We start from the raw sequence: 115,343 nt of genomic DNA on the forward strand, positions 1-115,343 counted from the left end.
CGACCACTACCCCGTACAGCCCGGCGACGTCGGGATGCACGTGCTGGTCGCACCGCCGGACGGCGAGCCCCGGCACGGGGTGACGTCGGCGGTGATGCGGACGGTGATGGCCTTCGTCTTCGCCGACCCGGCGCACCACCGGGTCGTCGTCGAGCCCGACGTACGCAACGAGGCGATCGCCGTGAAGAACGCCGAAGCCGGCTTCGTCGTCGACCGGCTGATCCAACTGTCCGACAAGCAGGCCCGGCTCAGCTTCTGTTCCCGGTCCGCGTTCAGTGCCAGCCGGCTGGGCGGTACCGACGGACCAGCCACGGAGAGCCCAATGACACCCCCCGCCCACCTCGCGCCGGGCCCGATCGCGGCCGCCCACCGCCAGCTGGTCGCCAAGGCCATCGCCGAGTTCAGCCACGAACGGCTGATCCAGCCCCGACCCGACGACACGCTCCCGGCCGGCCCCGGCGGCGACGGGTACCAGCTGACGACCGACGACCGGGTCGCGTACCGGTTCCGGGCCCGCCGGTACGCTCTCGACCACTGGCTGATCGACCCCGCGTCGCTGACCCGCGAGGTCGACGGCACCCCAGCGGAGCTGGACGCCCTCGACCTCGTCGTCGAACTGCGGGAGACGCTGGGCATCCCGGCGAAGCTGCTCGGCACCTACCTGGAGGAGATCAGCGCTACCCTGGCCGGTGCCGCCTGGAAGCACCACCACCGCCGGGAACGCGCCGCCGACCTGGTGCACGCCGACTTCCAGACCATCGAGTCGGCGATGACCGAGGGGCACCCGCTGTTCGTCGCCAACAACGGCCGGATCGGCTTCGGCCTGGCCGACCACGAGGCGTACGCGCCGGAGGCCGGCACCCCGGTGCGGCTGGTCTGGCTGGCGGTACGCCGCGACCTCAGCACCTTCACCGCCGGCCACGGCGTCGACGAGCAGAGCCACTACCTCGACGAACTGGGTGCCGAGACGCTGCACCGGTTCGCCGACCAGCTGCGCGGCCTCGGCCTCGACCCGGCCAACTACCGGTACCTGCCGGTGCATCCGTGGCAGTGGGAACACAAGGTCGGCGTCACCTTCGCCGCCGACGTGGCGTCCCGGGCGATCGTCCCGGTCGGCACGAGCCCGGACCGGTACCGGGCGCAGCAGTCGATCCGTACCTTCTTCAACATCGACCACCCGCACCGGCACTACGTCAAGACCGCACTGTCCATCCAGAACATGGGCTTCATGCGCGGGCTGTCCCCGGCCTACATGCGGGCGACCCCGCCGATCAACGACTGGGTCGCCGACCTGGTCGCCGACGACGACACACTGCGCGACTGCGGGTTCGAGGTGCTGCGGGAGCTGGCGTCGGTCGGCTACACCGGGGACGCGTACCACCGCAGCGGGGCGCCGGTCTCGGCGTACCAGCGCATGCTCGCCGCGTTGTGGCGGGAGAGCCCGGTGCCCCGGATCGCGCCCGGGCAGCGGCTGGCCACCATGGCCAGCCTGCTGCACCGCGACCGCGACGGCGCGCACCTGGCCACCGCGCTGATCGCGGCGTCCGGCCTGCCGGCCGCCGACTGGCTGGCCCGGTACCTGCGGGCCTACCTGCGCCCGCTGCTGCACTGCCTGCTCGGCCACGACCTGGCGTTCATGCCACACGGGGAGAACCTGATCCTCGTGCTGGAGAACCACGTACCGGTCCGGGTGTTCATGAAGGACATCGGCGAGGAGGTCGTCGCCATGCACGACCGGGAACTGCCGGCCACGGTCGAACGAATCCGGATGCCGGTCGACGACAACTTCCGGGTCCTGGCCGTGTTCACCGACGTCTTCGACGGGTTCCTGCGTTTCCTCGCCGCGATCCTGGACGCCGACGGTGTGCTGCCGGCGGACCGGTTCTGGCAACTGGTCGCCGAGTGCGTCCGTCAGCACGGCGACGACCACCCGCAGCTGAGGGACCGGTTGGACCTCTTCGCGCCCACCTTCCGGCACTCCTGCCTGAACCGGTTGCAGCTGCGCAACACGCTGCAGATGGTCGACCTGACCGACCAGGCCGGGTCGTTGATCTTCGTCGGAGTGCAGGACAACCCGATCGCCGCCGTCGCGGCGCCGGCCCCGTGACGGCTCCATCCGGCTCCGGCGCCGGGACGGCCCGGTACGGCACCGGCCGGTCCGGGCGGGTGCACCGGGACGGGTACGGCGTACCGCACCTGTGGGCGGCCGACGTCGACGACCTCGCCTACCTGCAGGGGCACACCGCCGCCACCGACCGGGCCTGGCAGATCGAGGTCGAGCGGTGGCGCGCGGAGGGCGCGTTGGCCAGCCGGCTCGGCCCAACCGAGGTCGGCTGGGACCGGTTCGCCCGCCGGGTCCGCCTCGACGACACCGCCGAACGCTGCTTCCATCGGCTGGACCCGGCGACCCGCCGCTGGGTGGGCGCGTACGTCGACGGCGTCAACGACGGTCTCGCCGAGGGCGCCGTCGCGGCACCCGAGTTCGCCGCCACCGCCACCACCGCCGGCACCTGGCGGCCGTGGACCCCACTCGGCGTGTTCCTGGTGCAGCACGTGCTGTTCGGCACCTTCGGCAACAAGCTGTGGCGGGCGCACGTCACCGCCACCCTCGGTCCGGCCGCGGTCGACCTGTTCGCCATGGAGCCGCCCGCGTCGTCGGGCAGCAACGCCTGGGCGTTGACCGGACAGCACAGCGGCACCGGATCCCCGGTCATCGCCGGCGACCCGCACCGGATCCTGGAGCTGCCCAACGTCTACCAGCAGGTGCAGCTGACCTGTCCCGAGTTCGACGTCTTCGGGTTCGCCTTCCCCGGCGTACCGGGGCTGCCGCACTTCGGCCACGCCGGCGACGTCGCCTGGGCGATCACCAACGCCATGGCCGACTACCAGGACCTGTACCGCGAACAGCTGCGCCGGGTCGACGGGCAGGTCCTGGCCCGCCAAACCGACGGCTGGGGCCCGGTGCCGGCGCACACCGAGCTGATCGAGGTACGCGACGCCGACCCGGTGCCGGTCGAGGTGGTCGAAACCCCGCGCGGGCCGGTGATCGACGTGGACCGACGCACCGGTGAGGCGATCAGCCTGCGGACGCCGAGCCGGGTCGGCGGGGCGCTGGGCTTCGACGCGCTGCTGCCGCTGCTGCGGGCCCGCCGGGTCGGCGACGTCGAACGGGCACTGCGGCACTGGGTGGAGCCGGTCAACAGCGTGCTGGTCGCCGACCGCTCCGGCACGGTACGCCGGCTGGTCGCCGGCCGGGTGCCGGTGCGCGACGACCGGTGCCGGCAGGTGCCGGTGCCCGGCTGGGCACCCCGGTACGCCTGGCGACCCGGCTACGCCGCCCTGCCCGCCGCCGAGGTGTCCGATGTGGTGGTCAACGCCAACGACCGGCGCGGCGGCGACACCGCAGACCTCGGCGTCGACTTCGCCGCACCGCACCGGGCCCGGCGGATCCGCCAGCTGGTCGACAGCGGGGCCGCACCCGAGTCGGTGCACATGGACACCCAGGTGCCGCTGGCCGGGCTGCGCCGGCTGCTGCGCGGCCTGGACCTGACCGACCAGCCCGGGACGGTGCGCCGGCTGCGCGACAAGCTGCTCGACTGGGACGGCCGGATGGCGGCCGACAGCGCCGACGCCGGGCTGTTCGCCGCCTGGCGGGCCGCGTTGGTCCACCGGCTGTCCGCCGAGCCCTGCCTGCGGCCGCTGCACGCCGAACCCGGCTTCGACGAACTGTTCGCCCCGTGGACCGACCCGGTGGGCCGGATCGGGCTGGCGCTGGACCGGCTGGTCGACGGGCTGCCCCGGCTGGGTGGCGACCCGGGCCGCTGCGCGGTGGCCGCGCTGGTCGAGTTGGCCGACGGGCCGCCGCCGGGTCGGTGGGGCGACCGGCACCTGCTGCACCCGGTACGGGTGCTGCCCGGCGCCGCCGACCCGGCCACCGACGCGCTCGGCGGCCCGGTCCCGCTCGACGGCGACACTGGCAGCGTCCTGGCCACCTCCAGCGTGCCCGGTGTCTCCGACGTGTGCTGGCGCGGGCCGGTGGCCCGCTACGTCTGGGACCTCGCCGACCCGTCGGCGAGCCGCTGGGTGGTGCCGTTCGGCGCCTCGGGACGGCCCGGTGACCGGCACTTCGCCGACCAGCTGCCACAGTGGGCGGCAGGTCAGCTGGTCCCGGTCGCGCCGGTGCGCTGGACCGCCGGTCCCGGCGGGACGGTACGGCCGAGCGTGTACGTCGAACAACTGCCCGGCATCGGCCGGTTCCGTCTGGTGGTGCTGGACCCCACCGAGGACCTCGACCTGCTGTACGGCTGGGTCACCGCGCAGCGGGCCCGGTTCTGGGGGATGACCGGGCACACCCGGGAACAGGTGGGCGACATCTACCGGTTCCTCGACGGTCTGGACTCGCACCACGCGTACCTGATGACCGTCGACGACGAACCGGTCGGCATCTTCCAGACCTACCTGCCGGCCGAGGACCCGCTCGGCGAGCACTACCCGGTGCGCGACGGTGACATCGGGATCCATCTGTTCCTCGCCCCGGCCCGGCGGCCGGTCGCCGGGTTCACCGGCGCGGTGGCGGACGCGTTCACCCGCTACCTGTTCGCCGATCCGGGCCGGCGACGGATCGTCATCGAGCCGGACGTTCGCAACGACCGGGCGCTGCGCCGCTGGAAGCGGCTGGGCTTCGAGTTCGACGTGGAGCTGGCGTTGTCCGACAAGCGTGCTCAGCTGGCGTTCCTGACCCGGGAGGCGTTCACCGCCAGGCAACCACACGGGCGGCGTACCATCGACCGGTGACCGCCGCTGACCAGCCACGCACCGCTGTGCCGTCCCGGGTGCTGGCCGCCGATCCGCAGCTCGCCGGGTTGCGCCGGTCGCTGGAGTACTACTACGGCGATCCGGACCGGGACGCCGCGATGGACCTGCTCTACCGGCGGTTCATCGCACCGGGCGATCTGGTCTTCGACATCGGTGCGCACGTGGGCGACCGGGTCGGCAGCTTCCGGCGGTTGGGCGCGCGAGTGGTGGCGGTGGAGCCGCAGCCGTTGTGTGCCCGCGCGGTACGGCTGGTCTACGCGGACGATCCGGCGGTGACCGTCCTGCCGGCGGCGTGCGGTGACACCGCCGGGCCGGTACGGATGTACATCAACTCGGCCAACCCCACGGTCTCCACCGCGTCGGCCGACTTCGTGGGTGCCGCCGACGGTGCCGACGGCTGGCAGGGCCAGGTCTGGGACGGCGAGATCGAGGTGCCGGCGACGACTCTCGACCAACTGGTCGCCGAGTACGGCCGGCCCGCGTTCGTCAAGATCGACGTCGAGGGGTTCGAGGAGACCGTGCTCGTCGGATTGTCCCGGCCGTTGCCGGCGCTGTCCTTCGAGTTCACCACGATCCAGCGGGACACGGCGCTGCGCTGTCTGCGGCGGTTGGCCGGGCTCGGCGACTACCGGTTCGACGTCGCGTTGGGTGAGAGCCAGCGGCTGACCTTCGGACGGTGGGTGTCGGAAGCGGAGATGGCCGATCATGTTCGGTCGCTGCCGCACGAGGCCAACTCGGGCGACGTCTACGCGGTGCTGCCGGGCGGGCCGGCGACCGGCGGGCTGTGACGTCGGCCGGTCAGCCGGCGAGCTCCGCCTGCCACCGGTCGACCTGAGGATCGCGGCCGCGCCACAGCCAGTGGACGTCCCGCCCGAACGACCAGAGCAGCGCGGCCAGCACGCCGGCGACCAACGCGGTGACCACGGCCGGCGGCGCGATCCCGGCGGCGGCCAGCACCAGCACGGCACCCTGGGTGGCGGCCACCGTCTTGCGGCTGAACCGGGGCGGTAGCGGTGCCCGCAGCCAGGGCAGCAACCGGGCGGCGGCGCCGAACACGTAGCGGAAGACCCCGATCGCCAGCACCCACCAGCCGACCGACGCGGCAACGAACACGCTGAGCACCAGGACCAGCGCCGAGTCGGTTTCCATGTCGAACCGGGCGCCGAGCCGCGAGCAGGTGCCGGTCCGGCGGGCTACCTGGCCGTCTACGCCGTCGAGCAGCAAAGCCACCGCCGCCAGGGTCACCAGCAGCGCGACCGGAGCCGGACCGACGAACGAGTCGGCCACCAGCGCGGTCACCGCGCCGACCAGGGTGCCCCGGGCCAGGGTGACGCTGTCCGCCGGACCCCAGCCGGCCACCTCGGGCTGCTGCATCGCCCGGATGAGCAGCGCCCAGGTCGCCAGGCCGTAGACCAGTCCGGCCGACCAGCCGGCCACGCCGAGGCCACTGGTCGCCGCCAGGATCAGCAGGACCGTGATCTGGGCGAGCAGCCCGATACTCGGCGCATGTACCGACCGAACAGCTTCACTACGTGCACTTACCGTCACTTTTCCTCCGTCACCGAATGGCCACCGGTGTGGTACGCCCCAGTGCCCATATCCCCACCAACGGCGATTCAGTGCGAAGAGTTCACTGGCCGGGCCGGAATTTCAAGTCGGCATCCGGACACCGTGACGCCGACGCAGCCAACCAGCACTTGGTGACGATCAGTAGCCAGTCCAGACGGCTTTCGCCCCCGAGTCGCCGGCCCGCACCACGAAGTAGAGGCTTACCCCGGCGGCGACGACGACCAAACCCTTCACCACCAGGGCAAGCACCCCGTTACCGCGCGCGCCGGTGGCGGTCGTGCTGTGCGCGGCGGCGGCGACCCGGGGACCGACCAGGTAGACCAGGGCCAAGGTGGCGAGCGCCAGCACGATCGACGCGATCAGGGTCAGGTTCCCCAGTTGTTCGTGCTCCTCGATCACCGGCCGGAAACTCTCGGTGATCCGGCCGGCCGCGTCCATCCGGCTCAGGAACGCGTCGCCGGAAAGCTTGGTGACCAGGGCGGCGATCGGCGTGACAATGGCCAGCACGGCCAGCACCCACCGGGTGTGCGCACGGATGAACGGGACCAGGGCGTACCCGACCGCCAGCAACGCCAGCAGCGGGACGAAGACCACCGCCGCGTGCAGCAGCAGTGGATGGGCGGGGATTCCCGCGACTTCCTCGAACATGTTTACGCCTCCTCGGCGGTTCCACGGCAGTCATGGCGACCAGGGATCGGAGGCTAACCCACCAGGAACCGGTACGGCAGCAGCCACCCGGCGACCGCCGGGCGGTGCGTACCGCAGAGTCGGTCAGGAGTCTTCGTCCTCGTCCGCTGACGGAAGCCGCCATCGTCGTTCCTGCGGACCGCGTTGCGCACCGAGGGTGTCCTCCGGTTCGGTGGTCTGCTCGAAACTGGGCCGGCGGACCTGTTCCGGCCGGGGCACCTGGACGGCCCGGGCACCGGACACCGGGTCCGGTACGAAGGTGGCGACGTCGGTCGGACCCTGCGCCGGACCGCGCGGGACGATCCGGTGGGCGGCCGGATCACGGTGCAGTTCGTCGACGAGGTGCTGCGGCGGCTCGGTGTCCCGTTGCGGCAGGTCCCGGCCGAGATCCGCGACGAACAGGCCGTACTTGGCCTCGAAGGCCGGGCGTTCGGACCTGATCCGGGGCAACCGGTCGAAGTTGCGCAGTGGCGGCGGACAGGTGGTCGCCCACTCCAACGAGTTGCCGAATCCCCACGGGTCGTGCACGCTCACCTGCTCGCCGAACCGGTACGACTTCCACACGTTCCAGAAGAAGAACAGCGTGGACGCCCCGAGGATGAACGATCCAATGGTGGCGATCGTGTTCAGGACGGTGAAGCCGTCGGTCGGCAGATAGTCGGCGTACCGCCGGGGAAAGCCCTCACTGCCGAGCCAGTGCTGGACCAGAAAGGTGGCGTGGAAGCCGATGAACATCGTCCAGAAATGTGCCTTGCCGAGCCCTTCGTCGAGCAGTCGGCCGGTCATTTTCGGGAACCAGAAATAGATTCCAGCAAACGCCGCGAAGACGATCGTACCGAACAGAACGTAGTGGAAGTGGGCCACGACGAAGTAGGTGTCGGTGACATGGAAGTCGATCGGTGGGCTGGCCAGCAGCACCCCGGTCAGCCCTCCGAGCAGGAAGGTCACCAGGAAGCCGACGGCGAAAAGCATCGGCGTCTCGAACGTCAACTGCCCCTTCCACATGGTGCCGATCCAGTTGAAGAACTTGATCCCGGTAGGGACCGCGATCAGGAAGCTGAGCATGGCGAAGAACGGCAGCAGCACCTGCCCGGTGCCGAACATGTGGTGCGCCCAGACGCTCATCGACAACGCGGCGATCGCGATCGTCGCAGCCACCAGGCCCTTGTAGCCGAAGATCGGCTTGCGGGCGAAGACCGGAATGACCTCGCTGATGATGCCGAAGAACGGCAGGGCGACGATGTACACCTCGGGATGGCCGAAGAACCAGAACAGATGCTGCCACAGCATCGGGCCGCCGGTCTGCGGTGCGTACACGTGTGCGCCGAGCAGCCGGTCCGCGAGCAACGCCAGCAGCGCCGCCGCCAGCAGCGGGAACACCAGGACCACCAGCAGGGCGGTGATCAGAATGTTCCAGGTGAAGATCGGCATCCGGAACATCGTCATGCCCGGCGCGCGCAGGGTGATGATGGTGGCGATCAGGTTGACCGAGCCGAGGATGGTGCCAAGGCCGGAGACGACCAGGCCGACGATCCACATGTTGGCGCCGACGCCCGGGGTGTGCTCCATCCGGCTCAACGGGGTGTAGGCGAACCAGCCGAAGTCGGGAGCGCCGCCGGGCGTCAGGAATCCCCCCATGACCAGCAGCCCACCGAGCAGATAGAGCCAGTACGCCAGCGCGTTGAGCCGGGGAAACGACACGTCCGGGGCACCGATCTGCAACGGCACCAGGTAGTTGGCGAACCCGAACACCAGCGGGGTGGCGAACAGCAGCATCATGATCGTGCCGTGCATGGTGAACAGCTGGTTGTACTGCTCCGGCGAGAGAAACTGCATGCCGGGTCGGGCCAACTCGGCACGCATCAGCAGGGCCATGACGCCGCCCGCGATGAAGTAGCCGAAGGACGTGCCGAGGTACAACAGGCCGATCTGCTTGGCGTCGGTGGTCCGCAGCAGCCGGGTCAGCGAGTTGCCCGGCACCGCCGGGCGGACCGGGCCGGGGGTGGCGCCGTCGGTCCCCAGCGCCACCGGGCGCGGCAGGGCCGGCTGTGGCGTACCCACCGTCGTGGTCTGCTCCGTCATGCCTGCCTCTCCCGCCCAGCACGTCAACCGACGGTAACTCGATAAATCGTCCGTTGAGGCGGTAAATCGGGATCAGTCCCGTTAGATTGGCCGGCTCCCTCGCCCGGACATGGCACTGCTGCCTTGGCGCGCCCGGGCAAGCGGACAGACCGCTCTTTCCCCCTGGGTCCGGCTGCGACAGGATGGACCTGTCCACCGAGCATCCGACGGGAGCGGCGTGCCATCGACAAAGATTGACCGATCCGGTGACCCGCCGGTCACGGTCATCGACTCCCACCTGCACCTGTGGGACCCACGACTGCTCGACTACCCGTGGTTGGCGCAGGTCCCCGGGCTACGGCGCAGCTACCTGCCAGCGGATCTGTCGACCGCCACCGCCGGGCTCGGATCGGGCGGATTCCACCTCGAAGCGGTGGTGTTCGTCGAGGCCGGCCGGGCCGAGGCGGACGCCGACGCCGAGGTCGACTGGGTCGAACAGCTCGCCGCCGAATGGCCGATGCTCCGGGCGGTGGTGGCCCACGTGCCGCTGGAGCGGGGCGCCGACACCGGCGCCAGGATCGCCGCGCTACGCCGCCACCGGCTGGTCACCGGAGTACGCCGCAACCTCCAGGACGAAGCCGACGGCTTCACCACCACCGACGACTTCGTCGCCGGGGTCCGGCTGCTGGGCGAGGCCGGGCTCAGCTTCGACCTCTGCGTGCGGCACCACCAACTGCCTGAGGTGACGGCGCTGGCGGCCCGGGTACCGGAGGTCACCTTCGTCCTGGACCATCTCGGCAAACCGCCGGTGGCTGTCGGCGACACCGCCCAGTGGCGCGACGACCTGGCCCGCATGGCGCAGTTGCCGAACGTGGTCTGCAAGCTCTCCGGGCTGGCCACCGAATCGTCCCGTGGCTGGCTCGGTCACGATCTGCTGCCCTACCTCGACCACGCGCTACGCCAGTTCGGGCCGGACCGGTGCCTGTTCGGTGGGGACTGGCCGGTGGCCACGCTAGCCACCGGCTACCGTCGTTGGCTCGGGGTGGTCCGGGCCGCCTGCGCCGAACTGTCCGAACCGCACCGGCAGTCGGTCTTCGCCGACACCGCCCGACGGGTCTACCGGATCGACTGACGGCGCGGGCGGGCGGGCGGACCGCCGCCCGCCGACACATGGCGTGACGTCACCGCACCGCACGACGGGCGAAGGCCCGCAACGCGGCGGCGGTGGCCGCTGCCGCGACCCCCGACAGGACCAGCAGGCACAGACCGATCGGCAGGTGGGTGACGTGCGGCGCCATCGCCGCGCGGAGCGCCTCTGCGGCGTACGTCATCGGGTTCGCCGCGGTCGCCACCTGGAACCACGGCATCTCGGCCAGCCGCTGCCACGGATAGTGCACGCACCCGGTCCAGATGATCGGGGTGACGAACAGCGAGAAGGTGGCCTGGATGCGCTGCAACGGCAGCACCGTCGCCAGGGTCATGCCCAGGGCCGCGCCGACCCAGCCGGCCAGCAGCACCACCACCAGGGACAGTGGCAACGCCGACCAGCCGCCCGGTGCGGACCCGACGACCAGCGCGCCGAGCGGGTAGACCACCACCGCCGCGAACAGGCCACGGAGTGTGGCGACCATCAGCTTGCCAACCGCCACCAGCGCCGTCGGCAGCGGCGACAGCAGCCGGTCCTCGATCTCCCGGGTGAAGCCGAACTCCTTGACCAGTGGTACCGCCACGCTCTGCAGCGCGGTGGTGAAGGTGGCAAGGGCGACCGTACCGGGCAGCAGGATGTCGGCGAACCCGGCGCCGACGATGCCCTGCATGGTCAGCACCTGGGTGAAGATGAACAGCATGAACAGCGGGGTCATCAGCACCTGCGCGAGGACGAACCAGATGTCCTTGCCGGCGACGAACAGGTCCCGCCACAGGATCGCGCCGAAGGCCCGCGCCACCGGTGGTCGCGGTGGCGCGGGCGGTGCCGACGGCGCGGTGGCGTCCGACGACGGTACGGGGGTGACCTCGGCCAGGCTCAACGGATCTCCTTACCGGTCAGGCTCAGGAAGATGTCCTCCAGGCCGGGCTTGCCGATGTGCACGTCGGTCAGCTGGGCCGCGCGGCCGGTCAACACCGTCAACGCCGGACCGAGCACGGCGGCGGGGTCGGCGTCGAGGTGCAGCCGCAGCCGGATCTCGCCCGCCGGTCCGTCGGCCGCAGCCGCCGGTGCGGCGGCGAACAACGCGGCGAACCGTGGATCGTTGCGGGCGGCGGCGAGCTTCGCGGCCTTGCGGGGATCGGCCTTGGCCGCGGCGATCCGGGCCGCGATCCGTGGATCGGCGGCCAGCCCGGCCAGCCCCGGACCGCCGCGACCCGCCGGGCCGGGGACGGCCGCGCCGCCAGTGGTGACCTCCCCGGTACGGACCCCGTCGAGTGCGGTGAGCGCGGCGAGCAGATCAGTCGCACCGTCACCCGGCCCGGGGCGCACGGCAAGGTCCAGCACCGCCCGGCCGGCGACCCCGCGTACCAGGTTCGCCGGGGTGTCCAGGGTGAGCAGCCGGCCGTGGTCGACGATCGCCACCCGGTCGGCCAGCTCCGCCACCTCGGTCATCTCGTGGCTGGTCAGCACGACGGTCACCCCACGCTCGCGCAGCTGCCGGATCCGGGTCCGGATCAGCAGCCGGGCCTGCGGCTCCAGCCCGTTGGTCGGCTCGTCGAGGAAGACCACCCGGGGGTCGTGCATCAGCGCCCGGGCGATCATCAGGCGCTGGGCCATGCCGCCGGAGAAGAAGTCGACCCGCGAGTCGGCCTGCTTGTCCAGCCCGAACTCGGTCAGCAGCCGGTCGGCCCGGCGGCGCCGCTCGGCCCGGGGCACCCCGTGGTACGCGGCGTGGCTGAGCAGGTTCTGCCGGGGCGTCAACGCCCGGTCCAGGTTGTTGTACTGCGGCACCACGGCGAACCGGGTCCGGGCCGCCACCGGGTGCCGGACGACGTCGACGCCGTCCACCCGCGCCGTGCCCGAGCTGGCCCGGATCGTCGTGGTGAGCACGCCCACCGTGGTCGACTTGCCGGCACCGTTGGGCCCGAGCAGACCGAAGACCTCACCAGGTCGGACCGCGAACGACAGCGAATCGATGGCATTGCCGTCCTGGCCCGGGTACCGCTTGACCAGGTCGACGACCTCGACCGCCGGGCCGGAGCCGGGTTGGCCGCCCGGTGCCGGGGCGGCCGGGGCCGCGTCGGCGCCGGGACCGTCGACCAACGGGTGGGTGCCGGTACTGGACATCTGCTCTCCTGCTCAGGCGGGTCTGGGATGCGAGGCGAAGAACTGCCAGCTGGTCGCGGTGGCGTCCAGTTCGGTGGCGGGCGGATCCAGGCCGAGGAGCCGGCCCGCCGCAGTCGTCTCGGAACCGGGCCACTGGTGCCCGGCGCCGTCGATGGTGATCAGGGTGACGCCGCGACCCGCGGCGCAGTCCGCCACCGAGGTGGTGACACTCCCCTCAGTGGCGGTCCGCGCGGCACCGCACTCGTCGACCTGCCGCCACCGGCCGACCAGGTCCGGCGCAGCGGGGCCGTCGGCCTTGTCCGGCACCCGGCCGTTGCCGGCGCCGTCGCGGCGACCCGGGCCGCCGGTGTACGGGATCGTCTCGTCGGCGGTGCCGTGGATGTGCAGCACGGAGATCGGCTCCGGGGCCGGGCAGTCGCCGAGCATGGTCGTCGCCACCCCGGTCACCGCAGCGAACGTCGAACTGTCGCAGGCGATCCGGTAGGCGAGCATGCCACCGTTGGACATGCCGGCCAGGTAGTGACGGTCGGGGTCGAAGGAGAGCTGCTGCCCGAGCGACTCCACCAGGGTGAGGACGAACCCCACGTCGTCGACACCGTCGCGCGCCGCGGCGCCGCAGCACTCCTCGGTCACCGCCCAGGCCCGGTTACGGGAATCCGGGTAGACCACCACGAAGCCGTGCTGGTCGGCGACGGCGTTCCAGCCGTACCAGGATTCGGCCTGCCGGCCGCTGCCGAGCAGGCCGTGCAGCATGACGACGACCGGCACCGGCGTCGTCTCGGCGACGTCGGCCGGGCGGTACACCCGGTAGGTCCGTTCCTGCCCGTCGACGGTGATCGACCCCGCCGACGAGCCGACCGGTGGGGTGTCGACCGGAGCGACCACCCCGCCGTCCGTGGCCGGCGGGGTGGTGCCCGATGTCGGCGGTGCCGGGTCCGGCGCCGACGTGCAGCCTGCGACGAGTGTCCCGAGGACTCCCGTGACAACCAGAACCGCCGACCGGCGTCGGAACCGCGACATCGCTCACCTGCTTCTCTTAGTGGTGGTGGTGTTTCGGAGTCAACTTGATCAACTCCCAGCCGCCCTCAGGGACGTCATCTGTCGGATCTGTCCGCAGATTCATCGGGTTGGCCATACCGAGGTATACCGTGGACCCGTCCACCACCATGCTACGGACGCCGTAATTGAGGTAGTTCCCGAGCCCGGCGTTGTCCACCATTTTGGCCGGCCGGTGCGGCGACTCGAAGACCCAGAGGTCGGCGCCGAAGGCCAGCTCCTCTTCCTCATCGTCGTCGTCACCACCGCGGGCGGCGTCCGCCGGCGGCACCGGCTCGTCCTGCTGCAACTCCTTCGCCAGGTAGCTCCAGTCCATCGTGCCGACATAGAGCCGGCCACCGGCGACGACCATCTTCCAGGTGTAGTTGAGCGTCGGGTTGTCGAACCCGGACGCCCCGTAGAGCGGGGTGTACCCGGTCGACGTGCTGGCCCAGACTCCGGCGCCGTCGCCGGCCGCCGGGTCGTAGGCCGGCAGCTCGCTGGCACCGTAGAGCAGGTCGACCCGGTCGCCGTGGCCGCCACCGCGCTCGCCGTGGCCGTGCTGGTGGCCGTGGCCGAAGCTGCCCCGGAAGACGCCGATGGCGCGCTGGGTGTTGCGCACCGAGTCCCGTACCCCCTGCTCGTCGGTCGGCGGATACACCGCCAGGTGCACCGTCGTCGACTTGAAGGGCACGTGCATGGTCCCCCAGTAGAGGTAGCCACCGTAGGATGCGAGCCCACCCAATCCGTAGGTACGGGCGATGATCGGATCCGGCTCGTACTCCATCACGTGCCACACCCGGGTCCACCCGTCGACGTCCCGGCTGTCCAGGCCCGGTCCGTTCGCGGACAGTTTCGGGCTCATCCAGACCCCGGCGATGTTGAGCGGAACCGGCTCCTCGTCGGTGGGTTCGTCGGCGATGCCGGCGGTCGGTGACACCGGTCCCGGTCCAAACGACTGGGTGTCCTCCGCACCCGGCCAGGTGGTGACGAAGATCCGGCCCTGGTGCACGGTCAGGTCCACCGCCTGGGCCGGCAGGTCCGCCACCGGCAGGAAGCTGAACGGGTCGGACTTGCTGCCGGTCCACCGCAGCACCAGCCCGCGCTGACCACCGTTGGGGCCTACCCCGACGCCGGCGTACATCTCGCCGTCGGCGATGACGAAGTGCCGGATGTTGCCGTACTCGGTGAAGTTTCGCGAGCCAAGGTAGGCACCAGTGTCGGCGTCGAACGCGAACAAATTGATCGTGGCACCGAGCGCCGGGCCACCGAGCAGCACCACGCCGCGGTGGTTACCGGCGGCCCGGAAGCCGACGGTCCGCAGCAGGCGGGCCTCGTCGTCGGGTGAGGCGCCGCGCAGGTCGGCGGTGCGTTCGACCATGCTGCGCCGCTTCAGGTCGTAGGTGTACACCCGAGGGGCACGGTGGTCACCGACGGTCGGCGGCAGGTCCGGGTTGGCGCGGGCGATCTGGCTCTGGCCGTACTCGCAGACCCAGTCGTCGTTGCGCGTCGGCTGCGTGTTGCGCAGGTTGTTTCCGCTGGTCAGGCAGTTGGGGTTGGCGCCGGTGCCGAACCACAACCGGTCCTTGTAGCGGGTCAGTCCCCAGACGTAGGCCTGGTTGACCTTGGGCTGCCCTGTCTCGCAGGGCGGTCCCGGCGGATAGTCGACACCGATGTCGACGAAACACTCGTCGGCCGACGCCTTGGCCAACAGGGTGCTCTGGTAGCGGGTCCCGCCGTGGTGTCCACCGTGCCTTCCGTCGGTGGTGGCTGCCGACTCGGTACCGGCCACCGGTGCGGCGGCGGCCGGGCCGGCGGCCAGAAGCAGCCCGGCGAGCACGGCGGCGGCGACCGACCGGCTCGCGGATGGGCGCAACCTACGCATCAAACACTCTCTCCCTCTACTGTGGTTGATTGGTGCGGGATGGCTCCGGGTCACACGGCGGCGGTCTGCCGTACCGCGCCACCCTTGCCCACCCGGCCGGCGACCTGTCGGGCCCAACCGGACGGGTCGTCGAACTCCAGGAACTCACCGAGCCGGGCCAGCTGCGGCTCCGGGTCGGCGACCAGGTCCTCGTAGGTCATGGTGAGCAGGTGCGCCGGCGGATTGTCGGCGAGCGCCTGCTCGGCCTGCGCCGCCATGAACGCGCAGAGCCCGAGGTAGCGGGTACTGTCCTCGCCACGCTCGCGGAGCAGGTCGGCGGTGATCCGGCCGGGCAGCAGATGCTCGAGTTCGGCCGGCACCTGCTGGTCCGGGTCCATTCGGAAGGGATCCACGCCGCACCGCGAGACGAACTCCAGTCGCAGCTGGATGAGCTGGAACGACGAGTGCCGGCTCATCGACCGCGCGGTGTCCGCCCAGTTGCGGGTCAGGTAGATGATCCGGGTGTCCGGGAACGACCGCAGCAGGTACGGGGCGATCTGACTGGACCCGCCGGACCGCTCCACCCAGCGCCGCCGGCCGGTCAACCGGGTGAGCAGGTCCAGGAACATCCGGTGGTGGTCGACGAACGGCTGCTCAGGGAAGTCCGGCACCTGGCCGGCGAGCTGGTCGAACAGGCCGTCCGGGTCGTCGGTGAGTTTCGGCAGGGTGATCGCCAGCAGCTGCGGCAGCTCGGTCAGGTTGCCGGCCCACCTGCCGTCCGCCGGGTAGCGGACCTCCTTCGGCGGCAGGCCGATGGCGAACAGCGTGGCAAGCTCCGGTTTCGGGCTGCTCAGCACCTGCCAGTACGCCGCCCCGGTGATCGGCTCCCCAGCCTTCGCCCACGACGGGGTGGCCATGAAGAACTCCTGGACCGAAAGGGTCGCCGGCTCCTCGACGATCAGGTCGGACAGCAGGGTGGAACCACACCGCCCACTGCTGATGATGATCGCCCGTCCGGGCGCCTCGAACTGCATCGAAACCTCCTGGTGAAAACGACGACGTCAGCCGCGCAGGGCGGGCTGACCGGTGTCGGCGAGTTGGCGGGCGAGCCAGGGCAACACCTGGCGCCGGACCTGGTCGCGGGCGGTGACCAGCACCGCGTGCCGGTGCCCGGGGACGACCACCAGCTCGGTCTGCGGCAGCAGTTGCACCAGCGCCGGAGCCAGATCGGCGGCGGACGAGTCGCTACCGAAGATTCCGAGCACCGGGCAGGTGATCGCCCGTAGCGCGGCCGGGTCGGCGGGTGTGCTGGCCGGCAGGTCCCGGCCGGCGGTAGTGGTGGCGACGAGCCGGCGGACCGCCGCGGCGTACCGGGCGCCCCGCTCACCCCCGCGGGTAGTCAGCGCCGGCGGCTCGCCGTCGCCGTCCGGCTGCGCGGCCCGCTCCAGCTGACGGCCCACCCGGGCGAGCCACTGGGCGGTGGCCGGCGCCGACTCCACCGCGACCAGCGAGGCGACCCGGTCCGGGTGGCGGGCCGCGTACCCGAAGGCGATGGAACCGCCCAGCGAGTTGCCCAGCAGATGCACCGGCGCGTCGACACCGAGCTGCTCCAGCAGCGCGGCCAGGTCGTCAACCAGGTCGTCCAACCGGTAGCCGGCCGGCGGCCGCTCGGTCCGTCCGTGGCCCCGCAGGTCGTACATGACCACCCGGAATCCGGCGTCGGCCAGTGGATGTGCCAGGCTGAGATACCAGCTGGCCAGGCTGTCCGGCCCGATTCCGTGGATCAGGACCGCGACCGGTCGGCCGGCCGACGATTCGGCCGCTGGGCCGACCGCCGGGCCGGCACCAGGTTCGCCGCCTGGGCCGGCATCCGCAGCGGCGGCCACTCCCCCGGCGGCCACTCCCCCGGCGGCCGGCTCGGCGGCCACCGGTGGGAGTTCCTGGACATGCGTCACCAGGCCGTTGACCTGGATCATCGTCACTGGCCGGCCACCTGCGCCACGCTGGCCGGCGGGCTGTCCAGCGCGGTGGCGATGTGCTCGACCAGTTCGCCGACCCGCAGCGCGCGCAGCGAGTCCACGTCGAGTCCCGCGACGAACTGGGCGAAGTTGACCGAGTCGCCGTACCGGGCCTGCAGCCGCCCGGCGAGCGAGATGACGTCGATGCTCTCCATCTCCAGGTCGTCCCGGAAGCTGGTGTCCATCGTGATTTCCTCGTCCGGATCGATGCCGGGCAGCACCGCGCGCAGCATCTGCGAGATCTCCGTCAGGATGGTGTCGTGGTCGGCGGGCATGATGCGGGTCTCCTTGTCAGGACGTCGATCGGCTTTCTCGGCAGGTCGATCGGGCCGTTTTCGGGGCCTACCGGGTAGGTTCCGGGCCCCAGGTCCAACCAACGACGTAGCGTCGCTGCGGCAGGTCGGGCGGGTTCTCCAGGCTCCGGCAGGTGACCTGGTAGGACCTGCCGGAGGGAGCCTCGACCAGCAGGGTGCCGGCGTCGACGGCGACCACCCGTAGCCGGCGGGGCGCTCCGTCCAGCCCGGTCCCCTCCGCCTTGCCGGCGGCCTCCTTGGCCGCCCAGAAACAGGCGAACCAGAACCACCGGTCGCTGCCGGCGCTGACCTGGTCGAGCAACGCGACCTCCGCACCGGACAGGGCGTAGTCGACCGTGCTGTCCGGCCGGTCGGTGACCTCGACGATGTCGATACCGACGCCGGGGCCGTCCGGCGTCGACCGGGCCGGGCCGGCGATCGCCACGGCGGCTTCGGCGCAGTGCGCCAGGGACAGGTCGCACTCCCGCAGGTCCCGGCCGGGACGCAGGTCGGCACGCGGCCGGCCGTTCGGGTCGTTGGCGATGGTCAATTCGATCGGGTACACGTCGGTGTGCCCGGCGTCCCACTGTCGGAACCGCACCGCGTCCTTCGCCGCGATCCGGCCGAGCAGCCACTGTTTGCGGGTCTTCCCTGGCTGCCGCTCGTAGTCGGCGGACGCGGCGGTACCGAGGATGCCCCGCGCGGCCATCGACTGGGTGACCAGATCGGTCCAGCAGTCGAACACCGCGGTCCACCCTTCCGGCTGACGGACCGACATCGGGTGACGTTCCGGGAATCGTTCAGCCGGACGTGCCTGCGGATGGCTGTCGAACCGACGGTCGACCGCGCCGTCGATCTGCGCCCAGACCCGGCCGCCGACGGACAGCTGGGTGTCCGCGACCAGTTGAGAGTCGTCGATCGATCGAACCCGGGCGACGCACTCGAACGCCGTGCCGGGCTCGGGCGGCGGGCCGAAGAACCGGACGTGGCCGAGACCGACCGGCAGCGCCACGGTGCGCATCGGCTGGGTGGTGATGAGCCAGTTCCCGATCAGCTGCAGGGCATTGTCCAGCAGGGCACCCGGCGGGACGGGCGCGGTGACCACGCCGCGTACGTGCATCTCGCCGAGGGCGTGCACCGTGGTCACCCCGTGGAACTGGGGACCGTGGAACATCAGCCGCTCCGCGTACATCTCCTCGGCGCTGATCCGGGGAGCGGTCTCGGTGGCCGGGTCATGGGTCCACGGTTCGCTCACCGGGGCCGGATAGTCGGCGGCCACGTCGACCGTGGCTCGGGCGAAGCTGCCGAAGTTCACCGCGTACGAGTCCGGGCCGGCCGACCGGACGACGATCTCGACGTCCTGCGCCGGTGCCGCGATGGTCCACCGGTTGAACCGGGCGTCGCGCACACCGACCACTCGCAGACCGGGGACAGCCTGTGCGACAGCGTCCATCATGTGGTGTACGACGGTCGTCGCCGGCACCACCGGCCACCGGTCCTCCGGGTTCGGCCAGTCCTCCGGCTGCACGAAGAAGCAGTGGTCGAGCAGGTACGGCATGGTCTGCACGGAGACCCGCAGGGTGGTCCGGGCGATCTCGGTACGGGGCGGCGGGGCGGCCGTCGGCACCGGCGCCGACCTGGTCGGCCCGGCTGCGGCCGGTACGGTGACCGGCCGGGCGTCAGCCGGCGGTGCGGTGCCCGGCCGGGCCGGCGCGGCCGGAGACACCGGAGCCGCTGACACCGGGGCCGTTGACACCGGGGCCGTTGACACCGCGGCCGGGCCGGCGGGTCGGGTGGCGGCGTCCAGCACGGTCACCGCACCGTCCGCGGTGTCCCGCAGCAGCGCGGCGAGTTCGGCGGCGGCCTTGGACCGGCCGGCGAGCCGGTGCAACGCGGTGAGCGAACCGGCCGACGACTCGGAGGCTGCCGACGGCTGAACAGCGGCCGACGGCTCGGTTTCTGCCGGCGATTCGGCGTGCGCCGGTGGCCGGGGTGAAGCAGGTGGCCGGAGTTCAGCAGGCGGCGCGGGTACCTCCTGTGTGGCGGCGGTGGCGGCGGCCGACGGTTGGGCCCCGGCGACCGGCGGACCGGACGGCCGGTGTGACGGCAGATCGGCCAGGCCGAGCAGGGTGTCGGCACCCGGCCCGAGGCGCACCAACGGGCCACCCAGGTCCAGCTGGATCTTCGGCCCCCGGCGCGGTGGTGCCGCCGGGGCAGCCGGTGCCGGCGTCACCGGGGCGGCGGCCGCAGCGGGTGGCCGCAGCGCCCGCAGGTCCGGTGCCGCGCCCTCCACCCACAGCGCGGTGGCCACCCGGCGCAACTGATCGAGACCGGTACGGTGACCCACGTTGACCGGCATCGCGAGATGGTCCCGACCGCGCAGGTTGTCGCTGACCAACGACGCCAACTGTCCCGCGCCGACCTGCAGGAAGACCCGGAACCCGGCGTCGTACATCGCGGCGGTCAACTGCCGGAACCAGACCGGCTCCATCATGTGCCGGACGAAGATCTGGTTGACCTGCTGCTCGTCGGCGGGGAACGGCGCTGCCAGGGTCGCCGACCAGACCGGGACCGTGGTCGGATGCACCCGCCAGGACTGCAGGGCGACCCCGATCGACCGCAGCCCGTCGGCGAACGCCGGAGTATGGAAGGCCGACCGGAACGGCAGCTTCTGGCACAGCACGTTACGCCGACGTAGCTCGTCAACCAGTCGGTCGACCTGCTCCTCCGGGCCGTTGACCACCGACTGCGCGGGCGCGTTGTCGTGGGACAGGACAACTCCCGGATAGCCGCCGAGCACCGGCGTCACCTGGTCGGCACCGGCACCGACGGCGGCGAAGACATAGCCGGACACCGCCACCGAGTCGGCGTCGAACAGTTTGAGGAAACCGTCCATGTCGGTGGTGCTGACCTGCCCACTCACCGCCGCGGCGGACCATTCACCGATGCTGTGCCCGGCGACCGCGTCCGGCCGGATGCCGATCCGGCCGAGCACCTCGTCGAGGAACTTACCCACTTCGATCAGGCCGGCACCGTGCCGACCCAGGTCGGCCGCGGACCACTCCCGGTCCGCGAGCCCGAAGTGCGCGGCCAGATCCTTGGTACGCGGCGTGAACTCGGCCTCCAGCCCGGGGAACACGAACGCCAGCTTCCCGCCGGCGGTCAGCAGCGGAGCCGTGGTGAACCAGATGTCCCGGGCACCCCGCCAGGGCTCCCCCCGGCTCACCGCGCGCCGGGCGGTGGCCAGCCGCTTGTCGGTCGGGTCCACCACACCGATCCGGCACGGCGGCGCTGCGTGAGCCTGCGGTCCGTCGGCGAACGCGGCACCCTCACGCCGTACCAGCGAATCGTCGCGGTCCAGCAGCGCGGCGAGGCCGGCCGGATCGTCGGCGGCCAGCCACAGCACCTGGTCCGCTTCCTCGACCTCGACGCTGGCCGAGCGGGCCGGCTGCCGGGCCGCGCCGTTCGGCACGGCCGCCCAGGCGGACGGGGCGGACGGCGGCTGCTCGATGATCAGGTGGGCGTTGATCCCACCGAAGCCGAACGCGTTGACCCCGGCGCGGCGCGGTCCGTCGCTCTCCCACGGCTGGGCGGCGGCGATCGGCGCGAACCGGGTCGCGGCCATCTCCTCGCGGGGCTGTCCGCAGTGCAGGGTGGGCGGCAGAACGCCCCGGTGCACGGCGAGGGTCGCCTTGATCAGGCCGGCGATCCCGGCTGCCGGCATGGTGTGCCCGATCATCGACTTGACCGAGCCGATCACCGGCCGTGGCCCGCCCTGGTACCCGCCGAACACCTCGGCGACGGTGACCAGTTCGGCGGCGTCCCCGGTCGGCGTGCCGGTGCCGTGCGCCTCCAGCAGGCCGAGCGCGTCCGGCGCGGTCGGATCCAGCCCGGCGGCCTGCCAGGCCCGCCGGATGGCCAGCGACTGTCCACTGCTCGCCGGGTTGAACATGCTCGCCGACCGGCCGTCGCTGGACACGCCGCTGCCGCGGATCACCGCGTACACCCGGTCACCGGCGTCCAGCGCGTCGGCAAGTCGTTTCAACACCACGATCCCGGTGCCCTCACCGATCAGCAGGCCGTCCGCCGACGAGTCGAACGGACGGATCTCACCCTGCCGGGACAGCGCCCGGAGCTGGCTGAACACCGACCAGAAGCTGATGTCGTGCACGTGGTGCACACCGCCGGCGAGCACCGCGTCCAACCGGCCGGCCCGCAGTTCGGTCATGCCCTGGTCGACCGCGATCAGCGACGAGGCACAGGCGGCGTCGATGGTGTAGGACGGGCCGCGCAGGTTCAACCGGTTCGCCACCCGGGAGGCGGCGAGGTTGGGCACCAGCCCGATCGTGCCTTCGGGCTGCTGCGGCCCGAGCCGTTCGTCGAACTTGCGCCGGACCCGGTCGAGGCTCTCCGGCGGCAGATCCGGGATCAGCTCCTTGAGAATGCCGATGACCTGGCTGGACATCCGGACCCGCTGGGCGTAGCGGGCCTGGGCCGGACTCAGGATCCCGCCCCGGCCGAGCAGGACGCCGATCCGGTCCCGGTCCGGCAGCCGGTCCTGGCCACCGGCGTCGTCGATGGCGGCGGCGGCGACCTGCAGGGTGATCAGCTGGTCCGGCTCGATATCGCCGATCGAAGTCGGCATGATGCCGAAGCGCAGCGGCTCGAAGCTCGCGTGGTCGTCGACGAACCCACCACGCCGGCAGTACATCCGGTCGGGGCGGTGCGCCTGGTCGGGATCGTAGAACTCCTCGTCCCAGCGGTGCGCCGGCACGTCGGTGATGGCGTCGACGCCGTCGACCAGGTTGCGCCAGTAGGCGTCCAGGTCGGGGGCGCCCGGCATCAGCGCCGCCATGCCGACGATGGCGATCGTCTGGTGTGGGTCGTTCAGGTCCGACATCTGGTTCACCATCCCGAGGCGGTGTAGACCACGGAGGTGACCGCCGGGTCACCCCAGGCGAGCTCGCGAAGCAGACTCAGCGCGCCCTCCTCGGGATCGATCAGGTCGATGCCCCGGCGGGCGTACTCCCGGCTCAGCTCGGCGCTGACCATCCCGCCGTGCACCGAGCCCGGCGCCCACGGCCCCCAGTGCACGGTCAGGCAACGCACCCCGGTGCCGGCCGCCCATCGGCCACCGATCCGGTCGAGCGCGTCGTTGGCGGCGGCGTAGTCGCTCTGACCCCGGTTGCCGTACGCGGCCGCGATGCTGCCGAACAGCACCACGAAGCGTGGCTCGGAGCCGTCGCGCAGCGCGTCGAGCACCGTCACCGCACCTTGTACCTTCGTCTGGAACACCCGGTCGAACGACGCCGGATCCTTCTCGGCGATCAGCTTGTCCTCGATCCGGCCGGCCGCGTAGACCAGACCGTCGATCCGTCCGTGCTCGCCCTGGATCTCCTTGAGCAGTTGCCGGGTGGCGTCGGCGTCGGTGACGTCGAGGCTGTGGTAGCGCACCTGGCTGCCGAGTTCCCGCAGCTCGTCCAGGGTCGCGCGGACCTCGCGGGCGGCCAGGATCGCGGTGGCCGTACGGTCGATCTCCGCCGGTGCGCGCATCCCCTGGGCGACCAGCGCGGCCCGCAACGCCGGCTTGTCCGCCGCAGCGGCCAGCGCCGGGGACTCCGCCTCCTGCGGCAGCGGGGTACGGCCGACCAGCTCGATGCGGCATCGGCTGGCGGCGGCCAGGGTACGGGCGAACCACGGGGTGATGCCCCGGGCACCACCGACGAGCACCACCACCGAGTCTTGGTCCAGACCGATCGCCTGGGTCTCGGCGACGCCGTCACCGGCCGGTCCGGCACCGCCTGCGGCGAGCGGGCCGAGATCGACCGCGGCCAGGTCGACGGTCTGCCGGCCGGCCGCCGACCAGGTGACGATCGGGGTCTGTCCGCCACTGAGCAGTTCGGTGACCAGGCCGGTGGCAAGCTGGGTGTGGTCGGCGCCCGCCGGTACCTCCAGATAGGTCACCGAGACCTGCGGGTACTCCCGTTGGATGGTCCGGAACAGGCCGGCGAATCCGTCGGTACGCGGACCGGCGGTGCCCGCGGCGACCAGCCACCGCACGCCCGCCGCGAGGGCCTGCTTGATGAACGGGAAGATGCCGGGCAGCAGCGGCCCGCCGCTGTCGCTCAGCCCGTCCAGGATGATCACGCCGTCGTAGCCGGTCACCTGGTCCGACCCACCGGCGTGGATCGATCCGGTGGCGCCTGCCGCGCCGTGCTGGGCGAGCTGCTCGGCCAGCGGTGCCAGGGCCGGCGACCCGCCGGTGATCAGGAACCGGGTACCGGCGAGCGCCTCCGGCGCGACGACCGCACCGGTGGCGGGAACCGGCCGGGCGACGAGTCGACGTGGGGCCGTACCGCTGTCCGGGCCGGACCCGGCCGGCTGCGCCGGAGATGCCGCCGGTGCCGCCTCGGGTGCCTGATCGGCCGCCATCTTCTCGGCCAACCACGCCACCATCGTGCGCACCGTCCGAGCCCGAACCAGCTCCTCCAACTCCGACTCGTCACCATCCACCGACAACCGCAACCGGGTCGCCACCTCACCAGCAACCTCAGCCCGCTTGATCGAATCGATACTCAGATCCGCCTCAAGATCCAAATCCAACTCGATCAAATCCACCGGATACCCGGTCCGCTCACTCAACACCTCCAGGATCGCCTCCTGGAACTGCGCCACCCCCACCGACACAGCCGCCGGCCCGGCAGCCGAAGGCGACGTGGACACAGCGGGTGCCGAGACGGCCGGCGCGGTGGCCGTGGTCGGGACGACCGCCGGCGCTGCCGCCGGTGCCGCCTCAGGTGCCTGATCGGCCGCCATCTTCTCGGCCAACCACGCCACCATCGTGCGCACCGTCCGAGCCCGAACCAGCTCCTCCAACTCCGACTCGTCACCATCCACCGACAACCGCAACCGGGTCGCCACCTCACCAGCAACCTCAGCCCGCTTGATCGAATCGATACTCAGATCCGCCTCAAGATCCAAATCCAACTCGATCAAATCCACCGGATACCCGGTCCGCTCACTCAACACCTCCAGGATCGCCTCCTGGAACTGCGCCACCCCCACCGACACAGCCGCCGGGGACGACACGGGACCAGCGGCCGGGGAGACAGGTGGCGCGGTAGCAGTGGTCGTGGTGACCGCAGGCGCATGGCTCGGCGCGGTCACCGACGTGACCGGTTCGACGGTCGCGGGTGCGGCCGCCATCTTCTCGGCCAACCACGCCACCATCGTGCGCACCGTCCGAGCCCGAACCAGCTCCTCCAACTCCGACTCGTCACCATCCACCGACAACCGCAACCGGGTCGCCACCTCACCAGCAACCTCAGCCCGCTTGATCGAATCGATACTCAGATCCGCCTCAAGATCCAAATCCAACTCGATCAAATCCACCGGATACCCGGTCCGCTCACTCAACACCTCCAGGATCGCCTCCTGGAACTGCGCCACCCCCACCGACGCGGCCGCCGGCCGTACCGCGACCGTCGCGGTCACCGTCGCTGCCGTCGACACGGGATCCGTGGGGGCCGCCACCGACGTCGCGGCGACAGCCGGTGCGGCGGTCTTGTGGACCGTCGGGGCCGCCGGCACGTCCTCGCGCACCGCTGGAGCGGGCCGGACGGCGGGTGCCGCCGGAGCAGCCTGGGCGGCGGGTGCCGCCGGAGGCGTCGGGTCGGCAGGCGACGCCGGGATGGCCGGCAGATCGGTCACCCGGGGTGCGCTGGTCGGCGCGACCACCTCGGGGTAGCTGCTCGGCGCGGCAATCGCCGGCTGCGCCACGACCGACGGATACGCCGCAGGCCCGACCCACCCGTTGCCGGCCGGCGGCTGCTCCCCGAAGTACGCCAACATCACGTCCCGCTGGGAGGCGATCAGTTCCCGACTCGTCCGCAGAAACTCGCTGATCAGTTCGTCGCGCCCGTCCCGGTAGCCGGCTGCGGGGACGGGCCGGCCCCCGGCATCGGCAGCTGGAAGGTGGCTGATCCCGTTGCCGTGGACATGGCTATGCCCGTTGCCGGACACATGGGCCACGCCGTTGCCGGAGCCATGGGCCACGCCGTTGCCGGGACCATGGCCGTTGCCGGACACATGCGCCACGCCGTTGCCATGGCCGTTGCCGGGACCATGGCCGTTGCCGGACACGTTGCCGAGACCACGACCGTTTCCGGCCTCGGTGGATGCACTCATCGACAGCTCCTTGATTTGTCGGGGAGGCGTCATGCCGCCGGGCAGCGGCCGGCCATGCTGGTCGCGTACCAGCTGCCCGTCGACCGTCCAGACCGGACGCGACGACGGCGGGGCGGGCGCGATCTCGGCGACTCGCCGGCCGCGGTAGAGCCAGTCGGTCTGCACCGGGACCCCGGCGCAGGCCAGTTCGGCGACGGCGGAGAGAAAACCACGTAGTCCGTCCGCCCGCCGACCGTCGCAGGCGACCGCCACGTGTGGGCGCTCACCCAGGACGGCGTCGACCAGCCGGGTGAGTACCTGGCCGGGACCGGCTTCGACGAAGACGCGGGCTCCGGCGGCGTACATCGCTTCGATCTGGTCGACGAACCGCACCGGGGCGCCGATCTGCGCGGCGAGTTCGTCACGGATCTGGTCCGCACCACCCGGGTAGGGCTGGGCGGTGCGGTTCGACCAGACGGGAAGGCTGGGGGCGGCCACCGGATGGCCGTCGAGGGTGGATCTGAAGGCGGTGACACCGTCGGCGACCACCGGGCTGTGAAACGCACAGGCCACCGCGATCGGCCGGGCAGACAGACCCTTCTCCTTGAGTACGGACACCGCGCGGCGCACCGCCGGGGTCGGGCCGGAGATCACCACCTGCCGCGGGCCGTTGTGGTTGGCGAGCACCACCTCACCGGCCAGCCCGGCCCCGGACAGCACCTCACCGATCTGCTCGGCGGTGGCCGCCACTGCGGCCATCGTGCCGGGATCGTTGCCAGCGGCCGCCAGGATCGCGTCGGCGCGCTGGCGGCTCAGCTCGAGCAGTGTCCGGTCCTCGAATGCGCCGGCGACGCACAGCGCCACCAGCTCGCCGTAGCTGTGCCCGCCGGCGAGGTCCGGCCGGATGTTCAGCCGACCGAGCAGGTGGTGCACGGCGAGCCCACCAATGCCGAGCACCGGCTGGGCGATCCGGGTGTCCCGGACCCGGTCCTGTTGACCCCGGTCGTACTCGGGGTCGAACGCGGCCGGTGGGAAGAGCGGTTCGACGTAGTCACGGCCGATGTCCAGGAACCGCCGCAGCTCCGGGAAGCTGACGAACAGATCGGCCAACGCACCCGGGCGTTGGCTGCCCTGGCCCGGGAAGAGGAAGGCGACCTTGCCGTCCGCGCCCGGTGGCTCAGCCGGCTGGAACAGCCCACGCGCCGGATCGTGCTCACCGGCGATCGCCCGGCGCAGCAGTCCGGCCAGGTCGTCAAGGTCACTGGCGACGATGGCGACCTGCACCGGGCCGGACCGGTTCTCAGCCTGGCGGGACTGGGCGGCGGCGAGGTCGCGCAACCGCCAGCGCCGGCCCAGCGCGTCGCGGGTGTCGATGGTGTCCAGCAGCGCCCGCATCGCCTGGTGCGTGCCGGCCCGGTCGCCGGCCCGGAAGCAGAACAGCTCGGCCGGCCATTCGTCGCGGGCGTGTCGCGGTTCGGGTGCGTCGGCGTAGGCGCTGAGCACCGCGTGGAAGTTGGTGCCGCCGAACCCAAAGGCGCTGACCCCGGCGACGCGTTCGCTGGCCGGTGCCGCCCACGGCCGCGCCGAGGTCTCGAAGGCGAACGGGCTCCGATCGGGGTGCCAGGCCGGGTTGGGCCGGGTCACGTGCAGGGTGGGCGGCCGGACCCCGGTGTACAGCGCGAGCGTGGCCTTGATCAGACCGGCCAGACCGGCCACGCACTTGGTGTGCCCGATCTGCGACTTGACCGACCCGAGGGTGCAGCTGCCGGGTGTGGCACCCGCCTCGCTGAACACCGTGGTCAACGTCTCCAGCTCGGTACGGTCGCCGACCACCGTGCCGGTGCCGTGTGCTTCGATCAGGCCGACCTGCGCCGGCGACACCCCGGCCTGCCGGTACGCGCGGTCCAGGGCCCGCCGCTGGCCGGCCGCTCGGGGTGCGGTCAGGCCCAGGGCCCGTCCGTCGCTGGACCCGCCGAGTCCTTTGATCACCGCGTAGACGCGGTCGCCGTCGCGCTGCGCGTCGGACAGTCGCTTGAGCACGACGGCGGCGACGCCCTCGCCGAGCGCGATCCCGTCACCGGCGCTGTCGAACGAACGGCACCGCCCGGTCGGAGACAGCGCGTGCGCCGAGGTGAACATGAGGTAGTCGTTGATGCCGTTGTGCAGGTCGGCACCACCGCAGATCATCAGGTCGCTGCCGCCGCTGGCGAGCTCCTTGCAGGCGGCGTCCATGGCGGCCAGCGACGAGGCGCAGGCCGCGTCGACGGTGTAGTTGGGGCCGCCCAGGTCGAGCCGGTTGGCGACCCGGCCGGCGATGACGTTGGCCAGGATGCCGGGGAACGAGTCCTCGGTGACGGTCGGCAGCTGCTCGTCCAGCTCACCGGGAACCTCCGGCAGGTAGGCCGGCAGCATGGTCCGCAGCGTCTGCGCGTGCCCCATGTCGCTGCCGGCCTCGGCTCCGAAGATCACCCCGGTACGGGAGTGGTCCACCCCGTCGCTGCCGGGGGTGTAGCCGGCGTCGACGAGGGCCCGCTGGGAGACCTCCAGGGCCAGTAGCTGGGTGGGGTCGATGCTGGCCAGGGCGGACGGTGGAATCCCGTACCCGATGGCGTCGAACGGGACCTCGGCGAGGAAGCCACCCCACTTCGAGACGCTGTACCGGCCGGTCTGACCGGGTCCGACCTCGGGCGCGTAGTAGATGTCCGGGTTCCACCGGTGCGGTGGTACCTCGGTGACAGCGTCGGCGCCGTCCAGCACGGTACGCCAGAACGCGGCGAGGTCCGGCGAGTTCGGCAGCATGCACGCCATGCCGACGATGGCGATGTCCAGCGGCTCCGCCGGCACCTCCGGCTCGGCCGGGGTCCAGTCGGCCCGCAGCCGCTGGGACCGGGCGGTGTGGAAGGCGACCGCCTGGTCGGTGACCGTACCGTGCAGCGCCGAGACAGTGGTCTCCTGCTCCCGCAGCACCGCGACCTGGCCGGCCATGAACATGCCCTCGCTGAGCTGGGCCGCCTCGTCGACGTCCACCAGCGCGTCGCCGTCGCGCCGCTTACCCTTGCTGGCGATCCGCAGCCGGCCCACGTTGAGCAGCTCGAGGTGCTCCCACACCTGGCGGTTCTCCAGGCCGGCGGACTCGAGCTCGGCTCGCAGCGCGTGGAAGTCGTCGACGAAGTCGCTCTGCAGGCACCGGGTCACGTGTCCCGGTGCGGTCTCCAGCAACGCGGTCCGGGTCGCTTCCCGGGCCATCCGGGCGAAGGTTGGTTGGATCGCGCCGTGCGCGACGGCCTCCGCGGTGAACAGGTAGGCGGTGCCCATCAGCACCCCTACCCGGACGCCTCGCCGGGTCAGCGGGGCGGCCATCGCGGCGATCATGGCCGCCGACCGGTCATCGTGGATGCCGCCGGCGAAGAAGATCTGGATCTCGGCCGCCTCTTCCGGTGTCGCACCGGCGAGGTGCTCGGCGAGTACGGCGAGCTGCGCCTCCCACAGCGGAAAACTGGCCCGGGGGCCGATGTGGCCGCCGCACTCGGCGCCTTCGAAGATGAACCGGCGGGCACCGGAGCGCAGGAACTGGCGCAGCAGCCCCGGTGACGGCACGTGCAGGAAGGTCCGGATCCCTTCCCGTTCCAGTTCCTTGGCCTGTGGTGGGCGGCCCCCGGCGATGATGGCGAAGTCCGGGCGGATCCGCCGGATCACGTCGAGCTGGGCGGCGCGGATCTCCTCGGGCGCGAAGCCGAGCACACCGACGCCCCAGGGACGTCCGCCGATGCGGGCGGCGGTGTCGGTGAGCATCTCCTCGGTGCGTTCGGCGGTGGCCAGTGCCAGCGCGATGAACGGCAGCGCCCCGTCGGCGGCGACTGCTGCGGCGAAGCCGGCCTCGTCGCTGACCCGGGTCATCGGGCCCTGCGCGACCGGCACCCGCAGGCCGAGGTCCTGGGCCAACGGACCGCCGGGGCGCAGTACCTCGGCCGCAGCGGCGTCGGTCGCCGCGTCGACGATCGACTCGCGGATGCCACGGACCGCGGCCGCGGCGTCGGACCAGCGGCCGGCGAACTCGGCGGCCAGCCAGCCGTCCTGGCCGACCGGCAGCAGGTCGGCGCGGGCCGGGACACCGGCCGCGCCCGGCCGGCGCGGAGCCCGTGGGATCCCCCGGTATCCGTCGACCAGGACGCTCTCCGACCCGTCCATCCGCCGGATCGCGGTCAGTACGTCGGCCGGCAGGTCCGACTCGGGCATCAGGGCCAGCTGGTTGTCCAGCACCACACCGGCGGCCCCGCCCAGCACGCAGGCGGCGGCCGTGTACGGCCCGATCCCGCCCAGCGCCCAGACCGGCACGCCCAGGTCGGCGGCGGTGAGTTGCTGGACGAGGACGAAGGTGCTCAGCTCGCCGACCTCGCCACCGGACTCCATGCCGCGGGCGATCAACCCGTGCACACCCGCCGCCGCTGCGGTCCGGGCCGCGGCGAGGCTGGTCACCTCGGCGAGTACGCGGTAGCGGGTCACCAGTTCGGACAGGTTCCACGGCAGCTCGCCGGTGACGACCACCAGCTCCACCCGGCCAGGCGCGAGCCGTTCGAGGTCGTCCACCGAGGCCGGACAACTCGCCGGGACGCGGACCGCGATCGGCCCGTCCGACCAGGCGGCCAACTGTTCCACGGCGCGCAGGACCTGCGGCCGGGTTCCGGCCAGGTCGAGCACGCCGGTGCCGCCGCCCCGGCGGACCGCGCTGGCGATGCGTGGGCTCGGCTCGATCTCGCCGCAGGGGGTGTAGGCGATCACCAGGTCACGCATGTCGACTGCAATACTCATCAGACTCCCGCTTCGTGAGCAGTGGTCCCGGATTCGATGCTGACCGCCGGAGGATCCACCGTTGCGGCAGCTCAGAGCGAATATTCTGCATCAATCGATGTCACTCTGCGGAGAAACTTAGCGGCAACCAGTTACGACCGTGTGAACTCTGCCGACCAATAACGCCAACCCGGTGCGGGCAAAACCAGGTCAGCTGACCGGCTTCCGACGACAACCGGCAACAATGCCCTTCCGCCAGAAACAATCTGGTGACTCAGGTCACATCGGACGGACAGGCGGTGGATCCGTACGGTTGGATCCGAACTCCCCGACGTTGCCGTTCGGTACCCCGGGGCCGGGTGGACCGACGGCACCCGGCAGCATGGCGAGGTGGCCCAGCCTTCCCTCCTCGTCGGTGTCCGCGACAACGCGGCCGCCATGCGTGCTGGCGGCGACCTCGCCGGCGCGTGCGAGTACCTGCTGCGGGCGCTGGATTCGGCCCGCGACGCCTTCGGCACGGACGAACCAGAGGTCCTGTGGACCGCGCACCTGCTGGCCCGCCTTCGACGTGAGGCCGGCGACCCAACAGCCGCCCGGCGGCTGTTGGAGGAGTCGCTGGCAGCAGGCGAACTACGGCTGGGTGACCGGGAGCCGGTCATGCTGGCCATCGCGTACGAGCTCGGCACGCTCGCCGAAGAACTGGGCAACCGGCATGAGGCCCGCCGCAACTTCGCCCGGGTCGCCGCCGCCGGCCCGGCGCAGCTCGGTGATGACCACTGGCAGGTCCGGGCGGCCCGGGAGTACCTGGCCGGCTCGTCGGTCGCCCCGGTCGATCCGGCTCCCACCGCTGCGCAGCGCGTGCCAGACCTGCCGGCCCGGCCGGTACCGCCCACCCAGCCGACACCACCCACCCAGCCGACACCACCGGCACCGGCACCCCCGGTTTCCGGCCGGGAGGTAACGACCGCCGCCGATCGGCCGCCGCCGTTGTCCACCGCCGTGACCGGACCGGCCGCAGGCGTTGCGGCACCGTCGCGGTCCCTACCGGTCGTCGTCGCGGTCGGCGCCGCGGCCGCAGCGGTCATCGCCGCCGTGGTCGTGGTCATCGTGGGTGTCACCGTCCTGCTCGACGGACGAGCCACCACACCGACCGGACCGGGGCGTCCAGGGTCCGAGCCCTCTGCGGTCGGCGACCCGCCGACCGCCCTGCGGCTGACCGACGACACCACGGCCGTGACGCTGGCCTGGTCCGACCCGACCGCGGGAACGGTGCCGTTCATCGTCGCAAGTGGCCGTAGCGGACAACAACTCGGCGCACTCGCCACGGTCAATCCCGGCCAGACCGTATTCACCGTGAACGGGTTGAATCCCGAACTCGACTACTGTTTCGCGGTGCTCGCCGTCTACTCCGCAGACGACTACGTCCCCTCGGACCAGGTCTGCACCGACCGTCGGACAGCCGATCCGGACTAGTCGACAAACTCGGTGTTGATCAGCGGAAACATGAATTCTCGAGCAGTTCTTCGGTAATCTCGTCCGACGTTGTCCACAGGGGCTGCCAGAGCAGTTTCCGGCCAGCGTGACGGCCCCATAGGATGGCCTCCGGCCGGGTGCCGGGGCGATCCCCGGCCGGCAACGATCGACGATACGGACGACGGACACCAGACGACCGACGGGCGGAAGGCGACCTACTGTGGTCACCACGGGCGACGGCAACACAGCCGACGGCGGCACACACGACGGCGGCACACGGCAGAGCGCCGGACCCGACGGCCGGCGACGACGCGGCCGCGGCACGCTGGTGACTGTCGGCACGGTCACCGCGCTCGTCGTCGGCATGGGGCTCACCGTGCTCGGGCTCGGCGCGGCCGACCACGCGGCGGCCGGCTACGACGCGAGTTCGTGGTTGTGGAGCTCCGCCCGAAGCGAGCTGGCCAGGGTCAACGGGCTCACCGGGCGGGTCGACACCCGGGTCGAGGTCGCCGACGCCCAGGGCCGCCAGACTCAGGTGGTGCAGACGGACCAGTTCCTGATCCTGCGCGAGCTGGCCACCGGCAAGGTGAGCTCGCTCGATCTCGCCACGTTGCAGGTCGGCGCGACAGTCCAGAGCACGACCGGGCTCGGGGTGAGCGTGGCGATGCAAGGCGACGCGGCCTTCGTCATCGACGCCGTCCAGGGCGTGGTTCGTCAGATCGACCCCAGGTCGCTGCAGCCCGTCGGCGACCCGGTGCGCTACCCGCCAGGGATCGCCGGTGGACACTTCGACGGCGCCGGTCGGCTGTGGATCGCAGTGCCGAGCGAGGGCACCGTCTCGGCGATCACCGCCGCGCCGCTGCCGAGCGACCCGGCGCAGGGCGCGGCGGAGGCCGTCTTCGACTCATCGATCCCCCAGCCGGCGGCTACCGAGCCGGATGCGGACGCCACCGACGCCACCGCCGGGCCGACCCGAGTCCGGACCGTGGCGGTCGCCCCGCCCAGCAACGAGTTGACCATCTCCGCACTCGACGACGGCGTCGCGGTGCTCAACCGGACAGCCGGCACGCTGACCCTGCTGCGCGGCGGGGACCGCCGCGAGGTGCCGCTCGACCTGGACGGTCCGGGCGTCCTGCCGGCCCGCACGACCGGCAGCCTGGTCGCGGTCACCGTTCCCGAGCGGCGACGCATCGTCCTGGTCGACGACGACGAGGTCCGGCAGCTGTCGGTGCCGGGCAGCGGATCCGCACTACGTCCCGCCGTCAGCTGGGCGGGCCGGGTCTACTGCGCCGACGAACGCAGCCGGGAGATCTTCGCGTTCGACGGGGCGGGAGCGCTGCTCCCGTCGATCGACGTCACCGAAACCACCGGCCCGCTCGACCTGGAGGTCCGGGAGAACCACCTGTTCATCAACGCGCCCGACGCGGCCACCGCCCGGGTCGTCACCGACGCCCATGAGGTACGGCAGGTGGACAAGTACGCCAACGACATCCTCGGCGGTGACCCACCGCCGGCGCCACCACCACCGCCACCACCACCGGAGCCGACGGTCGGCCGGCCGGGTGCGCCACGCGCGGTCAGCGCGGCGGCCGGCGACTCCACCGTGCGGGTCAGCTGGCAGGCGGCCGCGGACAACGGCTCGAGCATCCAGCGGTACGTGGTCACCGGCGACGGCCGCAGCTTCGAGGTGGGAGCCAACCAACGGTCGTTCGAGGTCACCGAGCTGGTCAACGGCGAGACGTACCGGTTCTCGGTCCATGCGGTCAACGCCGAGGGCGCGGGTCCCGAGCGGGAGTCCAACCCGGTCGTCCCCACCGCCGAGGTGCCCGACGCCCCGGCGAACGTCACCGCGCAGGCCCGCGCGGACGGCTCGGTCGCGGTGAGCTGGCCGGCCGCCGACGGCCAGGGCAACGTCATCGGCGGCTACACGGTCACCGCGGTCTCGGCCGAGGCCACGGCGCCGGTCGGCGACGTCTCCGGCACCGAGCTGGTCCTCGCGCCCGGGTCGCTCGACTACGGCACGCAGTACGCGTTCACCGTCGTCGCGGTCAGCGACCAGGGAGCCAACTCGACGGCGTCACCGTTGAGCAACTCGGTGGTGCCCTTCACGGTCCCGGGCGAGCCGGCGGCGGTCGAGGCGACCACCGTCGCCGACCAGCGGGGAGCCCTCCGGGTCGGCTGGTCCCCAGCGCCGGACAATGGGCGGCCGATCACCGGGTACGTGGTGACCGCCGGCGACCAGCGCACCGAGGTGTCCGACGGCACCGCCGTCACCCTGACCGGGCTGGGCGACGGGGCCGACGTGGCGGTCTCGGTGCATGCGGTCAACGAGGCCGGTGACGGCCCGCCGGTGAGTACCACGGCCCGTACCGTCGCCGAACCGAAGGTCACCGTCACCGGTGCCACCGCCGGCACCAACGCGGTCACCCTGAGCTTCTCGGTGGATGCCGGCGGCGGGAACGTCACCTGCAGCGCGGCGGCCGACGGCGCGGCGGCCGTCACCGGCAGCTGCGACAGCATCCGGGTCGGCGGACTCTACCCGGGACGGTCCTACCGGTTCACCGTCCGGGCCAGCAACGCGGCCGGCACCGGCACCGCCACCCACAGCCGGGCGACCGCGGACCTGTACGGCACCGCCACCTGCGTCAACGGCCCGGACGGCGAGCAACGCACCTACTGCGACGACGACGTTCCCGGGCGCAACGGCAACGAGATCTTCTCCGTGCCGGAGCAGGACAACAGCCGCCAGGTCGGCTGGGTTCCCGACGGCACCCGACTCACCGCGCTGTGCCGCCGCCAGGGTGGGCACGTCGACGCCTGGATCTACAACGGCGGGAAGGCCAGCACCTGGTGGATCCGGGTGGAGTACAGCGGGAAGAACTACATCCCGTGGGCCTGGTTGAACCTGGCCGGCGGCGACGACCTGAACCAGCTGCCCACCTGCTGACACCGCCCACCCGGACAGCCACCGATCCACCCCGGCGAGGAGACCAGCCGCAGTGACCACGACCACCCCGCTGACGTCCCACGAGGTAACCGGCTTCGCCTCGACCGCCGCCCGACTGGCCGGGGAGATCTCCACCGTGGTGCTGGGCAAACCGCAGGTGGTGCGACTGACCCTGACGGCCCTGTTCGCGCAGGGCCACGTCCTGCTGGAGGACGTGCCCGGGGTGGGCAAGACCACGCTGGCACGGGCCGTCGCCGCGACCGTGCACGGCCACTGGCGTCGAATCCAGTTCACCCCCGACCTGTTGCCCGCCGACGTGTCCGGAGTGACCATCTTCAACCAGTCCACCCAGGGGTTCGAGTTCCATCCCGGCCCGGTGTTCGCCAACATCGTCATCGCCGACGAGATCAACCGCGCCTCGCCGAAGACCCAGTCGGCGCTGCTGGAGGTGATGGAGGAACGCACGGTCACCGTGGACGGCGTCCGGCATCCGGTGCCCCGGCCGTTCCTGGTGGTGGCCACCCAGAACCCGGTCGAGATGGACGGCACCTACCGGTTGCCGGAGGCCCAGCTGGACCGGTTCCTGGTCCGGTTGTCGGTCGGCTACCCCGATGAGCAGACCGAGATCGAGGTGCTGCGCGGGGCGACCCTGCGGTCCCCCGAGGCGCTCGACCCGGTGACCGACACAGCCACCGTCGGCCAGCTCATCCAGCTGGCGCAGCGGGTGCACATCGCCGACCCGTTGTACGGGTACGCGGTGCGGCTGGCGGCCGCGACCAGGACACACCCGCAGATCCGGGTCGGGGTCAGTCCACGCGGGGTGATCGCGCTGACCCGGGCGGCCTGCGCGTACGCGCTGATCGGCGGCCGGGGGTTCGTGCTGCCCGAGGATCTGAAGGCCCTGCTGGAGCCGGTCTTCGCGCACCGGCTGCTGCTCACCGCGGACGCCCAACTGCGTGGCGTCACGGCAGCCGAGGTGCTCGCCGACGTGGTCCGGTCGGTCCCGGTGCCGCTGCCGGCCGCCCAGCCGGCAGCGGCCGGGGTCTGAGCCGCCGCCCCATGAACGTCACCGCCCGCTGTCTCGGCCTAGGCGTCACCGCCGCGCTGCTCACCGCCCTCGGGTCCGTGCTCGGCTATCCGGAGCTCGCACTGCTCGGCACCGCCGGGCTGACGGTGGTCGGCTACGCGGCCGGCTACGCGCTGTGGCAGCCCCGGCTGTCGGTACGCCGTACCGTCGAACCCGACCGGGTGAACCGGGGCGATGTCTGCACCGTGACGTTGCAGGTCGGCAACCTGCGGCGGTGGGGCGTGGCGAGCGTCCTCGCCGAGGAGCGGTGCGGCCGGCGGTGGATCCCGGTGCCGCTGGCCCGGTTGCGCTCCGGCGCCACGACCACGGTGCGCTATCCGGTGCCCACCGATCGCCGGGGCGTGCTCCCGGTCGGCCCGTTGCGGGTGCTCCGCCGCGACCCGTTCGGCCTGGTCGCCGTCGCGCGCGCGGACGGCGAACCGGTCCGGGTGTGGGTCCGGCCGCAGGTGCATCCGCTGCGCGCGGTGCCGGCCGGGATCGCCCGGAGCCTGGACGGCCAGATCGACCGGGTGCCGCACGGCAGCATCACCTTCGACTCGTTGCGGGAGTACGTCGTCGGCGACGAACTGCGCCGGGTGCACTGGCGCACCAGCGCCCGGATCGGCCAGCTGATGGTGCGGGAACACGTCGACACCAGTCTGCCCCGGATGGTGGTGCTGCTGGACAACCGGACGGTCGCGTACCACGACCAGGTTGACGGGGCGTCGGCGACGTTCGAGTCGGCCTGTGAGGCGGCGGCGTCGGTGGTCGACGCGGCGACCCGGGCCGACCTTCCGGTGCTGCTGCGGATGGTCGTCGACCAGCCGCCGCCGGACGGCACGCCAAGTCGGCACCCGCTGGACCGGCTGGCCGAGGTCACGCTGGCCGGCGCCGACCGGCTGACCGGCGGGGACCCGGTCCGACAGGTCTGCGACCAGCTGCGCCAGCAACGGCCCGGCGACACGCTGGTCTATCTGGCCGGTGCCGGTGATCCGGACGCCGTCGCCCGCATCGGTGCGCTGCGCGCAGTCTTCGCGACCATCCTGGTAGGCCGGATCACCGGCGCAGCCGACCCGTCGGCAGGCGGGGCACCGGCGGTGGGTGCCCCGACCGGGCTGGCCGGCGTGCTGTTCGTCGAGGCGGACGACGGTGCCGGCTTCGCCGCCGGGTGGGACGCGGCAGGTGACCGGTGACCGGTGACCAAACGACCGGGCTGGCGCGTCTCGGTGCGGTGGCGGCGGCGCTGATCGCGATGACCGGGTCAGCAGCGGTCCTGCTCGGCCGGATCTACGACGGTTCGGCGGCCGGCTGGCTGATCGGCGGCGCCGGCGCGGCGGCGGTGCTGGTCGGCACGTTCGCCCGGCGGCTACCGAACTGGCAGGTGGCGCCGCTGTCGGTCGTGCTGATGGCTGGCTACCTGCTGGCGGCCGGATGGTGGACGGCGGACCGGGCGGAGCTGACCGGCCCGGTGACCCGGCTACTCGCCGACGCCGCCGCGAACGGGGTGCCCCGACTGCTGACCGCGATGATTCCGATGGAGGCGGTGCCGGACACGGTGGTGGTTCCGGTCGTGGCCAGCTGGCTCGCCGGCTTCACCGCGACCGAGCTCGCGGTACGGGCCCGGCGCATGCTGCTCGGCTGCCTACCGCCGCTGCTGCTGTTCGGCGCTGCGGCGTTCGTGGTCGGGCCGAACGCCGAGCCGGCCCGGTGGCCGGCGCTGCTGTTCGTCGCGGCGGCGGCGGTCGGGCTGCTGGTCACCGCGGCACCGGTGCCCGCTGCCCGGCCGAGCGAGCCGGCGGCAACGGTCGACCAGCCGGCCGGGCCGGGCGGTGGTGGCGCGCTGACGGCGGTACGGCTGCGGACGGCGGCGGTGTCGTTGGCCGGCGCGGCCACCGTACTGCTGCTGGTGGCGGTGAGCGCCCCGTGGGTGGTGGCCCGGATCGCGACGACCGACGTCGACCCACGCCGCTACGTCGCACCGCCGCAGGTGGAGATTCTCGACGAGAATCCCCTGATCAGGATCTCCGGTTGGGCGCTCAATCCCGACCAGCCGCTGTTCGACCTGCAGGTCGACGCGTCCCCGGTCTCGACGGTGGAGGGGCAGCGAGCTGCTGGGGCCGACCCGCGTCCGACCGGAGACGGTGCGCTGCGGTTGACCCTGGCTGTGCTGCACGACTACGACGGCGTCACCTGGCGGGTCGGCGGGACCTATCGCAACGCCGGCCGGGTGCTGCCGCCGGTCGAGGACGCTGCGGCGTCGCGGACCGACGCGTCGTCGACGGACGCCGTACGCCAGGAGATCACCGTGGCCGAGCTGTCCGGCCGGCTGCTGCCCGCGATCACCGCCCCGGTACGGGTCGACGGCGTCCGGGTGGCGTACGACCGGGCCAGCAGCACCCTGCTGCACCCCGAGGGTCTCACCCCCGGCGTCACGTACGCCGTCGACTCGGTGCCGCGTCGACCACCGCTGAACGCGCTGACCACCGCAGACGTGCCGGCCGGGGAGTCGGTGGCCCGGACGCTGCGGGTGGCCGACGGGGTGCCCGCGGAGATCCGTCGGCTCGCCCAGCAGCTCGCCCGGGACAACGGTGCGCCGTACCAGCGGGCGCTGGCCGTCGAGCAGTTCCTCGCCGACCACTACCAACTTGTCGCCGACGCGCCGAGCGGGCACGCGTACCCGAATCTGGGTTTCTTCCTCTTCGGGCCACGCGACGCCGGCGGCCAGCGGGGCACCTCCGAGCAGTTCGCCGCCGCCTACGCGCTGCTCGGCCGGCTGATGGGGCTGCCCACCCGGGTGGTCGTCGGGTTCGTGGTGCCGTCCGGTGACGCGACGGTGCACGGCAGGCACGCGGTGGCCTGGCCGGAGGTGCTCTTCTCCGGTGTCGGTTGGGTGCCGTTCGATCCGCTGCCCCGACCGGACAGCACGCCGCGCCCGATCGAGGAGGAGTTCCGGCCGGCACCGGACGAGCCGACGCCGTCGGTGGAGCCGTCCGTGCTACCGACGGTCGACCCGCCGCCGTCGACACCGCCCTCGGCGGCCTCCGCACCGCCGGGCGGTCGGCCGTCCGGCTGGCTGCTCGGCGTCGTCGCGGCAACAGTGGCCGGGCTCGGCGCGGCCGGATGGGCCGGCGTCGTCCTGCTGCTGCGTCGCCGGCTACGCGACCGGCGACTCGACGGTGGCACGCCCGCGCACCGGATCTGCGGGGCCTGGCTCGAGGTGGTCGACGCGCTCCGGCTGGCCGGTCACCCGGCCGGGGTGCACATGTCCGCCAGCGAGGTGGCCGGACACGGTCGGGCGCTGCCGGACGGTGCGGCGCTGCCCCGGCTCGACCCGCTGGCCGAGCTGGTCAACCTCGCCAGCTTCGCACCGGGGCAGACCGACGACGAGCAGGCCCGGCGCGCCGGTGGTTACGCCACCGTCTGGGTGGCGGCGCTACGTGCCCGGCGGCCGTGGTGGCAGCGGCTGGTCTGGTCGCTGCACCCCGGTCCGCTGCGCTGGGACGGTCGCCGGCGGACAGCCGCCACCGCCGACACCACAGGGAGCGGTTAGCCTTACCTAAGGACGGCGGCGGGAGGCGGACGGTGACCGGGACATCGGGCGACACCCAGACGGAGTCACTCGCGCAGCTGCTCGGCGGGCGACGAGGCGCTATCGACGCCACGCTGCCGGCGGTGGCGTACGGCGTCGGATGGGTGGCCGGCGGGGAGTCGATCTGGGTCGGCGTGTGCTGCGCGGTCGCGGTCGGTGTGGTGATCGCCGGGGTACGCCTGTGGCGTCGCGATCGGCCCCGGTCGGTGCTGATCGGGCTGATCGCCGTCTGCGTCGCCGCGGTGATCGCGCTGCGCACCGGTCGGGCGTCCGATTACTTCCTGCTGCAGCTGCTGTCCAACGCGGCGAGCGCACTGGCCTGGGTGCTCAGCATCGTCGTCCGGTGGCCGCTGCTCGGCGTGGTGGTGGGCGCGGTGCTGGGCCAACGCACCCGGTGGCGCCGGGATCCGGCGCTGCTGCGCGCGTACGGCCGGGCCAGCTGGGTCTGGGTGGGGCAGTACGTGACCCGGGTGGCCGTCTTCGTCCCGCTCTATCTCGCCGACCAGGTGATGGCGCTGGCCGCCTTACGGGTCGCGCTGACCTGGCCGCTGGTCGCCGCCTGCCTGGCGGTGAGCTGGTGGGTGCTCCGCCGGTCGCTTCCGGCCGGGCACCCGGGGATACGCCATCCGGTACCGGCCGACCTACGGTGACGAATCGGCCTCCCGTACGACCCGGGCCGGTACGGATGTGACTAGAGTGACACGCTGTCCCGACCGCATCCGCACAAGGAGGCAGGCGTTTCCGTGGCCGAGAAACCTGCTGACTCCGCTCGCGGCACCAGACGCAGCGACTCCGCTGCGGACAGTGCCCTCACGCAGCCGACCGTCGAGCTGAACGCGCTGCCCGGTGGCCGGCCGCCGGGCCCGAGGGTTCCGGACGCACCAACGGTCGAGCAGCCAACGGTCGAGCAGCCAACGGTCGAGCAGCCGGCGATCGAGCAGCCAACGGTCGAGCAGCCGATCGTCCAGCCGTCGAGCGCCACGGCTCGCCGGGGCCGTCGGGCCGCGAACCGCCAGGCCGACGCGTTCGACGAACCGACGGTCGAGCAGCCGGTGGTCCGCCCTGCGGCCGTCCGTCCCGCTGCCGACGCCGCCGACGCGAACCTGCCCGCCGGCCCGGCACAACCACCGGCTGGACCGGCCGGCACCGGGCCGGGACCGACGGGACCACTGCCGGGACCGGTAGCGACCGCGCCAGGGCCGGCCCCGACCGCGCCACCGGACGAGCCGGACCGGTTCATCGCGCTGGCCCGCCGGTACGGCTGGGTGGTGGCCGCCGGTTCGGTCGCCGCGGTGGCGCTGCTGTGCTCGGCACCGTTCGTCTCCGGCAACGGACTGTTGTGGAGCCCGGCGAGTTCGACGGGCTCGCCGACCGCGACGGCGGGCAGCGCCCCAACCGCGACCGTCACGCCGGAGGTCACCGACGCCTCGCCGGCCGCCGGCAACGGCGGGGAGTCACCCGAGGTGCGGCAGGCCGAACCGCCGGCCGTGCCCCCCGAACAGCCGGCGTCCGACCCCGCCCCTCCCCCGCCCCCGTCGGAGGATCCGCCGGCGTCCAGCGCCGCCCCGCCCGGTGGCGGCGAGCCGGAGCTGCTCGGCCCGGACAACAGCGACGATCTCCGGGGCATGCTGGACAGCTACTGCAAACAGGAGCACGGCGGCGAGTGGATGGCGTGGCCGCGCGACTGGCCGGGCAACGGCACCGACTGGGAATGCGTCCGGCCCTGGACCCATCATGACCGGGATCTCGACGTCCGCCGGGCCTGCGCCAGTCGGTACGGCGAGCCGGTCACCGCCGAGGCCGGCAGTCGTCGGGACGCGTACAGCTGGCGGTGCTACCGGGGCTGACGTCAGCCGACGAACACAAGGGTGTGGTGGGCCGACCGGGATCGCTGCGTTGGCCAATCCCGGCCGACCCACCACGGGCGGGCCTGACCGTGGGAATCAGGCCGTCTGCGGTGGTTCGGCACCGTCAGGCGGTGCCGGACCGTTTGGTGGGACGGTGGTACGTCGGTGTCGGTTCAGGTGATGGATCGTGATGAAGGTGTCCGGGCGGGCGGGGCCGGCCGCCCACCCGGACACCGGTCTCAGTTGTCCGGGAACAGGTGACCGAAGTCGGCGTAGGCCATCGCCAGGTCAGCCTGTGCCCAGAACCGGTGGTAGCGGAACTCCGGCTCCGGCCCACCGTTGAGGTACGCCTCGACCTTCGGCCAGTCCGGGTCGTCCAGGTAGAACGACCGGATGTCCAGGAAGCTCGCGCCCGGCTCGATCACGTCGCCGTTGGGCATGGTGCCCGACCAGCCGTTCGGGATGTACAGACCCTGCCCGGTCGAGGCGTCGTAGACGTCGTCGAAGCGACGGTAGTCGCCCCGAGACTCCACCGTGGAGGAGCCCTGCGCGTCGGCGTTGGCGTACAACGCGTCCAGCAGGCCCTTGGCGGTGTCGCGGGCCTCGGTGTTGCCGGAGGCGGCCGCGTACCACATCAGGGTCCGGGCGTAGGCCGAGGCCACGCCGACGTCCTGGCCGGTGCCGACGACCTCGACGTGCAGGTTGTTGTTGGCACCGGGGTTGCTCGGGTTCCAGGTGTCCGGCGCGCCGGTCCACTCCATGGTCGACGGGATCGAGAAGTCCCCGCCGGTGCCGATCTCGGTGTGCGAGATGGCCCACGGCACCCACTTGTCGAGGATCTGCTTGGCCCGGGCGTCACCGGTCACGTAGTAGACCTCGGCCACCCGCTGCAGCGACCAGACCTGCATGCCGAACCACTCGTTGCTGCCCGGGTCGTGGTAGACCGGGTGCTCCGTGTAGTACATGCCGTAGAAGGTCGGGGTTCCCGACGGCGGCTGGGCGTAGGAGCCGTTCCAGCTGTTGGTCGCACCGCCGGCGATGGCGCCTTCAGCGGACTGCAGCCACTGGTAGAACTCCATCTGCCGGTCGAAGCTCTCGGTCCAGTCCTGCACCGCGGTGGCGCCGCGCGGCTGCAGCTCGGGCACGTTGGTCAGCGCCCAGGCGGCGAACGGGTTCTGGTAGCCGAAGTGGTTGTGGCTGGAGCCGATCCGCCACGACCAGGCCGCCGAGGTGTCGGTGGCGCCACCCCAGGCGTAGTACCAGGACATCAGGTAGTGCGCCGAGTCCTTGCCGGTGGCAGCCGGGCAACTGGTCGCGCCGACGCAGTTGCCGATCCGCTTGAAGTACTTGTCGAACATCGCGTACCGCAGGTAGTCACCCATCCGGGCGGCCTTGGCGATGGTCTGCGCGATCTCGGCCTCGTTGCCCTGCTCCTCGGCCCAGACCAGCGCCCAGTAGGCGGCCTGGATGGCGCGGGCGTCGGCGTCCGGCGCGTTGGTGTACTTCCACTGCGACGCCGGCGCGTTGTCCTCGGCCACGAACAGGTCCAGGTAGCCGTTCGGGCCGCCGTGCGCCTTGGTGTCGCAGGACGGCTGCGGGACGGTCTCCCAGACCGACTCCTGCGGGCCCCGCTGGAAGGTGTTGATGTACGCGGGACGGGTGGTGCCGTCACCGCAGTGGCCGTAGCCGTAGACGTTGTCCACGTCGAGCAGCCAGTGCATGCCGTAGATCTCGCCGGTGCCGTACGCCGACTGCAGCTCGTTGCGCAGCGGGTCGGTACCGACCGGGACGTTCTGGTCCAGCCGCGACGGGTACTGGTTGGGCTGCAGGTACTCGGCGGCGTACTGCGGGGTGCCGGCCACACCCGCGGTCGGCTGGTCGGCGGTGCCCGGGATGATGTACTGCTCCATCACGGTCCAGGCGTTGTTGAACGGCGCCCAGTTCTCGGTGACCCGACCGTAGCTGGCCTCCAGCCAGATCCAGAAGCTGAACGCCTCCGAGGTGGTCTCGTGACCGTGGTCCGGGGCCTCGACGATCAGCGTCTCGATGGAGTGGTAGGGCACGCCCTCGGGGCTGAAGTACCCCGAGTTCTTGATCTTGCCGTACTGCTCCAGGAAGCGCTCGGTGTACTCGTTGTCACCGCCGGGTGAGTCGTTGTCCATCTCGGTGACCACGATGGCCAGTGGTGCCAGACCACTCGCCGAGGCGGTGATCGTGGCGGTGCCGCTGACCGTGTCACTGTCCTCGGCGGCGGCGACGGTGACCGTCGCGCCGGTGTTCCAGTTGCTCGGCGTCAGGGTGACCGACGACGGCGACCGGGTGATGCTGGTGTCTCCGGAGATCGCCAGGCTGACCGGCACATTGCTGGTCGGGGCGGAGCTCAACCGCAGGTTGAAGGTGTTGCTGCCGCCTTCTTCGACGCTCACCGATGACGGCGTGGCGACCAGGGCCGGGCCGGGGTTTGCCTGGCCGACGGTGAACGACCGTTCGGCGGTGGCGCTGGCGCCGGCGTTGTCGTACGCCCGGGCCTGCACGGTGTAGCTGCCTGCCGGCAGGTCCTCCATGACGTACTGGTAAGGGCTGGTCGTGTCGGTGTTGACCAGCAGCCCGTTGCGGTAGAACTCGACCCGGTCGACAGTGCCGTCGGGGTCGCTGGCGGTCGCGGTCAACGGAACGTCGGCCGGCGCGATGAACGGCCCCGACGGCACCGTCAGACCAACCGTGGGCGGCTGGTTCTCCGCCGCGCCGTTGCAGGTCACACCGTTGATGGAGAACGAGGTAGGCCGGGGGTTCGAGCCGGTGTGCGAGCCGTTGAAGCCGATGTTGGTGGACTGACCGGTGGCCAGGTTGCCGTTCCAGGCGGCGTTGGTCGCGGTCACCACGTTGCCGGACTGGGTCCAGTTGGCCGACCAGCCCTGGGTGACCCGCTGGCCGCCCGGGAACGTGAAGCGCAGGGTCCACCCGGTGAGCGGATCACCGAGGTTCTCGATGGTCACGTTGGCGGTGAAGCCGTTGTTCCAGTCGTTGGTCGAATAGACGACGTCGCAGGCGGTGGCCGCGTTGGCGACGCCGGGGACGGCGGCGACACCTCCGACGACCATCACGCCAGCGGCGAACATTGCCAGCCGCCGTCTCGTCGCGGTCAATCTCATGTGCGGGGTTCTCCTCGCGAACCAGGCCGAGGCAGTGAGGTACACCTCGGCTTGGCGCCTTGGGCGCGGTGGGCGATGTCGTGGAGCAGCGCGTCGGACGCCAGGCGCCGGATGGGTGCGACCCGTCCCGGACCGGGGTCTGCATACGACGGAGGGCGCCGGACCGGCGGCTCCGGTTCACTGCGTGGCGCCGTACCGACACGGAGTCGGATGCCCTCGGCTGCCGCTGTCGCGTGGTCTGCTGGCTCCCACCTGCGATGGTCGACAGTGTTACATGGGAGCGCTCCCGCAGCAAGTGGCAACCTTCGACAACCCACCACGGACCCGAGACGAACCCACGCTGAGCAGGCGATTCACCGGGGAAGGTCGGGTGCGGACGAACTCACTCACGCCACCAACATGTTTCGATCTCGTTTTGGGTCTTTCACAAACCCGTGACGGAGACTACAGTCCAGAACCAACGTCGATGGGAGCGCTTCCATCGATGGATGTGGCAACACGTGAGAGTACACCGTACCTGCGGTGCTCCGCCGCCCCGGTGGAGCACACCACTACCGGTCGTACAGCTGACGGCGGGCCAGCCCGGACTCCGCCGGCAGCTGCAGACACCACCCGGGAGAGGAGGTGGATCCAGAGCCACTCGCGTGGCCCGGCTCCCGCGCGTCACGCACGACCTGGACGCCAAACCGCTCGTGCGTGAGAGCAACTGATGGTGGGGACGGGGGTTGCCCTCCCCGTCCCCACACTACTTCCCCCCACCCGGCAGGAAATCGGTCGACCCGGCACCCCGTCCGGCCGTCCGGCCGACGCGACCCGGTTCCACCAACGCCGATCCCCCATCCGCGCCACCTGACCGGCGCACCCGCGCGCCCGTGCCGCACCGCAGTGGATCGGACACCACTGTCAGGAGAGCCCGATGGCCGTACTGTCCCGCCGGCACCTGCACCGCCGGGCCGAGCGTTCCGCCGTCCGCGCCGCGAACGGCGATCCGAGCGGCGATCCAGGCCGCGCCACCGGCACCGGCCGCACCACCGGCGCCGAACCCGGCCGAGCCGTCGCCGACCCGGCCGACCCGGCCGACGCAACCGGTGCCGACCCGGCCGGCGCAACCGGAGCCGAACCAGCCGGCGCGACCGGAGCCGACCCGGCCATCCGCCACCGCACCGATCCCGAACGTCCGATCGGTCTGCACTTTCCCAACAACTTCCGCTGGGGCGCGGCGACCTCCGCCTACCAGATCGAAGGTGCCGCCAAAGAGGACGGCCGGGGCGAATCGGTGTGGGACACCTTCAGCCACACCCCCGGTCGGACCCGCGGCGGCGACACCGGCGACGTCGCGGCCGACCACTACCATCGGTACGGCCACGACCTCGACCTGATGCGTAAGCTCGGGCTGCACAGCTACCGGTTCTCCATCTCCTGGCCACGGATCCAGCCCGACGGCACCGGGCAGCCCAACCGGCGCGGGCTGGACTTCTACCGCCGGCTGGTCGCCGGCCTGGTCGAGCGGGGCATCGAGCCGATGGCCACCCTGTTCCACTGGGACCTGCCACAGGCGCTGCAGGACCTCGGCGGTTGGGAACAGCGCGACGTCGCGTACCGCTTCGCCGAGTACGCCCAGATCCTGTTCCACGCCCTCGGTAGCGAGGTCCCGATCTGGCTGACGATCAACGAACCCAAGACCGTGGTACAGAACGGCTATCTCAGCGGGCATCACGCACCGGGCCGACCGGACGCGGACGCAGCGTACCTGGTCGCCCACCACCTCCAACTCGCGCACGGCCTGGCCGTACAGGCGCTGCGCGCCGAGCGGGCCGCGTGCCGGATCGGCCCGGCGCTCAACCTGCATCCCTGCTACCCCGCCGACGGCAGCCCGGCCGCCGCCGCTGCGGCCCGCCTGTACGACGGCTACGAGAACCGGCTGTACCTGGACCCGATCTTCCTCGCCAGCTACCCGGCGGACGTCCTTGCCGATCTCGGCCCGGCCAGCCGGCTGGCCGGTGGGATCCACGACGGTGACCTCGATGTCATCGCCGAGCCGATCGACCTGCTGGCCGTCCAGTACTACACCCCGTTCTACGTCGCCGCAGACGGCAGCACGGTCCGACGCTGGCCGACCTCGGAGGCGGACTGGCAGCAGATCCACCCGGACGGCATGTTCGACGTCCTCACCCGGGTGCACCGGGAGTACGGCACCGTGCCGATCACGATCACCGAGAACGGCCTGCCCACCCCGGACCGGTTGGCGGCGGACGGTTCGGTGGACGACCCTGGCCGGGTCGCCTTCCTCCGTGATCACCTCGCCGCCGTGCATCGGGCGATCAGCACCGGCGTCAACGTGGAGAGCTACCACGTCTGGTCGCTGCTGGACAACTTCGAATGGGCCGAGGGGTACCAGCAGCGCTGGGGGCTGATCTACGTCGACTACCCGACGCAACGGCGGATCTTCAAGCGGAGCGCACACTGGTACCGGCGGGTGATCGCGGAGAACGCCATCTGACAGCGATGAGGCCCCATGGCCGGTCGGGCGGGAGACGGCCGGGATTACATCCTCCGGTGGAACTCACCGTCGGTAACCAGAAAACCGCACCAAACCACACACGCACCAGGACAGACTGTGACCATGGTGTTCGGTCCTGGGTTGCGTCTCGACCGGAGATACGTATTGGTCGACCGGATCGGGCTGGGTGGGATGTCCGAGGTGTGGCGGGCCAGCGACGAACTGCTCGGCCGACCGGTCGCGGTGAAGGCGCTCACGCCGCCGATCGCGCCAGCGGTACGGGCCGCCTGTCGGAAGGAGGCCCAGGCCGCAGCCCGGATCACGCATCCGCACGTCACCCAGGTGTACGACTATGGCGAGGCGGCGATCACCGAAACCGACGTGGTGCCGTTTCTGGTCCTCGAACTGGTCGACGGGGAGAATCTCGCCGCCCGACTGGCCGGCGGGCCACTGCCCTGGCAGGCTGCGGTCTGGTTGACCGCACAGGTGGCCAGCGGCCTGGCCGCCGCCCACCGGATCGGGGTGGTGCATCGGGACATCAAGCCGGGCAACATCATGCTCACCGCAAGTGGCGCCAAGATCCTGGACTTCGGCATCGCCGCGGTGGCCGACGGCCGACCCGCGCCCGACGCCGGCTGGTTGCTCGGCACCCCGGCGTACGCCGCACCGGAACGGCTGCACCACTGGCCGGCCCATCCGGCGGCCGACGTCTACGCCCTCGGCGCGCTCTACTACGAGATGCTGACCGGGGCACCACCCGTGCCCGCCGGCAGTTGGCGGGAGGCGGCCGTCCGACTGCAGCGACCGGACCCGCCGGCGCGGCCCCGCGCCAACGGACTGCCCGCCCCGGCCGCCGACCTCTGCCTCGCCTGCCTGAGCCGGGATCCGGCCCAGCGACCAGCCGCCGGTGAGGTCGCCGACGCCCTGCACACGGTGCTCGGCGTGATGGTCGAGTTCCCGTTGCCCGGCCCGCGCCCGGTCGGCGCTTCGTCCGGCGGCCGGACCTTGGTGGACCGGCTGCCGACGACCCGGCCGGCCGAGCCGGTGCTGCGGCAGGCCGCGATGGTGGCCCAGCCGCACCGGCCGGCACCGCGGCGGGCCGCGATGGTGGCGCGGTCGGCCGTCCCAGCGGGCACGGCGGACCGGGCCGGCGCGCGACCGCCCACCGACCGGGCCCGGTTGTCCCCGACGGCGGTCGGTCTTGCCGGGGCCGGAGCGGCAGCGCTGCTGGCCTTCGCGGTCGTGGCGGCCGCGGTACTCGGCGCACCTCTGCCGGCCGCCGAACACGCGGCAGCGCCCTCGCCGGTTGCGACCGCGCCGGCGGCCGAGGCGACCGGGCCACCGACCGGGTCGGCCGACACGCCGCCGGAGTTGCTGGCCACGGCGGCGCGGGTGGTGGAGCAGTTCGATCTGCTCGTGGCCGACGGCTCCACCGACGGGCGGATCCGTGCGGATGCCGCAGCTGACCTACGCGACGCGGCCGACCAGTTGCGCGTCTCGGTGGCGGAAGGTGCCACGCCTGAGCAGCTACGACACCGGACCGGCGAGCTGAGGTCGAGACTCGCCGGACACCGACGAGAGGGCACAGTGGACACCAATATCTCCATCCAGCTCGACCTCATGCTCACCACGCTCATGGTGGACGTCGCCGACTGAGTTCAGCGCGGCAGCGCCTGCTGCAGTTCGGCGCGCAACGCCGGAGTCAGCATCTCACCAGCCTGCTTGGCCAACCGCGCCATCTCATAGCCGACGACACCGATGTCCGCGTCGCTTGCGGCAAGCGTGGCGAGGATCGAACCGTCCCGGATGTTCATGATCAAGAAGTAGCCGCGGCCCATCTCGACCACGGTCTGCTTCACCACGTCATTGTCGAACATCTGGGCCGCGCCGCTGGTGATGCTCATCAGCCCGGAGGTCACCGCCGACAGCTTGTCGGCGTGGTCCCGGGGCAGATGATCCGAGACCGCGACCAGCAGACCGTCCGACGACACCACGATGGCATGCGCGACACCCGGCACGCGCTCCGCGAACGCGCTCACCAACCAGCTGAGGTCGCGGGCCTCCTTGCTCAAGGTCTTCACTCTTGCTCCTCCTCACCACGGCGGCCGGCCGGCGCCAGGGTCATTTCGCTGGTGTCCTCGGACTCAGCCCGCCGCACACCGCCGTAGAAGCGGGACAGCACGCTGCTGACCGCATCCGGATCCGGCTCGTCGACCGGCGCCGGAACGGGAGCTGCGGGAGATTCGGCGGAAACGGGCAACGACGCCATCGGTACCCGTACCGGCAGTCCCTTGCTGCTGGTCCCGGCGGTCACCGGAACCACCGGCGGCGCTGGTGTCGGTGGCAGCGGAGCGACCGGTCCACGCTGCCGTTCCCACCAGACGCTGCCGCCACCGGCCGAGGCGGTGCCGGACGCAGCACCGCCGGCCGAGGCGAGGATGTCCTCGGCCCGCGCCGGGGTGGGTCGACGGCCGCCGCGCCGGACCGCCACGGCCCGGTCACCGGCGGCCGGTCCGGCCGGCAACGCGGTCATCGGACGCAGCGTCGGTACCGCCCGCGGCTGCTCGATCACAGCTGGTTGCGCCGGCACGACCGGAACCGGTTCGTCCGCCGGGATCGACGGACGAGCGGCCGGCGGGGCGAACGCCGGCCCACGACCAGCCAGTGCGGCCGGGGGCTGGCCGGCCACCGGGTCACCGGCGCTGGCCCGCACCGCCGCTCCGACGGCACGCATCTCCCTGGTCGGGTAGTCGGTGGGACTACGGCCGGCCGACGCGACGTACGGCGAATTTTCGTCCGGGGCGGCCAGCACCGTGCCGGGCAGCCACACGTTGGCCACCAGCCCACGTTCGGCCGGCCGCAACTGCACCCGAACCCCGAGCCGGGCGGCCAGGTGGCTGACCACGAACAGCCCCATCCGCTCGGAGGCGGCGACGTCGGCGGCGGGCGGTTCGGCCAGGGTCACGTTGGCCTGCTCGATCGCCTCGGCGGACATCCCCATCCCCTCGTCGGTGATCTCGATGAGAACCGACTGGGGCGCGTACTCGTGTCCGGTGACGTGGACGTTGGTGTACGGCGGAGAGAAGGCGGTGGCGTTCTCCAGCAACTCGGCGAGCAGGTGCACCAGGTCACCGACGGCGTGTCCGACGATCTGCAGCTTGTCCTCGACGTCGTGGCGGATCCGCGGGTACTGCTCGATCTCGGCGGCGGCGGCCAGGGTCACGGCCGACAGCGCCACCGGGCGGCTCCACCGGCGGCTCGCCTCGGTGCCGGCCAGCACCAGCAGGCTCTCGTCGTTGCGGCGCATCCGGGCGGCCAGGTGGTCGAGTTTGAACAGGTTATCCAGCTGGTCCGGGTCACCCTCGTCGCGTTCCAGCTCGTCAAGCAGCTCCAGTTGCCGTTCGACCAGCACCTGGCTGCGGCGGGCCAGGTTGACGAACATGGCATTGACGTTGCGGCGCATCACCGCCTGCTCCACCGCGACGGTCACCGCGCTACGGTGCACCGCGACGAACGCCTCGGCGACCTCACCGACCTCGTCGCGGGTGCGTACCGCCGCCGGAGGAATCTCGATCTGCGGGACCCCGGACTCCACCGAACGGAGCCGTTGCAGTGTGTCCGGCAGGTCGAGCTGGGCGACCTGCAACGCCTGGCTCCGCAGGACACGCAGCGATCGGGCGATCGACCGCCCGATCGCCACCGAGGTGAACAACGCGATGAACAGCACGCCGAGCACCGCCCCGGCGACCAGCACGGTCCGTTGCAGCTGCTGGTCGCTGCGGGCGTCGGCGAGGCTCACCGCGCTGCCCAGCACGCTCGACTCGACCTGGCGCAGCAGCTGGTGCCGGTCCTGGCTGGCGGCCCACCAGGCGTCCGGTTCCAGCACCGCCGGGCTGGCGGCGCCACCGACGATGGTGGTTTCCTCCAGTTCCACCGCAGCGACGAACCGGGGGTCGGCGGCGGCCTGGCTGTACCGGGCGATCTGGTTGCCGGTCGCGGTCACCCGAAACTCGGCGAGCGCGGTCAGCTGCTGCGCCCGTAGGTCGGTCAGGCTGACCTGGTCCTCGGGGCCGTACCGGCCGGCCCGGGCGGCGGCGTACAGCTGTGCCCGGATCCGGGAGCCGAGTTCCTTGACCCGGGCCAGCTGGACGCTGCGCAGCACCGCCTGGGTCAGCTCCGGTCGGTCCTGACCCGGCGACGGTTCGGCGAGTAGCTCCAGCAGAGCGTCGATGGCCCGGGTGTAGTTGCCGAAGACGGTGTCGGCTCCGACCGCGCCGCCGGAGATGGACTCACGCAGCGGTGGCAGCTGGTCCAGTGATTCGAGCACCCGGCTGTAGGCGGTCTGCCAGGCCGCGTCCCCGCCGGACTGCGGACCGGCGGCGGCCAGGAAGTCGGCGATCCGGCGGTCGACCGCGTCGTAGTGCGGCTGCAGCACCTCGACGCTGCGCTCCGGGTCGAACCCGGCGCCGGCCTGCCGGACCGCGAGCTCGCCGGCGGAGCGGTCGCGTTCCTGCTGCAGCTCGTGTACCAGGGCGGTGACCTGCTCGCCGATCTGCACCTGTCGGGCGAACTCGTTGAGTGCCGTCGCCTGGCCGACCAGTGAGCCGGTCTGTACCGAGGCGACCACCAGGAACGCCACCGACGGGACGATCAGAACCGCGGCGAGCTTCGCGCCCATCCGCCAGTCCCGGGGGCGCAGCCGGAGCCGACGACGGTGTGGCGCCACCCCGTCGTCGTCGGTCAGGCGGCGGCGGGGGTACGGCACCGCGTTGTCGTACGGGCCACCGGGAGCAACCACCACGCCTCCTCGCAGTTTCCCCGACGCCGGCCAAGCCGAGGAGCGGAGTCCATCCAACCAGGCCACGTTCCGCTGTCAACGCGGCGACCTGCGGGAAGACTCACGAAGGATACAGTGGCTGACTGGCGGGTAGCTTACCCGCCGACTCGCCATCGTCCGTCCGGCCGATGTCGCGTGCCGGCCCCGGCCCGTCGAGCCGGCCGAGCGCGACCAGCGCGGCCCCGGTGGCACCGACCTCGGGCTCGGCCATGTAGCGCACCTGACGCGGGGCGAGTGCCGCACCGAACGCTCGACGCCACCAGTTGGACGCGGCGAGTGCGCCACCGCCGAGAACGACCTCGGTCACCGGGCCGGCCATCGTCGACTCGATCTCGTCCAGGTCACCGGCCACCTGCCGGCATACGCCCTCCATCAGCCCGGCGAAGATGTCGACCGCCGTGGTGCCGAACCCCAGTCCGCGTAGCTCGCCGGAGCCGGCCGGGGCTCGGCCTGGCGGGCGGTCGCCGCCGAACCGGGGATCCGCCGGTACGCCCTCACCCGGCTCGATCAGTTCCAGCGCCCGTTCCAGCTCGGCGCCCTGCGGCAGGCGCAGTTCCCGGTTCGCCCAGCTGTAGAGGTTGCCGCCGGCGGAGTAGGCCCGGCCGGTGACGATCCGGGTGTGGTCGACCCGGTAGCGCCACAGGTGCGCCGGCAACGGCGGCAACGGGACCCCCGGCGCGGCCAACTGGACCACTCGTACCGCCGCTGAGGTGCCGACGGTGACCGCGGCCCGACTGGGGTCCAGGCATCCGGAGCCGATGTTGGAGGCGGCGCCGTCGCCGATCGTCGGGGTCCACGGCACGCCGGCCAACGCCGGCCAACGCCGGGCGAACTCGGCCCGCAGCTGCCCACGCCAGTCCGCCGGGGCCAGCTCCGGAAGCTCACCGGGACGCACCGCGGCCAACTGCACGGCCTCGGGGTCCCACTGCATGGTCACCAGGTCGAGCATGCCGGTGCCGGATGCCTGGGACACCGACATCGGCGCAGACCCGAGCAGACCGGTCAGCACATACTCCGGCAGGCCGACGAAGCACGCCGGCCGGCCGCCGCAGTGGCGGCGCAGCCACGGCAGTCGCACCGTCCAGTAGAAGCGGTGCCACCAGGTGCCGGTGCGCTGGTGGAAATCGGCCTCGTCGGCCGGCGCGGCCGCACCGGGCAACGCGGCCGGCCGGGTGTCCAACCAGGTCATCAGGGGGCCGATCGGGGCACCGGCAGGATCCAGCGGCAACACCGAGTGCCACTGGGCCGCCGAGGCAACCAACTCGACACCGTCGAGCCGGCCGGCCGAGTCGAGCTCGTCGACGCAGTCGATGAGAGCGGCCAGGTAGTCGGCCGGGTCGAGGGTCGCGGCGCCGTCCCGGTCGACCGCCAACGCAACCTTGCGGCGGGCCAACGCGTCCTGCTGCGGCGCGGCCGCGTTGTCGAGGATCAGGCCGCGCACCGAGGAGGTGCCGAGATCGAGGGCGAGGATGCTCATCGTCGATCACCGTACCCAGCCATGGGCCTGGACCGGTATGCTGTCGCCATGCTCGCGCTCACTCGTTGCTGGTGGCCCGCCGACCTGGCGGCCCCGCCGCGCGTCTAGCGCGAAACCATCCGGCCGCCCGTCGAGGCGGCCACCGGGTTCCCACCCGGGCAGTTCCTCGCCGGGCCGCCCGAAGCCCGGAGGGACCCGATGACCGACCACCTTTCCAGCCTGCTGCGAGCCGTGCACGACGGCGTCGACCCAGGTCCGTTCGCGCTGCTGCGCCGCGACGGCGCCGACGTCGTCGAACTGCTTCGCGGCACACCGCACCGCGCCGACCGGCTGGCGGACATCCCGCTGCCGCCGGGACCGGCGAACCAGCCGGGGCCGGCGAACCAGCCGGCGACGCTGGCGGTGGTCCCGTACCGGCAGATCGCCGAACGCGGGTTCGCCCACGTCGACGACGGGCTTCCACTGGAGTGCATCCGGGTGTCGACCTACCGGCAGGTGCCGGTCGCGACGGCGATCCGCGACCTGCCCGGCACGCCGGTGGCGACCGAAGGCGGCGGCTTCGACATCGCCGACGACGAGTACGCCGACCTGGTGGCCCAGGTGTTGCGGGACGAGATCGGCAACGGTGCCGGTGCCAACTTCGTGCTGCACCGCACCTACCGGGCCCGGCTGGTGGCACCGGGCGGGTCCGCCGCCGACCGGGTGGGCCGCTCGGCGGCGCTGGTCGCCGGGCTGAGCGCGCTTCGCCGGCTGCTGCGCGACGAACGCGGGGCCTACTGGACGTTCCTGGTCTACACCGGCGAGCGGGTGCTGGTCGGCGCGACGCCGGAACGGCACGTCAGCGTCAGCGACGGACTGGCCATGATGAACCCGATCAGCGGCACTCTGCGGCATCCGCAGGGCGAACCGGAGCTCGCCACCGTGCTGTCGTTCCTCGACGATCGCAAGGAGATCGAGGAGCTCTACATGGTGCTCGACGAGGAGCTCAAGATGATGGCGACGGTCGCCGAGCACGGCGGCCAGGTGATCGGCCCCTACCTGAAGCGGATGTCCCGGCTGAGCCACACCGAGTACCTGCTCGCCGGACGCAACTGCCACGACGTCCGGGAGGTGCTCCGGCAGACGATGTTCGCGCCGACCGTCACCGGCAGCCCAATCGAGAGCGCCTGCCGGGTGATCGCCCGGTACAGCCCCGGTGGACGCCGCTACTACGCCGGGGTGCTCGCACTGCTCGGCCACGACAGCGACGGCGCGCAGACACTGGACGCGCCGATCCTGATCCGGGCCGCCGAGATCGAACTGACCGGGGAGATCCGGGTGCCGGTCGGCGCGACCCTGGTGCGTCACTCCACACCGTCCGGTGAAGTGGCCGAGACGCACGCGAAGGCGTCGGCGGTCCTCGCGTCGCTCGGGCTCGCCTCCGGACCGGTGTCCGGACCAGCCTCCGGAAATGTCTCCGGGCTCGCCTCCGTACCCGCACCCGGACCGGCGGTGCCGGCGGACCGGTCGGCGGCCGACGGTGCCGCCAACTGCGGAATCGGACTGCCGGCCGGGACGCCCGGTACCGGCGTCACCGCCGCGCTCGCCCACCCCGAACACCCCACGGTGGTACGCGCGTTGGCTGCCCGCAACGACCGGCTGGCCCGCTTCTGGTTGGAGCAGCGGGTTCCCGGTGCGGTGGCCGAGTCCCAGTTGACCGGTCTGGACGTGCTGGTGCTGGACGCCGAGGACAGCTTCACCGGCATGCTCGCCCACCTGCTGCGGGCGCTCGGCGCGGCGGTCCGGCAGGTCCGCTGGGACCAGATCGCGACGGTCGACCCGGCCACCGCGGACGTCCTGGTCGCCGGGCCCGGCCCGGGTGACCCGACCGACCCGGCGCAGCCCCGGATGGCGGTGCTGCGCCGGGTCGTGGACGCCGCGCTGCACCGTGGGCAGCCGCTGCTCGGCATCTGTCTGGGCCACCAGGTGCTGGCCGACCGGCTCGGCCTGGCGGTGACCCGCCGGCCACTGCCCAGCCAGGGACTGCAGCGGGAGATCGACTTCTTCGGTGTCCCGCGCCGGGTCGGCTTCTACTCAAGTTTCACCGCCAGCAGCGCCACCGCGAGCCTGCCCACCGCGTACGGGCAGGTCCGGCTCTGCCGGGACGAGACCGACGGCGCGGTGCACGCGCTGGTCGGCCCGCGGTTCGCCGGGGTGCAGTTCCATCCCGAGTCGGTACTCAGCCCGGACGGCCTGGACGTGCTGCGGGACCTGCTGGTCGATCTGGTCGCGGTCAACCGGCGGCCAGACCGCGTTTGACCGCCGCGGCGATGTCGACCACCCGCCGGGCGGTCAGGGCGGTCGCGGTCAGCGCCGCCTCGTCCGGCGGGATTTCGCCGTTGTTGCTGGTATGCGAGGCGCCGTACGGGTTGCCGCCGACGAACTGGCTCGGCTCCACGTAGCCGGGGGTGACCACGATGCCGCCCCAGTGGTAGACGACGTTGTACAGCGACAGCAGCGTCGCCTCCTGTCCGCCGTGCGCGGTGGCGGTGGAGCAGAACCCGGAGAACACCTTGTTGACCAGGACCCCCTTGGCCCACAGCGGCCCACTGCCGTCGATGAACTGTTTCAGCTGCGCGGCCATCACCCCGTACCGGGTCGGGGTGCCGAAGATGACCGCGTCCGACCAGGCCAGGTCGTCGATCTCGGCCTCCATCACGTCCTCGGTCTCCAACCGGTGCGCGTGCCAGCCGGAGTTGGACCGGATCGCCTCCTCCGGGGCGAGTTCGCGGACCTTGCGCAGCCGCACCTGCGCGCCGGCCTTCTCCGCGGCCTCCACGGCGGCCTGCGCCATCTGGTAGGTGGTCCCGGTGGCGCTGTAGTAGATCACCGACAGGTTGATCGGGTCGTCCATCGATAGCTCCTTCGGTTCTGCTCGGGTCTGCCCCGGTACCGCGCTACCCGTTCGTTGCGCCGGCAAACACCGGTGCCCGGCACCGGCCCCGACGGTGCCCGCCGATCCGTCCGCCATCGGGAGTGTGGCGCTCGCGCCGCCGGTCCGCTCACAACGCTGGATCCGGGATTGTGAACGAACGGACCCTGGGCGACGCGTGAACAGGGTAGGTAGTTTTCGTTACGACTCGGTCGCCGCCGCCGCCGACCTGCTCTTCCCGCCGGTACGCCCGCCGGCAGCCCGGCGGGCCCCGCCGTCGATCCTCGAGGAGGTCCTGATGCGTGACCGTCAGGCGCTCGCGTTGGCGTTCGAGGTCCCGGGCCTGCCACCACTGAAGAATCAGACACTGTCCATCTTCACCGCCGGCAATCGGCAGGCAGCGCGGGTCCGTACCCTGCTGACCGCAGCGTGCGACGCGGCGCAGCGCAGCGGTTGGACGCCGCTGACCGAGCCGGTTGCGCTGGAGGTCGTGGTACGCCGACCCAGCGAGCACCAGTTCGGCCATGCGACGAACTTCCTCGGCGGCATCGGCGACGTACTGCAGGACAAGCGCCATGAACCGGCCGGTGCCGTCGCCCACCTCGGCGTCCTCGTCGACGTGGCACTGTTCGTCACCGACCGGCAGATCCAACGGATCTGCTACCGCGAGGAGTACGCCGACGACCCGTCGTACCAGGTGACGGTCGCCGCGCTCGACCAGCCCGACGCCTGAGGCCGGCCCGACGTCTCAGGCCAACACGGCACTGTCACGCCGCTTCGCTGACCAGCGACGCCACCTCGTCGGCACAGCCCCAGCTCAGCGTCACGCCGGCGCCGCCGTGGCCGTAGCAGTGGATCAGCCGGGTGACCCCGGCCGGCGGCGCGGGGTCGGCCTCCACCCGGGCACCGCCGTGCCGCCCGGGCCGCAGCCCGACCCGTTGGGCGAGGACCGCCGCGCCGGCCAGCTCGGGAACGAGGGCGGCGCAACGGGCCCGGATCGCCCGGCTCGTCGCCGGGTCGGGCAGTTCGCTGTCGACGCCCGGCTCGAACGTGCCGCCGAGCACGACGTCGCGCCGCCGGGGGTGCACGTACGTGGAACCGTCGGGGTGGTGCTCGTCGCGTACCGAGGTGGCGATGCCGGGATTGGCCACCAGCACCACCTGGCCACGGATCGGATGCACCGCTGGGTCGGCGGCCAGCCGGCCGGCGGCCAGGCCGGTGGCGTTCACCACCACCGGCGCCAGCTGGCCCGCCTCGGCCAGATTGGACAGGTCACGCTGGCGCAGCACGCCGCCGGCGGCGACGAACCGTCGGGTGAGCCAGTCCAGGTACGGCCGCATCTCCACGGTGGGCACCGTGCACCGCCACTCGGCCACCACGCCACCGGCCGGGCCAGTGCCGGCGGCCGGCATCACCGGGGTGACCGGGCAGTAGCGCAGGTCGGGAACGGCCGCCGCCCACCACGGTGGATCGTTGACCGGGGCACGCAGCAGCATCCGGGTCGGTCGCATCACCACCCCCGGGACCGGCTGCCGAGCCTGGTCGGCCAGTTCGTCGAAGGTGCGACGGGCCCAGTCGAGCACCCGGGACGTGCCGTCGGTCCGGGTCGGGTACCAGACCGCGGCGGCCACCGCCGACACGGTCTGCTCGACGGGGTGGGCGGTGACCACGGTCACCCGTAGTCCCTGTTGCTGCAGCCGGACCGCACAGCTGAGCCCGATGATGCCGGCTCCGACCACCACCGCGTCAGACACCGTCTCTCCTGTCCGTCCCGTCCGCCCGGCCGGCCCGCTCCGGGCGGTACCCGTACCCGCCGGGCCACATCCTGCCGGACCGGGTCACCCTCCCGCGCGACGACCCCAACCGCAGCGGTGCCCGCGCCGGCTCTCAACCGCAGCGGTCGGCGGTCAGTACCCGACATCGACGGCGACGATGAACCGGTCGCCGACGCCGACCTCGGCGACCCGTACCGGCGGCGGCTGGTCCGGCCCGCCGGCCGGGTCGAGACCGAGACCGTAGGTGACCCGGCCCTCGTAGTCGCCGGCGAACCCGTAGCCACGCAGGCTGCCCAGCCGCAGCTGCGGGCCGGGCGATCGCTGGACCGACATCCGGCCGTACGCGTCGTGTGCCTGCGCGGAGACGAACCGGATCTGCAGGAAGCAGTCGCCCGCCAGGTCGACCGGCTCCCCCGTGCCGTCGAAGACGATCCGCGGCTGGTAGCCGACCTCGTAGGACGGAAATCCGGACCGGAACACGAACGAGATCCGGCTGTACGCCGGGTCGGTGTCAGCGTGGTCGGTGGCCTCGATCTCCACCAGATACGGCAGCGGCGGAGCCGGCCGGGGTGCGACCGGCGGACGGACGTCGTTGCGGATGACGACGGTCTGCAACGGCACCGCCCAGCCGTACCGCACCTGGTATTCGCCCGGGCCGGGGCCGGGCGGTCCGTCCGGGCCGCTGCGGCTGAGGCCCACCACTGGCGACTCCCGCTGGCCCGCTGCCGGTCCGGGCGGCGCCAGGGTCCCGGCACCGGTTCCGTCCGGTGGCTGGCCGGCGCCGGCTCCCGCCGGTTCGGCCGTTGTGCAGCCGGCGGCGACCAGCAGTACGGCGAGGCTGACGATCATCGGTACGCGCAGATGGGTCATACCGGACTGACGCGCGGCTCCCGATCGGGGTTTACCAGCGGCCGGATCCGGCCCACACCGACGGTCCGGTCAGGACCGCCACTTGATCGAGCAACCCATGCTCGGCTGGTGCGGCTCGGGCACCGGCTGCCCGGCCAGCACCAGTTCGATCGCGGCCCGCAGCGCCGCCCCGGTGACCGGCTTGCCGTTGCCCGGGGTGGAGTCGTCGAACGCGCCCCGGTAGGCCAGGGTGCGGTCGGCGCCGTACAGGAAGAAGTCCGGAGTGCACACCGCCTGGTAGGCGCGCCCGACCTGCTGGGTGGCGTCGACGAGGTACGGGAACGTCCAGCCGGCCCGCTGGGCCTGCGCGGCGAGCTGCGCGGGGGCGTCGTCGGGGTACGCCTCGGCGTCGTTGGTGCAGATGCCGACGACAGCCAGGGTCGGAAACTCGGCGAGCACCTTGGCCAGTGCGACCTCGACATGTTTCACGTACGGGCAATGGTTGCAGACAAAGGCGACGAGCAGCGCCGGGGCGTCGGCGAAGTCGTCGCGGCGGATCACGTGACCGGAGACGTCCGCCAGCGCGAAGTCGGGCGCGGGGGTGCCCAACGGCACCATCTCTGAGGTGACAGCCATGCCCGCCACCCTACCGGCGCTGCCGACGTCGGGATGCGACCGCTGGCTACCCTCGGCGCCATGCCGTCACGCGTCGTCGCACCGGACCGGCTGTTGACCGGGTTCGGGCTGGCGATGATCGGCGGCACACCGCTGTGGCTGCTCGCCACCGGGCGTACCGAGGTGACGACCTCGGCGGACGTCGAGGCGTCGCCGGTGACGATCCCTGCGGTCGTGGTGCCGTTGGTCGCCGGGATGCTGCTGGCCAGGCTGGTGCCGCCGCGACTGCCGGCGTTGCAGCCAGCGGTTGCCGACGCGCGGGCGGCGCTCACCCGGCAGGTGGTCGGCCTGGGCGCGGTCGCGGTGGCGTTCGCCGGGCTGGCGCTGCTCCTCGGGCCGGGGAGCGTCTGGTACGGCCCGGTGAAGGTCGCGCTGCTACTCGGCGGCGCCTGGTGGGTGCTGCGGACCTGGCCGGCGCCGCCGCCCGGCGGTCGGGAGCATCGACGGGCGGTCCCGGGGCGCTGGTACTGGCTGGGGCCGGTGCCGGCGGTCGTCGGCTGGGCCTGGTTGGCGTACCACAGCCCGCTGACCGGACCGTCCGACCTGTCCGGCTACCGGGCGCACGACCCGATGGTCCTGCTCACGGCGATGCTGCTGACCTTCCTGACCGCGAGTGTGCTGGAGGAGATCTTCTACCGGCTGCTGCTGCAGACGCGGTTGGAGGCGCTGCTCGGCCGCTGGCCGGCGATCACCGCAACCGCACTGCTGTACGCGGCGATGCACACCCACCGGGTCGGCACCGGCCCGCTGGCCGACACGGTCGGGGTGGTGCTGATGTTCAACGGCGGACTCGGCCTGTTCCTCGGCTACCTCTGGTCGCGGTACCGCAACGGGTGGGCGATCGTCGCCGTGCACGGTGCGGTCAACTCACTCACTCTGCTGCCGCTGCTCGTCGGCTGACCCGCCCGCGTTCAGTCGAGCGGTGTCGTTGCCCACACCCGGTCCGGTGGGTCGGACGGATCGCCGTGGTCACGCTATCGTCGATTTATTCAACGCGTGATGAAATCGATGGAGGTGGGCGCGATGGACACTGACACTGCCGACTGTGTGGTCGCCGGTGGTGGACCGGCCGGCATGATGCTCGGCCTGCTGCTGGCCCGAGCCGGGGTGCGGGTCGTCGTCTGTGAGAAGCACGACGACTTCCTACGGGACTTCCGCGGCGACACCGTCCACCCGTCGACGTTGCGGCTGCTCGACGAGCTCGGCCTCGGCGGCCAGTTCGCAGCCCTGCCGCAGACCCGGATCCACCAGGTCGCCTTTCCGACCGGCGAGGACCGGCAGATCGTCGTCGGGGACCTACGCCGGTTGCACACCCCGCACCCGTACATCGCGATGGTGCCGCAGTGGGACCTGCTCAACCTGCTCGCCGGGGCGGCGGCGACCGAACCGACGTTCACCCTGCGGATGGGGACCGAGGTGACCGGCCTGCTGCACGACGGTGACCGGGTCGCCGGGGTGCGCTACCGGACCACGGACGGCGCGACCGGCGAGATCCGCTCGGCGTTGACCGTGGCCTGCGACGGACGCTGGTCGGCGGTACGGCGGGCGGCCGGACTGCGGCCCCGCGAGTACCCGGTGCCGATCGACGCCTGGTGGTTCCGGCTGCCCCGACGGGACACCGACGACCTGTCGGGCCTGGTACCGGCCGCCGGCCACGGCGCGATGGTCGTGGTGTTCCCCCGGGAGGGCCACCTGCAGGTCGCCTACATCGCCCGCAAGGGGACCGACGCCGAGCTGCGCAGCCGCGGGCTGGCGGCGTTCCAGCGCCAGGTGGCCACCGTCGCGCCCCGGCTCGCCGACCGGCTCGACGCGCTGACCAGCATGGACGACGTCAAACATCTGGACGTACGGGTGAACCGGCTGCGCCGCTGGCACCGCGACGGCCTGCTCTGCATCGGCGACGCCGCGCACGCGATGAGCCCGGTGGGCGGGGTCGGCATCAACCTCGCCGTCGCCGACGCCGTCGCGGCGGCGACCCGGCTGGCCGGACCGCTGCGCCGGGGCCGGATCACCCCGGCGGAGCTGGCCACGGTACGGGCCCGCCGGGCCCTGCCGACCGTCGTGGTGCAGACCCTGCAGCAGAATCTGCACCGCACCATCGTCCAGCCGATCCTGGACGGTCGGCGGGTCGGCCCGCCGGCCCCGCTGCTGGCCCTGATGCGCCGGTTCCCACCGGCGTCGCTGCTGCCCGCCTACCTGATCGGCATCGGACCGCGTCCCGAGCACGCACCGGAGTACGCCCGCCGGTGGGTTCAGCCCGGCTGACCCCACCGGTCGGCACCGGACCGGGCCGCCCTGGGCAGGATCAGCGGGTCCGGCCGTCGTCGGGGCGGTCGGCCCGCACGGTCAGGATCAGGTCGGCGACCAGCGCCGTCCAGCCGGTCTGGTGCCAGGCGCCCAGACCGGCGCCGTTGTCGCCGTGGAAGTACTCCGGGAAGGCGATCAGGTCCCGCCAGTCGGGGTGCTGCTGGAACGTCTCGGCGGCGCCGTAGATCGGCCGCCGACCGTACCCGTCGCGCAGGAACAGCGAGATCAGCCGGTGCGACAGGTCGTCGGCGATCGCGTTGAGCGTTCGCTTGGAGCCGGACCGGGTCGGATACTCGATCAGCAGGTCGTCGCCGAAGAAGGTGGCGAAGTCCCGCAGCGCGCAGACCAGCAGATAGTTGGTGGGCATCCAGATCGGGCCCCGCCAGTTGGAGTTACCGCCGAACAGCCCGCTGGCCGACTCGGCCGGCTCGTAGCCGACGGTGAAGTCCTGCCCGCCGAGGGAGACGGTGAACGGTTCGTCGAGGTGCCGCCGGGACAGGGTGCGCAGCCCGTACGGGGAGAGGAACTCGTCCTCGTCGAGCATCGGGGCGAGGATCCGCACGATCTGCTCCGGGCCGACCATGGACAGCAGCCGGTGCTGCCGGCCGTCGCCGGCCAGCCGGCGGGCGCCGATCACGTCGGCGTACTCCGGTTTGTTGGTCAGGAACCAGCGCAGCCGGGCCGCCAGCTCCGGCAGCCTGGCCAGGGTGCCGGAGTGCAGCGTGGTGGTGGCCGCCAACGGCAGCAGGCCGACCACCGACCGCACCTTCAGCGGCAGGGTGTCGCCGTCGGGCAGCCGCAGCTGGTCGTAGAAGAACGAGTCCTCTTCATCCCACAGCCCCTGGTCGTAGGCGGCGGCGGCGATGTAGGCGAAGTGTTCCAGGAACTTGGTGGCGATGTCGGTGTAGGTGTGGTCGTGCACGGCCAGGGTCAACGCCATGTCCAGCATGTTCAGCGCGTACGTCGCCATCCAGCCGGTGCCGTCGGACTGCTCCAGCACCCCGGCCACCGGCAGCGCGGCGGACCGGTCGAACGGCCCGACGTTGTCCAGCCCGAGGAAGCCGCCCTCGAAGACGTTGTTGCCGTTGATGTCCTTGCGGTTGACCCACCAGGTGAAGTTGAGCAGCAGCTTGTGCATGATCCGGGCGAGGAACTCGAAGTCGCGCCGGCCGTCGATGTCGAACACCCGCAGCGCCGCCCAGGCGTGCACCGGCGGGTTGACGTCGGCGAACGCCCACTCGTACGCCGGGATCTGCCCGTTGGGGTGCATGTACCACTCGCGCAGCAGCAACAGCAGCTGGTCCTTGGCGAACTGCGGGTCGACCCGGGCCAGCGTGGAGCAGTGGAACGCCAGGTCCCAAGCGGCGTACCAGGGGTATTCCCACGGGTCCGGCATGGAGATGACGTCGAAGCTGTTCATGTGCCGCCACGCGGCGTTGCGGCCGTGGGCACGCCCGTTCGGCGGCGGCGGGCTGGCCGGGTCGCCGGCCAGCCACTGGGCGACGTCGAAGTGGTAGAACTGCTTGCCCCAGAGCACGCCGGCGAACGCCCGGCGGGCGACGAGGCGTTCGTCGTCGGTGGCGGCGGCCGGGATGACGGTGTCGTAGTAGCGGTCGGCCTCGGCGTGCCGGGCGGCCAGCGTCGCGGCATGGCCGGCGCCGAGGTTGAGCCGGGGCGGCGGGTTGTTGCTCGGCGGCGGCGCGGTCAACGTCAGCCGCAGCCGGATCCGGTCCTCGCCGCCGGCCGGCACGTCCAGCACGTAGTGCAGTGCGCCCTTGGTGCCGGTCAGTTCCGGGTTGACCGTGTCGGCGCCGTCGACGACGTGGTCGTTGATGCCGTCCTTCGGGTACGGGGTACGCGATGGCAGCCCCCAGAGCCGTTCGGCGTTGCTGTCGTTGTCGCACAGCAACGCGGTCGGGTTGCCGTCGCCCTGCAGCACCAGCTGCCCGAGCACCCAGTGGTGGCCGATCAGGCGGTCGCCGTCGCCGGTGAGCACCGGGATCTGGTCGCGGCCGGGCAGCCCCCACGCCCAGGTGTTGCGGAACCACAGGCCGGGTAGGACGTGCAGGCGGGCATCGGTGTCGCCCCGGTTGGCGACGGTGATCTCGATGCACATGTCGGTCGGCCCCGCCTTGGCGTAGTCGACGGTTACCGCCCAGTACCGGTCGTCGTCGAAGATGCCGGTGTCGACCAGTTCATACTCGGTCTCGTCGCGGCCGCGCATACCGTTGACCGCGACGAGATCGTCGTACGGAAAGGCGGCCTGCGGATAGTGGTAGCGCCAACGCATCCAGGAGTGGGTGGGCGTGGAATCCTCGTACCACCAGTAGTCCTTCGCGTCCTCGCCGTGGTTGCCGCCGTCGCCGCCCAGGCCGAACATGCGCTCCTTGAGGATCGGGTCCTCGCCGTTCCACAGCGCCAGGCCGAAGCAGAACGTCTGCCGGTCGTCACAGACGCCGGCCATGCCATCCTCGTTCCAGCGGTACGCCCGGGATCGGGCATGATCATGCGGAAAGTAGTCCCACGCCGTACCGTGCTCGCTGTAGTCCTCCCGTACCGTTCCCCATGCCCGCTCTGACACGTAGGGCCCCCATGCCCGCCACGGCTGCTCACCCGCGTCGGCTTCCGCCAACCGGGTGCGCTCCGGATCACGATACGTCCGCCTGGAGTTGACCATGACGGTCATTCTTCCTGGGACGTGTTTCCGGCACTTGTCGGACCGTCACCTTGCCGGCACACCAGCGCCGTTTCGCCGGCCCGGAACCGCTCCGCCACCGCCCAGCACCGCCTGCCGTACCACCCCGCCACCGCCCAGCCACCGCCCAGCCACCGGCCCGCAGCCCGCTCTCGCCGGTCGACCAGCCATGGAGGAACATTGCTCGACATCAGCTTCGGACCGCAGGTCTGCGGCGACCTGGCCGCCGGAGCCAGCCGGGAGTGGCTGGTCACCGACGGTCGGGGCGGCTACGCGATGGGCACGGTCAGCGGTCTGCGTACCCGGCGTTACCACGGCCTGCTGGTGGTCGCCGGGGCCACCCCGGCGGCCCGGCGGGTCGGGCTGGTCAGCCTCGACCCGGCGGTCACCCTGCCGTCCGGCGCGCAGGTCCGCCTCGGCGTGCACGAATGGGCATCCGGCGTGGTCGACCCGCCCGGCCACACCCTGCTGGAGCGGTTCGACCTGACCGACGGGGTGCCGCGCTGGCGATGGCGGATCGGCGACGTGGTGATCGAACGGGAGATCGCGATGACGCACGGCTCGCCCTGCGTGGCGGTCACCCACCGGCTGGTCAGCGGCGGGCCGGTCACCCTCACCCTGGCCGCCGTCACCACCTGGCGGGACGCGCACGGCGAACGGGACGGGCAGGCTCCCCCGCCGCGGATGGACAACGTCGACGGCGGCACGGTGATCGAGGGCGCGTTCCGGGTGCACGGCCCGGACTGGGTGCCGGCGGGCAACTGGTGGGACGGCGTGTACCACCGCGAGGAGGCGGCGCGCGGGCTGCGGGCCGAGGAGGACCTGTGGTACGCGGGCAGCTTCACCGCCACCCTCGACGGCCCCGGCGCGGTGGCCGAGGTGACCGCGTGGGCGGAGCAGCTGGAACAGGTGCCGGCCCCGGCGGCCACGATCGTCGCCGCCGCCCGGACCCGCAACCGGGCCGTGGTGGCGGCCGCGAAACCGGCCGACGCCGTCGACGCCACGCTGGCCCTGGCCGCCGACGCGTTCGTGGTGCGCACCGGCACCGGGCCGGACGTGGTGGCCGGCTACCCGTGGTTCGGGGCGTGGTCGCGGGACACGATGACGTCGTACGAGGGGTTGTTCCTGGCGACCGGGCGGGCTGACGAGGGCCGGGAGCTGCTGCGCGGCTACGCGGCGACACTGTCCGAGGGGATGCTGGCGAACACCGCCGACACCGGGCACGTGGAGTACAACACCGTCGACGGCACCCTGTGGTTCCTGCACGCGGTGGACCGGCATGTCACCGCGACCAGCGACATCGACCTGGCAGCCGAGTTGCTGCCGGCGCTACGCGAGGTGGTCGCGGCGCACCTGCGCGGCACCCGGTACGGCATCCGGGTGGACGAGGCCGACGGGCTGCTCACCGGCGGTGCCGGCGGTGAGGCACTGACCTGGATGGACGCCCGGGTGTACGGGGTGCCGATCACCTCCCGGGAAGGCAAGCCGGTCGAGGTGAACGCCCTGTGGGTCAACGGGCTGGCGGCGGTGAGCGAGCTGGCGCAGCTGGTGGACGGTGACCCGGGGGCGGCGACGAGCGTGTACCCGAAGGCGCAGGAGTCGTTCCGGGCCCGCTACCCGGCCCCGTCGGGGTGGCTCTACGACGTGCTGGACACCCCGGCGCAGTACCCGTTGGGTGGGGACCCGCACGCCGACGACGACGCGCTGCGCCCGAACCAGTTGCTCGCCTGGTCGCTGCCGTACGCCCCGTTGGAGCCGGACCCGGCACCGCTGCGGGCGATCGGCGCGGCGCTGCTGACCCCGCTGGGTCTGCGCAGCCTGGCCCCGGACTCGGCCGGCTACCTCGGGCAGCACCGGGGCGGCCCGGCCCGCCGCGACGGCGCCTATCACCAGGGCACGGTCTGGCCGTGGCTGATCGGACCGTACGTGTCGGCGGCCCGGCGGGCCGGTCTGGACGTCTCCGACGTGTTCCTCGGGCTGACCGCCCACCTGAGCGAGTACGGACTCGGCTCGGTCAGCGAAACGGCTGACGGGGATCCGCCGCACGGCGCCACCGGCTGCCCGTTCCAGGCGTGGTCGGTGGCCGAACTACTCCGGGTCCGACAAGTCTGATCAGTTGCTGTTACATCAGCGCAACGCGAATGTCTTCCCTGGTTATCCCGTTGCCGGCAGTATCGTCGGCAACCCAAAGACGCGTCAGCACCCGCAATAGGTGTCTGATCGCGCATGTCCGGTGCCGATTTGAATTGAGGGGGGTCTGTCGATGTCACCTGCCGCCGACGTGATCGACATCCGCGCACCACGGTCGCAGCGGATTCTGATGCTGTCCTGGGAGTACCCACCCGTCGTGGTGGGCGGACTGGGCCGACACGTACACGCCCTCTCCGTCGCCCTGGCCAACGCCGGCCACGAGGTCACCGTCGTCACCCGCCACGCCCCCGGCGCCCCCCTCGAGGAATACGCCGACGGCGTCCGCATCATCCGCGCCGCCGAGGACCCACCCCTGTTCCCCCTGGCCACCCCCAGCCTCCTCGCCTGGACCATGGCCTTCAACCACACCCTCACCCGCGCCGCCCTGCGCGCCACCCAGACCGCCGAATACGACGTCATCCACGCCCACGACTGGCTCGTCACCCACACCGCCATCACCCTCAAGGAACACCTCGACATCCCCCTCGTCGCCACCATCCACGCCACCGAGGCCGGCCGCCACCAGGGCTGGCTGCCCGACGAGATGAACAAGTCCATCCACTCCATCGAACACTGGCTCGGCCACGAGTCGTGCCGGGTGATCGCCTGCTCCGGCTACATGCGCTGGGAGGTCAGCCACCTGCTGGAGCTGCCGGCGTCGCGGGTGGACGTGATCGCCAACGGGGTGAACGACCGGGTGTGGCGCTCGTCGACGCGGGCGGTGGCGGCGGCCCGCGAGCGGTACGCCGCCGACGGGCCGCTGATCGGCTTCGCCGGCCGGCTGGTCTACGAGAAGGGCGTCCAGCACCTGATCGCCGCGCTGCCGTGGCTGCGGCAACGCCATCCCGGGCTGCGGGTGATCGTCGCCGGTGACGGGCCGTACCGGGGTGAGCTGCAGGCGCAGGCCGCGCGGCTCGGCGTCGCCGATCTGATCGACTTCGCCGGGTTCATGACCGAGTCGCAGCTGCCGGCGGTGCTGGGCGCGACCGACGCCACCGTGGTGCCGAGCCTCTACGAGCCGTTCGGCATGGTGGCGCTGGAGGCGGCGGCGGCCGGCGCGCCACTGGCCGTGTCGGCCACCGGCGGGCTCGCCGAGATCGTCGAGCACGGCGTGACCGGCACGACGTTCCGGCCGCAGGATCCGCACGGGCTGGCCCAGGCGGTGCACACGCTGCTGTCCGACGAGCTGTTCGCCCGGCGGGTGGCCCGCTCGGCCAGGCAGCTGGTGACCCGGCGGTACGGCTGGGCGACGATCGCGGCGCAGACCGCCGCCACGTACGCCGCCGCGGTCCGCGAGGCGCCGGGCTTCAACACCCGGCGGGCGGCCGCCCAGCTGGCCGGCGGGGCGGGCAAGCTCGTCGTGCCGGACGGCAACCTGCTCGCGGCGGTCGGCGGCGCCGTCTCGTAGGCGCACTCGGCTGTTAGGCCACCCGGGGCAGCGAAACGGTGGATGATGGCCGCTTCTCCAGCTGATCCGGCATCGTCAGCCCGCGACTACTGTATGCAGTCGTGGGCTGACGATGGGAGACGGTGATGGTGCGACCGCAGCTGATCGCGGACCGCTACCGGCTCGTACGTCCGGTCGGCAGCGGCGGGATGGGACGGGTCTGGCTGGCCCGCGACGAGGTCCTGCACCGCGACGTCGCGGTCAAGGAGGTGCTGCCCCCGGACTGGATGAACGACGCCGAACGCGAGGCGCTGCGCCGCCGGACGCTACGGGAGGCGCGCAGCGCCGCCCGGCTCAACCACCCCAACGTGGTCCGCATCTACGACGTGCGACACGTCGCCGGTAGCCCGCTGATCGTGATGGAGTACGTCCGGTCCCGCTCGCTGCACCAGGTCGTCGCCGAGGACGGCCCGCTGCCGCCGGTACGGGTCGCCGCGATCGGCCGGCGGGTGCTGGCCGCCCTGCGGGCCGCGCACGGCCACGGGGTCCTGCACCGCGACGTCAAGCCACACAACGTGCTGATCGGCGACCGGGGCCGGGTGGTACTGACTGATTTCGGACTCGCCACCCTGGACGGCGACGGCTCGATCACCCGGACCGGGATGGTGATCGGTTCGCCGCAGTACATCGCGCCGGAACGCGCCCGGGACGGGGTGTCCACCGTGGCGGCCGACCTGTGGTCACTCGGCGCCACGCTGTACGCCGCCGTCCAGGGCCGTTCCCCGTACGCCCGGTCGACCCCGATGGCGACGCTGACCGCGCTGGCCACCGCGCCACCGGACCCGGCGACCCGGGCCGGGCCGCTGCGGCCGGTGCTCGCCGGGCTGCTGCGCCGTGACCCGAGGCGACGGCTCGACGTGGACGAGACCGACCGGATGCTGCGCCGGGTGACCGCCGGTACCCCACCCGGCACCACCGCCGTGAGCTGGCCCCGGCTGCGCGACGTGGCCGCGCGGTTACGGGTTCCCGGCGCCCTGACCCGGTAGGGTCGGCCGCGACGACCATTCACACCCTGGAGTACGCATGGACGCGTCCGCCCTCGCCAGCGCGCCCGGCCTGGGCATCTACCCGGGCGACCCGACGACGCCCCTGCTGACCTGCTACGACGACGCCACCGGCGAGCGGACCGAACTCTCCGCGACCGCGCTGGGCGCCTGGGCGGCCCGGACCGGGGCGGTGCTGCGCGACGGCTGCGGGCTGGTCGCCGGCGACCGGGCGGCGATCCTGCTGCCGCCGCACTGGCAGACCGCCGCCGTTCTGCTGGGTGCCTGGTCGATCGGGGTGTCGGTGTCGATCCGGCTGGCCGCCACCGCCGGCCTACCGGTGATCGAGCCGGGTGGCGACGAGCCGTTGGACGCGGTGTTCGCCGCCCGTGGTCGGATCGACGACTGGTTGGAGGACGTGCCCGGGGCGCGGTACCGCTTCATGCTCGACGTCGGTGCCCGGGCCGCGGCGGGCACCCCGCCGCCGGAGGGCTACCGCGACTTCCTCGCCGAGGCGTGCCGGTACCCCGGTCAGCCACCGGCGTACGGGCTGGTCCGGCCAGGTGATCTGGCCAGCGTGGACGGGACCAGTTACGCCGAGTGGGGTTCACTGGCGCTGGAGATCGCCGCGCAGCAGGACGTCACCGCCGGCGACCGGGTGCTGGTCGACGGCGGCCAGCACGAGCACCCGCTGTTCTGGCTGCTCGCACCGCTCGCCGTCGGCGCGAGCGTGGTGCTCTGCGTCAACCTGGACCCGGACCGGCTCGATCCCAGGGTGGACAGCGAAGGAGTCACCCGGGTGCTCTGACCGCCGTACCGGTGTGGACGGTGCCACCACCATCTGACAGAGTTGCCTCCGCCGAGAAGTTGACCTTGGAGGAAGCTCTGCCATGATGGGTCCGTCCCACGCGCTGTCCGGTGCCACCGTGTGGCTAGCCGGTTCCTGGGCGCTCGACCAGTTCGCCGGCTACGAGCAGTCGCCACTGATGATCGCGGTCGGCACCGCCGTCTGCGCCGGCGGCGCGCTCTTCCCGGACCTGGACCTGTCCGGCAAGGTCACCCGCAACCAGGGCGGCGCCACCGTCGCCCGGACCTTCGGGGTGGCGTCGCTGTTCGTCGCCGAGGTCATCGAGAAGATCTCCCTCGGCGTCTACCACGCGACCAAGCTCAGCAAGGACCCGCACCGCAACAACGGGCACCGGACCCTCACCCACACCATCCCGTTCACCGTGCTGGTCGGCTGGGGCACCACCGCGCTGTGCGCCGCGTACGGCAAATGGGCGGTGATCGCCATCCTGTTCTTCATGATCGGCCTGGCGTTGCGGGGCCTGTTCGACGAGTGGGCCAAACGCGCCGGCTGGGTGATCGTCACCCTGCTGTCGCTCGGCGCCGCCTACTTCACCTACCTGCACCTGCCCGGTGACCGGGGCTACCCGATGCTCGGCCTGGCGATGGGGGTCGGCTGCTTCGTCCACATCCTCGGTGACCTGATCACCCGGGCCGGCGTACCGATCCTGTGGCCGATCCCGATCGGCCGGCGGATGTGGCGGATGATCGGCCCGTCGGACCGGTTCTCCATCAAGGCCGGCAGCAAGTTCGAGGTGGTCGTGCTCCGTGGCGTGTTCACCGTCGTGTCGGTGCTGGCCATCATCGGGCTGGCCATCCCGGCGGTGCACCGGCACTTCACCGACAGCTGAGCCACCGATCAGGTTAGGGCAAGTCGGCTCGGGGCGGGTCGGCTCGGGGCGGGTCGGCCCGGGTCACGCCGGGGTGCGCTGCACCGGCACCGCCAACCCCCACGCCGCGACCGACTCCGGGGTGTCCACCTGCCCGCCTTCGGCGACCCCGTCGCAGGAGATGTCGATCACCTCACCGGTGTGCGCGAGCAGGTACGGCCGGGCCCCGCCATCGGCGTTGGCCAGGGTCGCGATCGCCGCCCAGTGCCGCCGGCCGAACACCATCGGGTAGCTGCGCGTGCCGGCGTAGGTGGCGCAGACCAGCACCTCCGGGTACGGCAGCGCGGTCACCCGGCGCAGCGCGTCGGCGGTGATCCCCGGCATGTTGACCGGGAACACCACCACAGCCTCGGCGTCGCTGTCCTTCAACGCGTCCAGACCGACCCGCAGCGACGAGCCGAGCCCGGTCCCCCAGGCCCGGTTGACCACCACGGTGGCGCCGGTCAGGTCGGCGGTGTCGCGTACCTGGTCGGCGGCGGCGCCGAGCACCACCACGACCGGATCACAGCCGGTCTCCCCCACGATCCGCAACGCCCGTTCGACCAGCAGTTGGTCGCCGCGGTACAGCAGGGCCTCCGGCCCGCCGATCCGCCGACCCCCACCAGCCGCGATGATCATCCCCGCGATCCGACTCAGCTGAGCCACCCCCGCAACGTCTGCCCGGCCGGTCCAGCCCGGCCGGCGGTCACAGCGCCCGCCAAACGCTGCCCGATCCGATGGAACGCACAACGGTCCCAACGATCAGGTGGCGATCAGGTGGCGTCCGCGTAGCAGGTGACGGTGGACACCTCGAGCGGCACCCGGACCGGGGTGTCGCCGAACAGCACCGTGGTGGCCCGACCGGCGCACTCCCGCACGGCGGCGGCGACCGCCGCCGCCTGCGTCGCCGGGCAGTGCACCACCACCTCGTCGTGTTGGAAGAAGACCAGCTCGGCGGCGGTGCCGGCGATCGCCTGACGGACGGTGGCCAGCAGGATCAGCGCCCACTCGGCGGCGGTCGCCTGGGCGACGAAGTTGCGGGTGAACCGCCCCCGGGCCGGGGTGCCGACGTCGGACGGTGGACAGGTCCGGCCGAGCCAGGAGCGCACCAGGCCACCGGTCTCCCCGGTCCGGGCCGCCGACTCCAGGTACTCGAACGCGACCGGGTAGCTGCGGCGCAGCACGGCGAGGGCCGGCACGGCGGCGCCGCCGGTCTGCCCGTACATGGCGCCGAGCAGCGCGACCTTCGCCCGGGCCCGGTCACCGCCGAACGAGTCGCGGGCCAGCGCGGCGTACAGGTCACCGGCGCCGCCGGCGGCGGCCAGCCGGCGGTCACCGGACATCGCGGCGAGCACCCGTGGCTCCAGCTGCGCGGCGTCGGCCACCACGAAACACCAGCCGGGATCGGCGACCACCGCCCGGCGGACCGCCTTGGGGATCTGCAACGCCCCGCCGCCCCGGGTGGCCCACCGGCCGGACACCACCCCGCCCGGCACGTACTCGGGGCGGAACCGGCCGTCGCGGACCCAGGCCTGCCGCCACGCCCAGCCGTGCGCGGTCCAGATCCGGTGCAGTTCCTTGTACTCGATGAGCAGCGGAACGGCCGGATGGTCCACGCCGCGCAGCACCCAGGCCCGGGTGTTCGGCAGGCTGATCCCGACCCGGGCGAAGGCCCGCAGCACCTCTGCCGGTGAGTCGGCGTGCAGCTGCCGGACCCCGAACGCGGCGGCGATCCGACCGGCGAGCTCGGCCAGCCGGCGCGGCGGCCCACCGACCGGCGACGGTGCGCCGAGCAGCTCGGTGAGCAGCGCGTCGTGCAGGTCGGCCCGTAACGGCAGCCCGGCGGCACCCATCTCGGCGGCGACCAGCGCACCGGCCGACTCGGCGGCGACCAGCAGTCGGAACCGGTCCGGGCGGGCGGTACCCGCGATGCGGCGCTGCTGGTCGGCGTACACCCGGGTGAGTGCGTCGATCGGGTCGGCGACCGTCGCCGGGGCCGGCACGTCGTCGAACAGCGCGGCCTGGCCATGCCCGGGTGGCGCGGCACCCGGCGCGGGCGGGTCGGGTGGCACCGGCGCGCCGGTCAGCCGGGCGTACGCGGCGGCGAGCGACCGCGGCTCGCCCCAGCGTCCGTCGTAGCCGAGCAGCAGCGCCTCGGTCAGCTCGACGTCGTGGCACCGCTCGATCCGCACGCCGGCCCGCAGCAGGGCCGGGTAGATCGCCGCGGTGGTCGCCCACAGCCAGCGCGGCTCGGGCACCGGACGCGCCGCCGGTGGCTGCGATGGTGACGGCCCGGCCGCCGGATGCTGCGACGGTGGTGGCCGGTCGGCATCCGACGCCAGGTCGGGCACGGCCTCGACCGGGCCGGCGGGCCGCCCGTCGGCGTGCAGCAGCCGCCGCGCGCCACCGCCGCCCGGACCCGCCGCCACCGCCACCAGCACCCGACCATTGTCGCCCCGGCGTACGACAACATCCGCCCTGGTCGTGGGTGCTGTCGTACGCCGACCCGGCAGACCCGCGCCCGCCGGGCCGGAGGCAAATGCTCTCCAGGTCTGATGCATGTGTGGCATCGCGATGCCACACATGCATCAGACCCGCGAACACCAGGTGGGCAACCGTGTCGACGGGCAGTGGTCAGGGTCAGGTCAAGAACGCAGAAATGCGTATGCCGAGAAGACGGTGAAACATTTCTCAGGGTCGATCAGCCGGTTAGATTCGAGATCCGCCTCAATCACCGGGAGGACGATTATGAAAGCACTACGCCGTACCCTCGTCGCGTTCAGCGCAATCATCGCCGTCATGTTGCCGGCGAATGCCGCCGAGGCGGCGGTGAGCAACTACATGCGCAATCCGATCGGCGGGGTTCTGTACCAGACGAACTGGTGGTATGCCAGCAGCACGGTGTCCGGCACCGCGCCGACCGGCGCGCTGATCACCACCGTGCACTGGTCGTACAGCCTGAGCAACCACTCAGGGGTCGAGGCGTACCTGTGTATCCCGGTCGGCTGCTCGAAGCTGACCGGAGCGTCCGGCGTCACCACCGCGTTCGTCGGCCAGCCCGCGTCGCAGAGCTGGACGTTCTACTTCGCGGTGCCCGCGTCGACCACCTATCTGTTGTCGCCGCCGCGCACCGGGGGCGCGCACATGGTCGACGTCACCTACGTGTACTGACCGTCGGCGGCTGTCTAGAGACGCCGCCTACTTGGAGACGCTGCCGGTGAGGCCGGACTGCACCTGCCGCTGGAAGACGATGTAGACCAGCAGCACCGGCAGCATCGCCATGGTCACCCCGGCGAACAGTCCCGACCAGTCGGACTTGTAGCCCTGGTTCACCGACAGGTCGATCAGCCCCTGGGCGATCACCTGGTTCTTCGCCTCACCGCCGTTGGGCTGCATCAGCAGGTACGGCAGGTACCACTGGTTCCACTGGCCGATCACGTTGAAGATCCCGATGCTGATCAGCCCGGGTTTCGCCATCGGCAGCATCACCCGGAAGAACAGCGTGCTGTGCGACGCGCCGTCCACCATCGCCGCCTCGGCGACCGTGGTCGGCAGCGTCTTGAAAAACGAATGCATGAAGAAGACCGTGAACGCCAGCGACCAGGCCACGTAGACGAGGATCAGCATCACGTGGCTGTTCGGGCCGAGCAGCGGGATGAACACGCCGGTGTTGTAGACGCCCTTGTACAGCGGCACCGCGGCCATGAACACCGGCAGGGTCAGCCCGGACAGGAACATGTAGTAGATGACCCGGTTGCCGGGGAACTCGTAGCGGGCCAGCACGTAGGCGGCCATCGAGCCGAGCAGCATGGTCAGGAAGACCCCGCCGCCGACGATGAGGATGGTGTTGACGAAGAAATCGCCGATGCCGCCGTCGACCCAGGCCCGGGCGAAGTTCTCCCAGTGCAGCTCGTCCGGGATCAGTGACAGCGGCTCCCGGATGATCTGTGCGTCGTCCTTGAACGACGACATGATCACCCACAGCAGCGGCAGCACCACCATGGCGCCCCAGATCAGCAGGAACAGGTGGGAGAAGCCGTTGAAGAAGGAGTCGCTGACCGCGCCGGCCCGCCGGGGCGGCAGCGACCGGGCGGTACGCCGACCGCCGGCGGACTTCGACGGCGGTGGCGGCGGGCTGGCCGCGCTGGTCGGTGGGTTGGTGACAGTGCTCATCGCGCGGCCCTCCCTAGAATTCGATCCGCTCACGGCGGGTGATCCGCAACTGCACCGCAGCGAGCAGCAGCGTGAAGATGGCCAGCGCGACCCCGATCGCGCAGGCGTAGCCGAACTGGCCCTTGTTGAAGGCGGTGAAGTTGATGACCGACGCGAAGACCTCACTGGCGTGGTCGGGGCCGCCCTGGTTGGGGGTCATCACGAAGACCAGCGCGTACATGTCCAGGGCGATGAAGCCGAGGTAGACCCAGGCGACCGAGATGCTGTCGCGCAGCAGCGGCAGGGTGATCCGCAGGAAGCTGGTCACCCGGCTGGCCCCGTCGAGCATCGCCGCCTCGAAGATGTCCTTCGGGATCGACTGCATGGCGGCGGAGAACAGCACCATGTAGAAGCCGACCCCGCCCCAGACGGCGATCAGCAGCAGCCACCACAGCACCGCCGGTACGCCGAGGAACGGCGTCGGGTCGGAGACGAACTTCAGCGGCTGCTCCGCGTCGACCAGACCGATCCTGATCAGGATGCCGTTGAGCAGCCCCTGGCTGTCGCCCCGGTAGATGGCACCCCACATGATGGCGACCAGCACCAGGGACAGCACCTGTGGGAAGAAGAAGATCACCTTGTAGACGCCGGAGCCGCGTACGCCCCGCACGCCGGCCCTGTCCCCGCGCCCTCCCACGTTGAGCAGGAAGGCGAGGAACAGGGCCAGCGCGATGGTGAACAGCGGCAGGGTGACCAGGAAGAAGACGTTGTGCCAGAACGCCGTACGGATCAGTTCGTCGCCGAACATCTGGACGTAGTTGGCCAGCCCGACGAACTCCTGGGTGTCGGAGTAGCCGCCCCAGTTGGTCAGCGAGTAGCCGGCCGCCTGGGCGTACGGCCAGACGACGTAGAACACGTACAGCGCCACCGGCAGTGCCAGGAAGCCCGTCACGAACCGGGCCTTTCCGTGCTGCATCGTCAGGTCACTTTCTGCTCGGTCGGGTCAGCGGAGCGACGACTCAGGACCGGGTGAACTTGTTCACCGCGTCGTCCGCCGCGATCTCGTCGGCCGCCTGCTGCAGGGTGTCCTGGAACTCCTTGGCGGTCATCCGGCCGGCCATCAGCTCGCCGATCGCGTTCTGCTCCACCTTGTCCAGGTCGGCGTACCAGTCGGGGTGACGGAACGAGACCAGGTCGCCGGGGGCGTTGCTCATCAGCTCGTTGGCAGAGGTCAGCGCGGTGGAGGTGGTGACGTTGTCGCCGGAGCCCTTGACCGAGGCGAGCGAGCTGGTCAGTTCGGCGAACTTGCCGGCGCCCTCCTTGGAGAGCATGGCCCGCAGGAACTCCATGCCGCCGGGGGCGTTGGCGGCCTTCTTCGGCACGATCCAGCCCTCGCCGGAGCCGGCCTGCACGGTGCCGTACGGGGCAGCGTCGTCGGCGCCGACGCTCCACACCGGGGCGATCTTCATCTGGAAGCCGCCCGGGATGGTGGCCCGCATCTCGTTCTCCAGCCAGGTGCCGCAGGGCAGGAACGCCGCCTTGCCGTCCAGCCAGGCCTGCTGCGACTCGGTGTGGGTCAGGGTGTCGCTGCCGGTGAGGGTGTAGCCGTCGGCGACCATCTTCTCGACGGCGCTCATCGCGGCGGTGACCGCGTCGGTCTGCCAGGCACCCGCCTTCAGGTTGTCGATGTCGACGACCGCCTGCCGGCCACCGGCCAGCCAGATCCAGGTCATGATCGGCCAGCGCATGTAGTACGGGTACTTGCCGGCGAAGGCGAACGGCGCGACACCGGCCGCCTTGATCTTCGGGGCGAGGGTGAAGAACTCGTCGAAGCTGGTCGGCACCGCCCACCCGTTGCGGTCGAACAACGCCTGGTCGAACCACAGACCGAACACCGTGTACGCGTAGTTGAGCTGGAAAAACTCGCCGTCGAACGTACCGTCGTCGACGGTGCCGGGCAGCAGCGTGTCGCGGACCTTGACGGCCGGGTCGTCCCAGCTCGGCGCGTCCAGCAGCGGGGTCAGCTCGGTCAGCGCGCCCTCGTTGATCAGGGTGTCGATCGCCATCAGGTCGGCACCCGAGTTGTTGATCAGGTCGGCCGGGGTGGTGGAGAACTTCGGCTGCTGCTCGGTCTTGATCTTCTGGGTGGAGCTGAGGTTGACGGTGACGCTGTCGTGCTTGGCCACGAACAGCGTCTTGTCGAACTCGGGGTACTCGTCGCCGAGGCCGCCGTTGAACACGACGACGTCGACGCTGCTGTCGTCGGCGACACCGAACGGGTTGTCGGCGCTCTTGGTGCCGGTCTCCGTACCCGTGCCGGGGTCGCTGCCGGCGCAGGCGGAGAGCAGGCCGGCCGCCGGACCGGCCAGCAGCCCGGCGGCGGCCGCGCGGCGCAGCAGGGTCCGCCGGCGCACCGAGGCGCCGGCGACGGCGGACGGGATCCGCACGGAGTCGGGGTAGATCGACATGATGTGTGCTCCTCAGCTGGGATTTTCGGCGGGGCGGATGGTGATCCGGTCGATGGCCTTGTGACCGTCGACGGCTCGGGCGGTGCGGCGGAACGCCGCGTGCGCGCGGTCGTGGGTCCGTTGCGCGACGGCGACGTAGAGCAGGTCGAGGACGACGAGCTGCGGGTGCCGGGCGGAGAGCGCGTCCGGCCGGAAGGTGGTCGCCTGGGGGGCGGTGAGCAGGACGATGTCGGCCAGGTCGGCCAGGGTGGAGCGGGGGAAACTGGTCAGCGCGACGGTGGTCGCGCCGTGGCTGCCGGCCTCGGCGACCATCTCGATGGTCTCCCGGGTCTGGCCGGTGTGCGAGATACCGAGGGCCACATCGCCGTCGCGCATCAGCGCCGCGCTGGCCAGACCGTTGTGCAGGTCGGTCCAGGCCCAGGCCGGTACGCCGATACGGTGCAGGCTGAACTGCATCTCCTCGCCGACCAGCGCGCTGCCGCTGGCGCCGAAGATGTTGACCCGGCTGGCGGCGGCGACCGCGTCGGCGGCCTGCTCGACCTGGCTGAGGTCGAGCAGGGCGGCGGTGTCGTGCATGGCCTGGGTGTCGGCGGCCATGATCTGGCCGAGCACCCGGTCGAGCGGGTCACCGGGCTGGATCTCCCGGCCGATGTCGACGGTCCAGCCGGCGGCGCGGGCCCGGCCGGTCTCGGCGGCGATGCCGAGCCGCAGGTCGGCGTAGCCGTCGAAGCCGAGCGCCCGGCAGAACCGGGTGACCGTCGCCGGTGACGTACCGCTGCGTTCGGCCAGCTCGACGATGGTGGCGCGGGCGGCCGCGGCCGGGTCGGTGAGCACCTGGTCGGCGACCCGGCGCAGCGCACCGGTGAACTCGGTGAGCCGGATCCGGGCGAGCACCGTGTCGGCCGGCCCCGGGGCGTCGACCACCGCGGTCCCCGCGGGGATCTCCACCTCGCTGTCAGCCATCGGCGTCGACCTTTCGGGAAGGACTGTTAACTGTTAGTGGTAAAAGTTCTTACTAACACCCCCTCCGTGTCAAGACCGTGGGCGAAGTTTTCAAACCGTTACCGGCTGGGAGCGCTACCACCTGGCCAACCCCCTCGATCATGATCAGGACCGCGGCATCGATGCCGCTATGCTCCGGCGGTGGCACACGCACGACTCTGGTTCGGCCAGTACGAGTTGGACCTGGAACACCGGCAACTACGCCACCGGGGCCAGCAGATCCTGCTGGAGCCGCGAGCCGTCGAGTTGCTGTGCCACCTCGCCGCTCACCGGGACCGGCTGGTCACCAGGCAGGAACTGCTGAACACCCTCTGGTCCGGCCAGCACGTCACCGAGTCCGTCTTCGCCTCGGCCCTGCGCGCCGTCCGTCACTCGGTCCGCGAGACCGGCGGCCATCAGGAGATCATCCGCACCGTCCACCGACGCGGCTACCAGTTCGTCGCCGACGTCACCCCGGTCGCCGAGCCCAAGGACTACGACACCGTCCGGTTCTGCCGGACCAGGGACGGCATCCGACTCGCCTACACCGTCACCGGCGCCGGTCCCCCGCTGATCTCCACCGCCAACTGGCTGACCCATCTCGGCCTCGACCGGCGCGATCCGATGTGGATCCACTGGTACCGCGATCTGATGCGCGAGAGCCGACGCGGGCTGCGCTACGACGAGCGGGGCTGCGGGCTGTCCGACTGGTGCCCGCCATCGGCGTCACCGCAGGTGTGGGTCGAGGACCTCGACACGGTCGCCGACGCCGCCGGATACGACACCTTCGCGATCATCGGTACGGCGCAGGCCGCCGCCACCGCGATCGCCTACGCCGCGCTGCGCCCGGACCGGGTCACCCGGATGGTCCTGATCAGCAGCCACGCCCGGGGCCGGCAGGCCCGCGCCCGCACCGATCTGGACCGCCGGGTCGCCGACGTCGACCTGGACCTGGCCACGGTCGCCTGGCAGTCCGCCGACCCGAGCTTCCTGCGCGCCTACGCCGCCCAGTTCCTGCCCAACGCCGCCCCGGCCGAGTTGGACGCGTACATCGCCTTCACCCGCCGCACCACGTCGCTGGAGAACCTGGTCCGCTTCTTCCAGATGATCACTACAATGGACGTGTTCCCGCTGGCGGGGCAGGTCCGCTGCCCCACGCTGATCCTGCACGCCCGCAACGACCCCCGGGTCCCCGCCTCGAACGCCACGGAACTCGCCGCGCTGATCGACGACAGCCGGTTGGTGCTACTCGACAGCGCCAACCACCTGTTCACCGCGACCGAACCCGCCTGGGCCGAGCTGATCCGCCACGTCGACGACTTCCTCGACGACTGATTCAGCGACGCCGGCCGGCGTACCGTGGATCCGTGCGACTGAACCACCTCGGCCTGCCGGTGCGCGATCCGCAGCGCAGCATCCAGTTTTACCACCACTACTTCGGCTTCGACCTGGCCACGGCGCAGCGGTACCCGGACGGCACGGTCATCATCCGCGACGCCGACGGTTTCGACCTCGCACTCCACCCAGTTGAGGCGGTCGGCGCGTCACCGCCGTTCCTGCACTTCGGCTTCCGCATGCCACGACCCGAGGCGGTCCGCGCACTGCTCGACCAGATGGGAGCCGACGGCGTCGAGATCATCGAGCGGTACGAGGAACCGGCGTACGCCGCCTTCAAGTGCCTGGACCCGGACCGTCACCGGGTAGAGATCTACTGGGAGCCTCCGCCGACGGCCGCAGGCTGAGCAGGGCGGTTCCGGTAGATGGTGGAGCGGCGACGCACCGGCCCACCACCTACCGGACAGTTCACCGCCGGGCTGCCGCGCCGGCTACGAAGGACCGCCACGTGTCCGGGCCGAACGTCAGCACCGGACCAGCCGGATCCTTCGAGTCCCGCACCAACACCCGACCGGGCAGGTTGTCGGCAACCCGGCTAGTAACCGTAGATCATCTTGTAGGCGACCTCGGGCAGGAACTGCCCGGCGCTGGAGCCGCCACCGACTCCACAGTTGCCATCGGACTCGCCCGGTGTCTTGAGCCACAGCAGCATTTCCGCGCCGCCACCCAGCCGGCTCGGGGTCCCGATCCGGCGGCCGCCGGGGTTGCACCATTGACCGTTGGAGCCGTTGCCGTTGCGACTGGTGTCGATCACGTACGGCTTGCGGTATCCGAACCTCTGCAGGGCGGAGGCGACCTGATTGCCGTAGTTGGTGTTCTCACCGGTGGTGATGTAGTTCGAGACGTTCAGCGCGAAGCCGCGCGCGTTGGCAACCCCGGCCATGTTGAGCCGCTGCGCCATCGTCTGGGCGTCGACCCAGCGAGGATTGCCGGCGTCGATGTAGACCCAGGTGTTGGGCGCCTTGGACCGGAACTGGCCGACGGCGCGCGAGAGCATGCCCACCCGGTCGTTGATCTGCGCCTGGCTCATGCAGTTGAAGTCACCCAGGGAGTCCGGTTCGAGGACTACCACGGCAGGACGGCCACCGATGGCGGAGGCGAAGGAGGCGGCCCACGCGTCGTAGGCGGCGATGCTACCGGCGCCGCCACCGGAGTGACCGCCACATGCGTCTCGGCCGGGAAGGTTGTAGGCCACCAGCAGCGGAAGCTTGTCGACAGCGTCTGCGGCTCCCACGTAGCTCCCGACCGCGCTCCAGATGTCGCCGCTCCAGTTGCCGAACCATCTGGCCATCGGCTTCTGCCCGATCTCACTTCGGATGGCGGCGGCGCGTCCGTCACCCGGGTTCGCGGCCGCCCACCGCGCCGGGCTCGAATTGGGGTCGACGTAGAAGCCGCTGGTCTGGCTGATCGGATCCGCGTGCGCAGCAGGTGCCCCGAGCAGGATCGCGGGGATCGCCAACGCCAGGGCGGCGGCAAATCCCCAAGGACGGGTCCGTCGTGTCATGAACTGGTCTCCTCCGGGTAGGACTGGAAGCGCTTCCAGTGATGCCCATCCATGTATTGGCCTCGATCGTCGGAGAACACGAGGCAGATGTCAAGAGTGGCCGCCCCTGTGACGAAGTTGGTGCCGAGGATTTCTGGGACCGCTTCCAGACCACGGAGACCACAAGCTTCCTCGACGCCGTCGATGACGGCCGATACGATCTCAACGACAACGGCACCGGCCGGTGTAGCGGCTGCCCCCAACGTCGGGCGGGAAGGACTCGGCATCGCGATGGCACCGCAGAGGCTCAGGCGGCAACCGACCCTCGACGAGGTAGCCGAGCGCGCTGGCGTGTCACGGTCCGCCGCGTCCCGAGTCATCAACAAGGCGCCGTACGTCAGCCACGCCACGCGCGCCGCCGTGGAGCGCGCCATCAAGGAGCTGGGCTATCTCCCCAACCGCACCGCCCGTGCCCTCGCCACCCAACGGACGGGGATCGTCGCGCTGGCGGTCTCCCATGACGATCCCGAGCTGTTCGCCGACCCGTTCTTTGCCCAAATCATCGTCGGCGTGTCCGCAGCGCTGGAGGAAACCGACCTTCACCTGCTGCTGTGCCTTGCCAGTTCCGTACAGGGCCGGTCCCGGCTGACCAACCTGCTGCACACGCGCGGTGTCGACGGCATCATGCTGATGGCGCTGCACGGCGACGATCCGCTGACGCACATCGTGCGGCGGGCCGGCCTGCCCGCAGTGTACGGCGGCCGGCCATTGAATTTCGAACCACAGTGGTACGTCGACTCGGACAACCTCGGCGGCGCCCGATTGGCCACCGAACATCTCATCGGCCTCGGCCGCACCCGGATCGTCACCATCACCGGCCCCAGGTCCACCGATGTTGGCCGTGCTCGACATCGCGGCTACCAGGAAGCCATGATCATGGCTGGACTGGCCCCGTACGCGACGGCGGAAGGCGACTTCACCGAGGCCGGCGGTGCCGCAGCGATGAAGTCACTGCTCGACAGCCACCCCGACCTCGACGCCGTCTTCGCCGCCAGCGACAACACCGCAGTGGGCGCCCTACACGTCCTCACCGACGCCGGCCGGTCCGTGCCTGCCGACGTGGCGGTGGTGGGCTTCGACAACCTCGGCACAGCCGAACGAACCGATCCGCCGTTGACCACCGTGCACCAGTCGGTCCAGGCCCTGGGCAGTGAAATGGCCCGGATGCTCGTCGAGCTCATCGCGGGACACGAACCCCCGTCCATCATCCTGCCCACGAAGTTGGTGCTACGCGGCTCGGCATGATCCCCGGCCCAGGCCGGCCGATGGGATGCCGACGACGTCATCCGCACCGGCGCTCGACGTCTGGATTCCGTGTTGGCGCGGTACGGATCGCACCTCTGTCGATGGACTACGCTCAAGCCCTTTTTCGTGTTGTCGAAAGTGGGTGAAGGGTCGAGCCGTGTCGTGCCGCTCCCATTCGGGTGCCCCACTATCAGACCGGCCGCGCCGACACCGCGCGGACCAGGGCCACTGTGGATGGTTTACCGTACCCGTTTCCACAGCAGGTCGACCCGGACGGGGTTGACCAACGTTCCGGGTCGGATGGTGTGGTTCCAGGCGCGGCTGGTCGGGTGCGGCTTACCGACGACACTCGGCGTCCCCAGCGCACTGCCGCGCGACACACGACGCGGCCGGGCTGGGCGGTGCCTGATCCACCACCCGACCAGTCGGCATCTGCGAGAGCGAAAGCTCCCGGCGTCCGTTGCCGGGGGCCGGTACCGTTCGGGGTGGCACATACCTGACGTTCCGGAGGTGTCATTCCCATGGGATCAGGGCGCTACGGTCTACCACCTCGCAAGATCGGATTCCGAGAAGCTGCCGGCGAGACTGGAGGAATGGGATACCTGGTCGGAGGAGCCGCCGGCCACATCTTCCTCATTTTCCACATCAAGATCATGGATTGGCCGTTGCTGCCTGGCGTACTCGTGACGATCGGGTTCGTCCTAGGCGGCTTTCTCATCGGTACGTTCATGGGGATGGAACCCGGCGAGGATCACACCGGATGGGGATCGAGTTCGGCGGCGAGCACCTCCGTGTCGTGGTCGAGCCTGCCCCCCACCCAGCCGCAGCCCGAGACATTTGACCTGCCGGAACGCGAGACATTTGACCTGTCGCAGCACGTCGATGACGTGCCGTCGCCGCCTCCTGCGTTGCCGCTGCCTGCGCCGTCCCCATCGTCGACGTCCGCCGACAGCGGCGGGTACGACGGCGGATCGGACGACTGACGACCTCCGGCCTGCACGGCAGCTCATGGGGCTCCGTCCCACCGCATCGTCTCGCCACCTCCGTCGAATTCACCGTTGTCGCGGACCCCGTTTCCCGCTCCGATAAGGCAGAATCCGTCGCATACGCCGACCCCGTCACGAGTGCGACGTGGCGATCCGGCGAGCGGCCCGACCAGATGTTTCATTTTGAAACATTGGCGCGGGTGGTGATTTGTCGCGCGAGAGAGAGGTGAAGGGATGCCGGTGACCGGACCGACTGTGGTGCGCCGCCAACTGGGGCGGCGACTGCGCCGACTACGCGAGGAGGCTTGCCGCACCGAGCAGGAAGTGGAGCGGGCTAAAGTCTGTTCGCGTACGACGTTGTGGCGCATCGAGAACGGCAAGTTCCCGGTCAAGATGAACACCGTACGCGGCCTCTGCTGGTTCTACGGAGCGGACCCGGAGACGACGGACGCACTGACCCGGCTCGCCGCCGCGTGTGACGAGCAGGGCTGGTGGGAGTCGCACGGCGACGCCGTGCCGGACTGGTTCCGCTTGTACCTCGGCCTCGAAGCCGCCGCCACCGAGATCCAGCTTTATGATCCGGAGCTGGTACACGGTTTACTCCAGACTCCTGACTACATGCGAGCCGTGTTCCGGGCCGCCGACCGGCAGGCGTCCGAGCAGCAGATCGAGCGGCTGGTGTCGCTGCGGCTGGACCGGCAAATCTCCTACTACGACCGGGCCGAGCCGGCCCGGATAGTCGCGGTCCTCGGTGCCGGTGCCCTCGCCCGTGAGGTGGGCGGCTCGGCGGTGATGGCCGAGCAACGCGCCCACCTGGCCAGCGTCGGTCGACGGGTGCGGGTGGAGATCCGGGTTTTTCCCTGGTCCGCCGGTGCCCACGCCGCGATGGTCAGCCCGTTCATCCTGCTCGACTTCGCCGACCCGGACGATCCTGACATCGCGTACGTTGAGTCCCATGTGGGCGCTCGCTACCTGGAGCGTCCGGAGGAGCTGTCGGAGTACCGTCGGATTTTCCGAGAGGTCCGCGAGCAGTCGATCCCGATCGAGGAGCACCTGCGATGAAGCCCGACACCCCCTGGTTCACCTCCAGCCGCAGCGGCGGCAACGGCGGAGCGTGCGTCGAGGCCCGCCGGCACGCCGGCCACGCCGAGGTACGCGACAGCAAGGACCGCACCGGTCCCACCCTGACCTTCAGCACCGCCCAGTGGGGCACCTTCACCACCGCCCTGCAGTCCGGCGCACTCCCCCACTGACCCCACCCACGGCGGTGGGGGCCGCCTCGGGTACCGAGGCGGCCCCCACCGCCCTGCCGCACCAGTGAAGGGCAGCTCCCGAGAGAGCTGCGACCAGACGTTCACTGTGGCCTCAACGCCAGTGAACAGCGTCAGCCTCAATGAAGGGCAGCTCCCGAGAGAGCTGCGACCGGCCCAGAACGGCCGCGATCTCATCCGGTGCCCACGGGCCTCAATGAAGGGCAGCTCCCGAGAGAGCTGCGACGGTCGAACGCGGTCTCCCCGCGCAGGCGACGCGAGACGCCTCAATGAAGGGCAGCTCCCGAGAGAGCTGCGACTGCAGCAGGTCGGGATCGGACACGTCCGGGACGTGGTCGCCTCAATGAAGGGCAGCTCCCGAGAGAGCTGCGACAGTTATCGAACAACCACCAAACATCAACATGCTAATGCCTCAATGAAGGGCAGCTCCCGAGAGAGCTGCGACCGCCGCGTGTTCGGGCGCGTCCTGCTCGATTCGCCTCAATGAAGGGCAGCTCCCGAGAGAGCTGCGACCGAGCAGGTTCGGCGCGGCAACCATCCGGCGCTGAAGCCTCAATGAAGGGCAGCTCCCGAGAGAGCTGCGACTGTTCGCCATCGACGCAGACGACCCGCGTCACAGCGAGCCTCAATGAAGGGCAGCTCCCGAGAGAGCTGCGACGAGCTTGACGCCCTTCTGGCCGGGTGCTGCCCGCCAGCCTCAATGAAGGGCAGCTCCCGAGAGAGCTGCGACCCGCGTACGGGCTGCGCATGATCCGCAGGGCCGACCTGCCTCAATGAAGGGCAGCTCCCGAGAGAGCTGCGACGGTCGGGTGGTTCACCCTCAGTGTCGGACTGGGCCTCAATGAAGGGCAGCTCCCGAGAGAGCTGCGACTCGCGTGCCAGAAGGCGCGGACCTTGGGGCCGCGCCTCAATGAAGGGCAGCTCCCGAGAGAGCTGCGACAGGGTCAAAATTTTACCCCTCCTGACCTGCGCCGGAGCGACCGGTCCGCGAAGGGTCCGCCGGCAGCGGGTCTCGCGACGGCCCCACAGCCATCATCGTCCACTACAGAACAGGTGCTGAACAGGGAAAACAGCTCCGCGAAGGGTCCGCGCTCACGGCCGTCATGACGGACCCTTCGCGGCGGGCGGCGATTGGGCTTCCGGATTTGCCAGAGCACGGCTGGCGATCGAGCGACTACAGCCGATCACGTCGAGAGACCGGCTGATGCTGTCCCGAGCGTACCGAGGTTGCCGACAAGGATGGTCCCTACCGCTCCCTGTCGTCAGCCCTCGCCACTGCCGAGGTACGGCAGCCGTTGGTCGGGGTCGCGTACATGCGGCAACGCCCATCCCTCGACGACTGCCTTCTTCTCCAGCCGTTCGTTCGCGACGAACCACTCGTAGCTTTCGGCCTGCGGCTGGCGGGTCATCCGGGGGTAGTGCACCTCCTCGGTGACGGGCTTGGCGGCGGCCAGGTACGATTCGGTGGCCTCGCGCAGCACCTCGTTGCCCTTGGCGGTGGCGGCGAAGCGGTCGGCGAGGGTGGTCAGCCGGTCCGGGTCGACCGGGGCGGGGCGGGTCAGCCGTGACCAGCCTGCCCGGACGCCAGCAGCGTCCCACAGCCGGGTCCGGTCCCGGTCGAGCTGGACGGTCACGACGCCGAAGCCGTACGGCTTGCCGGCGCCAAGCCGCAAAGGCGTGTCGCCGCCACGGGTGACCAGCCACAGCAGGGCACCGAGTTCGACCTCCGGCACAGCGTCGAGGAACAGCTCGACCTGGAAGGTCGCACCGGGTCGCACCCAACCTCGGTGGCGGGCCAGCTGTGTGGCGTGGTCCGTGCGCTGCTTGGGCAGGGCCAGGTAGCCAGGGCCGGGAACGGTGCGGTCGCGGCCGGGCTCCCAGTGGTCCGGGGCTTCCGCCCGCCAGCGGTACATCTTGCGGCCGCGCAGCCCGCCGTCGGCGGCGTACCCGTCGGCTTTGCGCACCCCACGCCGCAGAGGTGTCCCGGCGTTGTCGGACGCGGCGTAGAAGCGGGACTGGGTGGGTTTGGGAGTGCTCAGCGGAGCGAGGACGACGCCGTCCGGGGGAAAATCCGTGGGTTTCCAGTCGGGGGTGACGCAGGTGACCGACCGTACCCGCAGCCGGCCACGGTAGCCCGAGGCCCCGTCGTTGGCCTCGGAAACGTCGTCGCCGCCACCGGACGGCACCCACCCGAACAGCCGGTCCGCCGGGGAGAGCTGGTCGCGATCCTGCGCGGGGCGAAGGCTGGGCGGCAGCAGATCGTCGGGCGCGGCGGCGAACGGCAGCCGGCCGACCATGACCGGGTGGACCTCGGTGATCTCGTCGCGGGACCTGTCGTACCTGAGGTAGACGAGGGTGCCCACCGGCAGTTCCCGCAACTCGCGGGTGCTGGGCACGTGTTTGGACCGGACGATTCCCTTGGCTGTCGCGGGATCCCGGCGGTAGGTGGCCTGGGGGTCGTTGTATCCGTGGGCTAGGTCGTAGGCCCGAAGCACCGACTGCCAGTAGCGTTTGTGGTCGTCGGTGACCGGCACGTCCCGGCCGGCGGTCTCCACGAACAGCCGTTCGTAGCGCTTGGATTCGATGGTTTTCCCGCTCGCGGAGAGCCAGCCCCACACGATCCGGTGCCGCTCCTCGGTGGCACGATCCGACGTGAGGCCCTGCTCTGCCAGGCCCGCGTGCAGCTCCTTCTCGGTGCGGGCCAGGTGGGTGACCTGCCAGGCGCGGCCGCCGTCGCGCCGGAGGACGACCCGGGCATGGACCAGCGTGCCATGGTGGTCCGACAGCGGCGTCCCGTCGAGTTCGCCAAGGAGGCGTACGGCTGGCTCGGCTCCGTAGGCGGGCACCAAGGCGGCGTACTGGGTCTGGTTGCCGTTGGTCCGTGGCCAGCCGGCGTCTCCCTGGCACAGCCGGAAGGCGGTGCTGCCGTCGGCGAGCTGGTGGACCCGCGCCGGGATGAGATTCAACGCGGCGTCGGTGGTGGCCCGGTGGGCGAGCCGCTCGTGGTGGTCGAAGAAGACGCCGTACCGGCTGGCGGTGATTGTCTCGTAGGCGCTGCGCAGGGCACCTTTGACGGAGGCGCCGTGCATCAGCGGCAGTCCGTTCGGGTCGACCCGGACATCGAACGTGCGGATGCCGTCGGCAGGCTGCGTCGCTGCGCGCACCGGCAGCAGCAGCGGGGAGACGGTCGTCAAGGTCAGGGCCAGGGTGCCGCTGAACTGTCCGCCCGTGTGAAAGGCGTGGCTGGTCGGCGCGGCGTCGTCGAGGCCGGTGTCGGCCAGGCGGGTGCCGTCCCGGTCCGTCCGGGGCAGGGTCGGCACGAACGTGTACGGGTTGACGAAGCCGCCTCCGGAGTCGAGCCGCTTTGTCCGGTCCGGGTCGGTGGTGACCTTCGCCAGCGGGGCGACACCGACAAGCTGGGCGGTCCGCTTCCCGTTGGCGGCCAGGTCGGTGACGACGGTGACGGTGACGGTGCCGCCCTCGGCCATGGTGTCGACGTGTTCGGTCAGGGCACTGTCCCACTCGGACGGCTTAAGGGGTTTCAGCCTTGCCGCCTTGCCTCTGCCGCTGCCGTCGATCACCCCTTCGAGGTGGCCGTCCCGCTTGGTCAGCTCGGCCTGGACCCTGCGCTTCAGCTTGTCGTTCGACGTACTCATGCCGTCGTCCTTTCCGGCTCACGCGCGGCCCCGGTGTCCGCGACCGTGGCCCGCAGCGCGACCGTACGGACGTCGGCCACATCGAGGTTGCCGTGGATGTCCTCGACGAGGTACTCGACGGTCTCCACGGTGAGCGCCCTGGCACCGACCGCCGTCACCGGCAGGTGCGCGGCGGCGTACCGGTCGCTGGCCAGCGAGGTCCAGCCTGCTCTGGGATGCTGCTGCGGGGTTCCGGCCAGCAGCCGCCGGTGGGTGTCACCGCGTCGCGGTGCCGGCTCAGCGGTGACCGGCCGGCCGGGCGGCAGGTCGGCCGGGTCCTCGCCGAGGGCGACCGCAGTGCCGCGTCCGTCGGGTTCGCGCAGCCAGCGCAGTTCCCGTTCACCGTCGAACAGCAGCAGCTCGTACGCTTCGGCGAGGACGTTGTCGGCATCGCTGACATGCTCGACAGCACCGTCGGGGCCGATCGACAGCCAGGTGGCGGCACCAGCGGAGAAGGTATAGCCGAGGGTTTGGCCCGCCCCTGCCGGGCGGGCGGTGAACCAGCTGACCGCGTCGGCGGCGGTGAGCGGGGTGGCGGCACGAACGGCGTGCAAGGTCGCGCCGAGGGCGATTTCTCTCACGCTGGATTCTCCTGGAACTGGTTCTCCCACCTGGCCATCGCGTCGACGATGTCCGTGGGTGAGTCGGCGAGGATGGTGTCGAGGGTGCGGCCGGCCAGCGACTGCCACGCACCGGCCAGACCGGCACCCTCGAAGGTCACATCGGTGACCTCGATCTGACCCCGGCCCCGGGTGCTGCCGTAGCCGAGGGTCAACCAGCCGTCCCGCAGGTCCCGCAGGACGAGCAGCAGCAACGGCAGCGCGGCCGTGGCCGACGCGTGCCGGGGGTCGGACCGGTCGGGCCCGGCGAAGCGAGCGAGCCGGGCGACGTCGATCTCGATGCGGATCGGCTCCCACCGGACGGTGGGGCTCGGCTCCAGGACGCTGAACAGTCGGTGGTCGCTGGCTCCTCCGGTCCACCGGTCGATGGCGACATGGTCACTGATCTGGAAGGGCAGCTCCGACGAGATGTCGTCGAGCTGGCCGTACAGCCGGGTGCGGGCCTGGTCGCGGTCGCTGTTGCGGTCCGCCCGTTCCTGGCGGGGCGCGGCGCCCGGGGTCGTCCGGGCGGTCGGTGTCGTCCGGGCGGTCGGTGTCGTCTGCGCGGTCGCGGCCCGCGCCTTCGGACTGACGGTGACCACGCTGTTCCAGCTCTGCGCGCTGAGCTGACCGAGGCTGTGGCAGTCGGCCACGCTCACCGCGCCCCGCCAGCCGGTGGTGTCCTGGCTGGCGGGGCGGCCCTGCCGGTGCCCGACCGGTGCCGCCCCGAACAGCACGTCGACGCCGACCGGTGGTCGGCGCAGATTTTCACCGAAGCCGTCGCCGTCAGCGTGGTCGGGGGCGTCCTGCCGCAGCAGGGTACGCACGATCCGTTCGGCGTGGGACCGCATGACACCGCGGATCGACGAGCCGGGCAGCAGTAGCCGCACGATACCGTCCACATCGGTCGCGGTCAGCGGCAGCGTGTCGACCACCGTGCCGCTGAGTGAATCGCGTACCAGGACCGGGGTGATCGGCCGCCAGGAGACGGTGATCCGCAGCCGGCCGTCCTGCGGCGGCAGGTCCGCCACCGGTGGCCGGGTGGGTTCGGCGGTTCCGGTCAGCCAGGTGACCAGGCCGGCCGGTTCGGACAGGTCGGCGCGTCGGACGGTGACGTCGCGCAGCTGCACCCGCCCGTGGCCACGGCCCCGGCCGGCGCCGATCGGGACTCGGCCGTGGCACAGGCCGGCGATGATGGTCTCGACGGCGTCGTGGATCAGTGCCGGCCACCCGCCGGGGTACCTGGGTTCGGGCGCGGCGGTCGGGATGTCCGCGACCAGACGCAGCGCGAAGGCGGTGCCGGCCGGGAGCACTTCCCGTGTGTAGAGGTAGGCGGCTGCGGCACTTGCCGACCGGCGGTCGATACCCACACCGTCGCGGACCGCAGGGGCGACCGTTTCGCCGGTCAGCGGGGCGTCGTCGATCCGGATCCAGGACGGTGATCCACTGTGCGAGTACGGCGTGACGTGCCCGAAGAGCGCATCCAGCGGTGCGGTTGGTCCCTCGCCGAGCGTCCGGTCGCCGCCGAACCGGTCGGTGCTGGCGAGGTAGGCCCGGAGGGCTCCGGCGATGGAGGATCCGGGGAGGAAGGGCCGGTCGGTGCCGTCCCGGGCGACACTCAAATCCGCCAGGGCGGTGGTGTCCCAGCCGCCGACATGGACCGGGCCGAGGCAGGTCAGGGTCCCGCGCACCTCGATGCGGGTGCCGATCGACTGTCCCATCAGGAGGTCTCCTTCCCAGTGGTGGCGCGGGTGCCGGCGGCCGCTGTGGACGTGGTCCGACCGAGGGAACGCAGTGCGGCGGTGACCGCAGTCAGCAGCGCCTCGGTGTGCAACTGTTCCCGCAGCGTGTCCTCCCGCCCGGGGGCGAGGACCAGGGTGGGTTGGGCACCGGCCAGCCCGAACCGCTCCCAGACGAGTCTCCGGTCGGTGAGCAGCAGCGCGGACAGGTCATCCAGGACGGGCTCGGTCCAGGTCTCCCGGCGGGCCCGGACCGCCCGGGTGCCCGCCAGCCAGTCGCGGACCATGTCCGCCCCGCCGGGCAGGGTCAGCCGCTCCAGTTGGGCGCGCAGCGACCCGAGCTGTGCCCGTTGGCCGGCCAGCCGGTCAATGCCCTTGATGACCTCTTCTGGCCGCAGCTCGGCGCTGGCCCGTCGGATCGCCCGCCGCCACGCCTGGAGTTCGATCGGGTGGACCGGCTCGGCCAACCCGGTCGGTCCGTCGGACCCGGTCGGCGCGGCCCGCGTGGTCGTGGCCCGCGTCGTCGACGGGGTGGAACAGGTTGTGAAGTCGAAGTCGGGTTCGGCGGTGGACAGCTCCGACGGGTTGAACCGGATTCGGCCGTACCCCTCGACGGTGCGTTCGCCGATGCCGTCGCGTTCCAGCCGGCTGAGCACGGCCGGGTCCAGCTGGCCGGTCACGGTGAGGCGCACGACGCTACCGGCCCGCAACGCCACCTGGCTGGACCGGGGCCGCCCCCAGGCGACGCCGAATCCTTCCCGCCGGACCGCGGCGGCGGTCAGCCGGCCGATCGCCTCGACCGACACCGGTGCCAATGCCGCAGACAACGCCCGGGCCAGCCCTTGTGGTGACGGATCGGGGGCCAGCCGTTCGTCGCGCAGCAGGACATCGGAGACGCACCACACCAGCAGCTGCCCCTCGGTGAGGGTCGGCGGTGGTGGCGTCGGCAGCGGGTCGATCACCCGGACGACCTCGACCAGGCCGAAGTCGTCCTTACGGGAGCGGCCGAACCGCAACTGTTCTCCCGGGTCCAGCCGCAGCCGGGCCTGCTCCGGCAGCACGATGTCGCTGCAGAGCACGGTCCCGGCGGCGATGCCGAGATTGGTGAACAGGCCACCGCTGGCGACAGTCGGGCGGCGCTGCACGTCGTCGACGACGGCGTGAGTGGACACCGTCTTCGCCGGGTCGGCCGGCCGCCATCCGGTCCCGTTGGGCACCACCCAGCCGGACATGGGTTTGGCCTGTTCCTCAGCTGGCGCGTCACCGCCGAGGATGTTGCGGACGGTGCCGCCCCGGCCTTTCCCGCTGCGGTGCCACACCATCGGCACCGGGCGGGCGGGGACCACCGAGGCAGGATCACGGGGGTCCTCGATCGCCGGTACCGCGTCGCCGACCCGCACGTCGGCCAGGCCGATCCGGGCACGCCCACCACCGTCAGCCGATGGTCCGGGCTGCGTCCGGCGCAGGACAGTGCCGAGCAGCATCGTGCCGGGAATGCTGTCATGGCCGCTGATGACGTTTCCCAGCACATCGGCGACGGCCACCACCGGGGTACGGACCCGCAGCACCACCCGCACGACACGGTGCCGGTCCGGGTGCAGCCGGTCGTACGGGTGCACCTCGACCCGCGGACCGGCCGGCGGTGGCGCTGGCGGGTCGGCGGGCACCCCGCCGGCCAGCAGCTCGACCAGCTGGCTGTCGGTCACCGTCGCGTGCGGACCGTCGCCGTCCACCTGGGCACCGGGCAGTAGGAAGGCCGCCCGCCCACCGCCACGGTTGCGTCTGCCGCCGACCGCCTCCACGAGCCGGGCGCCGGCGCGCAACAGCAGCTCCGCCGGTGCGGGAAGCCGGTCGGGATCACCTGGGATCGCGGCGGCGACGCTGACCCGGGCGTGTAGCAGCATGCCGCGCAGCGCCCGTTCCTCGACCCGGAGGAACCGGTCGGCGGCCGTACCGGTCTCGTCGTCGATCTTCACGCCGGGGCGGAGAACGACAGCGGCCTGCGCCAGCGTCGGCTGCCCCCTGACCCCGTCGCGCAGCCAGGCCGGAGCCCGGGCGGGGGTGACCCGCAGGACCGCCGGCGTCGGTTCCTTCCCGGTACGGGCAGAGTCCCCTTCCTCGGCCGGTGGATGGGTACCGAACAGCCAGTCCACCCATGCCCGCCAGGCCGCCGGCCGGTCGCCGCCCCGGTCGAAGGTGTCCGCCGCCGTCTCGCAGGCGTCCCGCCAGATTCCGACGATGGTCTTGGCCGGCACGAACGGCAGGTGGTCGCTGTCGCGGCGGACCTCGGCGTCGACACTGCCCAACCGGCCCTGGCCGGTGCCGATGTGCCAGTCGCTGAGGAACTTCAGGGTGATCTCGAATGTCGTGGGCAGCGTCATCGGATGTCCTTCTTGGATGCGGACCGGTCGGTCGACGGGGCCGGAGCGAAGGTGTCCAGGCGCAGGCCGTGCAAGTGCATCGCGTCGAACAGCCGCAGGAACGGCGCGTCGGTGCCGTCCGCCGGAGGCTGCCGCCCGCTGTCGGTGCCCGGGGTGGGCAGCTGGACGTCGAGAAGGGCGCGGGCCCGGTCCGGGTCGGGGGCGCGGGGCACCGTCAGGCGCAACTGGTGGCGGTATTCGGCAAAGCTGCGGTCTGCGGCCTCGCGGAGGGCGTGGGCCTGGGCGGCCGACAACCACCCCGTACGGTCGAGCCAGCTGGTGATCTCGTCGAGCAGTTCCACACTGCGGTGACGCAACTCGACGGGCAGGTCCTCGACGGCACCGAGCAGGTAGGGCCCGGCGTAGCGGGCCACCCGTGGGCCGCACTTCGCGGCCGGTTCGGTGTGCTCCCGCAGCAGTGTCAGGTCCCGCAGCGTGGCGGCGTGCGCCACGTGCAGGTCGAACGCGGCCGCTGACCGGAACCGTTTGGCTGACACGGTGAGCGCCTCGGCCAGCTCGTACGCGGCCCCGAAGGGGTGATGGGGCTTGATCACCGCGATCCCGGCGGAGGCGGTGAGACTACCGCGACCGGTGGCCTTCCGGGCGATGGCCGACAGCCTCGGCTGGACGGCGGTATGCCGGGCGAACCCCTCGGCGAAGGCCCGCACGAACGGCACGGCGAGCGCCGCGTCGCAGATCAGTGTCACGTCGTCTCCGCCGACGACGATCGGCAGCAGCCGCCCGGTCAGTTCCTCCCCCGCCCGCTGGTCCCGCAGGGCGGCGATGGCATCCCGTACGGCGTCCCAGGTCGCCTTCTCCAGCTCCGCGGACACCAGCCGCTGGTAGCGCAGATGGGTGGCCAGGTCGACCGAGCTGGTGCCCTCGACCGCCATGACATGGTCGATGAAGCGACGGAACGGGCCACCGACGCCGTTGCCGTCGGCGTGCACGACCGCCGCCCACCCGCTCTGCCGCAGGACGTCGGTGTTGGCCGGTACGACATCACCGAGGTCGCCGGGCAGCTGCTCCAGTAGCCGCTGGCTGGCCCGATGTCTGGCATCGGATCGGGCCAGCACTCCGGCCGAGGCTGCCACGAGTTCGTCCTCGCCGTACCGTTCCTCGTCGGCGGCCGGTTGGCCGCTGTCCCGGCAGAGTCGGTGCCAGGGGAACACCCGGTCGCGCAGCAGCGGATCCCGGCGGGCCGCCCGCACCTCGACGTGCAGCCTGTACGTCTTGTCTCGCGCCGGCTCGTGCGCGGCGGGGTCGGTTGCGTCGAACGGCGGGCCGACCACCCCGGTCACCTGTAGACCGGGAGCCTCCCGCAGCGCCCGGCCGCTGACCTCCCGGATGACGGCCCTGCCGGCCTCGACCGAACCCACCAGCAGCAGGGCCTTGCCGGAGGCGGTCATCACCACGGTGGCGTCGGGATCGTCGAGTCGCCCGACCGCGGTCGGCACCCACTCGGTGCCGATCTCGTGGACGAGCTGCGACGCCCCGACGACGTGCCGCAGCCGGTTGCTGCCGAAGATGTACCGCTGGTTGCCGCCCGTCTCAATCAGCACCCAGTGCCTGCGCCCGATGTGCTCAGTCGGTGGTGGTACGCCATTCATGTCCACGGTCTCGCCGTTCGTCCGGTGGAGGGCTGGGAAGGTGCGGGTCGCTACCCGCCGATGGTGTGGTCGGCGACGGCCGAGAGTGTCGTGTGCCAGTCGTGCCACTGGGTGAGCGGCAACCCGCCCACCCACTGATTGCTCGGCGTCCGGTCCGCCGACGCCGTGGCGCTGGCGGTGACGCGGTCGAGCAGCGCCACCGCCGCAGCGGCGTCGCGGGGATCCACGGTGATGCCGTTGGCGGCGGCCACGCACAGCGCCCGCGCCACCACCTGCGCGGTCGAGGCGGACGCCTGCGGCGAGTCACGCCGCACCGTCAGGTCGGACAGCACCGTCCGGGCGTGCCGGACCGCCGTGGCGCAGGCCCGCGCCCGGGCGGCGTGTTCCCGGTCGGGCGTGGCCAGGGCGAGGTCGGTGGCGATCCGGGCCGCGAGCTGGTGGCTGGAGCGGGCGGCGACGGCCTTGGCGGCGTATCCGGCTGTTTCCCGGCGGACGACCTCCGTACGCACCGCCGCCACCCGTTCCTGCACCGCGAGGGCCTGACGAAGGTCGCCACGCCGGCCGGTGCGGGACCGCCAGTCGGCGTAGTGGTGCAGGTGGAACACCTGGGCGTCGCTGAGAGAGTCGATCACGGTTGCCAGATCGGTGTCAGGGTCGATTCCCCGTGCTGTCAGCGTGGCCGACCACCACGACTTCATCATCGACGCGGGGACCTGGGCTACGGACGCCTCGGTCGGGTCCACCGGGGAGTCCGGGTCGGGCAGCGCCGCAGGCAGGGAGGTAGCGTCGAGCAACGCGGTGATGCCGATCTCCAGCAGGTACGCCGCCGCGCCGGGGTCCATCCGACCGGACCGCCAGGACTCCACGACGTGCTGCTGCGACGCGATCAGCCGCCGCACGGAGGACACCCGGTGGGGATCCGGGTCGGCGTCAGGGCCGGGCAGCTCGCGGGTCGAGTCCCACACGTCGAGGTAGGCACCGTACGCGCGAAGCAGCAACGCCACCGGGTCCGTGGGATCGAGCACCTCGCCACTGCGCACGACGGCGAGGGCGACCAGCTCCCGGGTCTGGTGACGCAGGTCCGGCCGGGTCGTCAGGAGTTCGTCGCGGTAGCGGAGGTAGTTGGTGGCGACGTGGGCGACCAGCAGGTGGGCGCGGCGGTGCAACAGCGGAAGGCCTGCCAGTTCACCGGCGTCGGGCAACGTCGGCAGCGTCGGTGTCGGGGCGTGGCCGACGCGGGTCACACCGCCGAGGCTGGCTGCCACGAACGGAGCCACGACGGCACCGACCCGCACCATGGCCTGGACGTGACGGGAGCCCCGGTCGTCCTCGGTCAGCCACACCACACCCCTGCCGGGACGCCCGACGTCAAGCAGCCGGTGACACCAGGCCGAGGCGATGTCGTCGAGCGCCTCCGGGGACACCACTCCAACGCCACCGGCCGGGTCGCCGGACTTGTCCACGGCGAGCCCGATCGCGGGAAGTGTCGCGTCGACCAGATCGAACGACGTCGGCCGCCAGCGGGCGTCGGCCCGCTCCGCGCCGGTGTCGTCGGGGGGCTGCGGTGCCCACGGACGGATCTCTGACGGGGCGTCGTCACCTGCGACCACCCGTGCCCGGTCGACCTGTCTGCCCCACCGGGCCGACAGCGACCGCTGCACCTGGCGGGCCTGAACGGCCGCGACGACCAGGGCCGGCTGTGCCCGGTAGACCTCAAGGACCAGCCCTGCCCACACCGCCAAGCGGATCTCGCGATCACAGTCGCCGGAGGCGAGCCACTGGGCGGCGGCAGCGACGGCGGCCGTCGCGTCACGCAGCAGCCGGTTGGCGGCGGCCAACACCGCTGCTGCCTTTGTGTCAGGGCCGTACCGGTTCAGCGTGGCGTTGCTCAAGCCGCCAGGCAGGGGTGCCTGCGGACCCGCCCAGACCGCGCGGCCCACCCACGACCAGTCCCGGTCGCCGTCGGTGGCCGGCACGGCGAACGTGGCGGCGTCCAGACCGGACCGTTGTGCCTTGTCCGGGGCAGGCGCCCCGCGCCCTATCTCGGCCAGCGACAGGGTGGTGTAGTCGCACACCCAGGACCGGTGGAACGGGGGGAGGTCGCCGTCCACCCCGAACAGCGAGGCGACCTTGCGGGCCACCCGCACCTCCACCACGTCGGCGCGGCGGGCCTCGGCTGCCGGGATCTCGGCGGGGAAGACGTGCACGGCCGACACCGTACACACAACTACTCCGATCGATCAACTACTAAAGTTGCCGAAGATTCGGTACGGATAGGCTGTTCGAGGCGGGGCCCGGACGGCATTCCGACACTCCGTGGCTACCCGACCCGTCGTCTTCCACAATGGCCCCCATGCGCCTGCTGGTTCACATCACCGGGGAAGCGGATCTCCTGCTTCGCGCGGACGGCCCCACCCCCAAGACCGTCCGCGCCGACCGGGTCCAAGCCCGCTGCCGACAACTCGCCGCGACAGCCGCCGGCCCCGCCGGGTCGTCCGCAGCCCGGCGACTACTCATCGACGGCACCTGGGAGGACGACCACCCCCGTACTGCCGCACCCAGCCCGCTGCTCGGTGCCCTGACCAGACTCACCGAGACCTCGGACCTCGACGTACTGGTGATCGGCACCCGCCAGCAGCCACCCGATGACCTGGACACGGCGCCGATCGCCCAGACCCTCGCCGAGGCGCTGCGCACCGGGACCGGCGACGCGGCGACCATCCACACCATCGCGGCGGCGACGATCGAAGGTCTGGCGGAAGTGGACGTCATCCACGCCGTCGCCGCCCACCTCGACCGCTCCCCGCGCTACACCGAGGCGATGGTGACCTGGGGCTCCGGCTCCACCACCCTGGCCATGGGCGTGCTCACCGCGCTGTCTCAGGCGGGGCTCCCCTGGCGGCTGATCGTCACCAACGGCCGGACCGCGTACGAAATCGTCGACCCACAGGACAGACTCGACCGTGACCCGGTCGCCGGCGTCCTGGTCCGCTGGCGCATGTTCCAGGCCCTCGCCGACCTCGCCCTCACCGACCCGCCCATGGTCGGGCTCACCGACGACGGACACGACCTCGTCCGCCGAGCCGCCGAGCGCCACGACCGAGGGTTCGCCGCGTACGACACCGCGTCGTTGCGCGCGGTACTCGCCGACGCCGTCGTCCGCCGCGACGGCACCGCCAGCCTCGCCGTCCGCCGCTATGTTGTCAGCCGCTACGAGGAACTGCTGGAACTCGACCAGATCGACCACCCGTGGGCCGAAGACCTCCTCCGCAGGTACGAGCAGCCCAGCGGCGGCCCGCCGCTCGGCGCGAAGCTTGGCATGATCGCGCACGACCGCCACGACGACCCGATGATCTGCGCCTCCGTCGACCTGCCGTCCTACCGATGGCTGTACGGATCCGAGGTCGCTTCACTGCAGAACATCGGAAAGGGCAGTCACAACCTCCGCCCGCCCACCGCCTGCGACGCCAGCTTCATCGGTGACTACCTCACCCGATTCGCGGTCGACGGCGACGGCTGGAGCAACGCCGGCCTGCCCGAGCCGCGGGTCGCACCGGCAGACACCGTGCTGGCGGTCTGGCCAGCTGGAACCGCACGCCGTGGCGCCGCCGAGAAATTCATCGGGGACCAATTGAGTAGCGACATCCCCGCAGCGGTGCGGGACTTCCTCGACGTCGGGGACACCCGGTTGCGCGCCGTCATCTTCGCCGTCGACGACGGCCAGGGCAGCCTCGACATCGCCACGGCCGACGCCGCATCGATCGCCACGATCACGCACAACGTCACCGGAGCGGCCAGAGGCGAAAGCTGGGTCGAGCCGATCACTTTGACCGACATCGACGAAACCGCCATCGAACGCGCGATCGAGGCCCGACTCACCCGCGAGACCGGGGCGCTGCTGCTCATCCCGACCGGGCACAAGCCGGTGGTCCTCGCCCTGATCCGCGCCATGCGCCTCATCGGCGCCCGACACGGCATCCCCCTGTTCGTCCGGGAAAACGCCACCCCTGCAAATGGCACCGGCTATCGCGACGTCCACCTGTGGCCCGCCATCACCGGCGGGGACCTGCCGCTACTCATCGCCGCAGAACGGGCACTGCGCTCGTTGGAACTGGACGTAGCCTGGCGCCTGCTGGCCGCCTCGGCAATCGGCAAGACCGTGACCGACCAGGCACGACGACTGGCTGACGCCTTCGCCAGCCGACAGCCACCTGACGGCCGCCGGCAAACGGCGGCCAGCGCCACCGACACCAGCTGGACCAAGGGACTGGCCGTACAGCGGTTGGAGCTCGTCCACGCGGCCCTCGACCAGGCGACCACGCAGGCTGCCCGCATCCGTCTGCTGGTCCTCGCCGCCGACGCCCTGGAGGCATCCATCGCCGCCACCAACCCGAAGGACACCAAGGGCGGGACGTACCGAAAGTTCCGCGACGATCTGCGAGACAGCAAGATCAAGGACCGGGGGATGACGCAGGCATGGCCAGCGCACATCCTTCTGTTGCTCAACAGAGCCCGTGATCGCGCTCCGATCACCCACGGCACCGGGACCACCGCGGACGCGGTCATCGCCGAAGCTGCCGACGCGCACGCCCAGAAGCGCAAGCTGAGTACGGCCGACGCCGCGCTACTCCCCCGTACCCTCCCCGAGCTGCTACACAGATCGGTCGAGGCAGCCGCCGCCCTGGGTGGATTGGGCAAGGCGGGTCAAGCCGGCAGCCTGCTGCACCGTCATCGCCAACTCCTTGGCGAGGTCAGCGGTTGCATCCGCGGCCGGCCGCAGCCCACCCGCTGACCATCCACTACCGTTCGGGGCGTTCAGTCGTGGCGGTGAACCAGTCCTTGCGGCTGCTGACGTCCAGCTGCGCGACGCGCAGCCCCACCTTGCCGCACAGCACCGCGAAATCCGCCGGGTCGTAGTAGGTGAACCAGCGCGGGGCCGGAAAATCGTCGGTGCTGCGCCACCCGTCGCGACCCCCGTACTTCATGCTGATCAACGCCATACCGCCGGGCAGCAGAATCCGACGGATGTTCTCCAGCGCAGTGACCGTGTACTGCCGGGGCAGGTGCAACAGGACCCCGCTGGCGATCACACCGGCGAAGGTCGCGGAACGCAGCGGCAGGGCGAGCACGTCGCAGCAGACAGCAGCGCCCACGGCGATGCGTGCCGTCGTGGCGCGCAGCAGCTCCGGGGTGACGTCGGCGAGGACAACGGTCCGGCCGGCGGCGGCGGCCAGGTCGGCGTCGCGACCCGCGCCGCAGCCGAGGTCAAGCACCGGCCCCGGCCCGAGCTCGGTGAGGAAGGCCGTCAACTCCTGCCGCAGCCCGGGAAACCGACGGTAGTCGGCAGTCATCGCCGTGTAATGCTCGACCAGGGCCGCGTAGGAGCGGCGTACCTGGACGGTGCCGGGCCAGCCGGCGGCCACGGCGGTCACCGCGTCGGGGTCCCGGGAGTGCCGCCCCCGGTGACGAGGGTGCTGATGTCGGTGCTCTGATGTTTCCAGGCGACGCCGGGCAGGCCGGTTCTGCTGCCGTCGCGGGTGAGGAGGGTGACACCGTCCTCGGGTGGGGTGGCGCGGCCGATGACGTCGAAGGTAAGGCCGTTACGGTCGAAGGCGTCGCGGCAGGCGTCGAGCCGGTCCGGCGGGACGGTGAAGGCGAGCTGGAAGTCGGCTGACGCGCTCATAGCCAAGGTGACGTCGTCGGTGCCGGCGAGTTTGGCGACGGCGCTGACGGCGGGGTGGACGGCGATGTCGTCGGCGGTGACAGTGAAGCCGACACCGCTGGCGGCGGCGAGTTGTTCGATGGTGGCGCGCAGGCCGTCGGAGGTGTCCTGGCAGGCGGTGGCGTAGCCGCCGGTGGAGAGCAACCGGCCTTCGGCGACCCGGGCGCGGGGCCGGCGCCAACTGTCGAGCAGGTCGGCTTCGATGCTGTCGGGCAGGGCCCAGCCGTTGACGGCACGCTTCGGGAAGTAGGCGACGGCCGCGCCGAGGACGCCGCAAGGGCCGGTGACGCAGAGGTGGTCGCCCGGTCGCGCGCCGCGGCGGGTCAGGGCGGTGCCGGTACGGCAGATGCCGATCGCGGACGCGGAGAGCACGATACGTTCGGCGTTGCCGATGTCGCCACCGACATTGACGGTGCCGAAGTCGGTGCAGGCCTGGTGGATGCCGGCCATGACGTCGAGGAATCCGGTGTCGTCGAGGTCGTTGGGGTAGCGCACGACGGTCAGTACGCCGATCGGCGCGGCACCCATTGCCGCGATGTCGCTGACGTTGGCGGCCACCAGGTAGTAGCCGATGTCGAAGTTGGTGAGCAGGCCGTGTTCGTAGAGGGCGAACTTCGGGCCGCGTACGTAATCGGATCCGACGACGAGGGTGACCGGCCCGTCGAGGTCGTAGACGGCGCAGTCGTCGCGGGCGTCCGCACCGGCGGTGAGGGTGGCGTACGGGCCGTGGCCGTCGCCGAGGATCGAGTCGGACTGGCCGCTGAGGAAGGCGCTGACGAGCGCGGCGACCCGGGTCGGTTCGTCGGAAAAGCTGGCGTGCAAGGTCATCGGGGCGCTCCCAGATGGTGTACGACTGCCCGCAGCACGGCAACTGCCGGCAGAAACGTGGTGTCCAGTACCAGGCCGTGTGGCCGGCAGGCGACATATTCACGAATGGTGTCGTCGAGCCGAGTAGGCGGTCCGACGTGGACGGCACGTCCCGGCTGCGCCCGGTGCTGGGCGCGGCGGCGTTCCCGCCGAACCGCGTCGGCGGCGGTGAGGAAGATGTGGCAGTCGGCGTCGGTCATGATCGTCGTGGCGCAGTCGCGGCCGACCGCGATCATCCGCTCATGGCCGTCAACGATCGTGCGGTGATATTGGGTGATGACGTGGCGCCATGCCGGGTCGGCCGACACGGCCCGTAGGTGCTGTTCCACTTCCGACGACCAGAGATCGTCGATGATGCTCTCCTGGTGGTAAACGACCGTCGGGGTGACCGGTCGCGTCCCCGGCGTGGCCGGCTCGTGCCGCAGCGCGTCGAACAGTTGCCGGCCGGGCGGCACCGGCCCACGCGAGGCGACGTAGGCGACGGCGCGGTACGTGAGCCCGGTGTCGAGTACGCGCATGTCCAGCTGCGCCGCGAGCGCGTACGCAAGACTTGTTTTGCCGCTGGCGGTCGGGCCGTCAATGGAGATCGCGAGTTGCTTGCGCATCGGCGAGGGTGGCCTTCTGTCGAAGCGGGACTGTCGTCACCGTAGGTCATTCACGCGAGCAGGCCGGGGTACGTTGGGCCCGGCGCGGTGATCAGGGGGGTGAGTTGTTCCTGCCAGCCAGCAGTAGCGGTCATCGTCGCCCGCAGCAGGTGCTTGCGGACCACCAGCGACCAGTCCCACTCGGGTTCCACGATGCCGAGCAGCGCGCCAGCCACCGAACGCAGATACTGTGGCCGGATGCGGCGCTGCGCGTCGAATGCGACGTGAGTGGTGTCGCCGTCGGCGCAGTAGAAGTAGGGTCGGTCGGACTCGGCGAAGCGCTGCAGCGCGGTGAAATCGGGCAGTCGGATGGCCGACAGCCCGTCGCCGACGATCATTTCCGCCAGCCGTGATCCATTGACCGGCAGAACATGCCAGTGGGCGTGGGTGATACACCCGGAAGGCGTTGTCGTGGAAGATCCATGCTCCATGATGGCCATCTGGCCAAAGGTGGCGACATAGCGCGGCCGCAGCCACCCGACGACGTCCCGGACCTGACCGATCAGCCCGGCGTCAAGATGACCGAAGCTGAGATGGTGGCGCTCCGGAAGCAGGAGCAGATGCCCCACGACCAGCGGCGACAGGTCGGCGACGAGCCGCAGGCCCGACATAGATACGATCGTCCGACTCGGCGGATCTCCCCGGTACACGGCGGCGAAGCTGGCGCCGCCACCCGGGCGGAACTCGTCGCACAGCTCGTCACCATCACACACCGACAACCGGGGCATACCGACCTCCACGCTGGATGGTGAAGCGTAGACGTTCACGGTATCAGAGATTCAACAGACATCACTGCCGACAAATTGATCGACACGGCGGAGGTGGCATTACGGCTTACCGTTGAGGCATGCGGCCGCTCACGGCAAAGTTCCTTGATCGCACCATCATGCTGACCGCAACTTGCGTACTCGTTGCGGAACAGTATTCGGTGCCGTCTGCGACGTTCTGGGACGGAATCGCGGGCGGTCGCGGTCACATCGTCGGCGTTGCCGTCACGGCCATCGCGACGTTCGGCGCGCTCACGCCGACCCAGCTGTGGGCGGAACGGTCCCAGGTGGCCCGCCGCACCGCCGTACGACAGCAGGTTCTGCACCACCTCGGGCGGCTGCTGGCGATAGCCGCCCGGACGGCGCCGACGCTACCCGCAGCCGACCTTGGCCTGCACGTCTGGCGGGTCTCCTGGTCGCTACGGCGCCCGCACCGCCGGCTGGTCCGGGTGGCCACGTACCGACTGGGCAGCACACCGACCACCCGGGCGTTCGCGCCAGCATACGGCGTCGGAGTCGTCGGGCTCTGCTGGAAACGCAACGAGGAGGTCGCCGTTGACGTCGAGGCGCTCGCCGCGAAACTGACGACACAGGCCACGTACGAGGCGCACGTCGCGTCCCACGGTGGCGACGCCGTCATGAACCTGAGCTGGCCGGACTTCCTCCGGGTCCGCCACCGGGGCGCCGTTTTCGCCAGCCCGATCCGCGACGGCGAGGGCGAGTTCATCGGCTGCGTCAGCGTGGACAGCAGCCGGGGCTTCGCCGCCCTGGTCGGTGACGACCTGTGGCACGAGATCAACTCACTCTGCGTCCTGCTCGGCGACGACGGATTGGCCCACGTCTGACCCGGCACGACGCTGATCCGGTCCGGCGCACGCCGCGCCGCTCAGCGCAGCAACGGACCGGGCCGGCCGAGCGCTTCCGCCGTCGCGGCCGCCCACGTCTGCGGATCGCAGTTCGGCAATATCTGTCGGATGCCGCCGGCCGGGTCCTCGACGTCGCCGAACCTGCGCGGGATCACATGGATGTGCAGGTGGTCGATGCTGCGCCCGGCCGCGCGACCTTCGTTGACCCCGATCGTGTACCCATCCGGCCGCAGCCTCCCGGTCAAATCGTCGCGCACTACCAAGATCAGTTCGTACGCGTCCCGCACCTCCTGCGGGGTCAGGTCGAAGAACGACTCCACATGGCGCTTCGGCACGATCTCGGTGTGCCCCTCCACCGCCGGGAAGTTGTCCAGCCGGGCGAAGCAGGTCGAGTTCTCGTGCGAGATGCGGTTGACCTGCTCATCATCACGCCGGCAGAACAGGCAGTCCGCCGACAAGTCTTCATGAAGTTCCATCTTGCAGCCTTCCGTTGGCCCTACATGCCAACGCCGGCCTGCTGCCGACGCCTCAATGAAGGGCAGCTCCAGGAGGAGCTGCGACTGCTGAACGCAGCCTACGTGTGCCCTCCTGGCCACGGCCTGCGGCACCCGACCTGCCGCAGCACACGGCAGCCGTCCGGCTCATCCATCCCATCACGACCTCCGCCGAATTCACCATTGAGCCCTTTTCATGCTGCGTAGCGGTCGGTCTCGACGTGGTGCAGAACGAGGATGGCCTGCACGATCGCGGTCGCTCGCCGTGGACAGCAGCGCAGCTTGGCCAGGATCTTCCAGGCCTTGAGGGTGGCGATTGCGCGTTCACCGCGGGCGCGGATCTTCGCGTGGGCGCGGTTGATGGCCTTCTGCCGGCGTGACAGCTTCGGGCGGAAGCGGCGTCGCTTGAACGGAGTGCGCACGCTGCCGCGGGCTCCTTGGTAGCCCTTATCGGCGAAGGTCATCACGTCCGCCCTGGTCAGCGCATCGATAATGCCGTAGGTCCTGGCTGCGGTCAGGTCATGAACCGAACCGGGCAGCGCCGGTGAAGCCCAGACGAGCCGGCCAGCGGCATCGGCGATGACCTGCACATTCACGCCGTGGTGCTTGTGTTTCCCAGAGTAGTAGGGTCGCTGGTCGGCGACCCGATCGATCGGAATCAGGGTGCCGTCCAGGATCGCGTACGCCAGTCGGCGGATCCGTACCATGGCGGTGGCCAGGTCATCGGCGGCCGTCGCGAGCAGGGCTATCGCTTCCTGGACGTAGCGCCAGGCGGTGGCGACGCCGATCTCGAAGCCGGCCGCGAGTCGGGTGTAGGTGTCGCCGTTGCGCAGATGGGCCAGGGCGAGCAGCGCCTGCCGGCCGGGTTCGAGGCGCCGCCACCGCGATCGGCGCTGCTTACGGTGGCTGCGGATGCGTTCGGCCAGGTGGTTCAGGGTGCGGCTGGACAACGAGATCGTGGCGGGGTAGGACAGCATGGCGAGGCTCCCGGTCGGGGCTTCGAGTCTTGGTCGACAGCTGTCCTACCTGGAGCCTCGCACCCATCGATCAGCGGGCCTACCGCATCCGCCCTGAGCTGCAAGATCAGCTTGGAAAAGGCTCATTGTCGCGGCCCGCGTTTCCCTTCCCGATAAGGCAGAATCGATCGCGTACGCCGGTCCGTCTCCACTGTGATGTGGCGACGATCCGGCGTACGGCCCGGCCTGGTGTTTCATTTTGAAACATTGGCGCGGGTGCTGGGTGTGTAGGATTAGAGGAAGGTGAAGCGATGCCGGTCACCGGACCGACTGTGGTACGCCGCCAACTGGGGCGACGGCTGCGCCGGCTGCGGGAGGAGGCGGCCCGCACCGAGCAGGAGGTGGAGCGGGCGAAGGTCTGTTCCCGTACGACGTTGTGGCGCATCGAGAACGGCAAGTTCCCGGTCAAGATGAACACCGTACGAGGTCTCTGCTGGTTCTACGGTACGGACCCGGAGACGACGGACGCGCTGACCCGACTCGCCGCCGCCTGTGACGAGCAGGGCTGGTGGGAGTCGCACGGCAACGCCGTACCGGACTGGTTCCGCTTGTACATCGGCCTCGAAGCCGCCGCGACGGAGATCCAGCTTTATGATCCAGAGTTGATCCACGGTCTGTTGCAGACGCCGGACTACATGCGGGCGGTGTTCCGGGCCGCCGACCGGCAGGCGTCCGAGCAGCAGATCGAGCGGCTGGTGTCGCTGCGGCTGGATCGGCAGATTTCTTACTACGACCGAGCCGAGCCGGCCCGGATCGTCGCGGTCCTCGGAGCCGGCGCGCTTGCGCGTGAAGTCGGCGGACCTGCGGTGATGGCCGAGCAGCGCGCCCACCTGGCCAACGTGGGCCGACGGGTACGGGTCGAGATCCGCGTCCTACCCTGGTCCGCCGGTGCCCACGCCGCCATGGTCAGCCCGTTCACCCTGCTCGACTTCGCCGACCCCGACGACCCCGACATCGCCTACGTCGAAACTCATCTCGGCTCCCGCTACCTGGAGCGCCCGGAAGAGTTGGCCGAGTACCGTCGGATTTTCCGAGAGGTCCGCGAGCAGTCGATCCCGATCGAGGAGCACCTGGCATGAAGCCTGACACCCCCTGGTTCAAGTCCAGCCGCAGCGGCGGCAACGGCGGTCAATGCGTCGAGGCCCGCCGGCATGCCGGCCAAGCCGAGGTACGCGACAGCAAGGACCGCACCGGTCCCACCCTCACCTTCACCACCCGGCAGTGGGGCACCTTCACCACAGCCCTGCAGTCCGGCGCTCTCCCCCACTGACAACCCAACCCACGACGGTGGGGGCTGCCTCGTACCCGAGGCAGCCCCCACCGCCCTGCCGCACCAATGAAGGGCAGCTCCCGAGAGAGCCGCGACTGGTGAAGCGTCCGCCGATCTTCACCGCGCACGAGCCTCAATGAAGGGCACTCCCGAGAGAGCCGCGACGCCTTCCTCCGCCGCAACCCGTCGCGCGCCGAGCCTCAATGAAGGGCAGCTCCCGAGAGAGCTGCGACGGGTCGATGGTCTGGGCGGCCTGTTCGCCGCGGCGCCTCAATGAAGGGCAGCTCCCGAGAGAGCTGCGACACCTCGGCGCCGGACTCACCGTCCGCCGCCGTCAGGCCTCAATGAAGGGCAGCTCCCGAGAGAGCTGCGACGGAGTGGCGAGCATCCGGGTCGATGAGAGTGGGATGCCTCAATGAAGGGCAGCTCCCGAGAGAGCTGCGACGTCCCCGCCGGACCCGGTCGACGACGCCCGCGCCGCGCCTCAATGAAGGGCAGCTCCCGAGAGAGCTGCGACTGATCAAGGGGTTGCGAGACGACTGGCGAGACGCCCAGCCTCAATGAAGGGCAGCTCCCGAGAGAGCTGCGACCGAGGTGTTCGCCGAATGCCAACGCCACCTGAGTAAGCCTCAATGAAGGGCAGCTCCCGAGAGAGCTGCGACCGAGCACTTCGCCTGGGCGCGCGATCGCGCCCTCGAGCCTCAATGAAGGGCAGCTCCCGAGAGAGCTGCGACTGGCGCGGGCCAAGCAGATCGACGCCATCGCCGTGCCTCAATGAAGGGCAGCTCCCGAGAGAGCTGCGACGGCGTGCGGCAATCGCTCGCGGCGAGTCGCGGGGCCTCAATGAAGGGCAGCTCCCGAGAGAGCTGCGACTTGGACGATGGTCCGGTCGTCGAGCAGGGCACCGCCTCAATGAAGGGCAGCTCCCGAGAGAGCTGCGACTCTCGTCGTCGCTGGACAGCACCAGGCCGGCGGTCTTGCCTCAATGAAGGGCAGCTCCCGAGAGAGCTGCGACCAGGTAGAGCAGTTTCTACTGTTGCGCGGGCAAACGCCTCAATGAAGGGCAGCTCCCGAGAGAGCTGCGACCCGGAGACGGCCGCACCGAGTGCGATCTCTGCGGTAAGCCTCAATGAAGGGCAGCTCCCGAGAGAGCTGCGACCCATTCCCGAGATCAAGGAATGGGAAGCGGGAACGAGCCTCAATGAAGGGCAGCTCCCGAGAGAGCTGCGACTGCCAGTGCTGGTCTGCCCGTCGCCCCAGTCGACGAAGCCTCAATGAAGGGCAGCTCCCGAGAGAGCTGCGACTGCCTGGTACGTGAAGAAGGACAGCATTCCTTCGCCTCAATGAAGGGCAGCTCCCGAGAGAGCTGCGACAGGGTCCAAAGCTTACCCCTCCTGGCCTGCGGCGGAACCACCGCCCCGCGAGAGGTCCCTCAACAGAGGGCCCCACGACCACCAAATAACCGCGATCGTCCACTATCGAATGGCACTTGAACAGGCAAAACAGCTCCGCGAAGGGTCCGCGCTCACGGCCGTCACGACGGACCCCTCGCGGAGGGCAGCGGTAGGGCGGGCGACGGGGCTACAAGATCGCCGGACCGTGCCCGGTGATCGGGCGGCCCTGGCCGATCACGTCGAGCGACCGGCTGGCGCGCTCCCGCAGCGTACCCAGGTCGCAGAACAGGATGGAATCCGTACCCTGGTTGATCATGTCGGTGAGCGCGGCCCGCAGCCGCAGGATCTTCGCCGGACGGGCATCCACGACGAACACGCTGTACTGGACGCGATCGCCGTACGATTCGAGCTTCTTCGCCACCCGCGTACGCCGTACGTCGTCCGAGACGTCGTACGCGACGATGTAGCGCCGTACGTCGTCGAGGCTCATCGGATCTTGATCCCCTCGTAGCGGGGCTGTGTCCCGTCGATCACGCCGAGCACCAGGCGCGCCTGGATCTCCATCGCGCGCCGCCAGTTCACCTCGTAGCCGAAGATCGGATGCCGGAACGTGCTGGTGACCCGGCGTTCGTAGCCGGCGATGAGTGCTTTGCGGCCACGGTCGCCGATCCGGGTGGTGCCGAGCGCAGTGGAGAAATCGCGGGCGCGGAGCTCGCCGTTGTTGAAAGCGGTGATGACGACCGAGTCGGCGACGGCTGCCCGAAACTCCTCGACCAGGTCGAGGGCGAGCGCGGGTTTGTTGCGTCCGCTGCTGTGCAGGAAGCCGGCGTGCGGGTCGAGCCCGCAGGCGACGACGGCCCGGAGCGCGTCGGCGGTCAGCAGCCCGTAGCAGAGGTTCAATGCGGCGTTGATCGGGTCGCGGGCCGGGCGTCGGGTCCGTACGGAGAAGGCCAGCCCTTCGGTGTCGACGACCTTCGACCGGAACATGGTGAGGAACTGGGCGAAGTAGCCGGCGGCGGCCTCACCTTCGATGCCGAACAGGTCAGCCACTGACGGCGCGTCGAGGGCGTGCCGTTGCAGCTCACGCAGCCGGGTCACCGTGTCCGGTGTGTCGCCGAGCCGGCGCAGCAACGTCGCCTGGTTGGCGATCTTCGCGGCGACGAACTGTCGGGCCAGGTCGATCCGCCCGTTGTGGGAGGCGACGTGTTGCAGCAGCCGAGGGCCGCCGTTGGGCCCCTGCGCCGGCCTGGCCCATCCGGTGACCCGGCCGGTGCTGGTGCACCACACCACGGACAGGCTGCGCCACAGCACCTCCCGGATCAGGCCGCTGGACAGGTCGACGTTGCCGTGCACCACCAGGCCCTGCACGCGTTCGATCGGGAACGACCCGAGCTTATCGCCGCTCTTGCTGACCTCGATCCGTCCTCGCTCGACGTAGGCGCGTGAGCCGGGTGTGGTCAGGTGCAACACCTGGGTGTCCGGGTCGGCGACGACGATCCGGCGGGTCACCGGCGCGAGCGGGCGTTCGTCGGGCAGGCAGACGCTGATGTGCGAGCAGCGGGAGCAGCGCCGGTCGTTCTCCAGCGGCGGCGGGGCCTGCTCGGCGTCGAGCGTACGCAGGGTGGCCGCCACCATCTCCCGGGCGGCCGCCACGTCGGCCGGCGACAGGGTGATGTCGACCCGTACCCGGTGGTTGGTGAAGTAGACCGCCTGCCCGGCCACCGGGTAGCCCATGTCGGCCAGCGCCCGAGCCTGGAGGGCGACCTGGATCCGCATCGGTTCGGTGACTTCCGGGCGGCGGCGCACCGGGGTGGCTTTGTGTTCGACTACGGTCATCGCGGCGTCGTCGTCGAGCTCGACGGTGTCGCAGCGCCCGTACACCCCGAGGTCGTGGCTGACCACGTCGACCGCCCGGTAGCGCCGGGACCGGGAACCGGTCGGGTCGTCGACCGGGGTGTGGGCCTGGACGCCGACCTGCACCTGGTGGGTGTCGGTCGACTCGCCGGCTGCTTCCAGCCAGGCCCGGCGTGGGCAGAAGGCCTGGTGCGCCACCAGGCTGATCGGGAGCAGTTCCGGCGTCGTCATCGTCAGCGTCTTACGACGAGTGGCTTGTCGGTCTTGAGTAGTTCGCCGCGCATGGCACGGCGTTCGGGGGCGCTGTCACTGCCGAACCGCTGCACCGGGAAGCGGATGACGGCGGTGACGCCACGAGCTACCAACCATCCTCGGGCGGGCTCGCCGTCGACCGGTGTGCTGTCCGACGGCTTCCCGAGCGCCTTGGGTGGCAGTCCGGCCGCTGCGAACCGGGCCAGCTGCCCGCTGGCGAGGACCGTCCGGTGCCGGGCCGTGCGCCACCGCCCGGCCCACACGGGTACGCAGAACCAGCCGCCCGTTGCCCGTCCGATGTGGCCGCTGGTGGTGGCGGTCGCGTTGACCCGCTGCGCGATCGGGAACTGGGAGATGCCCCACAGCGCACACCAGGCGAGGGCGTTGTCGGTCGGGCCGGGGACGGCGAAGCCGGTCGGCGTACGGCTGTCGGGTTTGTCCTTGGCGATCTCGTCGCGGACCCGGCGGCCGGCCAGACCGTCCGCGACCTCTTCGGCAGTACGGGCGGCGACGGCTGCGGCGAGGGGCCGGAGCCGGTTGCCGACGAACTCGGAGCCCTGGTTGCGGGGCTGCATTTCCAGCCGGCTCGCGCCGTCGTCCTGCAGCCGGTCGCCTTTGCCGTTGTGGCTCCAGTAGGCCGGTTCGCCGAGCGCGGCGATCAGCCGCAGGTCGAGCATCGCCCGTGCGTCGGTGAGTTGGTCGAGCACCTGATGCCGGCGTTGCTGCAGGTCATGCCAGCCGTCCCCGGTGGTGATGACGCTGATCCGGGGGCTCATCAGCGCTCGCTGCTCGCCGGCGCGCAGCTGCCGGCTGGGCCAGGCCTCCGGGTCGTCGTGGCGGGCGGCGTGCCGGCGGACGATCTCGCCGATCGCCTCCGGGGTGGCCTGGGGGGCGCTGAGCACCGGGCGGCTGTTCATTCCGGGTGTCCAGGACAGCCGGACGTCGTCGAGACCGGCGTCCTCGGCGATGGCGGCGAGCCCGTAGAGCGCCATGTGCGACAACATCGTGTACGGGTCGGCGTGTGGCAGTACGAAGTCGGTCATGATCCCTCCGCGGAGACCTGCCCGTCGGCGGCACGGAGCAGCGCTTCCAGGTAGGCGCAGCCCCACACCCCCCACCGGCGGTGGGTGCGTTCGATCAGTTCGTCCCACCGGCCCTCGTCGAACAGGTCCACGGCGGTCGCGTCTGTGTCGCCGACGAGCTGCCCAGCGGTGTGCGGGAAGCCGTGCCGGCCGTGCCCGTGGCTGGTGCCGACCAGCCGGACGATCAGCTCCAGGCTGGCGTCGTCTTGGACGGCGGAGTCCTGGCTGGACAGCGCGCACCAGGCAGAGACCACGGAGAGCTGTTCGTGGCGCCACCCGGTCGGCAGTCCGGATTTCTGCCGCAGCCGCCGGATGATCCGCGCGTCCCGCACACCGCTCTTGGCCAGCGGCTCGGGCTGCTTCGGGTCAGCGTTCAGCCACCGCTGGAACCACTCGTCGGCTTTGCCGTCGTCGTGGTGCAGGCCGGCCAGTCGCAGCACCTGCACCAACTCGGGGGCCAGGCCGAGCCGGCCGGCGACCGTTTCGGCGCGTTGCGCGACGGCGTGGGCGTGCTGGCTCAGCAGCACCTTGCGGCGGCGCGGAGTCCACGTCTGGCGCAACTCGTCGTCGACGGTCGCTTTCCGCAGGTCGACGACGATCAGCCGGGCGAGTTCCGGCTTGCCGTCGTCGGACTCCTGCCAGTGCGGAATCACCTCGGCCCCGGCCCGTTCGCTCTCCGGCCGGTCGAGCAGGGCGGCCGCCGCGACCACCATCGGACGCGGGGTCACCGCGTCGCGGTGCACCCGCAGCAGCTGGGCGGCCTCCATAGGCTCCAGTTCGGCGGCCTCCGGAGTGTCCGGGTCGTCCTGGTCGACGACGGTGGCGGCGACGGCGTCCAGGAACCGGCGGTGTGCGGCCGTGTCGCGTTCGATCCGCAGCACCACCTGGCCGGGTTTCGGGTCGGCGAGGGCGTCGAGCACGTCGTCGACCCGTTCGGTGCCGTCCGGGTCGACGACCTTGGAGGTGAACAGCGCAGTGGCGTCGTCGAGGACGAGCAGGTCACCAGGGCGGATCCGCTCTCCGTCGGTCAGCGGGCGCGGCGCGGGATCCGTGGGTCGGACCAGCATCGGTACGGGCACCGGGTCCGGACCGGCCTTGGCCGCTGCCTCCGCCAGTTCCTTCAGCCGGTCCCGGATCCTGGTCGCCGCTTTGATCGACACCGGGAAGACCTCGTACGGGCGGGGCGGCAGGGCCTCGATCAGCTTGACGGCGTCGGAGATGTCGGCCGGCAGCGCCCGCCGCACCACGACGCCGAACTCGTGGTCGGCTGCGTCGAGGTCGTCGGAGAGCCACAGGTCGAGGTCGTCCTGCGCGGCGGCCAGGTCGTCGCTGGTCCGGGCCAGCTGCCACGCCTGCGCCAATTCCAGCCGTTGAAGCAGGTCGCGCCGCAGCTCCGGGGCGGGTGGCCGGGGGTCGCGCAGCGCCCACGGGGCGAGGCCGGCCGGGTCGACGGCCCGCCCGGCCAGCCAGGTGAGGGCCGCCGCCAGGTCGTCCCGCTGGTACGGCCCGGACTGGGCCGCGTCGGGCAGCTCGTCGGCCGGCACCAGCACGCTGATCTCGGTGACGGGACGGACGCCGAGCCGGTTGACCCGGCCGGCCCGCTGGGCGAGCGCCCCGCCGGGGGCCAGCTCGGTCACGGCCGCCGCCAGATCCAGGTCTACCCCGACTTCGAGACTCTGGGTGCTGACCAGGACGTCGACCGTCGGATCTCCGGCGAGGCTGAGCAGCGTTGACGCGGGCGGCCGCAACCGGTCCACGTCGTACGGCCGCAGCCGCCCACAGATCAACTCGACCTTGAGGTCACGCGCCCGTAGTTCAGTGGCGACGGCAGCGGCCACCGCGACACTGTTGACGAAACAGCCGACCGTCGTGCCGTGCGCGTCACCCGACCGTACCGCCTCACGCAACCGTACCGCCTCGTCGGCCAGCGCCGCGACGCCCGCCTTGAACGCCGGGCCGGTCTTCGGGATCGGCCAGTTCGGGATCGGCCGCAGGGTGACCGGCTTCGGGGTGGTCAGCCGCTGCCGCAGCGGCGCGTCCACGGCCAGGTCGTCGGCTTCGACGCCGACGGCCACCCCGGCGTCGGCGTGTGGCGTGGCGGTGGTCTCGACGACCTGCAGCACCGGTACGCCGAGCGGCTCGTCGGCGACGGCGGCCAGTTCGGCGACCCGGCGGGCGGTGGTCACCAGCTGCCGGGACAGGTGCGCCTCGTCGACGACGGCGACGGTGTCGTAGGCGAGCAGCCCGGCTTCCCGAGGCCGGGCCTGCGTCCGCGACCCGTAGCCGGCGAGCAGCAGCCGCGACCCCCACATGTCCGGGGTGGCACAGAGCACCGCCGCACCGGTCGGTTCGTCCAGCCAGGACCGGGACGGCGGCGCGCCGCCGCGCAGCAGGGCCACCGTCAGCGGACTCGCGGTCGGTTCCGCCTGCCCGGTACGCAGCGAGTCGAGCGCGGCGGCGACCCGGGCCAGCACGGTCCGGTCGTCTCGGGCCGTCGCCAACAGGTCGGCGATCGCCGTCGCGTGTTCGTGCTGGTCGTCGACGAGGGCCCGGCGGTCGACGACGAGGGCGAGCCGGCGCGGTACCCGTACGGGGTGGCCGGCGGCCATCAGCGCCACCGCGAACACGTGCACGTCGATGACGCTGGTCTTGCCGGCCCCGGTCGGCGCGACCAGCTGGTCCGGCCAGCGGCCGGTGGCCAGCAGATGGTCGACCAGCCGTTCCTGCCAGCGGAACGGCTGCTGCCCGGCTCGGACGGCGGCGAAGAAGGCGCCGAAGTCGGCGCGGTCGACGCTCACCGGGCCAGCCGGCGGGCGATGGCTTCCGGCAGGTCCCGGGGCACCAGCAGGCCGCCGCCGAGGTGCCGGCTCTGCCCGATCGCGGCGATCGTCCGTGGGCCGGTCAGGTCGCCAAGGTTGAGCACCGCCCGGTACGGCTGGATGATCGTGTCCTGGTGGACCTTGTGTACGTACCGGCCGACGTCGCCGTCCATCACCCGTACCGCTGATTCGACCCGGACCCCGCGCGCGGACGCCGCCCTCGCCAACGCCTCGTAGCGGGCTTCTCCCCGCTCCGGCACCTTCTCGAACTGGTCGCGCCAGACCAGGGCGACCGACAACGCGGCGGCGTCGGTGAGGGACCAGGCGCGGACGCGTCCGCGCGGCGGCCGACTCTCCGGTACGGCGACCGGCTCGGTCTGCCACCATCGCTGCGTGCCGGCGGCCGGCTGCGGCCAGAACTCGTCGGCCGCGACCTCGACCGGCGGCTTGACCCCGAACGGGCCGGCGGCGACCTTGACCTGCCGCAGGTGGTGCGCCGCCATCCGGATCAGGGTCAGGTCGATGTCGTCGGCGTCGCGGGGCAGCAGCAACGCCAGCGCGGTGCCGCCGACGTGCGGCGCGTCCGGGCCGACGAACTGGATCGCGCACCGGTTCGCCGGCTGTCGCGCGTCGTCGGCGTACGCACCGGTGAGGATCGCGGGGGCGCCGTCGCCGACGAGCGAGACCAACGCCCGGTGTACGGCGACCGCGTACCGCACCCGCAGCTGTGGCGGGACCGGCTGGTCCATGCCGAACAGCAGCACCGACGTCCACGGCGTCAGCGGTGGCGGCTGCTCCTTAGCGGTGTAGCGGCCGAGTTCGACGCCGGCGGTCACACTCGGCGGCGCGACCGTCCTCTCACTCGACCTGTGCGCATCGGACTTGAGCGTTGGCGCGGCTGTCGTCTCCCGGTGCGCCGCTTCGAGGGCGTCCGACCTGCCGGCGACCGCTACCGCCAGGTCGAGCCCGTCGCCGGTGAACAGGTCGGCGTTGCGGTCGAGGCGGTGCGTCGGCTCGGCCTCGGCGACGACGAGGCGCACCGGTGACTCGGTCGTGCCGAGATAGGGCACCTCCGGGCAGAGCGCGGCCAGCGCGGCGGCCACCGGCTCAGGTGGTGGCTGCTCCCAGGTCCACGCGTACCCTCCGGTCACCGCGACACCGGTCACCGCCGGCTTACCGACCAGCTT

77 protein-coding genes, 3 pseudogenes and 2 CRISPR repeat arrays (2 of these 82 only partly in view) are annotated in these 115,343 nt (G+C 71.5%); of the genes and pseudogenes, 34 read left to right on the forward strand and 46 right to left on the reverse strand.

Features of this window, described 5'->3' with window-relative positions:
- The 4 genes and pseudogenes from O7629_RS14160 to O7629_RS14175 form a co-directional block, all read left to right on the forward strand.
- Positions 1–2,107, forward strand: partial view of a GNAT family N-acetyltransferase gene (locus O7629_RS14160; protein ID WP_278174522.1) — the 3' portion only. 227 nt of this gene lie to the left of the window's left edge; 2,107 of the gene's 2,334 nt are visible here — the last part of the coding sequence; its start codon lies off the left edge, out of view; its stop codon occupies positions 2,105–2,107.
- Positions 2,108–2,166: 59 nt separating this feature from the next.
- Positions 2,167–4,173: pseudogene (locus tag O7629_RS14165) on the forward strand (penicillin acylase family protein); the annotation flags it as partial.
- Positions 4,174–4,266: 93 nt separating this feature from the next.
- Positions 4,267–4,794, forward strand: a complete 528-nt coding sequence (locus O7629_RS14170; protein WP_278174523.1) for a GNAT family N-acetyltransferase — start codon at positions 4,267–4,269, stop codon at positions 4,792–4,794.
- Positions 4,795–4,820: 26 nt separating this feature from the next.
- On the forward strand, positions 4,821–5,603 hold the full coding sequence (locus tag O7629_RS14175) for an FkbM family methyltransferase (protein WP_278174524.1): 783 nt from the start codon (positions 4,821–4,823) through the stop codon (positions 5,601–5,603).
- A 10-nt stretch (positions 5,604–5,613) separates the two neighbouring features.
- Here the strand turns inward: O7629_RS14175 and O7629_RS14180 are convergent, their stop codons facing one another.
- From O7629_RS14180 to ctaD, 3 genes are all read right to left on the reverse strand, one after another.
- On the reverse strand, positions 5,614–6,363 hold the full coding sequence (locus O7629_RS14180; RefSeq protein WP_278169692.1) for a CDP-alcohol phosphatidyltransferase family protein: 750 nt from the start codon (positions 6,361–6,363) through the stop codon (positions 5,614–5,616).
- Between the two features lie 159 nt (positions 6,364–6,522).
- Positions 6,523–7,032 (reverse strand): hypothetical protein, encoded by a 510-nt coding sequence (locus O7629_RS14185; RefSeq protein WP_278169693.1) that lies wholly within the window; start codon positions 7,030–7,032, stop codon positions 6,523–6,525.
- Between the two features lie 123 nt (positions 7,033–7,155).
- Positions 7,156–9,153, reverse strand: coding sequence for a cytochrome c oxidase subunit I (gene ctaD / locus O7629_RS14190; RefSeq protein ID WP_278169694.1), 1,998 nt, complete (start codon positions 9,151–9,153; stop codon positions 7,156–7,158).
- A 217-nt stretch (positions 9,154–9,370) separates the two neighbouring features.
- Here ctaD and O7629_RS14195 point away from each other — a divergent pair, with 217 nt between their 5' ends.
- Complete coding sequence (locus tag O7629_RS14195; protein WP_278169695.1) at positions 9,371–10,264, forward strand: amidohydrolase family protein; 894 nt, start codon at positions 9,371–9,373, stop codon at positions 10,262–10,264.
- 49 nt (positions 10,265–10,313) lie between these two features.
- Here the strand turns inward: O7629_RS14195 and O7629_RS14200 are convergent, their stop codons facing one another.
- The 9 genes from O7629_RS14200 to O7629_RS14240 form a co-directional block, all read right to left on the reverse strand.
- A complete protein-coding gene (locus O7629_RS14200) occupies positions 10,314–11,159 on the reverse strand; it encodes an ABC transporter permease (protein WP_278169696.1) in 846 nt (281 codons plus the stop codon).
- Positions 11,156–12,406: an ABC transporter ATP-binding protein gene (locus O7629_RS14205; protein ID WP_278169697.1), complete on the reverse strand. Its 1,251-nt coding sequence runs from the start codon at positions 12,404–12,406 to the stop codon at positions 11,156–11,158. The genes O7629_RS14200 and O7629_RS14205 overlap by 4 nt, the downstream gene beginning before the upstream one ends.
- A gap of 12 nt (positions 12,407–12,418) precedes the next feature.
- The gene (locus O7629_RS14210) at positions 12,419–13,426 is read right to left on the reverse strand and encodes a PHB depolymerase family esterase (protein ID WP_278169698.1); all 1,008 of its coding nucleotides are present in this window, start codon (positions 13,424–13,426) and stop codon (positions 12,419–12,421) included.
- Positions 13,427–13,442: 16 nt separating this feature from the next.
- The gene (locus O7629_RS14215) at positions 13,443–15,326 is read right to left on the reverse strand and encodes a hypothetical protein (protein ID WP_278169699.1); all 1,884 of its coding nucleotides are present in this window, start codon (positions 15,324–15,326) and stop codon (positions 13,443–13,445) included.
- Between the two features lie 50 nt (positions 15,327–15,376).
- Positions 15,377–16,339, reverse strand: coding sequence for a sulfotransferase domain-containing protein (locus tag O7629_RS14220; protein WP_278169700.1), 963 nt, complete (start codon positions 16,337–16,339; stop codon positions 15,377–15,379).
- Between the two features lie 27 nt (positions 16,340–16,366).
- Complete coding sequence (locus O7629_RS14225; RefSeq protein WP_278174525.1) at positions 16,367–17,281, reverse strand: alpha/beta hydrolase; 915 nt, start codon at positions 17,279–17,281, stop codon at positions 16,367–16,369.
- Positions 17,282–17,283: 2 nt separating this feature from the next.
- Complete coding sequence (locus O7629_RS14230; RefSeq protein WP_278169701.1) at positions 17,284–17,598, reverse strand: acyl carrier protein; 315 nt, start codon at positions 17,596–17,598, stop codon at positions 17,284–17,286.
- A gap of 67 nt (positions 17,599–17,665) precedes the next feature.
- The gene (locus tag O7629_RS14235; RefSeq protein ID WP_278169704.1) at positions 17,666–22,516 is read right to left on the reverse strand and encodes a type I polyketide synthase; all 4,851 of its coding nucleotides are present in this window, start codon (positions 22,514–22,516) and stop codon (positions 17,666–17,668) included.
- Between the two features lie 5 nt (positions 22,517–22,521).
- On the reverse strand, positions 22,522–30,591 hold the full coding sequence (locus O7629_RS14240) for a type I polyketide synthase (RefSeq protein WP_278169706.1): 8,070 nt from the start codon (positions 30,589–30,591) through the stop codon (positions 22,522–22,524).
- Positions 30,592–31,008: 417 nt separating this feature from the next.
- Here O7629_RS14240 and O7629_RS14245 point away from each other — a divergent pair, with 417 nt between their 5' ends.
- The 7 genes from O7629_RS14245 (at position 31,009) to O7629_RS14275 (ending at position 41,492) form a co-directional block, all read left to right on the forward strand.
- Positions 31,009–32,043 carry a tetratricopeptide repeat protein gene (locus O7629_RS14245; protein WP_278174526.1) on the forward strand — a complete coding sequence of 345 codons (1,035 nt, stop codon included), beginning with the start codon at positions 31,009–31,011 and terminating at the stop codon, positions 32,041–32,043.
- Between the two features lie 328 nt (positions 32,044–32,371).
- The gene (locus O7629_RS14250) at positions 32,372–34,990 is read left to right on the forward strand and encodes a fibronectin type III domain-containing protein (protein ID WP_278169707.1); all 2,619 of its coding nucleotides are present in this window, start codon (positions 32,372–32,374) and stop codon (positions 34,988–34,990) included.
- A gap of 52 nt (positions 34,991–35,042) precedes the next feature.
- Positions 35,043–36,038: a MoxR family ATPase gene (locus O7629_RS14255; protein ID WP_278169709.1), complete on the forward strand. Its 996-nt coding sequence runs from the start codon at positions 35,043–35,045 to the stop codon at positions 36,036–36,038.
- Positions 36,039–36,049: 11 nt separating this feature from the next.
- On the forward strand, positions 36,050–37,249 hold the full coding sequence (locus O7629_RS14260; RefSeq protein WP_278169711.1) for a DUF58 domain-containing protein: 1,200 nt from the start codon (positions 36,050–36,052) through the stop codon (positions 37,247–37,249).
- On the forward strand, positions 37,246–39,606 hold the full coding sequence (locus O7629_RS14265) for a transglutaminase domain-containing protein (protein ID WP_278169713.1): 2,361 nt from the start codon (positions 37,246–37,248) through the stop codon (positions 39,604–39,606). Before O7629_RS14260 ends, O7629_RS14265 begins: the two co-directional genes overlap by 4 nt.
- Positions 39,607–39,638: 32 nt before the next feature.
- The gene (locus O7629_RS14270; RefSeq protein ID WP_278169715.1) at positions 39,639–40,295 is read left to right on the forward strand and encodes a DUF3159 domain-containing protein; all 657 of its coding nucleotides are present in this window, start codon (positions 39,639–39,641) and stop codon (positions 40,293–40,295) included.
- Positions 40,296–40,388: 93 nt separating this feature from the next.
- Positions 40,389–41,492, forward strand: a complete 1,104-nt coding sequence (locus tag O7629_RS14275; protein ID WP_278169717.1) for a hypothetical protein — start codon at positions 40,389–40,391, stop codon at positions 41,490–41,492.
- Between the two features lie 239 nt (positions 41,493–41,731).
- Here O7629_RS14275 and O7629_RS14280 read toward each other — a convergent pair whose 3' ends face one another.
- On the reverse strand, positions 41,732–44,644 hold the full coding sequence (locus O7629_RS14280) for a glycoside hydrolase family 48 protein (RefSeq protein WP_278169718.1): 2,913 nt from the start codon (positions 44,642–44,644) through the stop codon (positions 41,732–41,734).
- A 916-nt stretch (positions 44,645–45,560) separates the two neighbouring features.
- Here O7629_RS14280 and O7629_RS14285 point away from each other — a divergent pair.
- Both O7629_RS14285 and O7629_RS14290 read left to right on the forward strand, forming a co-directional pair.
- On the forward strand, positions 45,561–47,144 hold the full coding sequence (locus O7629_RS14285) for a GH1 family beta-glucosidase (RefSeq protein ID WP_278169719.1): 1,584 nt from the start codon (positions 45,561–45,563) through the stop codon (positions 47,142–47,144).
- 123 nt (positions 47,145–47,267) lie between these two features.
- Entirely contained in the window at positions 47,268–48,800 is a 1,533-nt protein-coding gene (locus O7629_RS14290; RefSeq protein ID WP_278169721.1) for a serine/threonine protein kinase, read from the forward strand.
- A 2-nt stretch (positions 48,801–48,802) separates the two neighbouring features.
- Here the strand turns inward: O7629_RS14290 and O7629_RS14295 are convergent, their stop codons facing one another.
- The 3 genes from O7629_RS14295 to O7629_RS14305 form a co-directional block, all read right to left on the reverse strand.
- Positions 48,803–49,216 carry a roadblock/LC7 domain-containing protein gene (locus O7629_RS14295; RefSeq protein WP_199757848.1) on the reverse strand — a complete coding sequence of 138 codons (414 nt, stop codon included), beginning with the start codon at positions 49,214–49,216 and terminating at the stop codon, positions 48,803–48,805.
- Between the two features lie 5 nt (positions 49,217–49,221).
- The gene (locus tag O7629_RS14300; RefSeq protein ID WP_278169724.1) at positions 49,222–51,942 is read right to left on the reverse strand and encodes a nitrate- and nitrite sensing domain-containing protein; all 2,721 of its coding nucleotides are present in this window, start codon (positions 51,940–51,942) and stop codon (positions 49,222–49,224) included.
- A gap of 100 nt (positions 51,943–52,042) precedes the next feature.
- On the reverse strand, positions 52,043–53,458 hold the full coding sequence (locus O7629_RS14305) for an FGGY family carbohydrate kinase (protein WP_278169726.1): 1,416 nt from the start codon (positions 53,456–53,458) through the stop codon (positions 52,043–52,045).
- A 198-nt stretch (positions 53,459–53,656) separates the two neighbouring features.
- On the opposite strand from O7629_RS14305, the gene O7629_RS14310 reads away from it, so the two are divergent.
- Positions 53,657–55,756, forward strand: coding sequence for an anthranilate synthase family protein (locus O7629_RS14310; protein WP_278169728.1), 2,100 nt, complete (start codon positions 53,657–53,659; stop codon positions 55,754–55,756).
- Here the strand turns inward: O7629_RS14310 and wrbA are convergent.
- Positions 55,731–56,351 carry an NAD(P)H:quinone oxidoreductase gene (wrbA, locus tag O7629_RS14315; protein WP_278169729.1) on the reverse strand — a complete coding sequence of 207 codons (621 nt, stop codon included), beginning with the start codon at positions 56,349–56,351 and terminating at the stop codon, positions 55,731–55,733. The two genes, O7629_RS14310 and wrbA, sit on opposite strands and share 26 nt — an antisense overlap.
- Positions 56,352–56,667: 316 nt before the next feature.
- Here wrbA and O7629_RS14320 point away from each other — a divergent pair, with 316 nt between their 5' ends.
- Positions 56,668–57,102, forward strand: a complete 435-nt coding sequence (locus O7629_RS14320; protein ID WP_278174527.1) for a hypothetical protein — start codon at positions 56,668–56,670, stop codon at positions 57,100–57,102.
- 34 nt (positions 57,103–57,136) lie between these two features.
- Here the strand turns inward: O7629_RS14320 and O7629_RS14325 are convergent, their stop codons facing one another.
- From O7629_RS14325 to O7629_RS14335, 3 genes are all read right to left on the reverse strand, one after another.
- Entirely contained in the window at positions 57,137–58,123 is a 987-nt protein-coding gene (locus O7629_RS14325; protein ID WP_278169730.1) for an FAD-dependent oxidoreductase, read from the reverse strand.
- Positions 58,124–58,276: 153 nt separating this feature from the next.
- Positions 58,277–59,014 carry a hypothetical protein gene (locus O7629_RS14330; RefSeq protein WP_278169731.1) on the reverse strand — a complete coding sequence of 246 codons (738 nt, stop codon included), beginning with the start codon at positions 59,012–59,014 and terminating at the stop codon, positions 58,277–58,279.
- Positions 59,015–59,083: 69 nt separating this feature from the next.
- Positions 59,084–59,629, reverse strand: coding sequence for a thioredoxin family protein (locus O7629_RS14335; RefSeq protein WP_278169732.1), 546 nt, complete (start codon positions 59,627–59,629; stop codon positions 59,084–59,086).
- Positions 59,630–59,689: 60 nt separating this feature from the next.
- Here O7629_RS14335 and O7629_RS14340 point away from each other — a divergent pair, with 60 nt between their 5' ends.
- Together O7629_RS14340 and O7629_RS14345 are read left to right on the forward strand one after the other, a co-directional pair.
- Positions 59,690–60,568, forward strand: coding sequence for a CPBP family intramembrane glutamic endopeptidase (locus O7629_RS14340; protein WP_278169733.1), 879 nt, complete (start codon positions 59,690–59,692; stop codon positions 60,566–60,568).
- Between the two features lie 123 nt (positions 60,569–60,691).
- A complete protein-coding gene (locus tag O7629_RS14345) occupies positions 60,692–61,933 on the forward strand; it encodes an FAD-dependent oxidoreductase (protein ID WP_278169734.1) in 1,242 nt (413 codons plus the stop codon).
- Positions 61,934–61,973: 40 nt separating this feature from the next.
- Here O7629_RS14345 and O7629_RS14350 read toward each other — a convergent pair whose 3' ends face one another.
- Positions 61,974–64,652 carry a glucosidase gene (locus O7629_RS14350; RefSeq protein WP_278169735.1) on the reverse strand — a complete coding sequence of 893 codons (2,679 nt, stop codon included), beginning with the start codon at positions 64,650–64,652 and terminating at the stop codon, positions 61,974–61,976.
- A 198-nt stretch (positions 64,653–64,850) separates the two neighbouring features.
- Between O7629_RS14350 and O7629_RS14355 the strand changes: the two genes are divergently transcribed.
- The 5 genes and pseudogenes from O7629_RS14355 to O7629_RS14375 all read left to right on the forward strand — a co-directional run bounded on the left by O7629_RS14355 (position 64,851) and on the right by O7629_RS14375 (position 70,987).
- Complete coding sequence (locus tag O7629_RS14355) at positions 64,851–66,782, forward strand: amylo-alpha-1,6-glucosidase (protein ID WP_278169737.1); 1,932 nt, start codon at positions 64,851–64,853, stop codon at positions 66,780–66,782.
- Between the two features lie 151 nt (positions 66,783–66,933).
- Complete coding sequence (locus tag O7629_RS14360; protein ID WP_278169739.1) at positions 66,934–68,268, forward strand: glycosyltransferase family 4 protein; 1,335 nt, start codon at positions 66,934–66,936, stop codon at positions 68,266–68,268.
- Between the two features lie 125 nt (positions 68,269–68,393).
- A pseudogene (locus O7629_RS14365) lies at positions 68,394–69,194 on the forward strand (serine/threonine-protein kinase); the annotation flags it as partial.
- 136 nt (positions 69,195–69,330) lie between these two features.
- On the forward strand, positions 69,331–70,098 hold the full coding sequence (locus tag O7629_RS14370) for a TIGR03089 family protein (RefSeq protein ID WP_278169741.1): 768 nt from the start codon (positions 69,331–69,333) through the stop codon (positions 70,096–70,098).
- A gap of 82 nt (positions 70,099–70,180) precedes the next feature.
- On the forward strand, positions 70,181–70,987 hold the full coding sequence (locus tag O7629_RS14375; RefSeq protein ID WP_278169744.1) for a metal-dependent hydrolase: 807 nt from the start codon (positions 70,181–70,183) through the stop codon (positions 70,985–70,987).
- Positions 70,988–71,050: 63 nt separating this feature from the next.
- Here O7629_RS14375 and O7629_RS14380 read toward each other — a convergent pair whose 3' ends face one another.
- On the reverse strand, positions 71,051–71,644 hold the full coding sequence (locus O7629_RS14380; RefSeq protein WP_278174528.1) for an NTP transferase domain-containing protein: 594 nt from the start codon (positions 71,642–71,644) through the stop codon (positions 71,051–71,053).
- A 134-nt stretch (positions 71,645–71,778) separates the two neighbouring features.
- Entirely contained in the window at positions 71,779–73,446 is a 1,668-nt protein-coding gene (locus O7629_RS14385) for a bifunctional 3'-5' exonuclease/DNA polymerase (RefSeq protein WP_278169745.1), read from the reverse strand.
- A gap of 307 nt (positions 73,447–73,753) precedes the next feature.
- On the opposite strand from O7629_RS14385, the gene O7629_RS14390 reads away from it, so the two are divergent.
- Positions 73,754–74,176 (forward strand): flagellar protein FlhE, encoded by a 423-nt coding sequence (locus O7629_RS14390; RefSeq protein WP_278169746.1) that lies wholly within the window; start codon positions 73,754–73,756, stop codon positions 74,174–74,176.
- A gap of 27 nt (positions 74,177–74,203) precedes the next feature.
- Here O7629_RS14390 and O7629_RS14395 read toward each other — a convergent pair whose 3' ends face one another.
- The 4 genes from O7629_RS14395 to O7629_RS14410 form a co-directional block, all read right to left on the reverse strand.
- Positions 74,204–75,007, reverse strand: a complete 804-nt coding sequence (locus tag O7629_RS14395) for a carbohydrate ABC transporter permease (protein WP_347403729.1) — start codon at positions 75,005–75,007, stop codon at positions 74,204–74,206.
- Between the two features lie 184 nt (positions 75,008–75,191).
- Positions 75,192–76,133 (reverse strand): sugar ABC transporter permease, encoded by a 942-nt coding sequence (locus O7629_RS14400; protein ID WP_278169748.1) that lies wholly within the window; start codon positions 76,131–76,133, stop codon positions 75,192–75,194.
- Positions 76,134–76,176: 43 nt separating this feature from the next.
- Complete coding sequence (ngcE, locus tag O7629_RS14405) at positions 76,177–77,625, reverse strand: N-acetylglucosamine/diacetylchitobiose ABC transporter substrate-binding protein (RefSeq protein WP_278169750.1); 1,449 nt, start codon at positions 77,623–77,625, stop codon at positions 76,177–76,179.
- Positions 77,626–77,637: 12 nt separating this feature from the next.
- Positions 77,638–78,588, reverse strand: a complete 951-nt coding sequence (locus O7629_RS14410) for a MurR/RpiR family transcriptional regulator (protein ID WP_278169752.1) — start codon at positions 78,586–78,588, stop codon at positions 77,638–77,640.
- 180 nt (positions 78,589–78,768) lie between these two features.
- Here O7629_RS14410 and O7629_RS14415 point away from each other — a divergent pair, with 180 nt between their 5' ends.
- Both O7629_RS14415 and O7629_RS14420 read left to right on the forward strand, forming a co-directional pair.
- Positions 78,769–79,941 (forward strand): alpha/beta fold hydrolase, encoded by a 1,173-nt coding sequence (locus O7629_RS14415; RefSeq protein WP_278169754.1) that lies wholly within the window; start codon positions 78,769–78,771, stop codon positions 79,939–79,941.
- Between the two features lie 32 nt (positions 79,942–79,973).
- Positions 79,974–80,348, forward strand: a complete 375-nt coding sequence (locus O7629_RS14420) for a VOC family protein (RefSeq protein WP_278169756.1) — start codon at positions 79,974–79,976, stop codon at positions 80,346–80,348.
- Between the two features lie 61 nt (positions 80,349–80,409).
- Here the strand turns inward: O7629_RS14420 and O7629_RS14425 are convergent.
- Both O7629_RS14425 and O7629_RS14430 read right to left on the reverse strand, forming a co-directional pair.
- Positions 80,410–80,532: pseudogene (locus O7629_RS14425) on the reverse strand (DUF397 domain-containing protein); the annotation flags it as partial.
- Positions 80,533–80,536: 4 nt separating this feature from the next.
- Positions 80,537–81,460: a glycoside hydrolase family 6 protein gene (locus O7629_RS14430; protein WP_278169758.1), complete on the reverse strand. Its 924-nt coding sequence runs from the start codon at positions 81,458–81,460 to the stop codon at positions 80,537–80,539.
- A gap of 315 nt (positions 81,461–81,775) precedes the next feature.
- Between O7629_RS14430 and O7629_RS14435 the strand changes: the two genes are divergently transcribed.
- The 4 genes from O7629_RS14435 to O7629_RS14450 all read left to right on the forward strand — a co-directional run bounded on the left by O7629_RS14435 (position 81,776) and on the right by O7629_RS14450 (position 85,028).
- Positions 81,776–82,789, forward strand: a complete 1,014-nt coding sequence (locus O7629_RS14435; RefSeq protein ID WP_278174529.1) for a LacI family DNA-binding transcriptional regulator — start codon at positions 81,776–81,778, stop codon at positions 82,787–82,789.
- 593 nt (positions 82,790–83,382) lie between these two features.
- Entirely contained in the window at positions 83,383–83,772 is a 390-nt protein-coding gene (locus tag O7629_RS14440; RefSeq protein WP_278169759.1) for a hypothetical protein, read from the forward strand.
- 243 nt (positions 83,773–84,015) lie between these two features.
- A complete protein-coding gene (locus O7629_RS14445) occupies positions 84,016–84,837 on the forward strand; it encodes a DUF5753 domain-containing protein (protein WP_278169760.1) in 822 nt (273 codons plus the stop codon).
- Entirely contained in the window at positions 84,834–85,028 is a 195-nt protein-coding gene (locus O7629_RS14450) for a DUF397 domain-containing protein (protein WP_278169761.1), read from the forward strand. The genes O7629_RS14445 and O7629_RS14450 overlap by 4 nt, the downstream gene beginning before the upstream one ends.
- A 58-nt stretch (positions 85,029–85,086) precedes the next feature.
- A CRISPR array of direct repeats spans positions 85,087–85,986; the repeat unit is 36 nt; unit sequence GCCTCAATGAAGGGCAGCTCCCGAGAGAGCTGCGAC.
- Positions 85,987–86,308: 322 nt separating this feature from the next.
- On the opposite strand, the gene O7629_RS14455 is transcribed toward O7629_RS14450, so the two are convergent.
- The 6 genes from O7629_RS14455 to O7629_RS14480 all read right to left on the reverse strand — a co-directional run bounded on the left by O7629_RS14455 (position 86,309) and on the right by O7629_RS14480 (position 97,316).
- Positions 86,309–88,702: a TIGR03986 family CRISPR-associated RAMP protein gene (locus tag O7629_RS14455; protein WP_278169762.1), complete on the reverse strand. Its 2,394-nt coding sequence runs from the start codon at positions 88,700–88,702 to the stop codon at positions 86,309–86,311.
- Positions 88,699–89,322: a CRISPR-associated protein Csx19 gene (gene csx19, locus O7629_RS14460; protein ID WP_278169763.1), complete on the reverse strand. Its 624-nt coding sequence runs from the start codon at positions 89,320–89,322 to the stop codon at positions 88,699–88,701. Before csx19 ends, O7629_RS14455 begins: the two co-directional genes overlap by 4 nt.
- Positions 89,319–91,061, reverse strand: coding sequence for an RAMP superfamily CRISPR-associated protein (locus O7629_RS14465; protein WP_278169764.1), 1,743 nt, complete (start codon positions 91,059–91,061; stop codon positions 89,319–89,321). Before O7629_RS14465 ends, csx19 begins: the two co-directional genes overlap by 4 nt.
- Positions 91,061–93,460 carry an RAMP superfamily CRISPR-associated protein gene (locus O7629_RS14470; RefSeq protein ID WP_278169766.1) on the reverse strand — a complete coding sequence of 800 codons (2,400 nt, stop codon included), beginning with the start codon at positions 93,458–93,460 and terminating at the stop codon, positions 91,061–91,063. Before O7629_RS14470 ends, O7629_RS14465 begins: the two co-directional genes overlap by 1 nt.
- Complete coding sequence (locus O7629_RS14475) at positions 93,457–95,061, reverse strand: hypothetical protein (RefSeq protein WP_278169768.1); 1,605 nt, start codon at positions 95,059–95,061, stop codon at positions 93,457–93,459. Before O7629_RS14475 ends, O7629_RS14470 begins: the two co-directional genes overlap by 4 nt.
- A 98-nt stretch (positions 95,062–95,159) precedes the next feature.
- Entirely contained in the window at positions 95,160–97,316 is a 2,157-nt protein-coding gene (locus tag O7629_RS14480) for a hypothetical protein (RefSeq protein ID WP_278169769.1), read from the reverse strand.
- A gap of 146 nt (positions 97,317–97,462) precedes the next feature.
- Between O7629_RS14480 and O7629_RS14485 the strand changes: the two genes are divergently transcribed.
- A complete protein-coding gene (locus O7629_RS14485) occupies positions 97,463–99,901 on the forward strand; it encodes a hypothetical protein (protein WP_278169770.1) in 2,439 nt (812 codons plus the stop codon).
- 7 nt (positions 99,902–99,908) lie between these two features.
- Here O7629_RS14485 and O7629_RS14490 read toward each other — a convergent pair whose 3' ends face one another.
- From O7629_RS14490 to O7629_RS14505, 4 genes are read right to left on the reverse strand one after another with little or no spacing between them, the layout of a single operon-like run.
- Positions 99,909–100,541, reverse strand: coding sequence for a class I SAM-dependent methyltransferase (locus tag O7629_RS14490; protein ID WP_278169772.1), 633 nt, complete (start codon positions 100,539–100,541; stop codon positions 99,909–99,911).
- Positions 100,538–101,659 (reverse strand): thiamine-phosphate kinase, encoded by a 1,122-nt coding sequence (gene thiL / locus O7629_RS14495; protein WP_278169774.1) that lies wholly within the window; start codon positions 101,657–101,659, stop codon positions 100,538–100,540. Before thiL ends, O7629_RS14490 begins: the two co-directional genes overlap by 4 nt.
- The gene (locus O7629_RS14500) at positions 101,656–102,303 is read right to left on the reverse strand and encodes a (d)CMP kinase (protein ID WP_278169776.1); all 648 of its coding nucleotides are present in this window, start codon (positions 102,301–102,303) and stop codon (positions 101,656–101,658) included. Before O7629_RS14500 ends, thiL begins: the two co-directional genes overlap by 4 nt.
- A gap of 50 nt (positions 102,304–102,353) precedes the next feature.
- Entirely contained in the window at positions 102,354–102,953 is a 600-nt protein-coding gene (locus O7629_RS14505) for a hypothetical protein (protein WP_278169778.1), read from the reverse strand.
- A 236-nt stretch (positions 102,954–103,189) separates the two neighbouring features.
- On the opposite strand from O7629_RS14505, the gene O7629_RS14510 reads away from it, so the two are divergent.
- Positions 103,190–103,954, forward strand: coding sequence for a hypothetical protein (locus tag O7629_RS14510; RefSeq protein WP_278169779.1), 765 nt, complete (start codon positions 103,190–103,192; stop codon positions 103,952–103,954).
- A gap of 41 nt (positions 103,955–103,995) precedes the next feature.
- On the opposite strand, the gene O7629_RS14515 is transcribed toward O7629_RS14510, so the two are convergent.
- Together O7629_RS14515 and O7629_RS14520 are read right to left on the reverse strand one after the other, a co-directional pair.
- Positions 103,996–104,583 (reverse strand): HIT domain-containing protein, encoded by a 588-nt coding sequence (locus O7629_RS14515; RefSeq protein ID WP_278169780.1) that lies wholly within the window; start codon positions 104,581–104,583, stop codon positions 103,996–103,998.
- Between the two features lie 80 nt (positions 104,584–104,663).
- On the reverse strand, positions 104,664–105,446 hold the full coding sequence (locus O7629_RS14520; RefSeq protein ID WP_278168437.1) for a transposase family protein: 783 nt from the start codon (positions 105,444–105,446) through the stop codon (positions 104,664–104,666).
- Positions 105,447–105,736: 290 nt separating this feature from the next.
- Here O7629_RS14520 and O7629_RS14525 point away from each other — a divergent pair, with 290 nt between their 5' ends.
- Both O7629_RS14525 and O7629_RS14530 read left to right on the forward strand, forming a co-directional pair.
- Positions 105,737–106,564 carry a DUF5753 domain-containing protein gene (locus O7629_RS14525; protein ID WP_278169781.1) on the forward strand — a complete coding sequence of 276 codons (828 nt, stop codon included), beginning with the start codon at positions 105,737–105,739 and terminating at the stop codon, positions 106,562–106,564.
- The gene (locus O7629_RS14530; RefSeq protein WP_278169782.1) at positions 106,561–106,755 is read left to right on the forward strand and encodes a DUF397 domain-containing protein; all 195 of its coding nucleotides are present in this window, start codon (positions 106,561–106,563) and stop codon (positions 106,753–106,755) included. The genes O7629_RS14525 and O7629_RS14530 overlap by 4 nt, the downstream gene beginning before the upstream one ends.
- Positions 106,756–106,815: 60 nt before the next feature.
- A CRISPR array of direct repeats spans positions 106,816–108,128; the repeat unit is 36 nt; unit sequence GCCTCAATGAAGGGCAGCTCCCGAGAGAGCTGCGAC.
- A 208-nt stretch (positions 108,129–108,336) separates the two neighbouring features.
- Here the strand turns inward: O7629_RS14530 and cas2 are convergent.
- The 5 genes in view from cas2 to csb2 are tightly spaced (at most 2 nt apart) and all read right to left on the reverse strand, a layout consistent with a single transcriptional unit that may run on beyond the window.
- On the reverse strand, positions 108,337–108,639 hold the full coding sequence (cas2, locus tag O7629_RS14535; protein WP_278169783.1) for a CRISPR-associated endonuclease Cas2: 303 nt from the start codon (positions 108,637–108,639) through the stop codon (positions 108,337–108,339).
- Entirely contained in the window at positions 108,636–110,234 is a 1,599-nt protein-coding gene (cas1, locus tag O7629_RS14540) for a CRISPR-associated endonuclease Cas1 (RefSeq protein WP_278169785.1), read from the reverse strand. The genes cas2 and cas1 overlap by 4 nt, the downstream gene beginning before the upstream one ends.
- 2 nt (positions 110,235–110,236) lie before the next feature.
- Entirely contained in the window at positions 110,237–111,298 is a 1,062-nt protein-coding gene (locus O7629_RS14545; RefSeq protein WP_278169786.1) for a hypothetical protein, read from the reverse strand.
- On the reverse strand, positions 111,295–114,135 hold the full coding sequence (gene cas3u, locus O7629_RS14550) for a type I-U CRISPR-associated helicase/endonuclease Cas3 (RefSeq protein WP_278169788.1): 2,841 nt from the start codon (positions 114,133–114,135) through the stop codon (positions 111,295–111,297). Before cas3u ends, O7629_RS14545 begins: the two co-directional genes overlap by 4 nt.
- A protein-coding gene (csb2, locus tag O7629_RS14555; RefSeq protein ID WP_278169790.1) for a type I-U CRISPR-associated protein Csb2 crosses the window boundary here: on the reverse strand, positions 114,132–115,343 show its 3' portion. 315 nt of this gene lie beyond the right edge of the window; only the last 1,212 of its 1,527 coding nucleotides appear in the window; its start codon lies beyond the right edge, outside the window — the gene reads right to left on this strand; it ends in the stop codon at positions 114,132–114,134. The genes cas3u and csb2 overlap by 4 nt, the downstream gene beginning before the upstream one ends.

Origin of the sequence: Solwaraspora sp. WMMD792 (assembly GCF_029626105.1) — a bacterium.
In the GTDB taxonomy this organism is placed as follows: domain Bacteria; phylum Actinomycetota; class Actinomycetes; order Mycobacteriales; family Micromonosporaceae; genus Micromonospora_E.

Bases quoted from the DNA above. Each gene is read 5' to 3' on its own strand.
- O7629_RS14185 (WP_278169693.1), bottom strand. From the start codon at position 7,032: ATGTTCGAGGAAGTCGCGGGAATCCCCGCCCATCCACTGCTGCTGCAC.
- ctaD (WP_278169694.1), bottom strand. From the start codon at position 9,153: ATGACGGAGCAGACCACGACGGTGGGTACGCCACAGCCGGCCCTGCCG.
- O7629_RS14205 (WP_278169697.1), bottom strand. From the start codon at position 12,406: ATGTCCAGTACCGGCACCCACCCGTTGGTCGACGGTCCCGGCGCCGAC.
- O7629_RS14210 (WP_278169698.1), bottom strand. From the start codon at position 13,426: ATGTCGCGGTTCCGACGCCGGTCGGCGGTTCTGGTTGTCACGGGAGTC.
- O7629_RS14215 (WP_278169699.1), bottom strand. From the start codon at position 15,326: ATGCGTAGGTTGCGCCCATCCGCGAGCCGGTCGGTCGCCGCCGCCGTG.
- O7629_RS14220 (WP_278169700.1), bottom strand. From the start codon at position 16,339: ATGCAGTTCGAGGCGCCCGGACGGGCGATCATCATCAGCAGTGGGCGG.
- O7629_RS14225 (WP_278174525.1), bottom strand. From the start codon at position 17,281: ATGATCCAGGTCAACGGCCTGGTGACGCATGTCCAGGAACTCCCACCG.
- O7629_RS14230 (WP_278169701.1), bottom strand. From the start codon at position 17,598: ATGCCCGCCGACCACGACACCATCCTGACGGAGATCTCGCAGATGCTG.
- O7629_RS14235 (WP_278169704.1), bottom strand. From the start codon at position 22,516: ATGTCGGACCTGAACGACCCACACCAGACGATCGCCATCGTCGGCATG.
- O7629_RS14240 (WP_278169706.1), bottom strand. From the start codon at position 30,591: ATGAGTATTGCAGTCGACATGCGTGACCTGGTGATCGCCTACACCCCC.
- O7629_RS14245 (WP_278174526.1), top strand. From the start codon at position 31,009: ATGCGTGCTGGCGGCGACCTCGCCGGCGCGTGCGAGTACCTGCTGCGG.
- O7629_RS14260 (WP_278169711.1), top strand. From the start codon at position 36,050: ATGAACGTCACCGCCCGCTGTCTCGGCCTAGGCGTCACCGCCGCGCTG.
- O7629_RS14280 (WP_278169718.1), bottom strand. From the start codon at position 44,644: ATGAGATTGACCGCGACGAGACGGCGGCTGGCAATGTTCGCCGCTGGC.
- O7629_RS14285 (WP_278169719.1), top strand. From the start codon at position 45,561: ATGGCCGTACTGTCCCGCCGGCACCTGCACCGCCGGGCCGAGCGTTCC.
- O7629_RS14290 (WP_278169721.1), top strand. From the start codon at position 47,268: ATGGTGTTCGGTCCTGGGTTGCGTCTCGACCGGAGATACGTATTGGTC.
- O7629_RS14305 (WP_278169726.1), bottom strand. From the start codon at position 53,458: ATGAGCATCCTCGCCCTCGATCTCGGCACCTCCTCGGTGCGCGGCCTG.
- O7629_RS14310 (WP_278169728.1), top strand. From the start codon at position 53,657: ATGACCGACCACCTTTCCAGCCTGCTGCGAGCCGTGCACGACGGCGTC.
- wrbA (WP_278169729.1), bottom strand. From the start codon at position 56,351: ATGGACGACCCGATCAACCTGTCGGTGATCTACTACAGCGCCACCGGG.
- O7629_RS14320 (WP_278174527.1), top strand. From the start codon at position 56,668: ATGCGTGACCGTCAGGCGCTCGCGTTGGCGTTCGAGGTCCCGGGCCTG.
- O7629_RS14330 (WP_278169731.1), bottom strand. From the start codon at position 59,014: ATGACCCATCTGCGCGTACCGATGATCGTCAGCCTCGCCGTACTGCTG.
- O7629_RS14335 (WP_278169732.1), bottom strand. From the start codon at position 59,629: ATGGCTGTCACCTCAGAGATGGTGCCGTTGGGCACCCCCGCGCCCGAC.
- O7629_RS14340 (WP_278169733.1), top strand. From the start codon at position 59,690: ATGCCGTCACGCGTCGTCGCACCGGACCGGCTGTTGACCGGGTTCGGG.
- O7629_RS14345 (WP_278169734.1), top strand. From the start codon at position 60,692: ATGGACACTGACACTGCCGACTGTGTGGTCGCCGGTGGTGGACCGGCC.
- O7629_RS14350 (WP_278169735.1), bottom strand. From the start codon at position 64,652: ATGGTCAACTCCAGGCGGACGTATCGTGATCCGGAGCGCACCCGGTTG.
- O7629_RS14360 (WP_278169739.1), top strand. From the start codon at position 66,934: ATGTCACCTGCCGCCGACGTGATCGACATCCGCGCACCACGGTCGCAG.
- O7629_RS14370 (WP_278169741.1), top strand. From the start codon at position 69,331: ATGGACGCGTCCGCCCTCGCCAGCGCGCCCGGCCTGGGCATCTACCCG.
- O7629_RS14375 (WP_278169744.1), top strand. From the start codon at position 70,181: ATGATGGGTCCGTCCCACGCGCTGTCCGGTGCCACCGTGTGGCTAGCC.
- O7629_RS14380 (WP_278174528.1), bottom strand. From the start codon at position 71,644: ATGATCATCGCGGCTGGTGGGGGTCGGCGGATCGGCGGGCCGGAGGCC.
- O7629_RS14390 (WP_278169746.1), top strand. From the start codon at position 73,754: ATGAAAGCACTACGCCGTACCCTCGTCGCGTTCAGCGCAATCATCGCC.
- O7629_RS14395 (WP_347403729.1), bottom strand. From the start codon at position 75,007: ATGGTGGTGCTGCCGCTGCTGTGGGTGATCATGTCGTCGTTCAAGGAC.
- O7629_RS14400 (WP_278169748.1), bottom strand. From the start codon at position 76,133: ATGCAGCACGGAAAGGCCCGGTTCGTGACGGGCTTCCTGGCACTGCCG.
- ngcE (WP_278169750.1), bottom strand. From the start codon at position 77,625: ATGTCGATCTACCCCGACTCCGTGCGGATCCCGTCCGCCGTCGCCGGC.
- O7629_RS14410 (WP_278169752.1), bottom strand. From the start codon at position 78,588: ATGGCTGACAGCGAGGTGGAGATCCCCGCGGGGACCGCGGTGGTCGAC.
- O7629_RS14435 (WP_278174529.1), top strand. From the start codon at position 81,776: ATGGCACCGCAGAGGCTCAGGCGGCAACCGACCCTCGACGAGGTAGCC.
- O7629_RS14440 (WP_278169759.1), top strand. From the start codon at position 83,383: ATGGGATACCTGGTCGGAGGAGCCGCCGGCCACATCTTCCTCATTTTC.
- O7629_RS14450 (WP_278169761.1), top strand. From the start codon at position 84,834: ATGAAGCCCGACACCCCCTGGTTCACCTCCAGCCGCAGCGGCGGCAAC.
- O7629_RS14455 (WP_278169762.1), bottom strand. From the start codon at position 88,702: ATGAGTACGTCGAACGACAAGCTGAAGCGCAGGGTCCAGGCCGAGCTG.
- O7629_RS14465 (WP_278169764.1), bottom strand. From the start codon at position 91,061: ATGGGACAGTCGATCGGCACCCGCATCGAGGTGCGCGGGACCCTGACC.
- O7629_RS14470 (WP_278169766.1), bottom strand. From the start codon at position 93,460: ATGACGCTGCCCACGACATTCGAGATCACCCTGAAGTTCCTCAGCGAC.
- O7629_RS14485 (WP_278169770.1), top strand. From the start codon at position 97,463: ATGCGCCTGCTGGTTCACATCACCGGGGAAGCGGATCTCCTGCTTCGC.
- thiL (WP_278169774.1), bottom strand. From the start codon at position 101,659: ATGACCTTGCACGCCAGCTTTTCCGACGAACCGACCCGGGTCGCCGCG.
- O7629_RS14500 (WP_278169776.1), bottom strand. From the start codon at position 102,303: ATGCGCAAGCAACTCGCGATCTCCATTGACGGCCCGACCGCCAGCGGC.
- O7629_RS14505 (WP_278169778.1), bottom strand. From the start codon at position 102,953: ATGTCGGGCCTGCGGCTCGTCGCCGACCTGTCGCCGCTGGTCGTGGGG.
- O7629_RS14510 (WP_278169779.1), top strand. From the start codon at position 103,190: ATGCGGCCGCTCACGGCAAAGTTCCTTGATCGCACCATCATGCTGACC.
- O7629_RS14520 (WP_278168437.1), bottom strand. From the start codon at position 105,446: ATGCTGTCCTACCCCGCCACGATCTCGTTGTCCAGCCGCACCCTGAAC.
- O7629_RS14525 (WP_278169781.1), top strand. From the start codon at position 105,737: ATGCCGGTCACCGGACCGACTGTGGTACGCCGCCAACTGGGGCGACGG.
- O7629_RS14530 (WP_278169782.1), top strand. From the start codon at position 106,561: ATGAAGCCTGACACCCCCTGGTTCAAGTCCAGCCGCAGCGGCGGCAAC.
- cas2 (WP_278169783.1), bottom strand. From the start codon at position 108,639: ATGAGCCTCGACGACGTACGGCGCTACATCGTCGCGTACGACGTCTCG.
- cas1 (WP_278169785.1), bottom strand. From the start codon at position 110,234: ATGACGACGCCGGAACTGCTCCCGATCAGCCTGGTGGCGCACCAGGCC.
- O7629_RS14545 (WP_278169786.1), bottom strand. From the start codon at position 111,298: ATGACCGACTTCGTACTGCCACACGCCGACCCGTACACGATGTTGTCG.